This is a genomic window from Kitasatospora sp. NPDC127067, from assembly GCF_042724755.1.
In the GTDB taxonomy this organism is placed as follows: Bacteria; Actinomycetota; Actinomycetes; order Streptomycetales; family Streptomycetaceae; genus Kitasatospora; species Kitasatospora lactacystinica.
The window spans coordinates 1-88,210 of the sequence record NZ_JBHXEM010000026.1; the positions used below are offsets into that span (position 1 = coordinate 1).

The window sequence follows — 88,210 nt, forward strand, 5'->3', positions numbered from 1 at the left end:
CGCCCGTCCCCTTCACCCGGGGGCGGGCGCCCGGCGCTCGCCGTACCATGGGCCGCGTTCCGGCGGGCGAAAGGCGCCGGTGGTCGGCTCGGCGAGGGAGAAGAGGGCGGTGCTACGGGGCTTCGGCGATCTGGAGGCCGAGATCATGGACCGGTTCTGGTCCTGGGGCCGGCCCGCCACGGTGCGCGAGGTGGTGGACGACCTCCAGCGGGAGCGGGCGGTCGCGTACACCACCGTCACCACGGTCGCGGACATCCTGCACACCAAGGGCTGGCTGCGTCGCGACAAGGTCGGCCGCGCCTGGGTGTACGAACCGACCTGCACCCGCGAGGAGTACACCGCCCGGCTGATGCACCAGGCGCTGGAGACCACCCCCGACCGGGCGGGCGCACTGCTCCACTTCGTCGGCCGGATCAGCGGGGACGAGGCCTCGGCCCTGCTCGCCGCCCTCGAACAGGTGAAGTCCCGGGGCCCTGAGTGACCCTCGCGGTGCTCTGCCTCCACCTGCTGGTGACCGGCGTCCTGCTGCCCCGCCGGCTGGCCGGCTCCGTCCGGCTCCAGGCCCGTCCGGCGACGGGCGCGGCGCTCTGGCTCGCCCTGATGGCCTCGTTCACGGTGGCCCTGCTGCTCACCGCGCACCACGCGGTGGAGCCCTTCACCCACCGGCCGGCCGGACTGCTCGGCCTGCTCGGGTTGCTCGACCTGTTCGGCCTGTTCGGGCACCCCCCGCACGGCGAACCGACCGGGCCGGGTCTGCCGCACACCCACGACTGGTGGCTGCTCACCGTCGGCGGGGCCCTGTTCGCCGCCCTGGTGACGGCCGTCGGTCTGCGCACCGGACGGGACCGGCGACGGCATCGGGCAGTGCTGGACGTGGTCGGCGTACCGGACCGGCGCTGGGACGCGCTGGTGCTGGAGCACGGCCGGCCGGCCGTCTACTGCCTGCCCGGGCGCCGCTCCCGGGTGGTGCTGTCGCGCGGGGCGCTGCGGCTGCTGGACGAGCGGCAGCTCGCGGCGGCCGTCGCCCACGAACACGGGCACATCCGCGGCCGCCACCACCTGTTCCGGCTGCCGGCCGACACCTTCGCGCTGCTGCTCGGGCCGCTGCCGCTGGCCCGGCTGGGGCGCTCCGAGGTGGCGCTGCTGCTGGAGATGGCGGCGGACGACACGGCGCTGGAGCGGGCGTCGCGCGACGAACTGGCCTCCGCCCTCTGCGCGTTGGCGACCGGCGGACCGGCTCCGGCCGCCGGGGCAGAGGCCGGCGGGGCCGGGGCTGGGAACGGGGCCGAGGCCGGCGGGGCCCTGGGGGTGGCGTCCACCGGGGTACTCGCCCGAGTCCGGCGGCTGGCCCGGCCGGGGCCCGGACGGCGCCGGCCGGTCTGGCGGTTCGGGGTGTCGGTGCTGCCGCTGCTCCCGTACCTGCTGGTCTGCGCGCCGCGCCCCTGAGACACCCCGGGGCTCCCCCGCGGGCCCGTCGGCGTGGGGGTGCCGACGGGCCCCGGGTGGGGGCGGGGTGGGGGTCCGTGGGATTTGCCGGGACTTTGACCCGCGCGGGCGAACCCGCGGGTCGAAGTCGTGCGTTCGGGCCCGCATGTCCGGACCGGCACGTCCGGACCAGTACGTCCGGGCCGATGCGTCAGGACCGGTGCGTCCGGATCCGCGGGCCCGGACCGGCGGGGCGCCGCTACCGGTGCCGCAGGTACGCCCAGGCGGTCTCGCGCAGGCGGTCGTGCAGCCCGTCGTAGGCGCGGGCCCGGCCGAGCAGGTTCTTCGGCAGCTTGGCGACCATCGTGTAGTTGGTGTCGCAGACGTTCGCCGCCGGAGCCAGCCCGGCCTGACTGACCAGTTGGTAGGCGTCGAGCTGGTCGAGGCCGAGCAGTTCGCCGGTCCAGCCGACCAGGTCGTGCTGGCTGATCCGGAACGCGTCCTCCAGCGGACGGGCCGAGCCGGTGCCGATCAGGAAGTCGTCGTTCTCCAGCCGGGGCCAGGCCGGGCCGCCGCCCTTGATCAGGTCGACGATCACGGTGGTGCGCATCGCCGCCTCCACCGCCGTGCCGCAGACCTCGCCCTCGCCCTGACGGGCGTGGCCGTCGCCGATGGCGAGCAGGCCGCCCTCGGCGTTGACCCGGAAGTAGGCGGTGGTGCCGGCCCGCATCTCGGGGGTGTCCAGGTTGCCGCCGTGCGCGCCCGGGGTGATGGAGGCCAGCACCTCGCCGGCCGCCGGGGCGACGCCGACCGTGCCGTGCATCGGGTCGAGCGGCAGGTCCACCGTGAAGTCGCCGGTGCGGGCCCGGAACCGGCAGACGCCCGACTTGACGTCCAGGTCGTAGACCCAGACCCGCTCCTCCAGGGCCGGGTGGAGCATCGCGGTGGAGTGGGTCGCGGTCAGCGCGCCGAAGTGCGGGAAGGTGCTGGAGATGCCGTACTCCCGGGCCGGGGTGATCTCCACGAAGTGCACCGCGAGGACGTCCCCGGGCTCGGCGCCGGCCACCGCGATCGGGCCGGTGACCGGGTTGAGGTAGGGGAAGACGCACACCTGGCTGGGCAGGTCGCCGGTGCCGCGCACCTTGCCGCCGAAGCAGTCCTCGGTGGTCAGCTCGATGACGGTGCCGGGCCGGACGGTGACCAGCGGGTCGCGGCCGCCGAAGGTGTAGGCGTAGTCCTCCGGGGTCGGGTTCAGCCGGACGATCTCGGGCAGGCTCACTTCTTCTCCTTGGCGGTGGCGGCGTTCGGGGCGGCGTCGGTGGTGGCGGCCCCGTCGGTGGCGGCGTCGTTCGTGGCGGCCCCGGTGCGGGCGGCGGCACCGTCGGTGGCGGCCTCGGCCTCGGCGACGGCCGGCCGGGGCTTGCGCCCGGTCGCCGTCAGCCCGGCGAGCACGATCCCGCCGACGAGCAGCCAGACGAAGCCGAGCCGCTGGGCCGCGATGTTGGCGTTGACGACCACGTACGCGAGGATCGCGAAGCCGAGCGCCGGAGCGATCAGGTGCCGCCAGTAGTCCTTGCTGCGCCTGCGGACGAGGTAGTGGACGACCACGGCGACGTGCAGGACCAGGAAGGTGGTCAGCGCCCCGAAGTTGACCAGGGTGCTGAGCAGGGTGATGCCGTCCTCGCGCGAGGCCATGCAGAGGCCGAGCACCAGCGAGATCGCGGCGGTCAGCAGGGTCGCGTTGACGGGCACCCGGCGGGTGGGGTGGATCCGGGCCAGGAAGGCGGGCAGCTGGCGGTCGCGGGCCATCGCGTACAGCAGCCGGGAGGTGGCCGCCTGGGCGACCAGCGAGTTGGCGAAGCCCCAGGCCACGGCGGTGGAGGCGGCGGTCAGGGTGGCGAGCCAGCCGCCTGCGGCGGTGCGGGCCGCGTCGTAGAAGGCGGTGCCGTTCGGGTCGCCGTCCCGGATCAGCGCGTCGGGGTCGGCGACCAGCAGCGAGGCGACCCAGGTCTGCACGATGAACAGTGTGCCCGCGAGCAGCAGTGCGGCGACCATGGACCGGCCGATGGCCTTGGCGGAGTCGCGGTTCTCCTCCGAGAGGGTGGAGATGCCGTCGAAGCCCAGGAAGCTGAGCACCGCGATCGAGACCGCCCCGAAGGCCAGGCTCCACGAGAAGGTGTGCGGGTCGTACAGCGGGGTGAAGTCGAAGCCCCGGCCCTTGCCGTTGGCCAGGGCGATGACCCCGACCACCACGAACAGGGCCAGCACGACGAGTTCGCCGATCAGCATCGCCTTGTTGACCCGGTTGGTGGTCTCGATGCCGAGGTAGTTGACCACGGTGTTGAGCAGCACGAAGCCGATCAGCCAGAGCCAGACCGGGATGGACGGCACCAGCGAGTTCATGGCCACGCCGGCGATCAGATAGAGCAGTCCGGGCACCAGCACGTAGTCGAGCAGGATCATCCAGCCGGCCAGGAAGCCGACCGGGGCGGCGATGCCGCGGCCCGCGTAGGTGTAGACCGAGCCGGCCATCGGGAAGGCCCGGGACATCTGGGCGTACGACAGGGCGGTGAACATCATCGCCACCATGCCGAGGACGTAGGCCAGGGCGACCATGCCGCCGGAGCCCTGGAAGACGCCGCCGAAGATGCCGAACGGTGCGATCGGCACCATGAACACCAGCCCGTAGACGAGCAGGTCGGTGAAGCGGAGCGAACGGCGCAGTTCCTGCTGGTAGCCGTAGCTCTCGATGCCCTGGGGCGCGGGCGTGTCGGCCATGGTGCTCTCTCTCCGTGACGACCCTGCGGGTGTGTGGGGAGACTGTAGAGGCAACTATTTCCAGATGGAAGGGTTTTGCCGCGGCATTCCACCTGACGGGAAGGAGGCACCCGCGGTCAGCGCGGCAGCACCGCGAAGCCGAGGCCCTCGGCCCGGGCGAGGTGGATCCGCGCCCGGCCCGCACCCTCGCGGCGCAGCAGCCGGCCGGCCGCCGCCAGTAGGCCGTCCGGGGCCAGCGCCCCGCGGGCCGCCAGGTCGGCGAGCAGGTGCAGACCCTCGTACAGCCCCACCGCGTAGGCGTCCAGGACCGGCGCCCACGGACCGCACAGCGCCCGGTGCCGCTCGGCGAGGCTCTGCCGGCACTCCTCCGCCAGCGTCGCGAAGGAGGGCATCGCGGCGTAGAGCGTCCCGGTGTCGTCGCCGCCGAGCGCGAGCAGGCCGTTCTCCTCCAGGGCGCCGGAGAGCCGCACCAGCGTGCGGTCGAGCCCGCAGCGCCGCAGCGCCCGGTTGAAGTGCACCAGGTCACGCCCGATCAGACTGAGCAGCAGGGCGTCCGCGCGGGCGGCGCGCAGCGCGTCCAACAGCGGGTCGAGCATCTCCTCGACCGCCCCGAACGGGACCCGCCGCTCCAGCACCACCCGGGCACCGGCCCGCGCCGCGAGACCCTCGGCGGCCCGGTGGACGGCGCGCGGCCAGATGTAGTCGTTGCCGATCAGCGCCCAGCGGCGGATCCTGTGACGCACCGTCACCTCTCGCACTGCGGAGCCGAGTTGACGGTACGGGTCGATGCCGGTGCAGAGCACGCCGGGCAGCCGGGAACCGCCCTCGTGCGGCGGGGTGAAGACGTACGCGACGCGGCCCGCGGCGACGCTCTCCACCGCCCGGTGCACATCGCTGGTGTGGCACCCGGCGAGCGCGTCCAGCGCCCCGGCGTCCAGCAGCCGCCCCACCTCGCCGGCGACCCGGCCCGGCGCTCCGCCGCCGTCCACCAGCACCAGCTCCAGCGGGCGGCCCCGGACACCGCCGGCCGCGTTGACCTCGTGCGCGGCGAGCAGCGCCCCGTCCAGCGCGGACGGGCCGGTGAGACCGAGCGGGCCGGACTGCGGCACGACGAGGCCCACCCGAAGCGCCGCCCCCTCCCGTACCGAGTGCAGCGCGTCGAGCGGATCGATCAAGCTCACCTCGACGCTCACGGTGCGAGTATCGTCGTACCGCCGATATCGGGAAAGGCCGGAGAGGGAGCGTCCGATGACCGCAGCTGGTGCCGCGCCGGGGATCGACACCCGTCCCGGTGATCCCGTCGGCCCGGCCGCGAACCGGTCCCCGGGTGAGTCCGCGGGCGCGTCCACGAGTGAGTCCCCGGGCGACCGTCCCGCCGCCCCCGAGCCGCTGCTGGTCGAGCTGGTGACGCTGGCCCACCGCCGGCTCTCCGGCGGCCTCGCCGCCGCCCTGGCCGAGGAGGACTGCACCGTCGACCAGTGGCGGCTGCTGCGCGCCCTCGCGGACGGCCGGGGGCACGCGATGGGAGAGCTGGCCCAGGCCCTGCTGATCCCGCAGGCGAGCCTGAGCCGGCTGGTGGACTCGCTGTGCGACTCCGGCTGGGTCTACCGGCGCCAGGACGACCAGGACCGCCGCCGGATCACCGCCCACCTCTCCCGCCAGGGCCGCACCCGGCTGACCCGCCTCGACGCCCTCGCCGCCGCCCACGACGCCGCCGTCCGCCGGGCCTGCGGCCTCACCGACCCGGCGCACCTGCTGCAGCGGCTCGCCGCGCTCTGACCGGCCCGTCCCCCGACCGGCGCCGCCACGACCACGGCGGCCCGCCCCGACCGGCGGCGCCACGCGCCCCCTTGAACCCAAGGACCGATGTCCGCGCAACGACGACGGCCCGCCCCCGCCGAAGCGGGAACGGGCCGGTGGTGGCGCGCGGTCAGGCCGGGCGGACGGCGCCCTTGTACGGCATCGCGGAGATCGGCAGGACCTCGATGTTCTTGCCCGTGCGCGGGGCGTGGATCATCTTGCCGTCGCCGATGTACAAACCGACGTGGTGGATGTCGTCGTAGAAGAAGACCAGGTCGCCGGGCTGGAGGTTGGCCCGGTCGACGTGCGGGCCGTCGTTCCACTGGTCCTGGGAGATCCGGGAGAGCTTGACGCCCGCCGCGCGGTAGGCGGCACCGGTGAGGCCGGAGCAGTCGAAGCTGTTGGGGCCGGTCATGCTCCAGCCGTAGGGCTTGCCGAGCTGGGCCTGGGCGAAGGCGATGATGGTCGCGGCCCGGCCGCTGGCCGCCGGCACCGGGGCGTTCATGTCCGGGCGGTCGGCGGAGCGGGAGGCGCGGTCCTTGGCGGCCGCGGTGGCGGCCTGCTGGGCCTCGGCCTTGGCCTTCTCGGCGTTCTGCTGGGCGTTGATCTTGGCGCGGTCCTCGGCGCTGAGCTTGTTCAGCATCGCCTGGGCCTGGGCCAGCTTGCCCTGGATGTCCTTCTTCTGCTCCGCCAGCTGCGTGCCCACCGAGTCGAGCGCGGCCAGGGTGGCGGTGGCCTCGGCGCGGTCCTGGTCGAGCTTGCGCTGCTCGTCCTGGGCCTGCTTGAGCAGGTTCGCCTGGGATTCGGAGACCTGGCTCTGCACCGCGGCGCGCTCCAGGTAGGCGGACGGGTCGGAGTCGAGCATCAGCTGGACCGACGCGTCGATGCCGTTGCTGCGGTACTGGTCGGCGGCGACCGCGCCGAGCCGGGTCCGCAGCTCGTTCATCGCCTCCTGGCCGCGGGCGACCTTCTCCTGGATCAGGTTGGCCTCGCCCTGGAGCTTCTGCTGCTTCTCCTGGAAGCCGTTGAACTTCTCGATCGCCTGCTCGGCGTCCTCGTTGAGCTGGTCGACCTGTTCCTTGACGGAGGCGAGGCTCGGGGTCGGCTCGGCGTGGGCGGTGCCGGAGGCGAGGACCGCGCCGCCGGCCGCCATGGCCGTGGTGAGGACCGCCATGCGGGCCCGGCTCGGCGGGTTGGGCTTGCGACGCTTTCCCATGACGGTCGCCCTCCTTCGGGGGAATCTGGGGACGGTCCGGACGGGGCGGGGGACGGCTCGGCCGGGACCGGGGACAGCGAAGGCGGGCAGGGCGAGCAACGGGGGGGTGCTGCCCCGCCCACCTTCTTCGAAGTAACTTAATAGATGAGGGCCCGGGTTCCGCAATCCCCCTGATCATGACGATTTGACGGCATGACGGGACATCGATCGCGTTCCGTGCCATCGGCGTTGACCTCGGACGCCGCCGCTCGCCGACGACGGCCCGGGACCACCCCCCCCCGGGCGGGCCCCCCCCCGCCCCCCCCCCGGAACGTTTCTGCTGGCTCTGCGCCGCTCCTCCTCACACCACCCCCTTCTACTTTCCATGCCCCCACGTGATTGGTGGGAGGAGGAGAGCGCGGGGGTCAGGTGGGCGGGGCTCGGGGGGTGCCTGGGGTCTGCCCGGGATGGGCGTGGGGTGCGGGGCCGTGCCCATGAGCGCCACCTGGCCCGGCGGGGGTGCCGGGGCGGCGGGCCGCGTGGGCGGGCCGGGGACGGACGGCGACGCCGAGGGTGGCCGGGGAGTCGCCCGTCACCGCGATGTCCCCTTCCCGGTCGGTGCGCAGCACGGTGGCGCCGAGTGCGCGCAGGTGGTCGACCGTCCTCGGGGACGGGTGACCGTACGGGTTGCCCTCGCCGCAGGAGATGAGGGCCAGCCGGGGCCGCAGGGCACCCGCCAAGTCCCAGTCCTGGTGGGCCGATCCGTGATGCGCCACCTTCACGACATCGGCCTTCCCCATCCGGCCCAGCAGTGCCGACTGGGCCTGCGGTTCGAGATCGCCGAGCAGTGCCATCCGTAGTCCTCCTGTCAGTGCCACCATCAAGGCGACGCTTGCGTTGTTCGGGCCCGGCGCCTCGACCGCCGAGCCGGGGACGGGCCACACCACGTCCCAGGCCAACCCGGCGCCGGCCGACCGCCGTTCACCTCGACCGGCTCTCAGCAGCGGGAGGCCCGCGCCTGCCGCCCAGCCCGCCACCCGGGCGGCCTCGCCCGGTGGATCGTCCAAGGTGGTGCCCTCGACCGCGCCGACCCTGCGGCCCCGCAGCACCCCCGGCACGCCCTCGACGTGGTCGGCGTGGAAGTGCGTCAGCAGCAGTAAGGGAACCGTCGTGATGCCGAGGTCGCGCAGGCATCTGTCCGCGGCGTTCGGATCCGGCCCGGCGTCGATCACCACCGCGCTGTCCGGCGCCCCCGCCGCCAGGGCCAGCATGTCTCCCTGTCCGACGTCGCACATCACCAGCCGCCACCCCGGCGGCGGCCAGCCGGTGGCGATCCGGGTGAGCTGCGGCGGGCGCAGCAGCACGGCCAGCAGGACCGCCGTCAGCGCCCCCGTCACCAGGGCCCGCGCCCAGCGCCGCCGCCCGTACGCCGGCAGCGGGCTGCCGGGCCGCGCCCGTCGGGGCAGCAGGAGCGGCGCCGCCCAGCAGCCGGCCAGGACGGCCAGCGCGACCGTCGCCGTCCCGAACCACCCTCCCGGCCAGTCCAGTTGGCCGCCCGGAATCCCGGCACCACGGCGTGCCACGAGGGAGAGCCAGCCGGCCGGCACTCCGGCCGGTTCCGCGAGCAGACGGGCGAGGTCCGGAAGGAGCGGCTGCAGGGCGAGCACCCCGAAGCCGAGCAGCGTCGCCGGGGCCACCGCCGGCTCGGCCAGCAGGTTGCAGGGGATCCCGACCAGGCTGATGTGCCCGGACAGCACCACCGTCACCGGCGCGCACAGGGCCTGGGCGGCCGCCGTGGCCGCGAGCGCGCCTGCCAGGTGGTACGGCCAGCGGCGGGCCCGCAGGGCCTCGGCCCAGTGCGGTCCGAGGACGAGCAGCCCGGCGGTTGCGAGCACCGACAGCAGGAAGCCGAACGAGCGGGCCAGGAACGGATCCAGCAGGACCAGCACCAGGACCGCTCCGGCGAGCGCGGGCACCGCCTTGCGGGGACGGCCGGCGGCCAGGGCCAGCATGCCGATCAGCCCCGTCCCGGCGGCCCGCAGCACGCTGGGCTCGGGCCGGCAGACCGTGACGAAGGCCAGGGTCAGCGCGGTGCCGAGCAGCGCACCGGTGCGCAGTGACAGCCCCAGCAGCGCGGCCAGCCCGCGCCGTTCCGGGGTGCCGGCCTGCCCGGGCGCGCCCAGCAGCGCACCGAGGACGATCGCCAGGTTGGCCCCGCTGACCGCCACCAGGTGGACCAGGTCGGTGGCCCGGAAGGCGTCGTCGAGGTCGTCGGGCAGTCGAGAGGTGTCGCCGACCACCAGCCCCGGGAGCAGCCCGCGCGCGTCCGCCGGAAGTCCGTCGGTGGCGGTGCGCAGGCCTTCGCGCAGCCGGCCGGCGATCCGCTGGGGCAGGCTCGGCGGCGCCAGCTGCCGGGGCTGCCCGTGGACGACCAGCAGCGCGGCCGACTCGGTGTCATGCCCCTCCCCCGCCGGCCGCACCTCAACCTCCGCCGCCAGCCGCTGGGACGGGAGCACCCGTTGCCAGGGCTCGCTCCGCGCCCCTCGGACCATGACCGTCACCGGCGTCCGCGTGCGGGTGCTCCGCCCGTCCGGGAGCAGGGTGACGCGGTCGGCCACCGCCTCGACGGTGAGGAGCGTCTGCCCGGCGGCGGGGCCGCCCCGGGAGGTGTGGGCCTTCGGGTCCCCCGTGATCGTCAGCTCCACCTCCACCACCGGGGACGGCGTTCCCGGCTCGGCGGCCACGGATGCGCGGGCGAGCTCCGGCAGCGGCCCCCGGTGGAGGTCGGAGGTGTGCAGCGGGGTGGCGATCGCGGCCGCCGCGCCGGTGAGCAGGACGGCGGCCAGCGTCGCCGAGGACCCGCGCCGGCGCAGGACCCCCGGCCGGGTGAGCAGCAGGACGGCCGCGAGCACGGCAAGACCGGCCGCGGTGAGGGCGAGGGCCTCGTACCCCGGTTCCAGGCCGAGGAGCGCCGCCGTGACCGTCCAGGCCGAGACGGCGGGCAGCAGCAGCCGGAAGTCGGCGCCCGCGGAGCGGGGCGCAGCGGCCGGACCGGCCGGCGTGGTGGCGGCGGACATGGCGGTACCTCCCTTCGGTGGCCGGGGAAGCGGGCGGGGACGACGGCTGTGGCGGCGTCAGAGGGTGAGGAGCGGGCGGAGTTCCGCATACGTGCGGGCGCCGATGCCGCTGACCTGCCGGAGTTGGTCGAGGGAGCGGAAGGAGCCGTGCGAGGTGCGGTAGGCGAGGATGCGCTGGGCGAGGGTGGGGCCGACGCCGGGAAGGGTGTCGAGCTGTTCGAGCGTGGCGCGGTTGAGGCTGACGGGTGGTCGGGGTGCGGCGGGGTCCGGAGGTCCGCTCCCGCTGCCGACGACGGCCGGGGCGGGGGCGGGCGCCGGTTCGCCGACCAGGATCTGCTCACCGTCCGTCAGGATGCGGGCCAGGTTGAGGCTCCTGGTGTCCGTCTCCGGCAGCGGCCCGCCTGCCGCCCGCAGGGCGTCGGCCACCCGGGAGCCGCCGGGCAGGGTGTGCAGGCCGGGGAGGTGGACCCGCCCGCCGATGTCCACCACGACCTCCGCCCCGGTACCGGCGGCAGGCCCGGCCCTGGGGTCGACGGCGGAGGCGTCGGCGGGAGCGGGCGGCTCGGCCCCCGCCGGTGCCGCGACGGCCGCCGACGCGGGCACGGCGACCGTCTCCGGCCGGGCCAGCCAGAAGTGCTGTACGGCGTAGCCGACCGCGAACAGCAGCAGGATGGCCAGCCCGGCCACCGCACGCCGGTCGAGCGCCAACGCCGAGCCGAGCGGGGGGAACGAGGCGAACGAGGGGACTCGCGGACGTGCCCCGGCCTCCGGTGGATCCACAGCGTCACCCGGATCCACAGTGTCACCCGGATCCGGCGCGGCACCCGCGTCCGGCGTTGCCGGCACCGCCGCCTGCAACGCTGCCTGCAACGCTGCCTGCAACGGCAACGACGGGCCGCCGGCAGCCGCCGCCCGGCCCCTTGTCGGCGATGCGGCCGACCCCGGGGAGCCCCCGCCGACGCCGCCCTCCGGCTCGTCACCCGTCGGCTCGCCACCCGCCGGCAGCAGCGCGGCCATCCGCAGCCGTACCGTCTCGTTGATCGCATGGCGCTTCGCCGCGCCCAGGCCCATGGTCGTCATGCCGAGGACGGTAGGAGTCCTCCGGTAAGCGCGCGGAAATCAACCAAACCCTGTGGACAACCCGGGGGTTGTGGATAAAAAGTGTCACTCACAGGAGTGAGCAGGGCCATCCGAAATTGACCAGCCGACCAAGCAACCAGCCGACCAGGCAACCAGGCAGCCAGCCGGAGCGCCCGACACCGGCAACCACCCGCACCACTCAGCGCGGCGCGACCACCACCGCCAGCAGCCCCGGCCCGACGTGCGCGCCGATCACCGCCCCCACCTCGCCCACGTACAGCTCCCGCAGCCCCGGCACCCGGGCCCGCAGCCGCTCCGCGAGCGGTTCGGCCCGGTCCTCGGCCGCCAGGTGGTGCACGGTGATGTCGACCTCCTGCTCCCCCGACCGCTCGACCGCGATCTCCTCCAGCCGCGCGATCGCCCGCGACGCCGTCCGCACCTTCTCCAGCGGCTCGATCCGCCCGCCGTCCAGGTGCAGCAGCGGCTTGACCGCCAGGGCCGAGCCGAGCAGCGCCCGCGCCGCCCCGATCCGTCCGCCGCGCCGCAGGTGCTCCAGGGTGTCGACGTAGAAGAACCCGCTGGTCCGGGCCGCCCGCCGCTCGGCCGCCTCGGCCGCCTCCGCCAGGCCCTGCCCGGCCGCGATGGCGTCGGCCGCCGACAGCACCCCGTACCCGAGCGCCATCCCGACCAGCCGGCTGTCCACCACCCGCACCGGTACGGGCGCCTCGGCGGCGGCCAGCCGGGCGGCCTCGACGGTGCCGGACAGTTCGCCGGAGATGTGCACCGAGACGATCCCCTTCGCCCCGGCCTCGGCGGCCGCCCGGTAGGTGGCGGCGAAGGTCTCCGGGTTCGGCCGGGAGGTGGTCACCCGCTGCTTGCCGCGCAGCGCCTCGGCGACGTCCTTCGGGGAGATCTCGACGCCCTCGCTCAGGACCGAGCCACCGACCGCGACGCTCAGCGGGACCACCGTGATCCCGTGCCGGTCGAGGGTCTCCTGCGGCAGATAGGCCGTGGAATCGGTGACAAGCGCGAGGTCGGAGGGCATGAGCCGGAGGTTACTCCCCGCCGGTCCGGGAGGACAGCGCCCGGTCCGGGCACCGGCCGAAGGCCTCGCGCCGCCCCGCCGGCTCAGCCTGCCGAGGGCCCCGTCGAAGGCCCGGCCGAGGGCTTGCGCAGCCGCTGCGCCAGCTTGGCCAGCGGATCGGCGAGCCCGAGCAGCTCCTCGGCACTCGCACGCCCCTTCCCGTCGGTCAGCCGGGCCCGAGCCGCACTCCCGGCCGCGCCGCCGGAACCGCCGGAACCCGCGGAACCCGCGGAACCGGCAGAGCCCGAGGCACCCGGAGCCTGGCCGGAGGACGCACCCCCCGCGGTGTCCCAGTGCCGCAGCGCCCCCGCCTCGCTCTCGCACTCCTGGCTCAGCCGGCTCAGCTCGTCGTCCGCGAACCGCTGCATCCGGTCCTGCGCCGCCCAGCGCATGGTCTCCGCCGAGTGCGTGATCCGCTCGGCCCGCTCGCGCAGCTCGGGCAGCTTGGCGGCGATCCGCGCGGTCTCCGGCTCGCGCTCCAGCATCCGCAGCTCGCCGTCGAGCTCGGCGGCGTGCTCGTCGAGCCGCTTCAGCAGGGCGAGCGACTCGCCGAGCTGGCCGTCCTGCGCGAGGCCGCTCTCCAGCACCTGCCGGGTGCCGTCGAGCGAGGTCCGCAGGCGGAGCCGGACGGAGGCGATCTGTGCGGACGGGCCGACCTTGGTGTACGTCTTCGCCTTGAGGGTGGCGGTCTCCACGGCCCGGCGGGCGCTGGCCTCGTGCTTCTCGATCTTCGCGCCGACGGCCTTGGCGGCCTTGACCGTGCCGACCACGGCCAGCACCATCACCGCGACCCCGAAGAGCAGGACCAGGCCGATCATCACGCCGAACACGTCCATCGCGCGCCACCTTCCGCCGTCGTTCCGGCCCCCACCGGGCCCAACGCGGGCCGCAATTGCCGAGGGTTCCACGGTAGCCGCCGGAAGCCGTCCGGGGGCAGCCCGAGCGGCCCCCGCGGACGGAGATCAGGGTCAGATCCGGGATCTCCCCGAGGGTCCCCGACCGCCTCGGAAAGCCCCCGCGAGCACCCTCCGACGCCTCCGCGAAACGCCGGGCGGAAACCGCCGGCCCCTCCGCGAAACGCCGGGCGGGAAACCCCTCCGGCCCCCACCTCCCGCAAAACGCCGGGCGGGCGCCCCGAAGGACGCCCGCCCGACCGCTCCGCGCTCGCTGCCTCGGCAGCCGCGCACAGCCGCGCTCGATCAAGCTCAGCCGCACTCAGCCGGTGACGATGTTCACCAGCTTCGGCGCCCGCGCGATCACCTTCCGCACCTCGGCCCCGCCGATCGCCGCGACGACCGCCGGCTCCGCCAGCGCCAGCGCCTCCAGCTCGGCGTCCGAGATGCCCGGCGCGACCTCCAGCCGCGCCTTGACCTTGCCCTTGATCTGGACCACGCAGGTCACCGTCTCGTCCACCACGTACGCCGGGTCGGCGACCGGGTAGTCGGTGTGCGCCAGCGAGTCGCCGTGGCCCAGTCGGCGCCACAGCTCCTCGGCGATGTGCGGGGCCAGCGGGGCGACCATCAGCACCAGCTGCTCGGCCACCGCCCGCGGCGTGGAGCCGCGCTTGACCAGGTAGTTGTTCAGCTCGATGGCCTTGGCGACGGCCGTGTTGAAGCGCAGCCCGGCCATGTCGCCGCGGATGCCGTCGATCGCCTTGTGCAGGGCGCGCAGCGTCGCCTCGTCGGGCGCGTCGTCGGTGACGACCAGCTCGCCGGTGGTCTCCGAGACGACGTTGCGCCACAGGCGCTGCAGGAAGCGGTACGAACCGACGACGGCGCGGGTGTCCCACGGGCGGGAGACGTCCAGCGGGCCCATCGACATCTCGTACAGGCGCAGCGTGTCGGCCCCGTACTCGTCGGCGATGTCGTCCGGCGCGACGGCGTTCTTCAGGGACTTGCCCATCTTCCCGGCCTCGCGCTTGACCGGCTCGCCCTGCCAGAAGTACTGGCCGTCGCGCTCCTCGACCTCGGCGGCGGGCACCGGGAAGCCGCGCTCGTCGCGGTAGACGTCGGCGGTGATCATGCCCTGGTTGAACAGCTTGTGGAACGGCTCGACGGACGAGACGTGGCCCAGGTCGTGCAGCACCTTGTGCCAGAAGCGCGCGTACAGCAGGTGCAGCACGGCGTGCTCGGCGCCGCCGACGTACAGGTCGGCGCCACCGGCCGGCTTGGTCTCCGTCGGGCCCAGCCAGTACTTCTCGTTGGCCGGGTCGACGACCGCCGAGGAGTTCGACGGGTCGACGTAGCGCAGCTCGTACCAGCAGGAACCGGCCCAGTTGGGCATGGTGTTGGTCTCGCGGCGGTACTTCCGGACGCCGTCGCCCAGGTCCAGTTCGACGTTGACCCAGGCCTCGTTGCGCGACAGCGGGGTCTCCGGCGAGGAGGCGGCGTCGTACGCGTCGTAGGTGCGCGGCGAGTAGTCGTCGACCTCGGGGACCTCGACCGGCAGCATCGACTCGGGCAGCGCGTGCATGACGCCGTCCTCGTCGTAGACGATCGGGAAGGGCTCGCCCCAGTACCGCTGGCGGCTGAACAGCCAGTCGCGCAGGCGGTAGTTGACGGTGCCCTCGCCGATGCCGCGCTCGGCCAGCCAGGCGGTGACGGCGGCCTTGGCGTCGACGACGCTCAGCCCGTTCAGCGACAGGTCGCCTTCGGAGCGGGCGGAGTTGACGATGACGGAGTCGTAGGTGTCGAACGCGTCGTCCCACTCGGCCGGGTCGGAGCCGCGCCCGTCGGTCGGCTCGACGACGCAGCGCATCGGCAGCGCGAAGGCGCGGGCGAAGGCGAAGTCGCGGTGGTCGTGGGCGGGGACGGCCATGATGGCGCCGGTGCCGTAGCCCATCAGCACGTAGTCGGCGATGAACACCGGCACGGACTCGCCGCTGACCGGGTTGACGGCGTAGGCGCCGGTGAAGACGCCGGTCTTGACCTTGGCCTCGACCTGGCGCTCGACGTCCGACTTGGCGGCGGCCGTGGCGCGGTAGGCGGCGACGGCCTCGGCGGGGGTGGCGGCGCCGCCGGTCCACTCGGCGGGCACGTCCTCGGGCCAGGCGGCGGGGACGATCGAGTCGACCAGGCCGTGCTCGGGGGCCAGCACCATGTAGGTGGCGCCGAACAGGGTGTCGGGCCGGGTGGTGAAGACGGTGATCTTCCCGCCGTCGACGGCGAAGTCGACGCGGGCGCCCTCGGAGCGCCCGATCCAGTTGCGCTGCTGCAGCTTGATGGCCTCGGGCCAGTCCAGCAGGTCCAGGTCCTCGATCAGCCGGTCCGAGTACGCGGTGATGCGCATCATCCACTGGCGCAGGTTGGACTTGAACACCGGGAAGTTGCCGCGCTCGGAGCGGCCGTCCGCGGTGACCTCCTCGTTGGCCAGCACGGTGCCCAGGCCCGGGCACCAGTTGACCGGCACCTCCTTGGCGTAGGCCAGGCGGTACTCGCCCAGCACCTCGTCGCGCTCGGCGACGGACAGCTCGGCCCAGGCGCGCCCGCCCGGCAGCTCGCGCGCGCCGGACTCGAACCGGGCGACCAGCTCGGCGATCGGACGGGCCTTGCGGGCGTCCGCGTCGTACCAGGAGTTGAAGATCTGCAGGAAGATCCACTGGGTCCAGCGGTAGTACTCCGGGTCGATCGTGGAGATCGAGCGGCGCGGGTCGTGGCCCAGGCCCAGCCGGCGCAGCTGCTGGCGCATGTTGGCGATGTTGGCCTCGGTGGAGACCCGCGGGTGGGTGCCGGTCTGCACGGCGTACTGCTCGGCGGGCAGGCCGAAGGCGTCGTAGCCCAGCGTGTGCAGCACGTTGTGGCCGGTCATCCGCTGGTAGCGGGCGAAGACGTCGGTGGCGATGTAGCCCAGCGGGTGTCCGACGTGCAGGCCCGCGCCCGAGGGGTACGGGAACATGTCCATGATGAAGCTGTGCGGCTTCGCGGTGACGTCGCCGGCCGCCGGGTCGGCCAGCGCACCGGTGGGGTTGGGGGCGTGGAAGGTGCCCTCCTTCTCCCAGATGTCCTGCCAGCGGGACTCGATCTCGGCCGCCAGCGCGGCGCTGTACCGGAACGGCTCGGTCACGGTCTCGGCCGCGCCGGACGCAGGGGTCGTCTCGCTCATGGTCCTTCAAGCTCCATCGATGTCGGTTGGCGAACCGCACAGGCGGCCGGCCCGTGTACCCGGCCCGGGACGGGGTCGGGGGCGGAAAACAAAAAATCCCCTCGCAGGAGGGGACGCCACGCCGACTCCGGCACCGCCCGAGGGCTCAGCCGGTCCTGGTCAGCGCGGCCGGCTAAGGAGCAGGCGCACGGTTCGCATGGGCTCAGGGTACCGCAAGCGGGTCGGCGGGCTGCGGGGTGCACATGCCTGCGTGCGGCCCCGCACGCAGGCATGCGGGCCGCACGGGACGGGACGGCGCGCGGGGCCGTACGGGACGGGGCCGGAGAGCGGATCCAGGCCCGGACCGCGCCGGGCCGGACCGGACCGGACCGGACCGCGCCGGAGATCCGCAGAGCCCTACCGCGCCGCCGCCCGCCCCGCCGCGTCGAACTCCCGCAGCGCCTTCGCCAGCCGCTCGGACTGCATCCCCGCCGCGAGCGAGCGCGCCAGTGCGGCGGTGCGGGCCGCCTCCCGCTGGTCGCCGAGCCTGCGGTGGGCCTCGGCGAGGCGCACCATGAGCAGCGCCTTGGAGCGGGCCCGTCCCGGCCCGAGCCCGGCCACGGCCTCGGCGAGCAGCACCTTCGCCATCCGGTACCCGCCGAGCGCCAGCCGTCCCTCCCCCACCATCCCGGCGACGCCGGCCCGGGTCTCCTCGGCGCCGGGCAGGCCGTCCAGTTCGGCGAAGGCCCGGGCGGCGGCGGCCTCGGCCAGCTCGGCCTCGCCCCGCCGGCCGTACGCGCGGGCGAGCCGGCCGTACTGGCGGGCCCGGGCGGTGGGGCCGAGCGCGGCTCCGTGGGTGTCCAGGGCGGTCGCGAGCGCGGAGACGGCGTCCAGTCCGCGCCCGCCGGGGCCCTGGGTGGCGAGGACGACCAGCGCGCCGAGCACCGCGACCCCGAGCCGGGGGTCGCCGCCGACGTGGGCGGCGCGCAGCGCGGCGACGAAGGCGCGCTGGGCGGCCGCGTCGTGGCCGAGGTCGTACGCGGCCCAGCCGGCCAGCCGGGCGAGTCTGCTGGCCGTGCCGTACAACTCGCGGCCGAGCCGTTCGTCGTACGCGCCGAGTTCCAGCAGCTTGGCCAGCATGGCGAGTTCGGCCCGGACGGGGCCGAGGACGAGGCCGCCGCCGCAGGCCCGTTCGAGCTTCTGCTTGCTGCGGTAGGACAGGCCGAGCTCGCCGACCAGCCCGGGTTCGACGCGCAGCGCGCCCTCGCCGCCGCCGACGGGCGGTGGCGGGGAGTCGAGGCGGGCGGCGGCCTGGTCGAGGTCGGCGCTGCGGAACAGGTCGGTGAGGCGGACCGGTCCGGCGTCGGTGGCGGCTTCGCGCAGCGCGGTCTGGGCGGTGTCGGCGGTCCACGGGTCGGTGAGCAGCCGGGGCGAGAGGATCTTGGCGCCGCGGTGGCCGCCCATCCGGCCCCAGAGCTGCTCGTAGGTGACGGCGATGCCGAGGGTCCGACTGAGCACCTCGCAGACCGCCTGGTCGTGCGGGCTGCGCGGCACCATGCCGCGGTCGCGCCACTTGTACGGGGCGGTGGAGCTGATGGCGAGGCCCGGTGGCAGGGCGAGGCTCACCTCGCGGGCGAGCCGTTCCGGACTCCATCCGAGCTGGTGGAGTATCCGGGCCAGTTCCTCGTTCCGCCTTCGCTCCAGATCGGCCATGGCACGACGGTAGCGGGATTCCGGCCGTCGCGACCGGTGGCGCGGGCAGAACGGCGAAGAGCCGCCTCCCGTTTCCGGGAGGCGGCTCTCGACTGCTGTGGAGCTATGGGGAATTGAACCCCAGACCTCTTGCATGCCATGCAAGCGCTCTACCAACTGAGCTATAGCCCCTTGACCTGCGATGTCACCGTGATTCCCGGTTGTTTCCGGCCGTTTCCCTCGGCGACATCGACTACTTTACACGGTCCTGGGCGTGCTCCTGAAATCCGTTTCCCGAGGTCCGCACCACGCGCCCCGCGAGCCCCGTCCGCGGAGCCCGGGGAGTCCTTCTTCCGCGCCCCGGGCGTGCGCCTCCCGCCCGGGGCGCACGGCAACCGCGCACGCGCCCAGCTGACGTGCCGCCCGCCGCCCGCACCCGACCCCTGCCCTCCGCCCGCACCCGGCTGCCGCACCCCCGACCGCACCCCACCGACCTACCGCCGACCCCCGACCGCGCCCCCGCTACCCCGCCGCCCGCCGGCCGCGCACCGCGAAGCCCGCGGCCACCAGCACCGCCGCGGCGTCGACCAGCAGCGTGGTCCGCAACGCCGCCCCCGACTCGGCGGCCGGCGCCGGCAGGTCGACCTGGCCGAGGAACACCGAGCCCAGCACCGCGACGCCGATCACCTGGCCGAGCTGGATGACCGTCACCATCACCCCGCTGGCGTCGGCCGCGTCCTCGGGCGCCACCCCCGCGAGCGCCCGGGCGACCAGCGGCGCGTACGCGCAGCCGGCGGCCAGGCCGAGCACGGCCATCTCCACCAGCGGCCCGGCGCCGATCTCCGCCCCGTCGCCGAGCAGCAGCCCGAGCAGCAGGTAGCCGCCGCCGAGCAGCACCCCGGCGAGCGCCGGCAGGATCCGGTGCAGCCGGCCGGGCAGCCGGTGCCAGTGCATGCTGGACATGCCGAAGCCGACGGCGACGGGCGCCGAGCAGAGCCCGGCCTTCAGCGCGGTGTGGCCGAGCCCGGCCTGCTGGTGGAGGGCGAAGGCGAACATGAAGCCCGCGAAGGCCGCCATGATCGCGAACAGTCCGGCGGCCGCGGGGCGCAGCCCGGGCGCGCCCAGCACCCGCCCGGAGATCAGCGGCTGTCCGCCGCGCCGGGCGATCCGGCGCTCGACGGCCACGAACAGGCCGAACAGCAGCACACCGGCCGCGATCATCGCCCAGCCCCAGACCGGCCAGCCCAGCTCGTGGCCGAGGACGAGCGGGACCACCAGCAGGCCGAGGGCCGCGCCGAGCACCACCAGGCCGGGGAGGTCGAAGCCCCGGGTGGCGTCGCCGGGCAGCCGGGGCAGCAGCCGGGCGCCGGCCGCGAGCAGCACCACGCCGATCGGCACGTTGACCAGGAACACCGGCCGCCAGCCGCTGCCGAACAGGTCGGCGCTGACCAGGACGCCGCCGATCACCTGGCCGAGCGCCATGCCGCCGGCCAGCACCGCCGCGTAGAGGCCGAGCGCCCGGACCCGGGCGGCGCCGGTGAAGGTGCGCTGCACCAGGCTCATCACCTGGGGCACCATCAGGGCCGAGCCGGCCCCCTGGAGCAGCCGGAAGGCGATCAGCCAGCCGGTGGCCGGGGCGAGGCCGCAGGCCAGCGAGGCGGCGGTGAAGGCGGCCAGGCCGAGCTGGAAGAGCCGGCTGTAGCCGTACCGGGCGCCGAGCCGGGCGCCGGTGATGAGCAGGACGGCGTAGGCGATGGTGTAGCCGGCGATGACCAGTTGGAGGGCGGCGCCGGAGGCGCCCAGGTCGGTTCTGATGGTGGGGACCGCGACGTTGACGATGGAGACGTCGAGCACGGCCATGAACTGCCCGCACAGGACGAGCGCGAGGAGCAGCCCGGGCCGTACCGCCGGGGCGCCGGTGGCGCCTGCGGCCGCGCGGGGCCGGGTCTGAAGGTCCGTCATGGCAGTCAGCCTGGCCCCGTACCGGTACTGGTGGTTAGAGCCTGCCGATCCTGGTACCGGCAGCACCTGTATCGGCGGCCCGGGCTGCGGCACCATGGGGCCATGACCGTCCTGGAGGAACTGCCCGCCGCGGCCGGCGGGCGCGACCGCCGCCGCACCGAGCTGGCCCGCTTCCTGAAGGCCTGCCGGGCGCGGGTCACCCCCGAGGACGTGGGGCTGCCGCCGGGGCTGCGCCGTCGTACGCCGGGGCTGCGGCGCGAGGAGGTCGCGCAGCTCGCCGGGGTCGGGGTCACCTGGTACACGTGGCTCGAACAGGGCAGGCCGATCAACGCGAGCGAGCAGGTGCTGCTGGCGGTGGCCCGGGCGCTGCGGCTGGACGGCACCGAGCACGAGCACCTGTTCCGGCTGGCCGGGGTGTCCGCCTCGGCGCGGGCGCTGCCGTCGGTGCCCGAGCTGTCGCCGTCGATCCAGGTGATCCTGGACTCGCTGGCCCCGCTGCCGGCGGCGGTCTCCAACACCCGGTTCGACGTGCTGGGCTTCAACGGCCCGTACCGCGCGATGTTCGGCACAGACCGGATGCGCCCGTCGCGCGGGGTGGTGTTCAACAGCCTCTGGTGCATGCTGACCGCCCCGCCGTGCTGCAACCCGTGCGAGAACCGGGAGGAGACCCTGCCGCGGATGGTGGCGGTGCTGCGCTCGGCGTACGGCAAGCACGTGGGCGAGCCGGCCTGGGAGGCGCACGTGCAGCGGATGTCGGCGCGCAGCGAGCTGTTCCGGGAGCTGTGGGACCGCCAGGAGGTCGCGCCGCCGGAGGCCTGGCTGCGGGTGTTCCGCCACCCGGAGGTCGGGGTGCTGCGGCTGAACGCCACCTATCTGACGATGCCGGGCGTGCCCGAGTGCTACATCGTGGTGTACCTGCCGGCCGGCCCGGAGGACCGGGAGCGGGTGGAGCGGCTCGACTCGCTGCCGCCGGGCGGCTGGAGCCACACCTGCGAAGCCTGAGGCCGGCCGGGCCCGGAACGCCGGAAGGCCGCCACCCCTTGGGTGACGGCCTTCCGAACTGCTGTGGAGCTATGGGGAATTGAACCCCAGACCTCTTGCATGCCATGCAAGCGCTCTACCAACTGAGCTATAGCCCCGCGACACGGACGACCCTGGCTGACCACGACCGCCGATGCGGAGTGGAGCTATGGGGAATTGAACCCCAGACCTCTTGCATGCCATGCAAGCGCTCTACCAACTGAGCTATAGCCCCGCACTCACCGGATCTCCCGCTTCCCTTCCGGGCCGCGTTCCTTCCCTGCGAACGAGGAAGACTCTAGCTGGTCAGGGCCGGAACTGCGAAATCCGCTCCCTCCGGACCCCGGCCGAGGGCCCCGAGAGGCCCCCGGCCCCCGGTGCCGCCCGCACCGGTACCGCTCAGGTGTCGTCGCCGATGACCGGCTGCGGGAGCGTGCCCGCGTTGTGCTCCAGCAGGCGCCAGCCGCGCGTGCCCAGGCCGAGCACCGACCAGCAGCAGTTGGACAGTCCGCCGAAGCGCTCCCACTGGGAGGGCTCCAGTTCGAGCAGCCGCCCGAGCATGGTGCGGATCGTCCCGCCGTGGCTGACCACGACCAGCGTGCCGTTCTCCGGGAGCTTGCCGACGGCCTCCAGGACCACCGGCACCGAGCGGTCGGCGACCTCGGTGGCCAGCTCGCCGCCGCCCCCGCGGCGCACCGGCTCGCCGGCCGCCCAGGCCTCGTACTCCTCCGGGAAGCGCTCGCGGATCTCGGCGTTGGTCAGGCCCTGCCAGGAGCCCGCGAAGGTCTCCCGCAGGCCCTCGTGGTGCTGCACGTCCAGCCCGGTGACCTCGGCCAGCTCCGCGGCGGTGCGCCGGGCCCGCTTGAGGTCCGAGGAGATCAGCAGGTCGGGACGGAGCCCGGAGAGCAGCCGGGCCGCCCGCTGGGCCTGCAGGACGCCCTGGCCGGTCAGCTCGATGTCCGTGGTGCCCTGGAAACGCGATTCGAGGTTCCAGGAGGTCTGGCCGTGCCGCCAGAAGACGATGCGCGGGCCGCGCGCGCCGCGGCTCAGTGCAGATCCTCGGGCTTGCCGAAGTCGTCGGCGGGCGCGACGGCGTTGCCGGCCTCGTCGGTGTGGGCGTCCGGGCGGTTGCGCGAGGCCACGGCGTCCTCGGGCAGCGGCAGCTCGGGGCAGTCCTTCCAGAGGCGGTCCAGCGAGTAGAAGGAGCGCTCCTCGGAGTGCTGGACGTGCACGACGATGTCCAGGTAGTCGAGCAGGATCCAGCGGCCCTCGCGCTCGCCCTCGCGGCGCACCGGCTTGATGTCCAGCTGCTCGCGCAGCTGGTCCTCGATCTCCTCGGCGATCGAGCGGACCTGGCGGTCGTTGTTCGCGGAGGCGATCAGGAAGGCGTCGGTGATCGACAGCACCTCGCTGACGTCGAAGGCGATGATGTTGTGCGCGAGCTTGTCGGCCGCCGCCTGCGCGGCGACGGTGATGAGCTGCTGGCTGTGGTCGGTGACGGTCACGGTGTTCTTCCGGCTCGGCGGCTTGGGGTGCCCCGGCGCACGGCCGGGGTCGCCTTCCAGGATCTCACGCCGCCCGGGCGGGCCCGGAACCGTTTTCCGGGCCCGCCCGGGCCACCGCACCGCGACACCCGGACCGCAGGAGCCCGGGCCGCCGCCCTACTGGTTCTTCGGCGGCTGGTAGTCCTTGCCGAGCAGGACCAGCAGGTCCGCGTTCTGGGCGTCGCCGGTCACCTTCTTCACCGCCGTGTCCGGCAGGCCGAGGCTGGTCGCCAGCGACTTCGCCGCGCCCTGCCGGGCGTCGTCGGTGTAGCGGATCTCACTGGCCGGCTGCGGGGCCGCCTTGGCGCCGCCCGGGATGAAGGTCAGGCCGGAGTTGACGATCTGGACCTGCGCGGCGGCCGCCGCCGCGTCGTTGCCGGTGGCGTCCTGGAGCGCGACCCGGACCGGGGCGTCGCCGACGGCCGCGGACTTCACGGTGCCGCCCAGCACGTCCTTGACCTGCTTGCCCGCGGTCGCCTCGTCCAGGCTGCCGTCCGGCTTGACGGTCAGCGCGGTGGTGCCGAAGTGGCCGTCCTTCGCCTGCTGGGCGAGCTGGACGAGCACGCCTGCGAGGGCGTCCTCGGGCAGCGAGGGGTCGAGCACCGCGTTCATCCGGTGCACGTCGTCCTTGGCGTCCTTGAACTCGGTCGGCATGGTGCGCACCACCGCGTCCAGGACCTGCCCGAACCGGGCCAGCTGGGCGTCCCGGTTCTCGCCGGGCGCCTGCAAGGTCGCGTACGCGACCGCGGCCTTCCCGCTGAGCATGGTGTTCTTCCCGGCCGCGGACAGCAGCTTGCCGTCCGGCTTGCCGCCCTCGTGGGTCTCGGCGTTGGTGTCCACCCGGACGCCGCCGAGCTGGGAGACCAGCAGTTCCAGGTACGGGGTGTCCAGCCGCCAGGTGCCGGCCACCGGGGCGCCCAGCACGGTGGACAGGCCCTCGCGGGTCGCCGAGGCGCCGATGCCGTCCATGGACTGGCCGACCGTGCTGACCGGCGGGTCCCCCGGGCCGGGCAGCCGCAGGTTGTCGGGCAGCAGCAGCACCGTGCCCTTCTTCCCGGAGGCGTCGTTGACCAGCAGCGCGCTGGACACCTTGCCCTGGAGGTCGCGCAGGTGGACGACGTTGACCTGGCGGCCGCCGGCGGCGGTGGCCGCGGTCGGCTTGTCGCCGGTCAGGAAGAGGTAGCCGCCGACGCCGCCGGCCGCGAGCGCCGCCACCGCGCCGAGGCCGATCAGCCGGTTGCGCAGCTTGCGGCGGCGCTCGGCGCGCACCTCGCTGCGGGACTCGGCGAACTTCAGCCAGTCGATGACGTCCTCGGTCTCCTCCGCCTCCTCGTCGACGAAGGTGAACTCGCCCGTGGTGTAGCTGTCCTTGGGCGCCTTGCTCCCGGCCTTTCCGGCCTTGCCGGCCTTCCCGGACCGCGCCCCGGCGACCTGCTCGGACGGCGGCACGGCCTTGGCCGGCACCGCCTCCTCGGCGGGCCGGGGCACCCGCGGACGCGGCGGCGCGGCGGCGGGTGCCGCTGCGGCCGCTGCGGCCGCTGCGGCGGCGGAGGGTGCGACGGCCTCGGCCTGCGACGGCGGCACCGGCGACGGCGCCTGCGGCTCGGCGGCGACCGGGGCGGCGGCCTGGTACGGCTGCTGCTGGTAGCCCTGGTAGCCCTGCTGCTGGTAGCCGTACGGGTCCTGCCCGTACACCGGCTGCCCGTACTGGTCGTACTGCTGGTCGTACTGCTGTTGCTCGTACGACTGCTGCTGCGGCTGCGGCTGCGGCTGCGGCTGCTGCGGGAACTGCCCGCCCTGCTGGTACCCGTCGTACCCCTGGTAACCCTGCTGCTGGTAGCCGTACGGGTCCTGCCCGTACACCGGCTGCCCGTACTGGTCGTACTGCTGGTCGTACTGCTGCTGCTCGTACGACTGCGGCTGCTGCGGCTGCTGTGGCTGCGGCTGCTGCGGGTTCTGGTAGCCCTGGTACGGCTGCTGGTACTGCCCGGTGGACCAGTCCTCCGGCCGCCGGCCGTCGCTGCGATCAGTCATGCACCGCTCCTGGATCAGTCCCCGCGCGGCGCGTACAGCGCCCGCTTGTCGATGTAGCGGACCACGCCGTCCGGGACGAGGTACCAGACGGGCTCACCCTTGGCGACCCGGTTGCGGCAGTCCGTGGAGGAGATGGCCAGCGCCGGGACCTCCACCAGGGAGACCCCGCCCACCGGAAGCCCGGCGTCCGACAGAGTGTGCCCCGGGCGGGTGCATCCGATGAAGTGGGCCAGCGAGAAGAGCTCGTCGGAGTCGCGCCAGGAGAGGATCTGGGCGAGCGCGTCGGCGCCGGTGATGAAGAAGAGGTCGGCGTCCGGGTGCAGGGCGTGCAGGTCGCGCAGGGTGTCGACGGTGTACGTCGGGCCCTCGCGATCGATGTCGATCCGGCTGACCGAGAACTGCGGGTTCTCGGCGGTGGCGATGACCGTCATCAGGTAGCGGTCCTCGGCCGGGGTGACGTGGCGGTCGCTCTTCTGCCACGGCTGCCCGGTCGGCACGAAGATCACTTCGTCCAGGTGGAACGCGCTCGCGACCTCACTGGCGGCGACGAGGTGGCCGTGGTGGATCGGGTCGAAGGTGCCGCCCATCACGCCGAGGCGCTTCTTCACCGGTTCCGGTCCGCCGGGATTCCCGGCCTGCTCTCCCATGCCGCCACACCTTACGCGACACCCGTTACGGTGCGGGAACGGCCGGGTGGGGGTTCTCCGCAGATGCGTGAGGGAGCGGCCGGCCGGTGGCCGGACGCTCCCCGAGCGGTCCGCGCGGCCGGCTCAGCGGTCCCGGTTGAAGCGGGTGGTGATGAAGAGCAGGACCAGCAGGATGAACAGCGCGGCGCCACCGGTCAGGGCCGGGTTCAGGCTGTCGTGGTTGCCCCCCTCGCCCTCGGCGAGAAGGTTCAGAACGGGGAGTGCGGCAGCAGTGCTCATGGTCGGCGGGACCTTCTCGGCTCGGGGAACGGACCTGGGGGTGGTTCCGGGCCGGTGAGGGCCCACCCGTCATCGTACGGGGGGTTACACGGCAACCGCTCGGCGGCCCACCGCCGCTGACCGGGCGTGAGCACGAGCCGGGGGCAAGGGCCGGGAACGGGCCGCGAGCCGGCCGGGAACGGGCCGCGAGCCGGCCGGGAACGGGCCCGGTGACAGGCCCGGGAGAGCGGCCCTAGTTGTTCTTGAAGGCGCGGGCCATGATCCAGACCAGCAGGCCGATGCCCACGAAGGACGCGACCACGATGATCCGCAGGAACAGGCCCGGGCCGGTCTCGTCGGAGATGGGCGCGGCCAGGCTGACAAGCGTGTCGGTGGACATCTGCGGGGGCTCCTCGAACTGCTCGGTACCGCGGCCGGGTCCGGTCTCGGTCGTCCAGGACTCAGGTTAAACCGGCCTCACACCGACGCCGCCCACCGGCCCCGGTGACGCGCCCGCCTCCCCCGGAACGCTCCGCGCGTACGCTGCCCCCGGGGACGAGTACGCAACCGCGCGCGTTGCACAGACAGTCGTTGCAGGCGAAGACCAACGGGGGGCGGGCCAGCGGGCCGCGGCCGCCGTCGACCAGGAGGTACTCAGACCATGACCGACACGACCGTGAAGGCCCCGAGCCGCCGCCGCGAGCGCTTCCCCGGAATCTCCACCCGGGCCTGGGAGCACCCGGCGGACCGCTCGGCCCTGGTCGCGCTGCGCAAGCTCACCGGCTTCGACGACATCCTGAAGAAGCTCGCCGGCCTGGTCTCCGAGCGGGCGATCCGGCTGATGTTCCTGGCCACCGCCGTGAAGACCTCCGAGCGCCAGTTCCCGGAGCTGCACGACATGGTGCGGGACGCCGCCTACGTGCTCGACCTGGAGCAGGTCCCCGACCTGTACGTCTCCCAGGACCCGACGGTCAACGCGTACTGCATCGGCATCGACACCCCGGTCATCGTGGTCACCAGCGGCCTGGTCGAGCTGCTCGACGAGGAGGAGCTGCGCTCCGTCATCGGCCACGAGGTCGGCCACGCGATGTCCGGCCACGCCGTCTACCGGACGATGCTGATGATCCTCACCAACATCGCCACCCGGATCGCCTGGGTGCCGCTGGGCAACCTGGCGATCACCGCGATCATCACCGCGCTCAAGGAGTGGTTCCGCAAGGCGGAGCTGTCCAGCGACCGGGCCGGCCTGCTCGCCGGACAGGACCTCCAGGCGTCCATGCGGGCCCTGATGAAGCTGGCCGGCGGCCACAACCTGGCCGAGATGAACGTCGACGCCTTCCTGGAGCAGGCCGAGGAGTACGAGAAGGCCGGCGATCTGCGCGACGGCGTGCTCAAGGTGCTCCAGCTGCTGCCGCAGACCCACCCCTTCGCGGTGGTGCGGGTCGCCCAGCTGAAGAAGTGGGCGGAGAGCGACGACTACCGCTCGATCGTGGCCGGCGCCTACCCGCGCCGCGCGGACGACCCGGACGCCTCGGTCTCCGAGCAGTGGAAGGCCGCCGCCGACCACTACACCAGCTCGGTCAAGGAGAGCAAGGACCCGCTGATGGGCCTGCTCCGGGACGTCGCCGGCGGCGCGGCGACCGTCGGCGGCAAGCTCCGCGACACCTTCACCGGCGCCGCCGGCCGCAACGGCTCCTCGGGCAACGGTTCCTCGGGCTCGGGTTCCGCGGACCGCGACGGCAGCTGACCCCCGGGGCCGCGACGACCGCCGGCCCACCGCGACCGCGACGGCGGCCGGTGTCCCGTCCGGGGCACCGGCCGCCTCGCCGTTCCACGGCCGGGGCGCGCCTCAGCCGCCCGCCAGCACCGCGCACACCTGCCAGCCCGGCCGGGCGTGGTTGCCGGGGTCGACCGGCGTCGGCGGCGCGACCGCCGTGCCCTGCGCGGTGGCCAGCACCGGCTGCAGGAAGCCCGCCATCGAGGTGTCGCAGGGCTCCGGACCGGCCTGCACCACCGAGTCCACCAGCCGCAGCTGCGCCGAGGCCAGGTCGACCCGGTCGAACTCGAAGGTCAGCTGCCGCCGCACAGTCTCCAGGGTGACCGGCGCTCCGGCCGGGGCCCCGGCCGGCTTCAGCGCGTAGACGAAAGTGTGGTCGGTGGTGATCTGCAGGGTCCCGCCGTCCGCCTCGTCGATCCGCATCGCGCCGGCCACCTTCACGGTGTTCGAGGCCAGCGCGACCTGCGCCGGATCGAAGCGGACCATCCAGCCGGTCACCGCGTGGTGCCGGTCGTCCACCGGCTGCGCCACGCTCGCGTCGAACTCCGCCTGCTCACCGGGCGTGACGAAGGCCCGCACGTCGGCGGTGGCGCCCTGGACCAGCGCGGCCGGGGCCAGCGAGGAGGCGACCAGGTAGCGCTGGACGGTGTCGAGCGCCTTGGTCACCTCGACCCGGCTGAAGTGCTCGGTGGCGGCCCCGGTCGGGGTGTTCAGCCCGATCGTGCCGTCCCCGTACCCGGGCTGCAGCGCGGTGAACGGGTCCGCCGGGTCGGCGACCGGGCGGACGGCCGACGCCGGGCTCAACGCGACCAGGCTGACGGTCAGTTGACTGCCCTCGGGCCGCACCGCGGTCCCCCTCGGCGAGCTCACGCCGAAGTACACCGCGGTCCCGAAGGCGAGCAGGATGAGCAGCAGCAGGATGAGCGCCTGGCGCGGGACGGTGCCCAGCGGGCCGAGCCGCACCCGCGGCCGGGTGGCCTTGCCGAAGGAGCCGGCCAGCCGCTCCCGGGCGGACAGTTCCTGGATGCGGGCAGCCCGCACGAACGATTCGTCGAACACGACGGACCGGAATTCGTCCTCGTTGCCGGAACCGCCCTCGGGCGTACCCTCCGGAGGCTCTCGCGGGTCACCCACACCACCAGGGTAGGCCGACACCGGCGCCGCCACGAGGGTGCGGGCGCACATTCCCGGGAACGCTCAGTGACCACCGCCCCCGGGCGTGCGCCCGCGCCCGGGGCGACCGCCCCGGCCCGCCGAAGCCCGCCCTAGCCCGCCGGCGCCGTGACCACCAGCGGGGGATCGGCCGGGGCCTGCCCCGGATCGACCCCGGCGCTGCTGGTGCCGGACTCGGGGCGCCGGGGCGCTCCCGCGGAACCGCCCACGCCCTGGTAGATCGCCGCGACCGCGATCGCCACCAGGCCCACGCCCATGATCACGGCGAGCACCCAGGCCACCGGCCGGTGCCACCGCTGCTGGGCCACGTACCGCCCGCGGGAGCGCACCGGGTCGTAGCCGCGTCGCCACCTCCGCCGGACCCGGCGGTCGGCCGCCCGGTCCGGCCCCGACCAGGGATCGGGGTAGAGGTGGTCCGCGTCGAGCCCGCTCGGGTACGGGCGCAGTTCCAGCGGCAGTCCGTCCCCCGCAGGGACGTCACAGCCCCAGCCCGGGCCCACGGCGTCCGACTCGAACCGGGCCTCGGCGGCGGCGAGTTGCCGCTCCTTGGCGGTCGGCTCGTGCACGGCGGCGGACCGGACGAAGGCCTCATCGAAGACCACGGTGGCGAACTCGTCGTCCGCACCACCGTGGTCGGCGCCGTCGGGGTACGGGAAGCCCCCCACATCCTCAGCCACGGATTCAGCGTATTACCGGCCGGGCGATTTGTCTGTGGCTCCCGGCAGTTGGTCCGTCACACGTGTGACGGACGCCCCTCACCCGGCGTTCAGCGGCCGTGCGCGTCCCCGCCCACGGTCTGCGCCGCCTCGCCCCGCACGTGGCCGTCACCAGTGACGATGTACTTGGTGCTGGTCAGCTCGGGCAGGCCCATCGGGCCGCGGGCGTGCAGCTTCTGGGTGGAGATGCCGATCTCCGCGCCGAAGCCGAACTCACCGCCGTCGGTGAAGCGGGTCGAGGCGTTGACGGCCACCGTGGTGGAGTCGACCAACCGGGTGAACCGGCGGGCGGCGGCCTGCGAGGTGGTGACGATCGCCTCGGTGTGGCCGGAGGACCAGCGGCGGATGTGCTCGACGGCGGCGTCCAGCGAGGGCACCACCGCGGCGGCCAGGTCCAGCGAGAGGTACTCGGCGCCCCAGTCCTCGTCGGTGGCCGGGACCACGGTGGCCGGGCCGCCCTCGGCGGCCTTCAGCACCGCCTCGTCACCGTGCACCGTCACCCCGGCCTCGGCGAGCGCCGCCAGCGCGAGCGGCAGGAAGGCGTCCGCGACGTCCTGGTGGACCAGCAGCGTCTCGGCCGCGTTGCAGACGCTGACCCGCTGCGCCTTGGAGTTCAGCAGGATGCCGACGGCCATCGCCAGGTCCGTCTCGGCGTCCACGTAGACGTGGCAGTTGCCGGTGCCGGTCTCGATCACCGGGACGGTGGAGCCCTCGACCACGGTGCGGATCAGCGAGGCGCCGCCGCGCGGGATCAGCACGTCCACGTGGCCGCGGGCGCGCATCAGCTCCCGCACCGAGTCCCGGCTCTCCCCCGGCACCAGCTGGACCGCGTCGGCGGGCAGCCCGGCCGCGGCGACGGCGTCGCGCACCACGGCGACCAGCGCGGTGTTGGAGCGGTAGGCGGAGGCGGAGCCGCGCAGCAGCACCGCGTTGCCGGACTTGAGGCAGAGCGCGGCGGCGTCCGCGGTGACGTTCGGGCGGGCCTCGTAGATGATGCCGACCACGCCGAGCGGCACCCGGACCTGCCGCACGTCCAGGCCGTTGGGCAGGGTGTAGCCGCGCACCACCTCGCCGACCGGGTCGGGCAGGCCGGCCACGTCGCGCACGTCGGAGGCGATCGCGGCGATCCGCTCCTCGGTCAGGGTCAGCCGGTCGATCACCGACTCGGCCGTGCCGGCCGCCCGGGCCCGCTCCACGTCCTCGGCGTTGGCCGCGACGATCTCGGCGCCGCGGGCCACCAGGGCGTCCGCGACCGCCAGCAGCGCGGCGTCCTTCGCGCCGCGCGGCAGCGGGGCGAGCGCGGCGGCGGCCTCCCGGGCTCGGCGCGCTACGGCGAGGACGGGGCTGTCGGCGGTGGCGAGGTCGCTGGTCATGCCGCCAAGGGTAGCGACTGCACCCGCCCCGCCCGGGCGGTATTTCGCCCGGTGAGACGCCGCTCCGCCGGTCCCGGCCCGACGGTCCCCGGCCCGACGGGGCCGCCCGGCCGCCGGGGACGGCCCAGCACGAGGCGGCTCAGTACGGGGCGGCTCAGTACGGGTGCACGCCGCCCAGGTGCGGCGGCGGGTCGCCGAAGCCCTCCGCCACCCGTTTGTGGTACGTCGCCCGGTCGACCACCTCCAGCCCGACGATCTCCCAGGGCGGCAGGTTCGCGGTGACCTTGTGCTCGCCCCACAGCCGCAGCGCGATGGCCGCCGCGTCGTGGAGGTCCCGGGCCTGCTCCCAGTAGCGGATCTCCGCGTGGTCGGCCGCGTAGCGGGCGGTCAGGAAGAACGAGTGGTCGTGCGCCAGCTGCTCCAGTGAGGCGCGCAGCGAGGGCAGCGGGGTGACCTGCCCGGCCACGCTCAGCACCACGTGCCACAGCCGCGCCTGCTCGGGCACGGTGGGCGGCTGGGCCGCCCGGTCGCGTTCGGGCCGCATCCTGCGCACCCCGCCGGGCCTCTGCGGCGGCGGACCGGCCGGCTCGGCGGGGCCGTCCCCGCGCCCGCCGTCGATGCTGGTCAGCCGCCGGCCCGCCGTCCCTGCGGTCAGCGCTGCCTCGCGCCTGCGTTCCACCGGCGGCCTCCTGTTCGGCGATGTCCTGTCGTCCCCACCGGCCCCGTCGACCCTCGGCCGACCGGTACGGCTGCGCCCCTCCTCGCCCGTGGCCGGGCCGCTCCCGGTACGGAGCGGCCCGCCGTGCGCGCTGCGCCGATCGGCCGGGCGGCCGGTGCCGGCCCGCCGGGCCGGTCAGCCGCGCAGAACGACCAGGTCGTCGCGGTGGACGACCTCGCGCTCGTACGCGGCGCCGAACTCCTGGGCCAGGTCGCGGGTGGACCGGCCGAGCAGGCGGGGCAACTCCCTCGCATCAAAGTTGACCAGTCCGCGAGCCACGATGTGGCCGTTTTCGGCAAGAAGGTCCACCGGATCACCCGCGGCGAACTCCCCGTCGACCTTGGTGACCCCGGCCGGCAGCAGCGAGGCGCCGCCGGAGACGACCGCCCGGACGGCACCCTCGTCCAGGTGCAGCGCCCCGCGCGGGCTGCTCGCGTGGGCCAGCCAGAGCATCCGGTCGGAGGTCCGGCTTCCGGTGCGCAGGAAGAGCGTGCCGGTGGGCCGGCCGGCCAGCGCGTCGGCGGCCTGGCTGGCGGCGGTGAGCACCACCGGGATGCCGGCGCCGGTGGCGATCCGGGCCGCCTCGACCTTGGTGACCATGCCGCCGGTGCCGACCCCGGCCTTGCCGGCGCTGCCGATCTCGATGCCGTCGAGGTCCTGCGGGCCGCGCACCTCGGCGATCCGGCTGGTGCCGGGGCGGGACGGGTCGCCGTCGTACAGGCCGTCCACGTCGGAGAGCAGCACCAGCAGGTCGGCGCGGACCAGGTGGGCGACCAGGGCGGCGAGCCGGTCGTTGTCGCCGAACTTGATTTCGGCGGTGGCGACGGTGTCGTTCTCGTTGACGATCGGCATCGCGCCCATCGCCAGCAGCTGGTCCAGGGTGCGGTAGGCGTTGCGGTAGTGGGCGCGCCGGCTGGCGTCCTCGGCGGTGAGCAGCACCTGGCCGACCCTGATCCCGTACCGGGCGAAGGAGGCGGTGTAGCGGGCGACCAGCAGGCCCTGGCCGACGCTGGCGGCGGCCTGCTGGCGGGCCAGGTCCTTGGGCCGCCCGTCCAGGCCGAGCGGGGCCAGGCCGGCGGCGATCGCGCCGGAGGAGACGAGCACGACCTCCGGCGCCCCGGGGCGGCCGCGCAGCTTGGCGAGCGCGTCCACCAGGGCGTCGACGCGGTCGGCGTCCAGGCCGCCGGCCGCCGTGGTCAGGGAGGAGGAGCCGACCTTGACGACGATCCGCCGCGCGGTCAGCACCTCGTCCCGCAGAGAGTCCTCGCTCATCTCGCTGTACGCCCTTCCGGTGTGGTGCGGGTACGGCGGGGCCCGGGCCCGGCCGTCACCCCCGCAATCTACGCGATCGGCGCAGGTCACCCGCCGGGTGTTTCACCGGCTGGACCCGGCCTGGTCACGGGCCCGCCACAGCCCGTCCGGCAATCCGGATGACTGGTATGGTCCCTGACCGCAAGCCAGATCGGGGGACGGCTTCTTGCCCGCTGGACCCATGTCGTCATCGACCCTTCCTGTCACGACGGGCGGCGCCGCACTGGGCAAAGGCCGGCAACGGTCGCGGCCGTGCGCCCAGGAGAAATGCGCACCATGCGTTCGTACACCACCAAGCTGACCTTCGCCGCGCTCGCGGCGGCCACCGCCCTGTCGCTCGCGGCCTGCGGGCCGGACAACGCCGACCCGGCCGCGCCGGCGGGCGGCTCGACCGGTGCCGCTCCGGCGCCGACCAGCGGCGCTCCGGGCACCGCCACCGGGGGTGCCGGCACCGGGGGCACCGCCCCGGGCGGCGCGGCCGGCGGTTCGACCGCGGCGCCGTCGGGTGCGGCGACCGGCGGTGCGGCGGCCGGCGGCGCGGGCACCGCCGGTGCGGCGGGCGGCGGGGCCGCCGGCGGAGCCGTCCCGGCGGCCGCCAGCAGCGTGAAGGTCGGCCAGAGCGCCACCGTGGACTTCGCCGACAAGACCTCCAAGGTCGCCACCAAGCTGGAGATCACCGTCACCGGCGTCGAGGTCGGCTCGGTGCAGGACTTCACCGCCGCCAAGATCAGCATCGTCGGCCTGGAAGGCCGCACCCCGGTGTACGTGAGCTACACCATCAAGAACGTCGGGGACGCCAGCCTCTCCTTCACCGCCCCGGACTCGAAGTTCGTCGTCTTCGACACCGCCGGCAAGAAGGGGCTCAACGTCATGACCGCCGCCACCCCGCTGCCCAAGTGCACCGGGGCGAAGTTCCAGGGCGTGACCAAGGGCGCCGAGACCAAGGGCTGCACCATCATCTCCATCCCCGGGAACACCCCGGCCGCGGTCGGCTACACCGACCTGGCCGACCCGCTGAAGCTCCAGGCCTCCTGGGCCAAGTGACGCCCGGTCACCGCTGAACACGCGGACGGCCCCCGCCACCTTCGACAGGTGACGGGGGCCGTCCGGCAGGGGCCCTGGAGACGGGCCTCAGGACTCCGAGGCTCAGTGGTCCTCGTCGTCCTCGCCCTCGATGGCGGCCTGGCGGCCGCTGGAGAGCGCCTCGAAGGCGAGGAACTCGGACTCGGCCGCGTCCCGGCCCTTCTGCTTCTCGCGGCGGCGGTCGACCGCCGGGCGCGGGTTCTCGAAGCGGTGGTCCTCACCGCGACGGCCGAGCATCTCGGCACCGGCGGCCATGGTCGGCTCCCAGTCGAAGACGACGGCGTTCTCCTCGGGGCCGATGACGACGGTGTCGCCCTCGTGCGCCCCGATCTTCCACAGCTCCTGCTCGATCCCGAGGCGGGCCAGCCGGTCGGCGAGGTAGCCGACGGCCTCGTCGTTGCTGAAGTCGGTCTGGCGGACCCAGCGCTCCGGCTTGACGCCGCGGATGTGGTACGCGCCGTCCTCCTCGGTGATGGTGAAGCCGGCGTCGTCGACGGCCTTGGGCCGCAGCACGATCCGGGTGGACTCCTCGGCCGGCTTGGCGGCGCGCGCCTCGGCGACGATCCCGGCCACGGCGAAGCTCAGCTCGCGCAGGCCCTTGCGGGAGGCGGCGGAGACCTCGAACACCCGGTAGCCGCGCTCCTCCAGGGAGGCGCGGGTCAGGTCGGCGATGTCCTGGCCGTCCGGGACGTCCACCTTGTTGAGCGCGACCAGGCGCGGGCGGTCCTCCAGGCCGCCGTACTCGGCGAGCTCGGCCTCGATGGTCTCCAGGTCGGTCAGCGGGTCGCGGCCGGGCTCCAGGGTGGCGCAGTCCAGCACGTGCACCAGCACCGAACAGCGCTCCACGTGGCGCAGGAACTCCAGGCCCAGGCCGCGGCCCTGGCTGGCGCCCGGGATCAGGCCGGGCACGTCGGCGATGGTGTAGACGGTGTCGCCCGCGGTGACCACCCCGAGGTTGGGGATCAGGGTGGTGAACGGGTAGTCCGCGATCTTCGGCTTGGCGGCGGAGAGCACCGAGATCAGCGAGGACTTGCCGGCGCTCGGGTAGCCGACCAGGGCCACGTCGGCGACGGACTTGAGCTCCATGACGATGTCACGGGCCTCCCCGGGCTCGCCGAGCAGCGCGAAGCCGGGCGCCTTGCGGCGGGCCGAGGCCAGCGCGGCGTTGCCGAGGCCGCCGCGGCCGCCCTGGGCGGCGACGAAGCTCGTGCCGTGCCCGACCAGGTCGGCCAGCACGTTGCCCTTGCGGTCCAGCACCACGGTGCCGTCCGGCACCAGCAGGACGAGGTCCTCGCCGATCGCGCCGGTGCGGTTGCCGCCCGCGCCCGGCTTGCCGTTGGTGGCCTTGCGCTTGGGCGAGTGGTGGTACTCCAGCAGGGTGGTGACCTGCGAGTCCACGGTGAGGATGACGCTGCCGCCCTCACCGCCGTTGCCGCCGTCCGGGCCGCCGAGCGGCTTGAACTTCTCGCGGTGCACGGAGGCGCAGCCGTGGCCCCCGTTACCCGCGGCGACATGAAGTTCGACGCGGTCCACGAAGGTGGTCATGGGTGTGCCTCCAGTGCGCGAGAGTCTGCTTGCTACCTGCGTAAAGCGTGAAGGGTGGACCGGAGAATTCCGGCCCACCCTTCACTGTGAGTCTTGTCCGACCCGGTGGGTCTTCTCAGACTCGGGAGTCCGCGGGGACTCAGGCCTCGACGGCCACGATGTTGACGACCTTGCGGCCACGACGGGTGCCGAACTGCACCGCACCGGCGGTCAGCGCGAACAGGGTGTCGTCGCCACCGCGACCGACACCGGCACCCGGGTGGAAGTGGGTGCCGCGCTGGCGGACGAGGATCTCGCCGGCGGAGACGACCTGGCCACCGAAGCGCTTCACGCCGAGGCGCTGGGCGTTCGAGTCACGGCCGTTACGAGTAGAGCTTGCGCCCTTCTTGTGTGCCATTTTTCGCTATCCCCTTACTTGCTGACCGAGTCGATGCTCGTGATGCGCACCGCGGTGTGCTGCTGACGGTGACCCTGGCGACGGCGGTAGCCGGTCTTGTTCTTGTAACGCAGGATGACGATCTTGTCACCCTTGGTCTGGTCGACCACCTCGGCGTGAGCCTTCACGCCGGCCAGGACCCACGGGTCGGAGGTGACGGCGTCACCGTCGACGACGAGGATGGTCGAGAGCTCGACCGAGTCACCCGGCTTGGCCTCGATACGGTCGATCTCCAGCACGTCGCCCACGGCGACCTTGTGCTGGCGGCCGCCTGCGCGAACGATCGCGTACATGCGGTACCTGCTTTCCTTGCTCGGTCGGAACCCCCGACGCCAGCCACCTGGGTACGGACACAGGAGCCTCTCCCCGGTCCTCCGCGCGAACGCGGCGACCCGGGAAGGTGATGTGCTCGGGAGCATGGCGTAGACACGCCGATGGTCAAGAATACGGACCGGCCGCCCGGGGGGCAAACCGGCCCGTACGACCCGGGGCGGGATCACTCCCGCCCCGGGCGTGGGCACTACTCGGACGCCGTATCACCCTCGGCGGCCGCGGCCTTCTTGGCCGCCGCGCTCGTCCGCTTGGTGGCGGTCTTGCGGGCGGTGGTCTTCTTGGCCGCCGTGGTGGTCTTCTTGGCGGCGGTCTTCTTCGCGGCGGTCTTGCGGGCGGCCCGCTTCTTCGGCGCCGGCGCCTCCTCGGCCGGAGCCTCGGCGGCCTCGGCGGCCTCCGCGGCCTCGGGGGCCTCCGTGGTCTCGGGAGCCTCGGCGACGACCGCGGCCTCCGCGACCACGACCGGCTCACCCGGCGCCTCGGCGACGGCCTCGGCGGCGGCTTCCGCGACCGCCGGGGCGGCGGCCTCCAGGGCCGCCTCCAGCGCCGCCTCGGCCTTGGCCTGGAGCACCACGATCTCGGCGGTGTCCGGGGAACCCGCCGGAGCGGTCGCCTTGCGCACCGCGCGGCGACGCGGACGGCCCGCCGGAGCGGCGGCCGGGACCTCGGCCACGGGGGCCGCGGGGACCTCGACGGCCGGCGCGGCCGCCTCGGCCGGAGCCTCGACGCCCGGGACCTCCAGGGCCAGCTGGCCCTCGATCTCCTCGCGCACCGGCTCGGCGACGTCCTCCGCCGACTCGGACAGGATGGTCACCACGGGCTCGACGGCCTGCGGCTCCTCGTGGCCCGCACCGCCCTTGCCGCGGCGACGGCGCTTGCCGCCGCCCGCACCGGCCTCGCCCGCCGCCACGGGGGCGTGGACGTGGGCGCTCGGCTGCTCCATGTGGACGATCACGCCGCGGCCGTTGCAGTGCACGCACGGCTCGGAGAAGGACTCCAACAGGCCCTGGCCGACCCGCTTGCGGGTCATCTGGACCAGGCCCAGCGAGGTGACCTCGGCCACCTGGTGCTTGGTCCGGTCCCGGCCCAGGCACTCCAGCAGGCGGCGCAGCACCAGGTCGCGGTTGGACTCCAGCACCATGTCGATGAAGTCGATCACGATGATGCCGCCGAGGTCGCGCAGCCGCAGCTGGCGCACGATCTCCTCGGCCGCCTCGATGTTGTTCCGGGTGACCGTCTCCTCCAGGTTGCCGCCCTGGCCGACGAACTTCCCGGTGTTGACGTCGATGACGACCATCGCCTCGGTGCGGTCGATCACCAGCGAACCGCCGCTGGGCAGCCAGACCTTGCGGTCCAGCGCCTTCATCAGCTGCTCGTCGATCCGGTAGGTGGCGAACACGTCCACCTCGGAGGTCCACCGCTGGAGCCGCTCGGCGAGGTCCGGGGCCACGTTGGAGACGTACTCGTGGATGGTCTTCCACGCCTCGTCGCCGGAGACGATGACCTTGCTGAAGTCCTCGTTGAAGATGTCGCGGACGACCCGGACGGTCATGTCCGGCTCGCCGTACAGCAGCGCCGGGGCGTTGCCGGTCGCGGCCTTCTTCTGGATGTCCTCCCACTGCTGCTGGAGGCGCTGGACGTCGCGGGTCAGCTCCTCCTCGGAGGCGCCCTCGGCGGCGGTGCGCACGATGACGCCCGCGTCGTCCGGGACGATCTTCTTGAGGATCTGCTTCAGCCGGGCGCGCTCGTTCTCCGGGAGCTTGCGCGAGATGCCCGTCATCGAGCCCTCGGGCACGTACACCAGGTAGCGGCCGGGCAGCGAGATCTGGCTGGTCAGGCGGGCGCCCTTGTGGCCGATCGGGTCCTTGGAGACCTGCACCAGCACGGACTGGCCGGACTTCAGCACCGACTCGATCCGGCGCGGGCCGCCGTGGCCGCCCAGCGCGCCGAAGTTGACCTCACCGGCGTACAGCACCGCGTTGCGGCCCTTGCCGATGTCGACGAAGGCGGCCTCCATCGACGGCAGCACGTTCTGGACCTTGCCCAGGTAGACGTTGCCGACGTACGAGGTGGCCTGCTCCTTGTTGACGTAGTGCTCGACCAGCACGCCGTCCTCGAGGACGCCGATCTGGGTGCGCTGGCCGCTCTGGCGCACCACCATGACGCGCTCGACCGACTCGCGGCGGGCCAGGAACTCGGCCTCGGTGATGATCGGCACCCGGCGGCGGCCCAGCTCGCGGCCCTCGCGGCGGCGCTGCTTCTTGGCCTCCAGACGGGTCGAGCCCTTGATGGACTGCACCTCGTCCGGGTCGAAGGACGGCTCGGTGGAGCGGCGGCGCGGCTCGCGCACCTTCACCACCGTGCGGACGCCGTCCTCGGTGGTCTCGGCGGCCTCGACGGCGCCGGCCTCACCGCTGCGGCGACGGCGGCGACGGCGGCGACGCGACGAGGACAGGCCGGCGGCCAGGTCGTCGTCCTCCTCGCCCTCGTCCTCGGCGACGGCCTCGGCCGACTCCTCGGCGGCGGGCTGCTCGGTCTCGACGGCCTCGGCGGCCTCGAACTCCTCGGCCTCGCCACGGCGGCGGCGACGGCCACCCCGGCGGCGACGGCGCGACGGACGGCCGTCGTCCTCCCACTCGCCCTCGGTCTCCGGACCGGCGACGGGGGCCTCCACGGCGGGCGCCTCGGCGACCGGGGCCTCGACGACCGGCGCGGCCTCGACCGGGGCCTTCACGGGGGCCTTCGCCGGCGCCTTCGCCTGGGCCTGGGCCTTCGCCTGGGCGGCCGGCTTGCGACGGGTCGGCTCGACCCGGGTACGGACCCGGCGGCGACGGCCGACACCGCTGTACTCGAACTCGTCGTCCTCCTCCGTGCGCTCGGCCACGGCCGGGGCCTCGGCCTGCACCGGGGCGGCGACGGGCTGCTGCGGCGCGGCCGCGGTGGCCGGCGCGGACGGCGTGGACGGCGCGACGAAGGGGGCCGGCTCCTGGAACACCGGCGCCTGGAAGACCGCGGTGGCCGGGCGCACGGCGCGACGGCGCACCCGGTGGTGCGGCTCGGCGGGGGCCTCGGTGACGGGGGCCTCGGGGGCGGCGGCCTCGACGGCCTCCTCCTCGGGCTCCTCCGCGGCGGCGGGCTCCTCGGCCTGCGGCGCCTCGGCGACGGGCTCCTCCACCGGGGCCTCGACGACCGGCGCGGCCTCGACCACGCGACGGCGGCGGGGGCGGCGGGCCGGAGCGGCCGGGGCCTCCTCGACCACCGGCTCGGCGGCGGGGGCCTCGGGGGCGGCGGCCTCCACGACCGGCGTCTCGACGACCGGCGCCTCGGCCTCGGTCGTGGGAGCACCGGCGGGCGCCTCGGCGCGCTTGCGGGTGCGCCGGGCCCGGGCGGGCTTCTCGGCGACGGGCTCGGCGACCTCGGCGACCTCGGCGACCTCGGCCTTGTCGGCCTTCTCCGCCTTCTCGGTCTTGCCCGCCTTGGTGGCCCTGGTGGCCCTGGTGGCCTTCGCGGGCTTCTCGGCGGCGGGCTCGGCGGCCGGGGCCTGCGCCGTCTCCGGTGCGGTCACCACGATCGGGGTGGCCTCCGGCGCCCCGGCCGGGGCCTCGGCGCGCTTGCGGGTCCGGCGGGCCCGGACCGGCTTCTCGGCGGCGGGCTCGGCCGCCGGCTCCACGGCCGGAGCCGGGGTGGCCGCGGCGGTCGGCGTCTCGGCCGGCAGCACCGTCTCGGCCGCCTCGGCGGCCGCACCCTGCGGGGTGCCCGCCGGGCGGGACACCGCGCGGCGACGACGGCGCGGCGGCGCGGCGGACGCGCCCTCGCCACCGGTCGCGGCGGTTTCGTTCTGGTCCGTGGCCGCAGTCTGCTGCGGATCGGTGTTATCGAGCATGCGGGTGGATCTCCCGTCAGGCCCCCGGGCTCCACATCCGGGCACGGCACGGCACCGCTGGGCGGCCGGCATCGCGACGATGCCCGGACCGGACCCTTTTGACGGTGCCGCCGCGCGGACGCGACGCCGCACAGGGGCTCGTAGTCTCGCTCGGCGCCCCGCGCTCGGCGGGGTGTCGAAAGTCTTCTGGTTCTGACCAGTCTTCTGAGGTTTTCCCAAGCTGCGCCGTCCCCCAACCCCGGGTGGCTCCCGGACGGGGTCCCGGACCGGCCGACCTTCCTGGTCGGCAGGCCCCGGGTGGCAGGCCTGTGCTGCGACGACGCTCGCTCCCCTGGGGAGCCGCGGGAACCCTGGAGGACCGTCGGGTCCAGTGAGGCACTGGACCCGGCCTCCCCCCGCTAGGCGGACGCGGTAGCGTGCGGCCCCACGGTCGGCTCCGAGCCGACCGGGGCCGCCGCGCGGTCGAGCGCCAGCGGGTCGGTCACCGTGCCGGTCTCCTCGTCGAGCGGCCCCTGCGCCAGCCTGGTCACCTCTGCGGGGACCGGCGGCGCCAGGTCGGCCGTCGCACGGAGACCGGACAATACGTCGTCGGGTCGTACGGCGGGTGTGGCGTGTCGTACTACCAGGCGCAGTATCGCACAGGGACGGCCGGTCCGAACATCGCGGTCGGTTCCGGGCCCGGCGTCCGCACCGGCCTCGACCTGGGCCGGGACGGCTTCCAGCGCCGCCACCGCGCCCCGCGCGTCGAAGACCCGCAGGCCGTTCTTGGTGCGGCGCTCGACCTCGACCCGCTCGGCGGCGAGGAAGCTCGCGACCGCCTCGGCGGCCACGTCGGGCTCCACGCCGTCCAGTCGGAGCAGCCACTCGGAGGCCTCCAGGCGCTCCACGAAGTTCGGCGTCCGGACCTCGACCGCGTCGATCACGTCCAGGCCTGCCGGCAGCGACTCGTCCAGCTGCGCCCGCAGTTGCTCGGGGTCGCGGACCGCGGCCAGGCCGATCTCCAGGTACTCCGCCTCGCTCGCCACCCCGGTCGGGGCCGCGTTGGCGTAGGAGACCTTCGGGTGCGGGGTGAAGCCGGCCGAGTAGGCCATCGGAACGGCGGACCGGCGCAGGGCGCGCTCGAAGGCGCGCTGGAAGTCGCGGTGGCTGGTGAAGCGGAGCCGGCCGCGCTTGGTGTAGCGGAGACGAATCCGCTGCACCGTCGGCGCGGGCGGCGGACCGTCGGGCGTACGGCGTGCCAGGGTCGCTCAGTCCTTAGTCAGTTGTCCCAGTCCGGTGCGGCGTCTTCCCGCCACTGTCCGGACTCTGTCACCTCAAAGGGTACGCGCCCCGCGCTCCCCCTCGCTCCGCCCCTGGTCAGCCTCCGCTCCACCGCACGCCGCGACCCCCGGCCGGAACGTTCCGGCCGGGGGTCGCGGGATGGGGGACGCGCTACTTGTTGACCACCGTCAGGGGGAGCATCTTCTTGCCGGTGGGGCCGATCTGGATCTGGGTGTCCATCTGGGGGCACACGCCGCAGTCGAAGCACGGGGTCCAGCGGCAGTCGTCGACCTCGACCTCCTCCAGGGCGTCCTGCCAGTCCTCCCAGAGCCAGTCCTTGTCGAGGCCGCTGTCCAGGTGGTCCCAGGGCAGCACCTCCTCGTAGGTGCGCTCGCGGGTGGTGTACCAGTCGACGTCGACGCCGGTGCCGGACAGGCCCTTGTCGGCGCAGGCCATCCAGCGGTCGTACGAGAAGTACTCGCGCCAGCCGTCGAAGCGGCCGCCGTCCTCGTAGACCGCGCGGATGATCGCGCCGACCCGGCGGTCGCCGCGGGAGAGCAGGCCCTCGACGATGCCCGGCTTGCCGTCGTGGTAGCGGTAGCCGATGTTCTTGCCGTACTTGCGGTCGCCGCGGATCGAGTCGCGCAGCTTGGCCAGGCGGGCGTCGGTGTCCTCGGCGGACAGCTGCGGGGCCCACTGGAACGGGGTGTGCGGCTTGGGCACGAACCCGCCGATGGAGACGGTGCAGCGGATGTCGTTCTGGCCGGTGACCTCGCGGCCCTTCTGGATGACGTTCTTCGCCATCTCGCCGATCTGGAGCACGTCCTCGTCGGTCTCGGTCGGCAGGCCGCACATGAAGTACAGCTTCACCTGGCGCCAGCCGTTGCCGTACGCGGTGGCGACGGTGCGGATCAGGTCCTCCTCCGACACCATCTTGTTGATCACCTTGCGCATGCGCTCGCTGCCGCCCTCGGGGGCGAAGGTGAGGCCCGAGCGGCGCCCGTTGCGGGACAGCTCGTTGGCGAGGTCGATGTTGAAGGCGTCGACGCGGGTGGACGGCAGCGACAGGCCGATCTTGTCCTCGGTGTACCGGTCCGCCAGGCCCTTGGCGATGTCGCCGATCTCGGTGTGGTCGGCGCTGGACAGCGACAGCAGGCCGACCTCCTCGAAGCCGGTCGCCTTCAGCCCGCGCTCCACCATCTCGCCGATGCCGGTGATGCTTCGCTCCCGCACGGGGCGCGTGATCATGCCGGCCTGGCAGAAGCGGCAGCCGCGGGTGCAGCCGCGGAAGATCTCCACGGACATCCGCTCGTGCACCGTCTCCGCGAGCGGGACGAGCGGCTGCTTCGGGTACGGCCACTCGTCCAGGTCCATCACGGTGTGCTTGGACACCCGCCACGGCACGCCCGGGGCGTTCGGCACGACGCGGCCGATCCGGCCGTCGGCCAGGTACTCCACGTCGTAGAACTTCGGGACGTACACCCCGCCGGTGCGGGCCAGGCGCAGCAGCAGCTCGTCCCGGCCGCCCGGGCGGCCCTCGGCCTTCCAGGCCCGGATGATCTCCGTGATGTCGAGGACGGCCTGCTCGCCGTCGCCGACCACGGCGCAGTCGATGAAGTCGGCGATCGGCTCCGGGTTGAAGGCCGCGTGGCCGCCGGCCAGGACGATCGGGTCCTCGTCGGTGCGGGCCGCGGCGTCCAGCGGGATGCCGGCCAGGTCGAGCGCCGTGAGCATGTTGGTGTAGCCGAGCTCGGTGGAGAACGACAGCCCGAACACGTCGAAGGCCTTCACCGGGCGGTGGGCGTCCACGGTGAACTGGGGGACTTCGTGCTCGCGCATCAGCGCCTCGAGGTCCGGCCAGACGCTGTAGGTGCGCTCGGCGAGCACACCCTCGCGCTCGTTCAGCACCTCGTAGAGGATCATGACGCCCTGGTTGGGCAGGCCGACCTCGTAGGCGTCGGGGTACATCAACGCCCAACGGACGTCGCAGGCGTCCCAGTCCTTGACGGTCGAGTTGAGCTCGCCGCCGACGTACTGGATCGGCTTCTGGACGTGCGGGAGGAGGGCCTCCAGGCGTGGGAAGACCGATTCGACAGTCATGTACTAGGAACCCTTACGACGTGATTCGGTGCCGCTGGCCGGCACGGGAGGGGTGACCCTCAAGGGTAGCCCAATCCGGGGAACGGGCCGTCTGCCCCGGATCACGGGCCCCGCGCGCTCCGGCGCCTCCCGGACGACCGGTGCCCGCCCGTGCCCGCCGCCGTCCGCCGGCACCCGCCGGTGCCCGCCCCGGCACGCGCAGTGCGCGCCCGCCGGCCGGTGCCGTCCGCCGTTGACACGCCCGGAAGGGCCGTGCGGTACTGACAGGGCTCCGCCAAAGAGATCTGCCCCCCTTCCGGACAAGGAAGTTGAGTCGTACGCTCGGCCCTCTCGGTTTTCCGGCCGGCGCGACCCTCCCTCACCACGGGCCGCTCCGGCACGGCCCTGTCCGCCCCCGCCAGGCCCCGTCCCGGCTCCGCTCGGCCCCCGTCCCGGCCCGCGCGGTGCCCCGCCCCGTTCCCGCCCCCGTCCCCCGCCCGCACGCCGTGCCCGGCGGCGCACCCGCACGCCCGCGCCCCGGCGGCCGTACGACCGGCGCTAGGAGAACCATGACCGACACCGGTCGGCGGATCCGCCCCCTCCGGCCCCTCGACAACCGGCCGGCCCGCTACCCCACGCCCGCCCAGGCCGAGTCCGCCGCCCGCCGGCTCGCCCTGCGGCACCCGGACCGCTGCCGGCTGCGCGAGGTGGGCCGCTCCCGGGCCGGGCGCCCGCTGATGCTGCTCTCCGTGGACCGCGGGCCGCGCGCGGTGCTGGTGGTCGGCGGCCCGCACCCCAACGAGCCGATCGGCACCGCCGGGACCGTCCGGCTCGCCGAGGTGCTGCTGGACCGTCCCGCCTGCCCCGGCGTCTCCTGGCACCTGCTGCTCTGCCTCGACCCGGACGGTGCCGCGCTCAACGCCGGCTGGCTGGACGGCCCGCTCACCATGCGGCGCCACTACGAGCACTTCTTCCGCCCCTCCTTCGAGGAGCAGCCCGAACTGCTGCCCGCCCCCGGCTCCGGCCGCCCGCCGATGCCGGAGAGCCTGGCGCTGACCGGCCTGATCGACGAGCTGCGCCCCTTCCTCCAGTGCTCGCTGCACGGGGTGGACTTCGGCGGCGCGTTCGTCCAGCTCACCCGCCCGGTCCGGGGCCTGGCCGGGCGCTTCGCCCGCTCCGCGGAACGGGCCGGCGTCCCGCTCGACGTGGACTCCTACGACGCGATCGGCTGGGCCAGCCCGGACCCGGGCACCTATCTGATGCCGGCCCCGGGCACCGGGGGTTCCCGGGCCCTGCCGGACGAGCCGGAGCTGTCCACCTGGTCGTACGCGGCCCGGTACGGCGCGGTCAGCGCGGTGCTGGAGGTCCCGATGTGGGCCGTCGACGCGGTCGGCGACGCCCGTCCCCACCCGGCCGGGGCGCAGACCCTCGCCGCGGCCGCCCGTGACCTCACCGCGCGCGCCGAGGAGCTCGCCGCCCTGCTCCCGGGCGTCGCCGCGCACCGGTACGAGGCCTACGGCCACGAGGCGTTCGGCCCGCTGCTGCGCACCGTCGAGCTCAGCCTGGCGGCCGCCCCGCGGGTGGCCGAGGAGTGGCTGGAGCGCTGGGGCTCCGAGCCGCTCACCGCCTCCCGGGTGACCACCGCCGGCCTGGTCGCGGCCCGCGTGCCGCTGCGGGTCGCGTCGGTCCTGCTGCGGCTGCTCGCCGACGCCCGCGACCCCGCCGCCGAGGCCGCCCGCGACCGCGCCCGCGCCGTCGTCACCGACAGCCTCGACCGGCTGCGCCACCGCTTCGGCGCCCGCTGGGTCCCCGTCCAGGAGCAACTCGCCCACCAGACCCGGGCCGTCCTCACCACCGCCGACTGCCTGCTCTAGGCCGCCCGGCCCGGTTCCGCCGGTCCGGTTCCGCCGGGCGGCCTCGCGCAGGGCCGCGGTATGCGGAACCCGCACCGCGGAATCCGCGTGCCGGGCGCGGGTGTTGGGGCGGGGGACGGGATGTGGGCGGCGGTGGAGGGTGGGGCGGGTGGCGGGGAATTCGGGGGAGGCCGGGGGGCGCTCGGTGGCCGGGCGGGTGTTCTCGGTGCTGGAGGCGTTCGACGGGGAGCGGGAGTCGCTGCGGCTGGCCGAGATCGCGCGGCAGACCGGGCTGCCGGCACCGACGGCGCTGCGGATGGTGCGTGAGCTGGTCGCCTGGGGCGCGCTGGAGCGGCAGCGGGACGGCGGGTACCGGCTGGGGCGGCGGCTGTGGGCGCTGGGGGCGCTGGCGCCGTGCCTGCGCCGCATCCGGGAGCTGGCGCAGCCGGCGCTGCGGGAGCTGCACGAGCGGACCGGGCAGACCGCGCTGGTGGCGGCGCTGGACGGCCGTTCGGCGCTGCTGCTGGACCGGCTGCCGAGTGCGGCGGCACAGTCCTCGCCGTTCCAGGTGCGGGTGGGCGGGCGGATGGACCTGCACGCCACGGCGGTGGGCCGGGTGCTGCTGGCGCACGCACCGGAGGCGCTGGTGCGGGAGGTGGCGGCGGGTCTGTCGGCGGCGGGCGCGCGGCACACCCGGTACACGGTGGTGGCGCCGGGCCGGCTGGGCCGGGAGCTGGCGGCGGTGCGGCGCGGGGGTGTGGGGTACGCGCGCCGGGAGATGCAGCCGGCGTACGGGGCGGTGGCGGTGCCGGTGTTCCATCCGGACGGTTCGCTGCTGGCCGCGCTGGGGCTGGTGGTGGCCTCGCCGGTGGATCCGGCCCGGTACGAGGGGCGGTTGCGCGAGGCGGGGCGGCTGATGGCGGCCGAGGTCGCGCGTTCGGTGGCCGCGGAGGGGGCGCACCCCGCCGGATGACACGCCCCCGGAGGGGGTCTTCCCCCGGGTGACGCGCCCCGCCGGACGGCGTCTTCCACTGGGTGGAACGCCGCGGTGGCCAGGAACCGCCGGTAGCGGGCACCCTGGTGCGCGAAACGGGCGAACGCGCAGGCATCGGAGGCCGCAGTGCACAGCAGCGGTGGCAGGACACCGGCCGCGCGGGGCCTCGCCCCGTCGGCGGGTGGTCCGGGCAGCCGTGGCCGATGTCGCGCCCTCGACCGCGCCCGTGGCACCGGTGTGCCCGGCGCCCCCTGCCGCACCTCGGCCTGACGCGCCTCGGCCTGACGCCCGGGCGAGGCCCGGCAGCGGATCCGACGCGGGATCCGCCCCATCTCTCTCCTCTCCCCCTTCCCCCGCCGTGCGCGCCCGCGCCCGGCGGCGGTCCCGTACGCCCTCCACCGGCACCACCAAGGAGTCACCCATGCCCAGCAGACCCGTGCCCGCCGCCCGGCGCGTCCGCCGTCCGTTCGCCGTCCCCTCGTCCGTGCCCGCCGCCGGTCTGGCGGCCGTCCTGCTCGCCGGCTGCTCCTCGGCGGGCCCGGCCGGGCCGGGGGCGGGCGCCGAGGGTGCCCCGGTGCGCGGCGGCACCCTGAAGTACGCGGTGGCGGTCGGCACGTCCTGCCTGGACCCGCACGTCAGCCCCGGCGACGTGACGGCGGTGATCCAGCGCAACGTCTTCGACTCGCTGCTGTACCTGGACGACAAGGGCGCCTTCCACCCGTGGCTGGCGAAGTCCTGGCAGATCTCGCCGGACGCCCGGACGTACACCTTCCAGCTGCGCGAGGGCGTCACCTTCCACGACGGCACGGTCTTCGACGCGGCCGCGGTGAAGGCCAACCTGGACCACGTCAAGGACCCGAGGACCAAGTCGCTGTACGCGGCCAGCCTGCTCGGCCCGTACACCGGGACGGAGGTGGTGGACCCGCACACCGTCCGGGTGTCCTTCGCCGAGCCGTACGTGCCGTTCCTGCAGGCGGTCGCCACCCCGTACCTGGGCATCGCCTCGCCGAAGTCACTGGCGGAGAAGGCTGACCAGCTGTGCGCGGGCGGCGAGAACTCGGTGGGCACCGGGCCGTTCAAGGAGACCGAGTACGTCAAGAACGACCACGTCGAGTTCAAGCGCAACGACGCCTACGCCTGGGCCCCGGAGGGCGCCGCGAACCAGGGCGCGCCGTACCTGGACGGGCTGACGATCCGCTTCCTGCCCGAGGACTCGGTCCGCAGCGGCGCGCTGACCAGCCGCCAGGTGGACGCGGCCACGCTGCCGGTCACCGCGGTGCGCACGGTGCGGGCGGCCACCGGCATCGAGGTGAACCGCACGCAGAACCCCGGCGTGGTCTACTCGCTGTTCCTGAACACCACCCGGGGGCCGCTGCAGGACGAGCGGGTGCGCCGGGCCGTCCAGCGGTCGGTGGACGTGGACGCGCTGGTCAAGAGCATCTACTTCGGCGAGTACGAGCGCGCCTGGAGCCCGCTGAGCCCGACCACCCCGGCGGCGTACGAGGCCGGGCTGAAGGACGCGCTGCCGCACGACCCGGCGGCGGCCGGCAAGCTGCTGGACGAGGCCGGCTGGAGCGCCAAGGACGCGGACGGCTACCGGGTGAAGGACGGCAAGCGGCTGACCCTGCACTGGCCGTACATCGCCTCGCTGGTGCGCGACCAGCGCGACACCCTGGCGGCGGGCATCCAGGCGGACCTGAAGAAGGCCGGGGTCGAGCTGGTCCGCGACTCGATCGACAACGGCACCTACTTCAAGATCTACGCGAGCGGCGACTACGACCTGTGGGACAACTCCTGGGTGCGGGCCGACCCGGCGATCCTGGCGGGCTTCTACCTCTCCTCCAACACCCCGGCGGCCGGCGGCCAGAACGTGTCGCTCAGCAAGGCCCCGGAGCTCGACGGCTGGCTGACGGCGGGCGCGGCGACCACCGATCCGGCCGCCCGCAAGGCCGACTACACCAAGGCCGAGCGGTGGGCGGTGGAGCACGGCACGGTGCTGCCGCTGTACGTGACCACCAATCTGATCGGGCACACCCAGCTCGTCCGGGGCCTGGTGTTCGACGCGAACGCGTGGCCGCAGTTCGCCGGCGTCTGGAAGAACAAGTGACACGGGTCGCGCGCGCGGTGCTGCACCGGCTGGGCGGTGCGGTCCTGGTGCTCTGGGGCGCGGCCACCCTGGGGTTCCTGGCGCTGCACCTGGTGCCCGGCGACCCGGTGTCGACCCTGCTCGGCGGCTCGGTGACCACCGGTTCGGCGGCCGTCCGGGCCGAGATCACCCGGGAGTTCGGGCTGGACCGCCCGCTGTTCGAGCAGTACCTGACCTTCCTGGGCCGGCTGCTGGGCGGCGACCTCGGCCGCTCCTACCAGCAGCAGCAGCCGGTGAGCCGGATCATCGGCGAGCAGCTCGGCCCGACCGCGGGGCTCGCGCTGACGGCGTTCGGACTGATCCTGGTGTTCGCCCTGGTGTCCGCGGTGACCACGGCCGGGCGGCGACGGGCGGTGCGCGGCGCGGCCTCCGGGGCGGAGCTGCTGGCGATCTCCACCCCGCCGTTCTGGCTGGGGGTCCTGCTGCTCACGCTGTTCTCCTTCCACCTGCGGCTGTTCCCGGTCGCCGGGGCGGAGGGCTGGCAGTCGCTGGTGCTGCCGGCGGTGACCCTGGCGGTGCCGTTCGGCTCGCTGCTCTCGCAGGTGCTGCGGGAGGGGCTGGAGTCGGCGCTGCACGAGCCGTTCGCACTGACCGCCCGTTCGCGCGGGATCGGCCCGCTGGCGCTGCGCGGCCGGCACGCGCTGCGGCACGCGCTGGTGCCGGCGGTCACGCTGGGCGGCTGGCTGGTGGGCGGGCTGCTGGGCGGGACGGTCCTGGTGGAGACGGTGTTCGCCCGGCCGGGTCTGGGCCGGGTGGCGCTGGACGCGGTCACCGGGCACGACCTGCCGGTGGTGATCGGGCTGATCCTGCTGTCCGCCGCGGTCTACCTGGTGGTGAACACCGCGGTGGACGCGCTCTATCTGCTGATCGACCCCCGGCTGCGCGGCGCCGGCCGGGTGCGGGAGGTGGCGGCATGACCGGCCCCGTCACCCCCGGCATCGCTCCCGCCCCCGACGCCGACGCCGCGCCGGCCGCCGGGCCCGCCGCCCGGGCGGTCCGCTCGGGCGGCGGGCGGGCGGCCCGGGTGCGGCCCGGAGTACTGCTCGCCGCGCTGGTCCTGGCGGCGGCGGTGGTGGCCTGCGCCTGGCCCGCCCTGCTCGCCCACGCCGACCCGACGGCGGCCGACCCGGTCGCCGCGCTCACCCCGCCGGGGGCCGAACACTGGCTGGGCACCGACCAGTTGGGCCGGGACGTATACGCCCGGGTGGTGCACGGCGCCCGGTACTCGCTGCTGATCGGGCTCGGCGCGACGGCGCTGTCGGTCCTGGCGGGCCTGCTGGTCGGCCTGCCGGCCGCGCTGTCCGGACGGATCGGCGACCAGGTGGCGATGCGCGCGGTGGACGTCCTCCTGGCGCTGCCCGAACTGCTGCTCGCGCTGCTGGTGATCGCGGTGGTCGGTCCGGGCACCGGCAACGCGCTGCTGGCCATCGCGATCGCGGCCACTCCCGGGTTCGCCCGGCTGGTGCGCGGGCAGGCGATGGTGGTGCGCGGCTCGGAGTACGTGCGTGCCGCGACGGCCCTGGGGGTGCCCCGGACGGCCGTGGTGCTGCGGCACGTGCTGCCGAACACCCTGGGGCCGCTGACAGTGCCCGCCACGCTGGCCGTCGGCACCGCCGTGGTCTCGGGCTCGGCGCTCAGCTTCCTCGGGCTCGGGCCCAAGGCGCCCGCCCCGGAGTGGGGGGCGATGCTCTCCCAGGGGCGCGACTTCCTGTCCACCGCCTGGTGGATCGCGGTGTTCCCGGGGGCCGCCATCACCGCCGTGGTGGTCGCGATCACCGTGCTCGGCCGTCAGTTGCACCGCCGCCTGGAAGGACGGACGCCATGAGCCCGATCGTCGAACTGGAGGGCCTGAGCGTCGAGTTCGGCCACGGCAGGCAGCGGACCACGGCGGTGGCCGGGGTGTCGCTGTCGCTGTCGGCGGGCGAGTGCCTGGCGCTGGTCGGGGAGTCCGGCTCGGGCAAGAGCGTCACGGCCCGGACGCTGGTCGGGCTGACCGCGCCCGGTGCCGCCGTCCGGGCCGAGCGCTTCCTGGTCGAGGGCCGGGACGCCGCCGCCTTCGGCGAGCGGGAGTGGCGCCGGGTGCGCGGTCGCACCGTCGCACTGGTGCTCCAGGACGCGCTGTCCGCGCTGGATCCGCTGCGCCGGGTGGGCACCGAGGTGGGCGAGCCGCTGCTCGCCCACCGGGTGCTGCCGAAGGCCGAGGTGCCGGGCCGGGTCGAGGAGCTGCTGCGCGACGTCGGGGTTCCGGAGCCGGCCGAACGGGCCCGGCAGTACCCCCACCAGCTCTCCGGCGGGCTGCGCCAGCGGGCGCTGATCGCCTCCGCGCTGGCGGCGGGGCCGCGGGTGCTGGTCGCGGACGAGCCGACCACCGCGCTGGACGTCACGGTACAGGCCCAAGTGCTCGATCTGCTCGGCGAGTTGAAGGCCGAGGGGACGGCCCTGCTGCTGATCAGCCACGACCTGGCGGTGGTGGCCCGGCTGGCGGACCGGATCGCGGTGATGAAGGACGGCCGGATCGTGGAGAGCGGGCCGGCCGACCGGGTGCTGGGTGCGCCGGAGCACCCGTACACCCGGATGCTGCTGGCGGCCGCGCCCGATCCGGACCGACCGGGGCCGGCCCCGGCGGCCGGCGAGCAGGAGCGGAAGCAGGAACAGGACCAGGCGCAGGAGCAGGAGCAGGACCGGCTCCTCACCGCCAGGGGCCTGGTGAAGCGCTACCGCACCCCGGACGGCGGCCTGCGGGAGGCGGTCGCCGACGTGTCGTTCGCGCTCGCGCCCGGCGAGACCCTGGGCATCGTCGGCGAGTCCGGCTCCGGCAAGAGCACCACCGCCCAGCTGGTGATGGGCATGCTGGCCCCGGACGCCGGGGAGGTGCTGCTGGACGGCCGCCCGTGGAGCGCGCTGCCCGAGCGCGAGCGCCGTCCGGCCCGGGCCGCCGTGCAACTGGTCCACCAGGACCCGCTGGCCTCCTTCGATCCGCGCTTCACCGTCCGGCGGATCCTGGCCGAGGCGCTGGCGGTCGCCGGGGTGGCCCGCGGCGCGGCCCGGCGGGAACGGGCGGTCGGACTGCTGACCCAGGTGGGCCTCGGCGAGCAGCACCTGGAGCGGCGGCCGCGCTCGCTGTCCGGCGGGCAGCGCCAGCGGGTGGCGATCGCCCGGGCGCTGGCCACCGGGCCGCGACTGCTGGTCTGCGACGAGCCGGTGTCGGCACTGGACGTCTCGGTGCAGGCGCAGGTGCTGGAGCTGCTGGCCCGGCTGCGGGCCGAGCTGGGCCTGGCGATGCTGTTCATCTCGCACGACCTCGCGGTGGTGCGCCAGGTGAGCGACCGGGTGCTGGTGATGAAGGACGGCCGGGCGGTCGAGTACGGCCCGGCCGAGCGGGTGTTCCGCTCCCCCGAGCACCCGTACACCCGGCAGCTGCTGGCGGCCGTGCCCCGGCTGCCCGCACGGACCGCGGCGGTCTGACGGGCCCCGGCACACGGCGGTGCCCCGGCGGGAACGTCCCGTCGGGGCACCGTCGTTCGGAGCCGGCCGTCAGCCCGGCAGGGGGCGGCCGTCAGCCCGGCAGGAACCGCCGGAGGATCGGCGCGGCGCGGTCGGCGAGGTCGTGCTCGCCGTCCGGGGTCGGGTGCAGCCCGTCCGCGTAGACCCGGTCGGCCTCGGCGACGGGCAGCACCTCGCGGCCGTCGACCAGGTGCAGCCGCCGGTCGCCGAGCCGCTGGAGCACCCGGACCGCCTCGCCGGTCAGCTCCCGGATGCCCTCCAGGGTGAGCCCGGCGGCGTTGACCGCCTTCTCCCGCTCCACCGAGGGCAGCGCCGCGATCACCGCGATCGGGGTGTCGGGGTGGCCGTCGCGGACGGTCTCGACGAAGCCGCACACCGCCGAGCCCCAGCTGCGCGCGGTGAACACGCTGCGGATGTAGGCGTTGGTGCCGATCTCCAGGGTGATCAGCTCGGCCGGGGTGTCCCGCAGGACGCGGGCGACCAGCGGGTCCAGGTACGCCTCCCCGGCGAAGCCGAGGTTGCGCAGCCGCCAGCCGTGCCGGACGGCCACCAGGGAGACCCAGCTCTCGGACGGGCCGTGCGGGAACATCGCATGGGTGAGCGAGCTGCCGTACGCGATCCAGCGCGGGCCGGTGCGTTCGAGCGGCTCCAGCACCCGGTGGCCGTGCAGCGAGAGCCGGCCGATCCAGGTGCGGCTGAGGTGCGGCAGCCAGATCTCCACGTCGGCCGGGCCGTTCGCGCCGGCGGGCAGCGGCAGGGCGAGCCGGTGGCGGCCGGGCACCGGGTGCCACCGGTGGGCGACGACGCCGTCCACCACCACGTCCAGCGGCGCGCTGCCGGGTTCGGCGTCCAGTTCCAGGACCAGTTCGACGGCGTCGGTGCGCAGGCCGAAGCGGGCGCCGGCCGGGAGTCGGGCGAGGCGGGCGAAGTCGGCGGAGAGGGTGGTCGCCACCCGGTCCAGCGGCAGGCGCAGCGGGATCCAGCGGTCCTCGTGCCGGGCCAGGCCGCTGATGCCGTCCCAGGAGAGCCGGGGGTCGTCCGGGGTGAGGCGTTCGACGGCGGTGGCGGCGGTGGCGGCGGTGGCGGCGGGCCGGGTGGCGGTCACGCCCGGCCCTCCTGGAGGTCGGCGGCCAGGGCCTGCGCCTCGGCGGGCGCGGCCTCGGCGGGCGGCGACTGCGCGGCGTCCCCGCCCTTCGGCGCGCCCAGCCCGAGGGCGGCGGCGACCAGCCCGACGGCCGAGAAGAGCGCGGCGACCAGGAAGGCCCAGTGGTACGCGGAGAGCGAGGGCGAGGCGCCGCCGACGCCGGTGAGCACCGCCGCGCCGACGGCGACGCCGATGCCGCCGCCGAGTTGGAGGGCGGCGGTGACCAGCGCGGTGGCCAGCCCCTGGTCCTCGTTCTTCACGCCGCCGACCGCGGCGATGTTGAAGGCGAGGAAGCTGGTGCCGTTGCCGAGCCCGTGCACGATCAGCGCGGGCAGCAGGACGCTCAGGTAGTTGCTGTCGGTGCCGGTGCGCAGGAACAGCAGGATGCCGCCGCCCTGGAGGAGCAGGCCGAGGACGGCCGCCGGGCGCAGCCCGGAGCGGTTGATCAGCTTGGGCGCGAGGTTGACGGCGAGCAGGATCGCGGCGGCCATCGGGACGATCGCCAGGCCCGCCTGGAGGGCGCTGTAGCCGAGCACCTGCTGGAGGTAGAGCAGGGCGATGAACTGCCAGCCGATGGTGGCGCAGGCCCAGACCAGGCCGACGGTGTTGGCGGTGGACAGGGTGCGCGAGCGGAAGATCCGCAGCGGCAGCAGCGGGTCGGTGCGGCGCTGCTGGATGACCACGAAGACGACCAGCAGCACGACGGCGGCGATCAGCGAGCCGAGGGTGGCGGCGGAGCCCCAGCCGGCTTCGGGGGCGCGGACGAGTCCGAGGACGAGCAGCAGGACGCCGGCGGTGGCGGTGAGCGCGCCGGCCGCGTCGAAGCCGGGCCGTTCGCCGGTGCGCGCCCGGTCGGGGGCGACGGCGTAGTTGGTGACGGCGAGGACGAGCGAGGCGACGACGAAGGGGACGAAGAAGATGAGCCGCCAGTGCACTTCGGTCAGGACGCCGGAGAACACCAGGCCGGCCGCGTAGCCGCTGGCGCCGGTGAGGGAGAAGATGCCCATCGCGCGGGTGCGCTCGGGGCCCTCCTTGAACGTGGTGGTGATGATCGACATCGCCGCGGGGGCGATGAAGGCGGCGGCGACGCCCTTGATGACGCGGCTGACGACCAGCAGGGTGCCGTCGGAGACGAGCCCGCCGGCGAGGCTGACGAGGGCGAACACGGCGGTGGCCCAGAAGAACAGCCGGCGCCGGCCGAAGAGGTCGGCGGCTCGGCCGCCGAGCAGCAGGAAGCCGCCGTAGGCGACGGCGTAGCCGGAGATGATCCACTGCAGCGTCTCCGGCCCGAGGCCGAGGTCCTGCTTGATCTCCGGCAGGGCGACACCCATCAGGGAGACGTCCATCGAGTCGAGGAAGAGCTGGGCGCAGAGCACCAGGAGTGCCAACCCCTTGTGCGCGCCGAGGGTGCGGGGCGCCGTGTCCGGCATCGGCCCTCTCCCAATCCATCTGGCAGACAATCGTCTGCATCTCAATCAAGTGGGCTGAACGTAGCAGTCAAATCATCTAGCGTCAAACAATCTCCGCGCCACGCGACCTCCAACACCCCTTGCATCTCCGCGAGTTGACTTCCTATTGTTTGATAATTGCCGAACCTTAGAAATATCGGCCCTACCCACGGGGGAGTTGCCCACCCATGCCCGAATCCGTCAGACGTCCCCGCCTGCCCTCGCTCACCGGCGTCAGATTCCTGATCGTGGTCCCGGTCTTCGCCTTCCACGCGGACATGGAGAAACCGTTCGGCGACGCGGGGGTCGCCGACGCCTACGCCTGGCTCGTCGCCAACGGCGCCTGGACCGCGATCAGCTGCTTCTTCGTCCTCAGCGGCTTCGTGATCACCTGGGGCTCACGCCCCGACCACAGTGCCCGCGGCTTCTGGCGCCGCCGGGCCGCCAAGATCTACCCGCTGCACGTGCTCACCTGGGCCGCCGCGCTGGTGCTGCTCGCCGTGGCCGGCCACGCCGCGACCGCCCGCCAGGCCGTTCCCAACCTGTTCCTGGTGCACACCTGGAACCCGGACCGCGAGGTCTTCTCCAGCCTCAACGACGTCAGTTGGTCGATCTCCTGCGAGATCTTCTTCTACGCCGCCTTCCCGCTGCTGGTGCACTGGATCCGGAAGATCCGCCCCGAGCGGCTCTGGGCCTGGACCGCTGCGGTGATCGCCGCGGTCCTGCTCGTCCCGGCCGCCTCCGCCCTGCTGCCGGACCGTCCGCCGCTGCCCTTCGGTTCCGGCTCGGTGTGGCAGTTCTGGTTCGTCTACGTGTTCCCGCCGGTGCGGCTGCTGGAGTTCGTGCTGGGCATCCTGCTCGCCCGGATCGTCCTCACCGGCCGCCGGCTGCCGATCGGCGCCCTGCCCGCCGCCCTGCTCCTGATCCCGGCCCAACTCCTGGCCAAGCAGCTGCCGTTCCTGTGGGGGCTGACCACCCCCGCGATCGTCCCGATCGCCCTGCTGCTGCCCGCGCTCGCCGCCCGGGACGTGGCCGGCCGGCGCTCCTTCCTCACCTCCCGGCCGCTGGTCACCCTCGGCAGCTGGACCTTCGCCTTCTACCTGGTCCACCGGCTGATCCTGGACCACGGCCACCGCGCCCTCGGCGCCGGACGGACCTTCACCACCCCGGTCGCCGCCGCGCTGCTGCTCGGCGCGTTCACCGCCGCCTGGCTGCTCGCCGGGCTCCTGCACCGGTACGTCGAGCTCCCGGCCGTACGGCTGCTCGCCGCACCCCGCCGGCGCACCACCGACGCCACGCCCCCGAGCCCCCCGACCGGCCCGGCGCCCGCCCCCGACCCGGACACCGGCCGCCTGACCGAAGCCCCGACCACCTGATCACGCGCCCGCACCCGCACCCCCGACCGGAACCACGACCGCCCGACCACGACCCCAGTGATCCCACCGAGAGGCAGACCGATGACCGACCAGGACCTCACCGCCTACCCCCTTCCGCTCTCCCCCTACGGCGAGCCGCCCGCCGAGTTCGCCGAACTGCGCGCCAAGTGCCCGGTCAGCCGGGTCCGGCTGCCCAGCGGCGACCAGGCCTGGCTGGTCACCGGCTACGACGAGGTCGTCTCCGCGCTCTCCGACCAGCGACTGTCCCGGGCCGCGCTGCGCGAGCCGGGCGCCGTGCGCACCGTCTCCGGCGAGGACTTCTCCGACAACCCGTACAACCTGCTCAACCAGGAGGGCCCCGACCACGCCCGGCTGCGCCGACTGATCTCCCCCGCCTTCACCCCGCGCAAGGCCGAGCGCTGGCGCTCCCGGGTGGTCGAGATCGCCGACGAGCTCATCGACCGCCTGGTCGAAGGTCCCCGGCCGGCCGACCTGCACCACGACTTCGCCGCCGTGCTGCCGGTCTGGGTGATCTGCGAGATGGTCGGCGCCCCGGTCGAGGACCGCCCGCTGCTCCAGCAGTGGACCGACCGGCTGGTCTCCATCACCGCCCACACCCCCGAGGAGCGGCTCGCGGCCCGCCAGGAGTCCGCCGCGTACGTCGCCGGGCTGGTCGCCGAACGCCGCGCGAACCCCGGCGAGGACCTGCTCTCCACCCTCATCGCGGCCCGCGACGACGAGGACCGCCTCGACGAGCGCGAGCTGGTCTGGCTCGGCATCAACCTGCTGGTCGCCGGCCACGACACCACCGTCAGCGCGGTCTCCCGGGCGCTGTACCAGCTGCTGCGCCACCCCGACCAGTGGCGGCTGCTCACCGAGCGCCCCGACCTGCTGGACAACGCGACCGAGGAACTGCTGCGCTACGCCCCGCCGTCCGAGATCGGCTTCATGCGGGTCGCCACCGAGGACCTGGAGCTGGCCGGCACCCCGGTCGCCAAGGGCGAGGGCGTCATCCCGGTGATGCACGCGGCCGGCCGCGACATCCGCCGGGTGGACGACCCCGAGCGGCTCGACCTCACCCGCGCCGACCCGAAGCACGTCGCCTTCGGCCACGGCGCCCACTACTGCCCCGGCGCGGGCGTCGCCCGGATGGAGCTCCAGGTCGCCTTCGGCACCCTGGCCCGCCGGCTGCCCTCGCTGCGGCTCGCGGTACCCGCCGAGGAGGTCGAGTGGCTCGGCGGCCTGCTGACACTGCGTCCGAAGGCGCTGCCCGTCGAGTGGTGACGGGGCTCGGCGGACGCCCCGGCGACCCGGTCCGACGGCCCGTCCGTTGGGCCGGGTCGCCGCCCGCCGCCCGGCCGTTGGGACGGGGTCCGGTCCGTACCGACGCCCGAAGACGGAACACCTGTCCGATCCCGAGACTTGGGGCCAGCCGGTACACCGCCCCCTCCGACCGGACCGCCCGCTCCGCCCAGGAACGAGGACCCATGCCCACCACGCCTCCCCTGGCCCTGACCGGCCACGACCTGACCCTCGCCGACATCGTCTCCGTCGCCCGGGCCCGCCCCGGCACCGCCGGACCGGTCCTCGCCCCCGCCGCCACCGGGAGGATGTCCGCCTCCGTCGCCCTCAAGGAGGACTGGCTGGCGCGCGGCATCCCGCTGTACGGCATCACCACCGGATTCGGCGACTCCGTCGGGCGGCAGATCTCCGCCGACCGCGCCGCCGCGCTCCAGCGGAACCTGATCACCTACCACCTCAACGGCACCGGCCCGACCGCCGCACCCGAGGTCGCCCGCGCCGTCCAGCTGATCCGCGCCAACTGCCTGGGGCGCGGCCCCTCCGCGATCCGGCCCGTCGTGGTCGACACCCTGCTGCGCCACCTGGCCGCCGACATCCTGCCGCTCATCCCCGAACGGGGCTCGCTCGGCGCCAGCGGCGACCTGGTCCCGCTCTGCTACCTGGCGCACGCCCTGCTCGGCGAGGGCGAGGTGCTGCACCGCGGCCGGATCCGCCCGGCCGCCGAGGCGCTCGCCGAGGAGGGCATCGAACCGGTGGTGCTCACCGCCAAGGAGGGCCTGGCACTGATCAACGGCACCTCCTTCACCTCCGCCTTCGCCGTCCTCGCCGCCCACGACGCGGCCGAACTCGCCGCCGCCGCCGACATCGCCACCGCCCTCGCCGTGGAGGCGCTGCACGGCAACGCCTCGCACTTCCACCCGTTCCTGCACCGCCAGAAGCCGCACCCCGGCCAGCTCGCCTCCGCGGCCGCGATCCGCGCCCTGCTCGACGGCTCCGAACTCGCCACCGACTACCGGGGCATCCTCGACCGCCAGGAACGCCTGGGCGACCGCGGCTTCCTCACCCACGAGCACCGCATCCAGGACCCGTACTCGCTGCGCTGTGCCCCGCACGTCACCGGCGTGCTGCGGGACACCCTGGACTGGGTGCGGCCCTGGCTGGAGACCGAGGTCAACTCCTCCACCGACAACCCGCTGTTCGACACCGAGGAGGGCCTGCTGCACCACGGCGGCAACTTCTACGCCGGCCACGTCGGCCAGGCCATGGACGGCCTCAAGACCGCCGTCGCCAACACCGCCGACCTGCTCGACCGCCAGCTCGCCCTGCTGGTCGACCCCAAGTTCAGTCGCGGCCTGCCGCCCAACCTGATCGCCCCCGCCGCCGACACCGACGCCCACGCCGGGCTCCACCACGGCTTCAAGGGCATGCAGATCGCCGCCTCCGCGATCACCGCCGAGGCGCTCAAGACCGCCGTACCCGCCTCACTGTTCTCCCGCTCCACCGAGGCGCACAACCAGGACAAGGTGAGCATGGGCACGATCGCCGCCCGCGACGCCCGTACGGTCGTCGAGCTCGCCCGCGACGTCACCGCGATCCACCTGCTCGCCGTCGCCCAGGCGGTCGAGCTGCGCGGCCTGCGCAAGGCCTCGCCCACCCTCCAGAAGGTGCACGGACTGATCCGCGAGCAGGCCCCGTTCACCGACCGCGACCGGCGGATGGACGGCGACATCGCCGCCGTGGCCGGCCTGGTCCGGGACGGTTCGCTGCGCCGCGCCGCCGGGCTCCCGGAGCCCTTCGCCGCCTGAACCCCCGCCCTTCGCCGCCCGAACCCCCGCCGTTCGCCGTTCCCCCGCACCGGCACGTCCCCGACCGTGACTCCCACAGCCCGAGGAGCTATCGAAGATGCTGCTACTGCGCGACCCCGCCCAACGCCAGGACGCCGCCGAGCGCCTGGACTCCCACACCGCCCTGATCCACCGCACCTGGCAGGGCCAGGACCCGGCCGAACGCTACGGCGCCAAGCTGGCCACCACGCTGGCTGCCGCCGTGCGCTCCCCGATGTACGCCGGCACCCTCACCGGGGACCTCGCCGAGCGGCTGCGCTCGGACACCCCGCTGACCCCCGCCGAGGCCCTGGACGCCTTCGCCGCGCTGCCCTTCCTCGGCAAGAAGGAACTCGGCGGCCACGGCGCCGGCGCGTTCACCCGCCCGCTGTCGGAGTTCCTGCACTACTACGAGTCCTCCGGCACCACCGGCGACCCGGCCCCCGCCCCCAAGGCGGTGGACGACCTGCTGGTCAACACCCTCAACATCGGCGAGATGTGGGGCCGGCTGCTGCGGCCCGCCGATGTCGCCCTGATCCTCATCAACGCCCCCTTCGCACCCGCCGCCTACCAGTTCGAGAAGGTGCTGGAGTACCTCGGGGTGATGTCCTTCCGCCCCTGGGTGGACAACATCACCGGCGACTACACCCGGGTGCTGCGACTGATCTCCGAACTGAACGCCAACGTCTACGTCGGACCGCCGTCCCGGCTGCTGGAGCTGGCCCAGTTCTCCCAGCGGAACGGCCTGCCGCTGCCCCGCTTCGACCGGCTGCTGCTGATGGCCGAACAGACCGGCCCCAGCTTCGTGCGCCACCTCGAACGCCTCACCGGCGGCACCGCCTACGTCGGCTCGTACGGCTCCTCGGAGACCGGCACCCTCGCCGTCACCTGCGAACACCGCCGGCTGCACCTGCAGTTGCAGAGCTACCTGCTGGAGATCGACGACGGCGAGGGCACCACCGTGCTCGGCCCGGACACCGACCCGGTGCAGGGCGAGCTGATCGTCACCACCCTGGACATCCCCTCCCGCCCGCTGCTGCGCTACCGCACCGGCGACCTGGTCCGGATCGAGACCGACCCCTGCGACTGCGGCATCCGGCTGCCCGTCCTGCGCACCCTCGGCCGGGCCCAGGACGTCCTGCTGCTCGCCGAGAACAACATCCGCCAGGACGACCTGGAGGAGGCACTGTGGGCCGAGGCCCTGCCCGGCGCCTCGGTGTTCAACTACATGCTGGTGCTGCGCGGCAAGGCCCTCGTCTGCCTGGTCACCACCGACGGCACCCCGGACGGCTCCTGGTCGAAGGTGCTGGAGCAGCGCCTCGCCCCGCTGTTCGAGGAGTACACGGTGACCGTCCACCCGGTGGAGAAGCTGCCCCCGCTGGCCTCGCTCGGCCAGTACCTGGGCTGGAAGCTCTCCCGGGTCCTGGACCTCAACGAGGAGGCCAACTGGGGCCGGCTGCCCGCGCCGCTCACCTCACTGGTGCGCGAGTCGCTGGCCCAGGTCGCCCAGGCCACGGGGGTCGGGGCATGAGTGGAATCGCCGGGCTGGTGTCGCGCAGCGGGGATGTGCGCGAACAGGCCCAACTCGTCCAGGAGTTCACCGACACCCTGACCCACCGCGGCCCGCGCCGCGGCGGCACCTGGCTGGCCCGGCACGCGGGCCTCGGCCACCGCCAGTTCCACACCGGGCCACGCAACGACGTGCCCCAGCCCTGGTTCCCGCCCGAGCTGGACCCGGCCCCGGCCGTCATCGCCTTCTCCGGCGAACTGCTCAACCCCGGCCCGCTGCACACCACGCTGACCGCCCGCGGCCACCGCATCCGCAACGGCTCGGACGCCGAACTCGTCCTGCGCGCCTACCTGGAATGGGGCGCCGAGGCCGCCGACCGACTGGTCGGCGGTTACGCGGCGGCGATCTGGGACGCCCGCACCGAGGAGCTGGTGCTGATCCGCGACCGGCTCGGCGTCGAGCCGCTCTACTGGGCCGAACTCCCGGACGGTTCGCTGGCGTTCGGCTCCGAACCGAAGGCCCTGCTGGCCGCCGGGCTGCCCGCCGAGGTGGACGCGAACGGCCTGGTGGACGTCCTCACCGTCGCGCTCAAGCGCCCCGGCGACGCCGTCTACCGCGGCCTGCACGAGGTCCGTCCCGGTTGGCTGCTGGTCGCCGGTCCGAACGGCGTGCGCCACCGGCGCTACTGGGCGCCGGAGGCCGCCGAGCACACCGACGACGAGCCGACCACCGTCCGGCGGGTGCGAGCCCTGCTCGCCGACACGGTGCGCCGGCAGTCCGCCGACACCGGGGTCAAGCCCGGCGCCCTGCTCTCCGGCGGCCTGGACTCCAGCGCCATCGTCGGCCTGGCCGCGGCCGGCGGCGACAAGATCGCCACCTACTCGGTCGACTTCGCGGGCAGCGAGACCGACTTCAAGGCGGACGCCCTGCACGTCAGCCGGGACGCCCCGTACGTCCGGGCGGTGGTCGACCACGTGGGCACCAGGCACACCGAGATCCTGCTGGACGCCCCCTCGCTGCTCGACCACCTGGGCGCCACCCTGCGCGCCCGCGACCTGCCCGGCGTCGGCGACCTCGACGTCTCGCTGCACCTGCTCTTCCGCGAGGTGCGCGGCCACGCCGAGGTGGTGCTCTCGGGCGAGGGCGCGGACGACGTCTTCGGCGGCTTCCCCTGGTTCACCGCCGAGGCCGACCGCCCGACCGCCAACTTCCCGTGGTCGGCCGGGATCACCGACCGCAGCGGGATGCTCTCCGCCGAGCTGCGCCGACACCTGGACGTGGACGCCGAGGTGGCCGCCCGCTACGGCGAGGCGCTCGCCGAGGTCCCGCGGCTGGCGGGCGAGTCGGGCGCGGACCGCCGGCTGCGCGAGGCCTTCCACCTCCAGCTCACCCGCTTCCTGCCCTTCCTGCTGGACCGCAAGGACCGGATGAGCTTCGCGGCGGGCCTGCTGGTCCGGCTGCCGTTCACCGACCACCGGCTGGTCGAGTACGTGTGGAACACCCCGTGGGCGCTCAAGCGGGTCGGCGGCCAGGAGAAGGGCCTGCTGCGCGAGGCGGTCGCCGATCTGCTGCCCGCCGAGGTGGTGCGGCGGCAGAAGAGCGGTTTCCCGTTCGGGCAGAGTCCGGAGTACCTGGAGGCGGTCCGCGAGGCCGTCCGCGCCCTGCTCGCCGACCGCGACTCGCCCGCCCTTCCGCTGCTGAACGCCGACGCGCTGCGCGCCCAGGTGGACGGCGGCGGCTGGCACACCGGCACCTTCACCCCGCCGCCCTGGCTGCCGCGCGCGCTGCTGCTGGACGCCTGGCTGCGGACGTACGGCGTCCGCGTGGTGCTCTGACCCTCCGACCGCACCGCACGCGCCGCCCGTACCCCCCGCTCCACCGGGGTACGGGCGGCGCCGCGTTCGCCCCGGGCACGCCCCGACGGAACGCCCCCGACGGAACGCCGACGGGCCGGCCGCCCCCGCAGGGGTGACCGGCCCGTCGGCGTGCGCGGGTGCGTCAGGCCCGCTTCCCCCAGGCGGTGAAGACCGCGAGGGAGAGGTCCCGGAACTGCGGGTCGGCGAGCTCCCGGTACGCCGCCTCGAAGTCCTCCTCGGTGGCGAGTCCGGCGGCCACCACGGCCGGCCGGGTCTGCTCCAGGGTGAGCCGCCACCACTCGGCCTCGTCGTCCCCGCCGGCGATCAGCTGGAAGCGCGCGTCGTGGCCGAGGCCGCTCAGCCCCTTGCCCTCCAGCGGCACCGGCAGGCTGCGCGCCCATTCGGTGTCGGTGCCCACCGCGGTCTCCAGGTGGCGGCGGAAGGCCCGCAGCACGGTCCGGTAGCCGGGGTGCGGCGAGTCCTTGATCGGGAAGAAGGCCGGCTCCTCCAGCACCAGCGTCCCGCCCGGGGCCAGCCACTGGACCAGCCGCTCCACCGCCTTCTCCGGGTCGGGCAGGTGGATCACCACGTACCGGGCGTGGATGAAGTCGAAGGAGGCGGGCGGGAAGTCGTCGGTGTAGACGTCGTGGCGCAGCACCCGCACGCCGTCGGCGGCGAGTTCGTCCAGGAAGGTGGTGTCGAGGTCGGTCACGGTGACCTCGGCGCCCTGCTCGGCCAGCCAGCGGGCGACCGAGCCGCCGCCCCCGCCGACCTCCAGGACCCGGTGCCCGGCCCGCAGGCCGAGCGCCCGGAAGCGGCTGCGGGTGTGCTCGTCCAGGACGGACTCCAGCAGCCGCAGCCGGTGCAGTTCGGTGTCCACGGCGTGGCTGAACACCCCGTCGCGGTAGCGCTCCTCCTTCCACTCCCAGCGTTCGCCGGTGGCCCCGGCGAAGACGGACTCCGAGTCGGTCTGTACGGTCATGGGCTTCTCCTGTGATCGCGGGTCGTTGTGATCGCGGGTCGTGTCGTTCGCATGTCGTGCCGTTCGCGGGCCGCTGTCAGCGCCGGTCGTCGTGGTCGCCGGTCGTGCCGTTCGCGGGTCCGCCGGTTCAGACGAAGGCGAGGACGCGGACCGGGCCGCCGGTCCCGCCGAGGTGCTTGGGCGCGCCGACCACGGCGACCGCGCCGAGGTCGGGCACGGTGTCGAGCCCGGCGAGGCACTCGATGGCGTACTTGCCGGCCGGCAGCAGCACCCGGTGGGTGTCCGGGTCGGCCGGGCGGGTGCCGGGGTCGAGGCTGATCGAGTCGGTGCCGACGCCCACCACCGAGCGCTCGGTGACCAGGAAGTGCGCGGCCTCCACCGAGATCCCGGGGAAGCGGTAGAGCCCTTCCGCGGGGTCGAGGTTGAGGAAGGCGCCGGGGGTGTCGATCCGGTGCGCCCAGTCGTTGTCGACGGCGAGCAGCGCGCCGTCGGGGATGCGGCCGTTGCGGCTCTCCCACGCCAGCAGGTCGTCGACGGTCAGTTCGGTGACGTGGTCGCGGGCGGCGCGCTCGCCGATCCGGACCACGGCCAGCGGTGCGACCAGGGTGTCGGCCGGGATCTGGTGGGTGGCCAGGCCGTCGTCGTCGAAGTGCGAGGGCGCGTCGAGGTGGGTGCCGATGTGCTCGTTGTAGGTGAGCTCGAAGGCGTTGTACTCGTGCTCGGCGAGGTTGGCGAGCCGCTTGATCTCCATCGGCTTGACGTACAGCTCGAACACCGGCCAGTCCGGGCCGACCACGTGGGTGAGGTCCCGGACGGCCCCGCGCGGCAGGCTGATCGGGGCTCTGGCCCGGAGCGGCGCCGAGACCTCGGCGGGCGCGGCGGCGACGGGCCCGGTGGCGGTGTGGCCGGTGGCGCCGGCCACCGTTTCCGGTGAGCACATGGGATTCCCCTTCCTTGAGAACGTCTACGGAAAAACAATCTCCTGAACGCGTTATGCTGATGGCCCCGCCCGCAGAAGGAGTTCCGATGGCCACCGCCCCGCGGACGCCCCGCCTCGCCTCGCCCAGCCGGACGGACGACGGGGGCGAGCGCCGGCAGTACTTCGCGACGCTCACCCGGGAGCGCCCGGACATCGCGCTCTGCCGGGCCACCACCGTGGTCGCCCGGGCGATCGACGAGGAGCTGACCGGCGCCCGGCTGACGGTGGCCCAGCACCTGGTGCTGAAGATGCTGGACGCGGTCGGGGCCTGCTCCCAGCAGGAGTTGAGCGAGCAGCTGCGGATCGACCGCAGCGTGATGGTCGGCTGCATCGACGGCCTGGAGAGCTCCGGACTGGTGGTCCGCGAGCGTCACCCGCGCGACCGCCGCGCCTACGCCGTCACCATGACCGAGGTCGGTTCGCGGGCCCTGGCCGAGGCGGAGGCGGGCATCGCCCCGATGATGGACCGGGTGTTCGCCGCGCTCACCGCGGAGGAGCGGGACACGCTGATCCGGCTGACCCGCAAGCTCCTCGCCGTCCAGCCGGGCGGGTGAGCCCCGGAGCGGGGCGGGCGGACCCGTTATCCGACCAGCGCCTGGTTGACCAACTGCCGCAGGCGCCCGTGCAGTTGGTGCGCGCTGGAGGGCATCAGCTGGGTCAGGAACAGCACCGTCAGCCGCTCCGCCGGGTCCACCCAGAAGATGGTGGACGCGGCGCTGTGCCAGCCGTACTCCCCGGCACTGGCCGGCACCCCGGCGGCGGCCGGGTCCTGCACCACCGCGAAGCCGAGCCCGAAGCCGACCCCGGCGGTGGGCATCTCGGAGAACACCGGCCGCCCGACGCTCTTCAGGTCCCCGCCGCCGGGCAGGTGGTTGCGCAGCGCGTGTCGCAGGGTGTGCCGGCCGAGCACCCGTACGCCCTGGTACTCGCCCTCACCGAGCAGCATCTGGCTGAACCGGTGGTAGTCGGCGAGCGTGGTGACCAGTCCGGAGCTGCCGGAGAGGCAGTGCGGCTCGCGCAGCACGTCACCGCCGAAGGCGTCGTTGCGGACGGCCTTCCCGCTCGCCGGGTCGACGACGTAGAAGCCGGCCAGCCGGTCGGCCTTGTCGGCCGGGACGTGGAAGCCGGTGTCGGCCATGCCGAGCGGGCCGAGCACCCGCTCGGCCAGGAACTCGTCCAGCCGCCTGCCGGAGGCGACCTCGATCACCCGCCCGAGCACGTCGCTGGAGGCGCCGTAGTTCCAGGCGGTGCCGGGCTCGAAGAGCAGCGGGAAGGAGGCCCACTTGGTGACGCACTGGGCGAGGTCGAGGCCGGGCGCGGTGGTCCACTCGAAGCCGTTGGCGGTGTAGATCTCGTCCACCGGGTGCGCCCGGTGGAAGCCGTAGGTCAGGCCGGAGGTGTGGGTGAGCAGGTGCACGATCCGGATCGGCTCGGCGGCGGGGACGGTGACCGGCCGGGAGGCCGGCCCGCGCTGGTAGACCCGGACGTCGGCGAACTCCGGCAGGTAGCGGGAGACCGGGTCCTGGAGGCCGATCGCGCCCTCCTCCAGCAGCACCAGCGCGGCCACCGAGGTGACCGGCTTGGTCATCGACCAGGACCGGTAGATGGTGTCCGGGGTCTGCGGCAGGCCCTTCTCGACGTCGCGGTGCCCGTATCCGGCGAGGTGGGCGACCTTCCCGCCGCGGGTCACGGCGAGCTGCCAGCCGGGCAGCCGGCCGTCGTCCACGTAGGCCCGGAGGTAGGAGTCGATCCGGCGCAGCCGCTCGGGGTCCAGCCCGACCTCGGCCGGTTCGACTTCGACTTTGATCTGCGACATGGCGTCCTCTCGCGGTCGAGCACTCTCGTCATGTTTCGAATGTTCGAAGATAGTGGAAGCATAGAAAGAATCAACTCGGCACACAAGAGCGGAACTTGAGATCCCGTCCGGTCCACCCACTGGACTTCGAATGTTGCGCAAGTTTCGAACCATCAATAGGATCCGGAAGGATCCGCACCCCCTTCCGACCCGACCGGAGCTGGAGCCCCGCCCATGTCGCCCCTCGCGCTTTCCATCGACGAACTGCTCACCACCACCCGGGCGGTGCGCAAGCGGCTCGACCTCACCCGCCCGGTGGAGCGCGAACTGATCGAGGAGTGCCTGGCCCTGGCCACCCAGGCCCCCACCGGCCGCAACCGCCAGCGCTGGGACTTCATGATCATCACCGACCCCGCCAAGCGCTCCGCGATCGCCGACCTCTACCGGCTCGGCCTGGTCCGCCCCCGCCAGCAGGTGGTCGGCACCGGCGTGGACCGCACCGTCGGCGACCAGCTGCGCCGGCTCCGGCTCGCCGAGAGCGCCCAGCACCTCTTCGACCACCTGCACGAGGTCCCGGTCCTGGTGATCCCCTGCGTCCGGATCGAGGGCCGGCACGAGGTCGACTCCTTCGTCGGCCAGGCCAACACCTGGGGCTCGATCATCCCGGCCACCTGGCAGTTCATGCTCGCCGCCCGCTCCCGCGGCCTCGGTACCGCCTGGACCACCCCGCACCTGCACTACGAGCGCGAGGCCGCCCAGATCCTCGGCATCCCCTACGAGACCGTCCTGCAGGCCGCGCTGATCCCGCTGGCCCACACCATCGGCACCGACTTCCGCCCCGGCCCCCGGGTCGGCACCGAGCAGATCGCCCACTGGGACGCCTGGTAGTCCCCCCGGTGGCGCCGCGCCCACCAGGAAGTTCTTGACCACCGATCAGGCAGATCTTTAGGATGGCTTCCATGTTCCGGGAATGTCGAGTCAACGGCCTTGCTGCCGCAGCGACTTCCGACTGCGCGACGCACCGCTGCCGCTGTCGCCCCTGAACTCTCCTCCCGCGTCCGCGCACCGACCGCGCACCGACCCGACGCCGGAAAAGAAATCTCCTCTCATCATCCCGATTCCGCCCCCGCGGTGGTGCCCCCACGCACCCCGCCGATTCCGGCTGCCCGGAGTCCCGGAATCTCGACGGCAAGGAGAACGAACATGAGCCTGTCCCTCTACCGCCCCGCCGACCCCGCCGATCCCACCGGTCCCACCGTCCGCGTGCTCATCTGCGCCGCCTCACCGCTGCTGCGCACCGGGCTGCGCACCATCCTGCAGCGCTCACCCGGGCTGCAGCCCCTGACCGAGCTCTCCACCACCGCCCGGATCGCCCAGGCCTGCGCCGCCAAACGCCCGGACGTCGTCGTCATCGACGCCGACATGCCCGGCATGGAGGCCTGCGAGGTCAAGAAGCTCACCTCCGACCGGGAGACCGGGCAGCCCGGCGTCATCCTGCTGGTCCGCCCCGGCGACCCGGACCGGATGCTCGACTACCTCAGAGCCGGCGCCCGCGGCCTGGTCCTGCGCGACGGGCCCGAGTCCGACATGGTGCACGCGGTCCGCGCGGTCGCCGCCGGGAACGCGCTGATCTCCCCGCCGATCACCGCCGAGGTGGTCACCGAGATGGCCCGCCGGCTGCCCGGACCTCCGCTGCACACCCCACCGCTGCTCCATCTGCTCACCCCGCGCGAACAGGAGGTGCTCACCCTGATCGCGGGCGGGCTGTCCAACGCCGAGATGGCCGCCGAGCTCCACCTCAGCGAGAAGACCGTCAAGTTCCACGTCTCCAACGTGCTCGGCAAGCTGCGCGTGCGCAGCCGGGCCCAGGCCATGGTCTACGCCCGGTCGGGACACCGGGCGGCCGGATAGGGGCTGCGCGGCGTCACGTCTGCGGGGCCAGGGCCCGCAGCGTGTCGCGCATCCCCTCCGGTCCGGGGCCGAACTCCGGCACCGGCAGCACCGCCAGCAGCGGCGTGTCCACCCCCGCCGCCGCGAACTGTGCGACCCGCTCCCGGCACTCCCCCGGGGAGCCGTGGATCAGCAGCGCGTCGATCAGGTGCTCGGGCACCGCCTCGCACGCGCCGTGGAAGTCGCCCGCCGCCCACGCGGCGTGCGAGGCGGCCAGCTCCTCGCCGCGCCCCAGCCAGTCGTGGAAGCCGCCGTACGTCCGGGCGTTGAGGATAGGACCGAGCAACTGCCGCCCCTGCCAACGGGCGTGGTCGCGGTCCTTGGTCGGGCAGACGAACAGCCGGGCCACCACCTCCTTGGTGCGGCCCTCCTCGCCCATCGCCTCCCGCACCCGCGGTACGTCCGCGGCCGCCAGGAAGTTGGTCACCAGCCCGTCCGCCTCCCGGCCGGCCAGCCGCAGCATCTGCGGGCCGAGCGCGCCCATCATCACCGGCGGCACCGGGTCGGGCCGCAGCGCCGGCGTGTACCCCTCGATGGTGAAGGAGTCGAACGCGCCCCGCACCGTCCGGCCGGCCAGCGCGTGCTTCAGGAACCGCACGGTGTCGCGGACCTGACGGTACGGGTGCTCGAACGGGATGCCGTTGATCCGGGTGACGAACGGCGGGCCGGAGGAGCCGACGCCCACCACCACCCGGCCGGGAGCGGCCTCGGCCAGCGAGGCGACCGTCATGGCGAGCAGCGCCGGCCCTCGGGTCTGCACCGGCACCACCCCCGTGCCCAGCCGCAGCGCGGGCGCCCAGGCCGCGGCGAGCGCCAGCGGGGTGAAGCCGTCGTAGCCCGCCGCCTCCCCGGTCCACACGTCGGTGTAGCCCAGATCGGGCAGTTCCTCGACCAGTGCGCGGTGGCGGTGCAGCGGGACGCCGCGCAACGGGAGTGTCAGACCGTAGCGGCCCACGGGCACCTCCCGGCGGTTCGCTCGCGGCGTTCACTCATCGGGTGTCCTTCCGCGGGAACGGCGGTGCGGGCCGGCCCCATTGCCTAAGATTGGATAGTACGCCAAAGTTCGAACAATCCATCGCACGACCAGGACGACCAAGGAGCCGCCATGCGGACCCCGAGCCACCCGGCCACCGACTCCATCCAGCTCGCCGGCATCTTCCACGCCCTCAGCGACCCGGCCCGCCTCTCCATCGTGACGGGCCTGTCCGAGGTCGACGAGCAATGTTGCAGCGACCTGGACATCCCCCTGTCCAAGTCGACCCTCTCGCACCACCTCAAGGTGCTGCGCGAGGCCGGCGTCACCACCACCCGGGTCGAGGGCACCCGCCGGCTGATGTCGCTGCGCCGGGACGACCTCGACCTGCGCTTCCCCGGCCTGCTGGACGCCGTCCTGGACGCCGCGACCCGTGAGCCCGCCGACGTCCACTGATTCTCCCCGACACTCCCGGGGCGGCTCTTCGGCCGTACGACCGGTCTGTGCCCCGGCCTTTGGACCTGAATCGGCCCCGCTCGGCCCCACCGGGCGCGCCGGTGGAGCAGGCTTGCCGCGTCCCTGCCGTCCGCAGCCCGCCCTGGAGGCCGCCGTGCCCGCCGACACCCGCGCCCACGAGACCGCCGCCCACGACACCCCCGCTCACGAGGCCGCCGCCCGCGCCGCCCTCGACGCCTTCCTCGACGCCCTCAACAGCCGCGACCTGACGGCCTGGGCGCGGACCCTGCACTACCCGCACGTCCGGGTGCACGAGGGCGAGGTGACCGTCTGGGAGGACGAGGCCGGCTACGTCGAGCGGTCCGCCCCCGAGCTGGCCCTGCTGGTCGCCTCCGGCTGGGCCCGCAGCGGCTGGGAGAGCGTCGAGCTGAGCCAGTCCTCCCCCGACCAGGTGCACGCCCTGGTCCGCTTCGCCCGCTACGACGCGGCCGGGGAGCGCACCGGCTCCTTCGACTCGGTCTACGTGCTCACCCGGCGCTCCGAGCGCTGGGGCGTGCTCGCCCGGATCGGCTTCCCGGCCGCCTGACCGCGGCGCCCCCGGCCGCGGGAACGCCCCGGACACGACCGCGGGGCCGGCCCGGGAAGTCCCCGGCCGGCCCCGCCGCGATGCGCGCTCAGGCCGCTATCGGCCGCTGGCTGCGCACCGCCTGGAGCAGCCCGATGGCCATCCAGTTCGCGAACATCGAGGAGCCGCCGTACGAGACGAACGGCAGCGGGATGCCCGCGACCGGCATGATGCCCAGGCACATCCCTATGTTCTCGAAGGCCTGGAAGGACAGCCAGGCGATGACCCCGGCCGCCACGATCGTCCCGTACAGGTCGGTCGCCTGCCGGGCGATCCGGCAGGCCCGCCAGAGGATCACGCCGACCAGCGCGATGATCGCCAGCGCCCCGACGAAGCCCAGCTCCTCGCCGGCCACGGTGAACACGAAGTCGGTCTGCTGCTCCGGCACGAACTGCCCGACGGTCTGGGTGCCGTGGAACAGCCCCTTGCCGGTCAGCCCGCCCGAGCCGATCGCGATCCGGGCCTGCGCGGTGTTGTAGCCCACGCCGTTCGGGTCCAGCTGCGGGTTCGCGAAGGCGGCGAAGCGGTCGATCTGGTACTGGCTCAGCAGTCCGAACTTCCAGATCGCCACGCACCCGGCGGTGCCCGCCACCAGCAGGCCGAGCACCCAGCGGTTCGCCGCGCCCGAGCCGAGCAGGATGCCCAGCACGATCGCGGCCATCACCATCACCGAGCCGGCGTCCGGCATCAGCATCACTATGCCCATCGGCAGCCCGGCCCAGAGCAGTCCCCGGAACACCGCCCGGTGCGAGGGGAACTCCCGCTCCCCCGCGTCCACCTGGTCCGACAGCACGACCGCCATCGCCAGCACGATCGCGAGCTTCGCGAACTCGGCCGGCTGGATCGAGAAGCCGCCGCCGAGCTGGATCCACGAGTGCGCGCCGTTGATGGTCGAGCCCAGCGGACTGAGCGTCGCCAGCAGCATCAGGAGCACGCCGACGTACAGGAACGGCACGATCGTGCGGAAGCGCCGGCTCCCTATCGCTATCACCACGGAGCACAGCACCAGCCCGACCACGAAGTTGGTCAGGTGCCGGTACAGGAAGTACTGCGGGTCCCCGTGGGTCAGCGAGTCGCGCCCGCGGGTGGCCGACCAGACCAGCAGCGAACTGCCGGCCGAGAGGGCCAGCGCGGCCAGCAGCAGTATCCAGTCCAGCCGCCAGAGCGGGGAGTCCTTGGCCAGGGCCTTGGAGACCCCGCTGCGCTGCGGCGCCAGCCGCAGCTGCCGGTACGAGCCGTAGGAGGTCATGCCCGTCCCCTTCCCGGTCCGCGCGTGGGTTCGAGCGCGGCGTCGGCCGCGGTGTACGACGCCGGACGGTCGGCCGGCGGCGTCCGGTCGAGGAAGGCCGTCGCCGGGGCCGGCTGCGCGGCGGCCGCGTCGAGCAGCGCCGGGGCCGGTGCGGCGGCCGGCGCCTGGGCGCCCGGCGCCGCGTCGACGCCGTACGAGACCGGCTTGATGATCGCGGTGCCGTCCGGGTTGAACTTCGGCAGCTCGGCCTGCGGCGCGGGCAGCAGCGCCTTGCCGGTGTCGATGCCGCCCTTGTCGTCCACGCCGTACAGCGCCTGGTAGATCCGGCGGATGGCGTCGCCGGAACCGCCGGAGCCGGTGCCGCCCTGGCTTATCGTCATGACGACGGCGTAGTCCTTGCTGTACGTGGTCAGCCAGGAGGTGGTCTGCTTGCCCTCGACCTCGGCGGTGCCGGTCTTGGCGTGCAGCGTGATCTTGTCCTGCGGCCAGCCGTTGAACTTCCACGCGGCGGTGCCGCTCTTGATGACGCTCTCGGTGGCCTGGTTGATGTAGCTGAGCAGCTTCTCGTCGCCGGGGAACCTGGCGTCCTCGTGCGGGGCGATCTCGCGGACGAGGTCCCCGCCCGGGCTTATCACCGCCTTGGCGATGGTCGGCCGGTAGAAGGTGCCGCCGTTGGCCAGCGCCGAGTAGATCCGGGCCATCTGGACCGGGGTGACGAGGGTGTCGCCCTGGCCGATCGCGAAGTTGACGGCGTCACCGGCGCGCATCTGGTAGCCGTCGACGCAGTTCTCCCGGGCGATCTGGTCGGAGTAGCTGTTGCCGCCCTTCTGCCCCTGGGCGCACCAGGCGTCCTTGTTGTTGTCGTAGAAGGACTGCTTCCACTGCCGGTCCGGCACCCGGCCGGTGACCTCGGACGGCAGGTCGATGCCGGTCTTGGCGCCGAGGCCGAACTCGTGGGCGGTCTTGAAGAACCAGTCGCCCGGCTCCTTCTTGGGCTTGATGCCGCCGTCCTTCAGCCACTGGTCGTACGCCAGGCCGTAGAAGACGGTGTCGCAGGAGACCTCCAGCGCCTTCTCCAGGGAGATCTGGCCGAAGTTCTCGCTCTCGAAGTTCTTGAACTCGCGGCCGCCGATGGTCATGCTCTTCGGGCAGTCGTAGTGGCCGTCCAGCGAGTAGCCGGCCTGCACGGCGGCGGTGGTGGAGATGACCTTGAAGGTCGAACCGGGGGCGGACTGACCCTGTATGGCCCGGTTCAGCAGCGGGAAGTTGGAGTCCTTGCTGGTCAGCGACTGGTAGTCCTTGCCGCTGATGCCGCCCACCCAGAGGTTCGGGTCGTAGGTCGGGGCGCTCGCCATCGCGACGATCCGCCCGGTGTGCACGTCCATCACCACGGCGGCGCCGGAGTCGGCCTCGTAGTTGCGGTTGGTGACCTTGTCGAAGGTGTTCCGGGCGTCGTTCATGGCCTGCGCCAGGTTGTCCTCGACGACCTTCTGCACCCGGGCGTCGATGCTGGTGACCAGGTTGTCGCCGGTCTGCGGGGCGACGGTGCCGGCGTTGCCGATCACCCGGCCGAGGTTGTCCACCTCCAGCTTGGTGATGCCCGCGGTGCCGCGCAGGTCGCGGTCGTACACCGACTCCAGGCCGGCCCGCCCGATCTGGTCGGCCGGCAGGTAGCGGTCCAGACCGCTCCTACCGGCGGTCTTGCTGACCTCCTCGTCGGTGACCGGCGAGAGGTAGCCGAGCACCTGGGCCATGTTGGCGCCCTCGGCGCCGGTGTAGCGGCGCACGGCGGTGGGCTGCGCGGTGACCCCGGGGAAGTCCTCGCGGCGCTCCATTATCTGCATCGCCTGCTGGGTGGTCGCCTCCTTGGTGACCGGGATCGGCTGGTACGGCGAACCGTTCCAGCACGGCTGCGGGGTCTTGGCGTCGCAGAGCCGGACCTTCTCCTGCACGTCCTTGGCGGGCATCCCCAGCACCTCGGCCAGTCGGGACAGCACCGCCTTGCCGCCGTCCTTCTGCTGGAGCAGCGAGGTGCGGCTGACCGAGACCACCAGCCGGGTCTCGTTGCCGGCCAGCACCCGCCCGGAGGCGTCCAGGATCTCGCCGCGGACGGCCGGCTCGACCACCTCGCGGATGTGGTTGCCGGTCGCCTTCGCGGTGTATTCCTTGGCGTTGCGGATCTGCAGGTACCACAGCCGCCCGCCGAGGGTGGCGAGCAGCGACAGCACCAGGATCTGCAGCACCACCAGACGGATCGTCACCCGTCGGGTGCGTCCGGTCTCGGGGATGTTGCTCACGTCTCGTGCGCTCCAGGATGCGGGGAGGTCGGGTGGTCGGGGCCGGGCCGGTTACGGGCGGCGGACGAAGCCGGGCACGCGCCGCTTCTTGTACGACGGGCCCGTCGAGGCCTCGCGGGTGGTGCGGTAGCGGGCCAGGGTGCCGAGGCCGGAGCTGCCCTCGTCGTCGTCCGCCGCGGCCACCGGGTCACGCCCGAAGCGGCGGCCGAGGTACATCACCAGCGGCACCACGAAGGGCGCCAGCAGCAGGTCGTAGAGCAGGGCGCTGATCACCAGTCCGCCGAGGCCGACGTGCCGGGCCGCGGTGTCGCCGACCAGGGCGCCGACCATCGCGTAGAGCAGGGTGGAGGCGACCGCCGCGGCACCGACCACCAGCAGCGAGCCGGCCACGGAGCGCTGGCGGCCGTGGTCCGGGCGCAGCAGTCCGGCGGCGTAGCCCATCAGGCAGAGCACCAGCGCGTAGCGGCCGATCGCGTGGTCGGAGGGCGGTGCGAGGTCGGCCAGCAGGCCGCCCGCGAAGCCGACCAGGCAGCCGCCGGTGGGTCCGTAGACCATGGCCAGGCCGACCACGACGAGCAGCAGTATGTCCGGGGTGGCTCCCGGGAGCTGGAGCCGGCCGAAGACGCTGACCTGGAGGATCAGGCCGAACAGGACGAGGCCGGCGGAGACGGGGATGCGGGCGAGGCGCATGGCTCAGTTCCCCCCAGTGGGCTTGGCGGGCGGGGCGGCGGGCGCGGAGGCCGGGACCTGTCCGGGCACGGAGGCCGGGACCTGGCCCGGCGCGGCGGCCGGCTGGCCCGCGGCGGGCGCCGGCGGCAGGACGGCGTCGCGCGGGTCGGCGCGCGGCGGCACGACCACCACGCCGACCAGGTCCAGCCGGGTGAACTGGACGAAGGGTTCGACCATGACGGTCTTGGTCAGCTGGCCGGCGTTGGCCTGGACCTCGACGACCTTGCCGACCGGGACGCCGGGCACGAACGGGCGGCCGCTCTGCGAGCCGAAGGTGACCAGCCGGTCGCCGGCCTTGACCTGGGCCTTGCCGTTGAGCAGCGAGACCTTCATCGGGCTGTCGCCGCCGCCGGAGGCGAAGCCGATCTCGCCGGTGCCCTCCAGCCGGGTGCCGGCCGAGAAGCCGGGGTCGGAGGCGAGCAGCACGGTGGCGGTGGTCGGGGCGACGGTGGTGATCCGGCCGACCAGGCCCTGACCGTTGATCACCGTCATGTCGCGGGTGAGGCCGTCGTCGCTGCCGGCGTCGATGGTGATGGTCCAGGAGAAGCCCTGGGCCGGGCCGATCGCGATGACCTGGGCCGCCTTGACGGTGTAGCCGCCGGCGCCGGCCGTGCGCAGCAGGTCGTCCAGCTGCTTGGTGCGCCCGGTGGCCATGTCGGAGGAGGCGAGCTTCTGCCGCAGTTCGGTGTTCTCGCGGGCGAGCTGGTCGGTGCGGCCGCTGTCGGTGGCCGCGTCCCGGAAGGCGCGGACGGTGTCGGCGACCGGGTCCACGACGGTGGCGGCTCCGCGCTCGACCGGTCCGAGGACACTGGCGGCGGCGTGCCGGGCCGGGCCGAGCGGGGAGTCCTCACCGCCCTTGATGTCCACGGTGATCAGCGCGAAGGCGACGGCCACCAGCAGGATGAGCAGCAGCCGGCTCTCTCGTGTGTCCCTCACGGTGCTGGTACTGCCCCTTCGTACCTGGCCGCCGCCCGGGGCTGTGGGGCCCGGGCGGCGGCCCGTTCAGTCGAGTGTCGGATGTGACGCGTGGTACCGGTGGTGCGGCGACGTGTCAACGACGCGGCGAGGCGTCGAGTACCTGCTGGAGGGCCTCGAACTCCTCGACGCACTTGCCGGAGCCGAGCGCGACGGAGTCGAGCGGGTTCTCCGCGATGTGGATCGGCATGCCGGTCTCGCGGCGCAGCCGCTCGTCCAGGCCGCGCAGCAGGGCGCCGCCGCCGGTGAGCACGATGCCCCGGTCCATGACGTCGCCGGCCAGCTCGGGCGGGCACTGGTCGAGGGTGGTCTTGACCGCGTCGATGATCGCGTTGACCGGCTCGTCGATGGCCTCGCGGACCTCGGCGGCGGAGATCACCACGGTCTTGGGCAGACCGCTGACCAGGTCGCGGCCGCGGATCTCGGCGTGCTCGTCCTTCTCGCCCTCCAGGCCGAAGGCGCTGCCGATGCTCATCTTGATCTGCTCGGCGCTGCGCTCGCCCAGGAGCAGCGAGTACTCCTTCTTGATGTGCTGGACGATCGCGTTGTCCAGCTCGTCGCCGGCCACCCGGATGGACTGGGCGGTGACGATGCCGCCGAGCGAGATCACGGCGACCTCGGTGGTGCCGCCGCCGATGTCGACGACCATGTTGCCGGTGGCCTCGTGGACGGGCAGGCCGGCGCCGATCGCGGCGGCCATCGGCTCCTCGATGATGTGCACCTGGCGGGCGCCGGCCTGCGAGGAGGCCTCGATGACGGCGCGGCGCTCGACGCCGGTGATGCCGGAGGGCACGCAGACCACGACGCGGGGGCGGGCGAGGTAGCGACGGCGGTGGATCTTGAGGATGAAGTACCGCAGCATCCGCTCGGTGATCTCGAAGTCGGCGATCACGCCGTCCTTGAGCGGGCGGATGGCGACGATGTTGCCCGGGGTGCGGCCGATCATCTTCTTGGCCTCGGCGCCGACCGCGAGGATTCCACCGGTGTTGGTGTTCACCGCGACGACGGACGGCTCGTTCAGGACGATGCCCTTGCCCCTGACGTACACCAGCGTATTGGCTGTTCCGAGGTCGATCGCCAAGTCGCGGCCGATGAACGACAGGTTGCTCGCCATGGGGTGTGGGTGCCTTCCCGGGCTCGGAGTTCATGGGGGGGTGGACGAATGCGCGCCCACGCTTGGGCGGAGACCAGCTGAGCTGCCTTACCGGGCCCTTGAGTCGCGTCCATCGTAGTCACGCCGCGCGGCACGGACGTAGACGTGGGGCATACCGTCCATTGTCCGGGGCGTGATCGCATCTCCGAGGATTGGGACGCCGTGTCGGCGCCTCCAGTTCCCTATTTCACGATAAGAATGCCCCGGCCGGGCCAATGGTCCCGACCGGGGCGGACGAAGGTCCTGCGGGTGCGTCACCCGCTTCCCCGGGGTGTGTCACCCCTGGTCCCGCCGGGCGTGTCGCCCGGTCCGGGTCAGGCGTGCGCGGGGAAGAAGATCTTGATCTCGCGCTCGGCGGACTCCGGGGAGTCGGAGGCGTGGATCAGGTTCTCGCGGGTGATCGTCGCGTAGTCGCCGCGGATGGTGCCGGCGCCGGCCTCCAGCGGGTTGGTGGCGCCGGCCAGCATGCGGATGCCCTTGACGACCTCCTCGCCCTCGACGATCAGCGCGATCGACGGGCCGGAGGTCATGAACTCCAGCAGCGGCTCGTAGAACGGGCGGCCCACGTGCTCCGCGTAGTGCTGCTCCAGCGTCGCCCGCTCGAAGGTGCGCAGCTCGACGGCGGCGAACCGCCAGCCGGCCTTGCGCTCGATGCGGCTGATGATCTCGCCGGCCAGGCCGCGGCGGACGGCGTCGGGCTTGAGCAGGACGAGAGTGCGCTGGGACACGGTGCGTCTCCTGGGGATTCGGTTCGGCGGACAGTCGGGTCGACAAGAGGCGCCGACAGGGCAGAGATTACCTTGCGTACACGGCGTGTCGGTCCGCCGGTCCGGGCCTCAGACCTGTACTGCGGCGGCCTCCGCGGCGGCCCGGGCGGCCTTGAACTCGTCGACCTTGCGGCCGTAGTGCACCGAGCACCACCACAGGCCGGCGAAGACCACGCCGAGACCGAACATGGTCGGCAGGATGAAGCCGCTGGCGATCAGCCCGATCTGCAGCGCCCAGCCGATCTGCACCGCGCCGGGGCGGTCGATCATGCCGCAGAGCAGGACGCACAGTGCCATCGCGATGCCGCTGACCGTCCACACCTCCGCGCCGGAGACGTCGGTGAGCCGCACCGCGACCAGCGCCGCGAAGAGGATCAGCAACGCTTCGCCGATCAAGGTCGAGGAGCAGAGCGTCCTCATGTCACTTCCTCCCGAGCAGCAGGCGGGCCTCGCCCACCGTGATGACCGAACCGGTGACCAGCACCCCGGAGCCGCCGAGGTCGCCCTCCTCCTCGGCGAGGGTGACGGCGGCGGCGATGGCGTCGTCGAGCCGGGGCTCGACCTGGACGCGGTCCGGGCCGAAGACCTCCACGGCCAGCGCCGCGAGCGCGTCGACGTCCATCGCGCGGTGGGTGGAGTTCTGGGTGATGACGACCTCGGCCAGGATCGGCTCGAAGGCCTCCAGCACGCCGGCCACGTCCTTGTCCCCGGAGGTGCCGATCACGCCGACGAGCCGGGTGAAGCCGAAGGACTCGGTGAGCGCGGCCACGGTGGCGCGGGCGCCGTGCGGGTTGTGGGCGGCGTCCAGGACGATCGTGGGGCTGCGGCGGACGACCTCCAGGCGGCCCGGCGAGGAGACGCCGGAGAAGGCCTGGCGGATCTTGTCCACGTCCAGCTGCCCGCCGCGCGCGCCGCCGACGCCGAAGAAGGCCTCGACCGCGGCCAGGGCGAGGGCCGCGTTGTGCGCCTGGTACTCGCCGTGCAGCGGGATGAAGACGTCCTCGTACTCCTCGCCGCCGAGTCCGCGCAGCGTCACCAGCTGTCCGCCGACGGCGAGTTCGCGGCGGATCACGCCGAACTCCATGCCCTCGCGGGCGACCGTGGCGTCCACCTCGACGGCGCGGCGCAGGATGGTCTGGGCGGCGTCCAGCTGCTGCTGGGCGACGACGGCGACGGCACCGGACTTGATGATCCCGGACTTCTCGACCGCGATCTCGCCGGTGGTCCCGCCGAGCTTGTCGGTGTGGTCCAGCCCGATCGGGGTGATCACCGCGACGGCGGCGTCGATGACGTTCGTGGCGTCCCAGGAGCCGCCCATGCCGACCTCGACCACGGCGACGTCCACCGGGGCGTCGGCGAAGGCCGCGTAGGCCATGCCGGTCAGCACCTCGAAGAAGGACATCGGCACCGGCTGCGCCGCGTCGACCATCCGCACGTAGGGCTCGATGTCGCGGTAGACCTCGACGAAGCGCTCGGGGCTGATCGGGGCGCCGTCCAGGCTGATCCGCTCGGTGACGGACTCCACGTGCGGGCTGGTGTAGCGGCCGGTGCGCAGCTCGAAGGCGTTGAGCAGCTGCTCGACCATCCGGGCGGTGGAGGTCTTGCCGTTGGTGCCGGTGATGTGGATGGAGGGGAAGGACCGCTGGGGCTGGCCCAGGATGTCCATCAGCGCCTCGATCCGGTCGAGCGAGGGCTCCAGCTTGTTCTCCGGCCAGCGTTCGGAGAGCTCCGCCTCGACGTCGCGCAGGGCGTCGCCGGTGCCGCCGTCGGCGGGGCGGATGGTGTACGGGTTCGGGTCGGCCTTGTCGCTCACGACCACAGTCTACGGAGCGCCGACGGGTCCTCCTCACGGGGTGAGAACCACCACTTTGCCCGCCCTTTGCCCTGATCGCCCATTTTTCTCCCTTTACTATCGATTTGGCGATTTGAACCGCAATGAAGCATCGATTCGCAACCGATGGGAGCCCACGGCCTTTGATCACTAGGAGTAGTTCGCCATGCCCGACGCCCTGCACGCATGGATCGTGCTTCGCCAGGACTCCGTCGTCCGGATCGCCGGACTGATCTCCCTGGCCCTCGTCGGCTACATGCTCCTGGTCTTCGGCCGCTTCCTCGTGTACTGGGCGGGCTCCCGGCACGCCTTCCGGCACGGCCGCCCCGCCGAGCCCGGCGACCCCGCCGCCTTCCAGTGGCACCTGGTGATCCCCTGCCGCGACGAGGAGGCCGTGGTCACCCAGACCCTGGACGGCCTGCGGGCCGGTGCGCCCGAGGCCCACCTGTGGGTGATCGACGACGACAGCGAGGACGCCACCCGCGAGCTGGTGCTCGCCGCCGCGGCCCGCGACCCGCGGGTCCACCTCGTCCAGCGCCGCCGCCCGCACGCCCGGATCGGCAAGGGCGCCGCCCTCAACGCCGCCTACCGGGAGATCTCCGCCTCGCTGCCCGAGGGCACCGACCGCTCCCGGGTGGTGATCGGCGTGGTCGACGCCGACGGGCAGCTCGGCCCGGGCACCCTCGCCCGGGTCTGCAGCGCCAAGGCGCTCGGCCGCCCCGACACCGGCGCCGTCCAGATCGGCGTCCGGATGCGCAACGCCGACGACGAACTCCCGCTGCCCGGCCGCGGCCGGGCGGCCAACGCCCTGGCCCGCGCACTGGTGCGGATGCAGGACGTCGAGTTCCAGGCCACCAACACCGGCATGCAGCTGCTGCGCCGCCGCACCGGCAGCGTCGGCCTCGGCGGCAACGGCCAGTTCGTCCGGCTCACCGCCCTCGACTCGCTGACCGCCGAGGAGGGCCGGGCCGGCCGCCCCTGGCCGGAGCGCGCCCTGCTGGAGGACTACGAGTCCGGCCTCGACCTGCGGCTGGCCGGCTGGCGGCTCACCCACGTCACCGAGGCCCAGGTCTCCCAGGAGGGCCTGATCTCGCTGCGCCGCTTCCTCACCCAGCGCACCCGCTGGGCCCAGGGCAACATGCAGTGCCTGCGCTACACCGGCCGGGTGCTGCGCTCCCCGCACTACACCCCGTCCGGCAAGGCCGAGGTGCTGTACACCTTCCTCCAGCCGGTGGTCTGCGTCCTGCTGGTGCTGCTCCTCCCGCTCTCGCTCGGGATCACCGGCGCCGGGGTGGTGCTCTTCCCGGAGGAGACCGCCGAGTTCCAGCTCAGGTTCGGCCCGTGGATGCTGCTCGCCTTCGTGCTCGCCGCCCTGCCGATGGTGTTCTGGGGCTTCGCCTACCGCAAGGCCGTCCACCCCGACCGGAGCCGGCTCACCGCCCTGCTCTGGGGCGTCCTGGTCTGGCTCTACGCCTACCACCTGTTCGTGGTCGCCACCCGGGCCGCGGTCCGGATGCTGCTCGGCCGCAACGGCTGGGCCAAGACCCGCCGCAACGCCGAGAAGGTCGCCGTCGGCGCCCCCACCGCGCTCGAGTCCTGACCCGCGTCCCGAGCAGCCCGCCCCCACGCCTCCTCCCCGCACCACGTCCCGACCGGAGTCCCGCATGAGCACGTGCCTGCCCCCGTCCAGCGTCGCCGTCGTCCTCGGCACCCGCCCCGAGCTGGTCAAGCTCGCCCCACTGATCCACGAGCTCGGCGACGCCACCCGGCTGGTGCACACCGGCCAGCACTGGGACGAGGCGATGTCCGGCCGCTTCCTGCGCGACCTCGACCTGCCCGAGCCCGAGCTGCTCACCGGCGTCGGCGGCCGCCCCCGGGCCGGCCAGATCGCCCGGTCGCTGGGTCAGCTGGACACCGCCTTCGCCGAGGACCGCCCGGTGGCCGTGGTCGTCCAGGGCGACACCAACGCGACCCTGGCCGGGGCGCTGGCCGCCAACGCCCGGGAGATCCCGCTGGTCCACGTCGAGGCCGGACTGCGCAGCTTCGACCGGGCGATGCCCGAGGAGCACAACCGGGTGATGGTCGACCACGTCTCCGACCTGCTCTGCGCCGCCACCGGGGAGAACGTCGCCAACCTGCGTGCCGAGTCGCTGGCCGAGGAGCGGATCGAGCTCACCGGCAACACCGTCGTCGAGGTGGTCCGCCGTCAGCTGCCGGACGGGGCCGCCCGCGCCGCCCTGCTCGCCGCGCACGGGCTGCGCCCGGACGGGTACGTGCTGGCCACCGTGCACCGCCCGGAGAACACCGACACCGCCGAGGCGCTCGGCGCGGTGCTCGCCGAGCTGGACCGGATCGCCCGGGCCGGCACCCCGGTGCTGTTCCCGATGCACCCGCGCACCCGGGCCGCCGTCGAGCGCTTCGGCCTGGACGGCCTGCTGGAGCGGCTGGCCGTCACCGGCCCGGTCGGCTACGGCGACTTCCTGGGCCTGGCGGGCCACGCGGCCCTGCTGGTCTCCGACTCCGGCGGCGTGCAGGAGGAGTGCACGGTGCTCGGCCGCCCGCTGCTGGTGGTGCGCCGCTCCACCGAGCGTCCGGAGGCGGTGGCGGCCGGCTTCGCCGCGCTGGTGCCGCCCGGCGAGGAGCTGGGCGCCCTGGCCCGCGCCTGGCTCTCCGACACCCCCGAGCGGCTCACCCGGCTGGCGGCCACCCCGAGCCCGTACGGCGACGGCCTGGCCTCGGCCCGGATCGCCGCGCTGACCACCGCGATCGCCGGGCCGGCCGGGGTCGGGTCCGCACCACTGGCCGCGTAACGCCCCCTTGACAGCAGAATTGGTCTACTCCACCTTGTGAGGCAAGTCTCCGTTCCCGACCGGGACTTGAGTTGTCGGTAGCTCCCGCACGCGCACCATCGACACCCCGGACGGCGTTCCTCCCCCACGAGGCGCCGCCGGGCCTCCCCCACTGGAGACGGAGTCATGCCACCTGCCCGACACCGGCGCCCGCGCGCCGTCCGTTCGCTGCTCGCCGGAGCGAGCGCCCTGGTCATCGGCCTGGGCGGACTCGCCCTGGCCGACGGCACCGGCGCCCATGCCGCCGACAGCGATCTGATCACCAACGGCGGCTTCGAGACCGGGAACCCGTCCGGCTGGACCTGTTCGAGCGCCACGGTCCGGAGCACCGCCGCGCACTCCGGCACGTACGCCCTGCAGTCCACCCCGAGCGGGAGCGACACCGGCGAGTGCACCCAGACCGTCGCGGTGAAGCCCTCCTCCTCGTACACCCTGAGCTCCTGGGTCCAGGGCTCGTACGTCTACCTGGGCGCCCGCGGCACCGGCGGCACCGATCCGAGCACCTGGACCCCCGGCGGCACCGGCTGGACCCAGCTGAGCACGGGCTTCAGCACCGGCCCGAACACCACCAGCGTCACCGTCTACCTGCACGGCTGGTACGGGCAGCCGGCCTTCGCCGCCGACGACGTCTCGCTGCTCGGGCCCGGCGGACCGCAGCCGTCCCCGAGCCCGACCGCCACCACCACCGCCTCACCGAGCCCGACGGCCACCGCCACGGGCACCGGCAGCCCCACCCCCACCGGGACGTCGACCCCGACCAGGCCCCCGGGCCTGCCCAAGCACATCCTCACCGGCTACTGGCAGAACTTCGACAACGGCGCCACCGTCCAGCGGATCAGCGACGTCCCGGCCGCCTACGACATCATCGCGGTCTCCTTCGCGGACGCCACCGCCACCCGCGGCGGCCTGAGCTTCACCCTCGACCCCGCCCTCTCCTCCCGCCTCGGCGGCTACACCGACGCCCAGTTCAAGGCCGACATCGCGGCCAAGCGGGCGGCCGGAAAGCGGGTGGTGCTCTCCATCGGCGGACAGAACGGCACAGTCTGGGTGGGCGATTCCGCCTCGGCCGCGAACTTCACCGACTCCGCCTGGGCACTGATGCAGGGTTACGGCTTCGACGGGATCGACATCGACCTGGAGAACGGCATCAGCTCCACCTACATGGGCCAGGCGCTGCACGCCCTGGCGGCGAAGGCCGGGAGCGGATTCGTCCTCACCATGGCGCCGCAGACGATCGACATGCAGTCGACCGGCATGGAGTACTTCAAACTGGCGCTGAACGTGAAGGACATCCTCACCATCGTCAACATGCAGTACTACAACTCCGGCGCGATGAACGGCTGCGACGGGAACGTCTACTCGCAGGGCACCGAGAACTTCCTCACCGCGCTGGCCTGCATCCAGCTCAAGGGCGGGCTGCGCCCCGAGCAGGTGGGGCTCGGGGTGCCGGCCTCCACCAGCGCCGCCGGCGGCGGGTACCTCGCCGCCGGCACGGTCAACAACGCACTGGACTGCCTGGCCTCCGGAACCAACTGCGGCAGCTACAAGCCGGACACCAAGTGGCCGGGCATCGGCGGCGCGATGACCTGGTCGACCAACTGGGACGCCAAGGCGGGCAACCCGGTCGCGAGCACCATCGGTTCGCATCTGCACGCCATGCCGTAGCCGGACCGGCCGGCCTGCCTGCCTGGCTGCCGGCGGCCCGGGTTCAGACCCCGGCCCGGGCCTCCGGCACATGCGCGGCGCCGCCGTGTCGACGGCGCAACTCGGCCGTGATCTCGGCCAGTTCGCCGTCGGGCAGCAGCGGCAGCATCATCGCGACGCCCTGCAGCAGGCCGCCGAGCAGGAAGGTGGTGTCCGGCGTCGCCGCCACCAGGCCGCGGACCTCGGCCACCTCGCCGGCCGCCACCGCCTCGATCAGCCGGGCGGCGCTCGCGGTCTCCTCGTCCACGTCGACCGCGCCGGTGTCCTCCGGGGCGCGCCGGGCCATCGCCCGCAGCACCCTGTCGCCGACCTCGGGGGCGTACGCCTTGCGGACGGCCTCGGCGGCGATCCAGGTGAGCAGGGTGGTCACCTCGCGCTCGGCGTGCTCGGCGAACAGCAGGTCCAGCTCGTGGTCGAACGCGATCTGGTTGCCGTGCCGGAACGCGAGCAGCAGGGTCGCCGCCCTGGCCTTGGCCTCCTCGACCGCCTCCACAGGCAGTTCGTCGGCCAACTCCTCGGTCACCACCACGCCATGCCCTCCCGTCCGTCGCTCAGCAGGAACGCTCAGCGGAAACGCCCATTCGGAAACTCCGTGCACACGGTACACAGCGGACCTGCAAACTTCCGCGAACCCGCGCGGGCAAGACCGGAATCAATTCGCTCGGAATAGGACCTCACCCGGTCGCAGGATGATAATTCGCCGGAAGGGAGCAATGTTTCTGGGCTATTTGGTGTAGTGAAAGCACCCGGGTAGCCGTTCCGGAAGCGAACACCGGAAAAACGCCCGAGGGGCCGCACCCCGCGTGTCGCGGTGTGCGGCCCCTCGGGGACCGGTCCGGGCTCAGCCCTGCGGCAGCGCCGCGAGCTGGGCGGTGATCCGGGCGATGTCGGCCTCGGCGGCCTCCTGGCGGCCCCGGATCTTGGCGACCACCTCGTCCGGCGCCTTGGCGAGGAACGCCTCGTTGCCGAGCTTGGCGGTGGTCTGGGCCTTCTCCTTCTCGGCGGCCGCGAGGTCCTTGGCCAGGCGCTTGCGCTCGGCCGCGACGTCGATGGTGCCGGAGAGGTCCAGCGCGACGGTGGCACCGGCGACCGGCAGCGAGGCGGTGGCCGCGAAGCCCTCCTCGGGAACGGTCAGCCGCAGCAGCGAGCGGATCGCGGCCTCGTGGACGGACAGCACGGTGCCGGCCAGCTCCAGCTGGGCCGGGACGCGCTGCGCGGGCTGGAGGCCCTGGTCCGAACGGAACCGGCGGACCTCGGTGACCACCTGCTGGAGGGTGGCGATCTCCGACTCGGCGGCCGCGTCACGGTAGCCGCTGTCCTTCGGCCACGCGGCCACGACCAGCGACTCGGCGCCGGTGAGCGTCGTCCACAGCGCCTCGGTGACGAACGGGACGACCGGGTGCAGCAGCCGCAGCGTGACGTCCAGGACCTCGCCCAGCACCCGGCGCGAGGCGTCCGCCTGCGGGCCGCCCTTGGCCAGGGTGGTCTTGGAGAGCTCGACGTACCAGTCGAAGACCTCGTCCCAGGCGAAGTGGTACAGCGCGTCCGTCGCCTTGGCGAACTGGAAGTCGTCGTACAGCGCGTCCACCTTGGCGACGGTGGCGTTCAGCCGCGACAGGATCCAGCGGTCGACCGCGGTCATGTCCTCGGGCGCGGGCAGCGCGCCCTCGGTGGTGGCGCCGTTCATCAGCGCGAAGCGGGTCGCGTTCCAGATCTTGTTGCAGAAGTTGCGCGAGCCCTTGACCCAGTCCTCGCCGATCGGCACGTCGGCGCCCGGGTTGGCGCCGCCGGCCAGGGTGAAGCGGACGGCGTCGGCGCCGTAGGCGTCCATCCAGTCCAGCGGGTCCACGGCCGTGCCGGAGGACTTCGACATCTTCTTGCCGAACTCGTCGCGCACCAGACCGGTCAGGGCGACGGTCTTGAACGGCGCCTCGCCGTCCATCGCGTACAGGCCGAACATCATCATCCGGGCGACCCAGAAGAAGATGATGTCGTGGCCCGTCACCAGGACGTCGGTCGGGTAGAACTTCTCCAGGTCCGCGGTCCGCTCCGGCCAGCCGAGCGTGGAGAACGGCCACAGACCGGAGGAGAACCAGGTGTCCAGGACGTCCGGGTCCTGGACCCAGCCCTCGCCGGTCGGCGGCTGCTCGTCCGGACCGACGCAGACGACCTCGCCCTCGGGGCCGTACCAGACCGGGATCCGGTGGCCCCACCAGAGCTGGCGCGAGATGCACCAGTCGTACATGTTGTCGACCCAGTCGAAGTAGCGGCGCTCCAGCTCCTTCGGGTGGATCTCCACCTTGCCGTCGCGGACGGCGTCGCCGGCGGCCTTGGCCAGCGGCTCGACCTTGACCCACCACTGCAGCGACAGCCGCGGCTCGACCACGGTGTGGCAGCGCGAGCAGTGGCCCACGGCGTGCATGTACGGGCGCTTCTCGGCGACGATCCGGCCCTGCTCGCGCAGCGCGCCGACGACGGCCGAGCGGGCCTCCAGCCGGTCCATGCCGAGGAAGGGGCCGTGCACGGTGATCGCACCGCGCTCGTCCATGACCGTCAGGTTGGGCAGGTCGTGGCGCTGGCCGATGGCGAAGTCGTTCGGGTCGTGCGCGGGCGTCACCTTGACGGCGCCGGTGCCGAACTCCGGGTCGACGTGCTCGTCCGCGACGACCGGGATCTCACGGTCGGTCAGCGGCAGCTTGATGGTCCGGCCGATCAGGTGCCGGTAGCGCTCGTCCTCGGGGTGGACGGCCACCGCGGTGTCGCCCAGCATCGTCTCGGCCCGGGTGGTGGCGACGACGATCGAGTCCTCGCCCTCGCCGTAGCGGATCGAGACCAGCTCGCCCGGCGTGTCCTCGTGCTCCACCTCGATGTCGGACAGCGCGGTGAGGCAGCGCGGGCACCAGTTGATGATGCGCTCGGCGCGGTAGATCAGGCCGTCGTCGAAGAGCCGCTTGAAGATGGTCTGGACGGCCTGGGACAGGCCCTCGTCCATGGTGAAGCGCTCGCGCGACCAGTCCACGCCGTCGCCGAGGCGGCGCATCTGGCCGAGGATGCGGCCGCCGTAGCTCTTCTTCCACTCCCAGACCTTCTCGACGAAGGCCTCCCGGCCCAGGTCGTGGCGGGAGAGGCCGGACTCGGCGAGCTGCTGCTCGACCTTGTTCTGGGTGGCGATGCCGGCGTGGTCCATGCCCGGCAGCCAGAGCGTCTCGTAGCCCTGCATGCGCTTGCGGCGGGTCAGCGCGTCCATCAGCGTGTGCTGGAAGGCGTGGCCCAGGTGCAGGGCGCCGGTGACGTTCGGCGGCGGGATGACGATGGTGTAGGCGGGCTTGTCACTCTTCGCGTCCGCGGTGAAGTAGCCACGCTCCACCCAGCGCTCGTACAGCTCGCCCTCTACGTCCGCGGGGGTGTAGGTCGTCGGGAGGGTCGCTGCTTCGTCCCCGGCAAAGGTGCTCACGGGGCGCTGGTTCGTCGTGTCGGTCACGACGCACAGTTTACGTAACCGGGGGGAGGGTCACGAACCGCTTTCGGTGCCCGGACCCGCCGCGCCCGGGCGGGCCCCGGTCCGCCACCGTGCGGTAGCGTGCCCGGGCACTCGTCCGGCGGACCGGACGGGCACGGAACGACTGGACACCACGACAGGCCGCGGGTGCGGCGGGGGAGCACGAACGCAGATGTACGGCCAGGGACAGCAGTACCCGCAGGGACAGCCGCAGCCCTACGGCGGCCAGCCGCCGCAGTACGGGGGGCAGCCGCCGCAGTACGGCCAGCCGCAGCAGCAGCCCTACGGCGCTCCCCAGCCCCCGTACGGCCAGCCCCAGTACGGGCAGCCGCCGCAGCAGCCCTACGGCGCTCCCCCGCAGCCGTACGGCGCGCCGCCGCAGGCGCCGTACGGCCAGCCGGGCTACCCGCCGCCCCAGCAGCCCAAGGGCAAGGGCGGCCTGGTGATCGGGCTGGTGGTCGGCGCGCTGGTGCTGGGCGGCGGCGGCTACGCCGCCTGGTCGTTCCTCGGCGGCAAGGACGCGGGCGGCCAGTACAAGCTCACCGCCCCGCAGACGCTGCTGGACGGCTACGTCCAGAAGTCGGCGAAGGAGGAGGCCGCCGACATGAGCAAGCCCGAGGTCTCCAAGGTCGGCAAGGACCTGCACGCGGTGGTGGCCAGCTACGGCAAGGGCACCGACGTCAAGAACGTGGACTCGCTCTCGGTGATCGGGATCTACGGCGACCTCAACGACCCGGACCAGATCATCGCGGACTCGAAGAAGGACGGCGGCGGGGTCAGCTGGACCACGCCGATGACCGACTACCCCGCGAAGGACAGCCACGCCTCCGCCGGCAAGCTCAGCTGCGGCGTGATCAGCGTGATCGCCGGCAAGGCCGGGCCGACGGTCTGCGTGTGGGCGGACAAGTCCACCTACGGCCGGGTCACCTTCACGAAGATGAGCCTGGGCAGCACCGGCGGCGACAGCGGCCAGGGCGTCACCCCGGACCAGGCCGCGGAGAAGACCCGGGCGATCCGCGACGCCATGAAGGTCGCCAAGTAGCGCGCACGTGACACGGGAGGGGCCCCGCACCGGATCCGG

The 88,210-nt window shown here is 73.8% G+C and carries 70 protein-coding genes and 3 tRNA genes; 26 read left to right on the plus strand and 47 right to left on the minus strand.

Translation table 11 applies throughout. The annotated features are described in order from the left end of the window. Positions 1-109: 109 nt before the first annotated feature. Both ACFWJ4_RS14050 and ACFWJ4_RS14055 read left to right on the plus strand, forming a co-directional pair. On the plus strand, positions 110-481 hold the full coding sequence (locus tag ACFWJ4_RS14050) for a BlaI/MecI/CopY family transcriptional regulator (protein ID WP_380543203.1): 372 nt from the start codon (positions 110-112) through the stop codon (positions 479-481). After that, the gene (locus ACFWJ4_RS14055; protein WP_380543206.1) at positions 478-1,446 is read left to right on the plus strand and encodes a M56 family metallopeptidase; all 969 of its coding nucleotides are present in this window, start codon (positions 478-480) and stop codon (positions 1,444-1,446) included. The genes ACFWJ4_RS14050 and ACFWJ4_RS14055 overlap by 4 nt, the downstream gene beginning before the upstream one ends. A 238-nt stretch (positions 1,447-1,684) precedes the next feature. Here ACFWJ4_RS14055 and ACFWJ4_RS14060 read toward each other — a convergent pair whose 3' ends face one another. From ACFWJ4_RS14060 to ACFWJ4_RS14070, 3 genes are all read right to left on the minus strand, one after another. Continuing rightward, on the minus strand, positions 1,685-2,704 hold the full coding sequence (locus ACFWJ4_RS14060) for an acetamidase/formamidase family protein (RefSeq protein ID WP_380543209.1): 1,020 nt from the start codon (positions 2,702-2,704) through the stop codon (positions 1,685-1,687). Continuing rightward, positions 2,701-4,203 (minus strand): APC family permease, encoded by a 1,503-nt coding sequence (locus ACFWJ4_RS14065; RefSeq protein ID WP_380543212.1) that lies wholly within the window; start codon positions 4,201-4,203, stop codon positions 2,701-2,703. The genes ACFWJ4_RS14060 and ACFWJ4_RS14065 overlap by 4 nt, the downstream gene beginning before the upstream one ends. A gap of 116 nt (positions 4,204-4,319) precedes the next feature. Beyond that, positions 4,320-5,396: an ABC transporter substrate-binding protein gene (locus ACFWJ4_RS14070; RefSeq protein ID WP_380543215.1), complete on the minus strand. Its 1,077-nt coding sequence runs from the start codon at positions 5,394-5,396 to the stop codon at positions 4,320-4,322. A gap of 55 nt (positions 5,397-5,451) precedes the next feature. On the opposite strand from ACFWJ4_RS14070, the gene ACFWJ4_RS14075 reads away from it, so the two are divergent. Continuing rightward, complete coding sequence (locus ACFWJ4_RS14075; RefSeq protein ID WP_380543217.1) at positions 5,452-5,982, plus strand: MarR family winged helix-turn-helix transcriptional regulator; 531 nt, start codon at positions 5,452-5,454, stop codon at positions 5,980-5,982. A 151-nt stretch (positions 5,983-6,133) separates the two neighbouring features. On the opposite strand, the gene ACFWJ4_RS14080 is transcribed toward ACFWJ4_RS14075, so the two are convergent. The 9 genes from ACFWJ4_RS14080 to ACFWJ4_RS14120 form a co-directional block, all read right to left on the minus strand. Then, positions 6,134-7,219, minus strand: coding sequence for an NlpC/P60 family protein (locus ACFWJ4_RS14080; RefSeq protein WP_359898744.1), 1,086 nt, complete (start codon positions 7,217-7,219; stop codon positions 6,134-6,136). A 404-nt stretch (positions 7,220-7,623) separates the two neighbouring features. After that, entirely contained in the window at positions 7,624-10,275 is a 2,652-nt protein-coding gene (locus tag ACFWJ4_RS14085; protein ID WP_380543220.1) for a ComEC/Rec2 family competence protein, read from the minus strand. 57 nt (positions 10,276-10,332) lie between these two features. After that, positions 10,333-11,355 (minus strand): helix-hairpin-helix domain-containing protein, encoded by a 1,023-nt coding sequence (locus tag ACFWJ4_RS14090; RefSeq protein ID WP_380543223.1) that lies wholly within the window; start codon positions 11,353-11,355, stop codon positions 10,333-10,335. A gap of 199 nt (positions 11,356-11,554) precedes the next feature. Then, positions 11,555-12,400, minus strand: a complete 846-nt coding sequence (locus ACFWJ4_RS14095; RefSeq protein WP_380543226.1) for a DegV family protein — start codon at positions 12,398-12,400, stop codon at positions 11,555-11,557. 83 nt (positions 12,401-12,483) lie between these two features. Then, entirely contained in the window at positions 12,484-13,275 is a 792-nt protein-coding gene (locus ACFWJ4_RS14100; protein WP_380543229.1) for a hypothetical protein, read from the minus strand. 379 nt (positions 13,276-13,654) lie between these two features. Next, the gene (gene leuS, locus ACFWJ4_RS14105; RefSeq protein WP_380543232.1) at positions 13,655-16,540 is read right to left on the minus strand and encodes a leucine--tRNA ligase; all 2,886 of its coding nucleotides are present in this window, start codon (positions 16,538-16,540) and stop codon (positions 13,655-13,657) included. Positions 16,541-16,936: 396 nt separating this feature from the next. After that, entirely contained in the window at positions 16,937-18,232 is a 1,296-nt protein-coding gene (locus ACFWJ4_RS14110; RefSeq protein WP_359910979.1) for a hypothetical protein, read from the minus strand. Between the two features lie 98 nt (positions 18,233-18,330). After that, a tRNA-Ala gene (locus ACFWJ4_RS14115) sits at positions 18,331-18,403 on the minus strand. A gap of 330 nt (positions 18,404-18,733) precedes the next feature. Next, positions 18,734-20,173 (minus strand): MFS transporter, encoded by a 1,440-nt coding sequence (locus ACFWJ4_RS14120; protein WP_380543235.1) that lies wholly within the window; start codon positions 20,171-20,173, stop codon positions 18,734-18,736. A gap of 102 nt (positions 20,174-20,275) precedes the next feature. Here ACFWJ4_RS14120 and ACFWJ4_RS14125 point away from each other — a divergent pair, with 102 nt between their 5' ends. Continuing rightward, positions 20,276-21,175 carry a helix-turn-helix transcriptional regulator gene (locus tag ACFWJ4_RS14125; RefSeq protein WP_380543238.1) on the plus strand — a complete coding sequence of 300 codons (900 nt, stop codon included), beginning with the start codon at positions 20,276-20,278 and terminating at the stop codon, positions 21,173-21,175. A 64-nt stretch (positions 21,176-21,239) separates the two neighbouring features. Here ACFWJ4_RS14125 and ACFWJ4_RS14130 read toward each other — a convergent pair. The 8 genes from ACFWJ4_RS14130 to ACFWJ4_RS14165 form a co-directional block, all read right to left on the minus strand. Beyond that, positions 21,240-21,312, minus strand: a tRNA-Ala gene (locus ACFWJ4_RS14130). 43 nt (positions 21,313-21,355) lie between these two features. Next, positions 21,356-21,428: transfer RNA gene (locus tag ACFWJ4_RS14135), tRNA-Ala, on the minus strand. Between the two features lie 164 nt (positions 21,429-21,592). After that, on the minus strand, positions 21,593-22,243 hold the full coding sequence (locus ACFWJ4_RS14140; protein WP_380543349.1) for a histidine phosphatase family protein: 651 nt from the start codon (positions 22,241-22,243) through the stop codon (positions 21,593-21,595). Beyond that, entirely contained in the window at positions 22,240-22,698 is a 459-nt protein-coding gene (rsfS, locus tag ACFWJ4_RS14145) for a ribosome silencing factor (protein ID WP_359910971.1), read from the minus strand. Before rsfS ends, ACFWJ4_RS14140 begins: the two co-directional genes overlap by 4 nt. Before the next feature lie 156 nt (positions 22,699-22,854). Beyond that, complete coding sequence (locus ACFWJ4_RS14150; protein WP_380543241.1) at positions 22,855-24,771, minus strand: LytR C-terminal domain-containing protein; 1,917 nt, start codon at positions 24,769-24,771, stop codon at positions 22,855-22,857. Positions 24,772-24,785: 14 nt separating this feature from the next. Further along, positions 24,786-25,418, minus strand: coding sequence for a nicotinate-nucleotide adenylyltransferase (gene nadD, locus ACFWJ4_RS14155; RefSeq protein ID WP_049658574.1), 633 nt, complete (start codon positions 25,416-25,418; stop codon positions 24,786-24,788). A gap of 123 nt (positions 25,419-25,541) precedes the next feature. Continuing rightward, positions 25,542-25,697: a hypothetical protein gene (locus ACFWJ4_RS14160; RefSeq protein WP_359910967.1), complete on the minus strand. Its 156-nt coding sequence runs from the start codon at positions 25,695-25,697 to the stop codon at positions 25,542-25,544. 232 nt (positions 25,698-25,929) lie between these two features. Next, the gene (locus ACFWJ4_RS14165; RefSeq protein WP_359910966.1) at positions 25,930-26,076 is read right to left on the minus strand and encodes a hypothetical protein; all 147 of its coding nucleotides are present in this window, start codon (positions 26,074-26,076) and stop codon (positions 25,930-25,932) included. A 261-nt stretch (positions 26,077-26,337) separates the two neighbouring features. Between ACFWJ4_RS14165 and ACFWJ4_RS14170 the strand changes: the two genes are divergently transcribed. Further along, entirely contained in the window at positions 26,338-27,423 is a 1,086-nt protein-coding gene (locus tag ACFWJ4_RS14170; protein ID WP_380543244.1) for a M48 family metallopeptidase, read from the plus strand. A 102-nt stretch (positions 27,424-27,525) separates the two neighbouring features. Here the strand turns inward: ACFWJ4_RS14170 and ACFWJ4_RS14175 are convergent, their stop codons facing one another. From ACFWJ4_RS14175 to proB, 5 genes are all read right to left on the minus strand, one after another. Then, positions 27,526-28,587, minus strand: coding sequence for a hypothetical protein (locus ACFWJ4_RS14175; protein WP_380543247.1), 1,062 nt, complete (start codon positions 28,585-28,587; stop codon positions 27,526-27,528). A gap of 131 nt (positions 28,588-28,718) precedes the next feature. Further along, complete coding sequence (locus ACFWJ4_RS14180; protein ID WP_380543250.1) at positions 28,719-29,303, minus strand: hypothetical protein; 585 nt, start codon at positions 29,301-29,303, stop codon at positions 28,719-28,721. Positions 29,304-29,392: 89 nt separating this feature from the next. Then, on the minus strand, positions 29,393-30,715 hold the full coding sequence (locus tag ACFWJ4_RS14185; RefSeq protein ID WP_380543253.1) for a glutamate-5-semialdehyde dehydrogenase: 1,323 nt from the start codon (positions 30,713-30,715) through the stop codon (positions 29,393-29,395). 154 nt (positions 30,716-30,869) lie between these two features. Continuing rightward, complete coding sequence (locus ACFWJ4_RS14190) at positions 30,870-31,394, minus strand: hypothetical protein (RefSeq protein ID WP_359910956.1); 525 nt, start codon at positions 31,392-31,394, stop codon at positions 30,870-30,872. Between the two features lie 174 nt (positions 31,395-31,568). Continuing rightward, on the minus strand, positions 31,569-32,705 hold the full coding sequence (proB, locus tag ACFWJ4_RS14195; RefSeq protein ID WP_380543256.1) for a glutamate 5-kinase: 1,137 nt from the start codon (positions 32,703-32,705) through the stop codon (positions 31,569-31,571). 306 nt (positions 32,706-33,011) lie between these two features. Between proB and ACFWJ4_RS14200 the strand changes: the two genes are divergently transcribed. Continuing rightward, positions 33,012-33,788 carry a hypothetical protein gene (locus ACFWJ4_RS14200; RefSeq protein ID WP_380543259.1) on the plus strand — a complete coding sequence of 259 codons (777 nt, stop codon included), beginning with the start codon at positions 33,012-33,014 and terminating at the stop codon, positions 33,786-33,788. A gap of 102 nt (positions 33,789-33,890) precedes the next feature. On the opposite strand, the gene obgE is transcribed toward ACFWJ4_RS14200, so the two are convergent. The 6 genes from obgE to ACFWJ4_RS14230 all read right to left on the minus strand — a co-directional run bounded on the left by obgE (position 33,891) and on the right by ACFWJ4_RS14230 (position 43,381). After that, positions 33,891-35,372, minus strand: coding sequence for a GTPase ObgE (gene obgE / locus ACFWJ4_RS14205; protein WP_380543262.1), 1,482 nt, complete (start codon positions 35,370-35,372; stop codon positions 33,891-33,893). 139 nt (positions 35,373-35,511) lie between these two features. Then, positions 35,512-35,769 (minus strand): 50S ribosomal protein L27, encoded by a 258-nt coding sequence (gene rpmA, locus ACFWJ4_RS14210; RefSeq protein WP_030309712.1) that lies wholly within the window; start codon positions 35,767-35,769, stop codon positions 35,512-35,514. A 14-nt stretch (positions 35,770-35,783) separates the two neighbouring features. Then, positions 35,784-36,101 (minus strand): 50S ribosomal protein L21, encoded by a 318-nt coding sequence (gene rplU, locus ACFWJ4_RS14215; protein WP_045696828.1) that lies wholly within the window; start codon positions 36,099-36,101, stop codon positions 35,784-35,786. 227 nt (positions 36,102-36,328) lie between these two features. Beyond that, on the minus strand, positions 36,329-40,021 hold the full coding sequence (locus ACFWJ4_RS14220; protein WP_380543264.1) for a ribonuclease E/G: 3,693 nt from the start codon (positions 40,019-40,021) through the stop codon (positions 36,329-36,331). A gap of 398 nt (positions 40,022-40,419) precedes the next feature. Then, complete coding sequence (locus ACFWJ4_RS14225) at positions 40,420-41,220, minus strand: TIGR03936 family radical SAM-associated protein (protein WP_380543267.1); 801 nt, start codon at positions 41,218-41,220, stop codon at positions 40,420-40,422. A gap of 232 nt (positions 41,221-41,452) precedes the next feature. Next, positions 41,453-43,381, minus strand: a complete 1,929-nt coding sequence (locus ACFWJ4_RS14230) for a TIGR03960 family B12-binding radical SAM protein (protein WP_380543270.1) — start codon at positions 43,379-43,381, stop codon at positions 41,453-41,455. A gap of 548 nt (positions 43,382-43,929) precedes the next feature. Here ACFWJ4_RS14230 and ACFWJ4_RS14235 point away from each other — a divergent pair. The 6 genes from ACFWJ4_RS14235 to ACFWJ4_RS14260 all read left to right on the plus strand — a co-directional run bounded on the left by ACFWJ4_RS14235 (position 43,930) and on the right by ACFWJ4_RS14260 (position 51,818). Beyond that, a complete protein-coding gene (locus ACFWJ4_RS14235) occupies positions 43,930-45,234 on the plus strand; it encodes a M14 family zinc carboxypeptidase (protein WP_380543273.1) in 1,305 nt (434 codons plus the stop codon). A 148-nt stretch (positions 45,235-45,382) separates the two neighbouring features. Continuing rightward, positions 45,383-46,186, plus strand: a complete 804-nt coding sequence (locus tag ACFWJ4_RS14240; protein ID WP_380543276.1) for an IclR family transcriptional regulator — start codon at positions 45,383-45,385, stop codon at positions 46,184-46,186. Between the two features lie 442 nt (positions 46,187-46,628). Further along, the gene (locus tag ACFWJ4_RS14245) at positions 46,629-48,314 is read left to right on the plus strand and encodes an ABC transporter substrate-binding protein (RefSeq protein WP_380543279.1); all 1,686 of its coding nucleotides are present in this window, start codon (positions 46,629-46,631) and stop codon (positions 48,312-48,314) included. Continuing rightward, entirely contained in the window at positions 48,311-49,270 is a 960-nt protein-coding gene (locus ACFWJ4_RS14250; protein WP_359908091.1) for an ABC transporter permease, read from the plus strand. Before ACFWJ4_RS14245 ends, ACFWJ4_RS14250 begins: the two co-directional genes overlap by 4 nt. Continuing rightward, positions 49,267-50,178, plus strand: coding sequence for an ABC transporter permease (locus ACFWJ4_RS14255; protein WP_380543282.1), 912 nt, complete (start codon positions 49,267-49,269; stop codon positions 50,176-50,178). Before ACFWJ4_RS14250 ends, ACFWJ4_RS14255 begins: the two co-directional genes overlap by 4 nt. Next, the gene (locus ACFWJ4_RS14260) at positions 50,175-51,818 is read left to right on the plus strand and encodes a dipeptide ABC transporter ATP-binding protein (protein WP_380543285.1); all 1,644 of its coding nucleotides are present in this window, start codon (positions 50,175-50,177) and stop codon (positions 51,816-51,818) included. Before ACFWJ4_RS14255 ends, ACFWJ4_RS14260 begins: the two co-directional genes overlap by 4 nt. 91 nt (positions 51,819-51,909) lie before the next feature. Here ACFWJ4_RS14260 and ACFWJ4_RS14265 read toward each other — a convergent pair whose 3' ends face one another. After that, entirely contained in the window at positions 51,910-52,962 is a 1,053-nt protein-coding gene (locus ACFWJ4_RS14265; protein ID WP_380543287.1) for an SGNH/GDSL hydrolase family protein, read from the minus strand. After that, positions 52,959-54,431 (minus strand): MFS transporter, encoded by a 1,473-nt coding sequence (locus ACFWJ4_RS14270; RefSeq protein WP_380543290.1) that lies wholly within the window; start codon positions 54,429-54,431, stop codon positions 52,959-52,961. The genes ACFWJ4_RS14265 and ACFWJ4_RS14270 overlap by 4 nt, the downstream gene beginning before the upstream one ends. A gap of 206 nt (positions 54,432-54,637) precedes the next feature. Here ACFWJ4_RS14270 and ACFWJ4_RS14275 point away from each other — a divergent pair, with 206 nt between their 5' ends. The 5 genes from ACFWJ4_RS14275 to asnB all read left to right on the plus strand — a co-directional run bounded on the left by ACFWJ4_RS14275 (position 54,638) and on the right by asnB (position 62,295). Continuing rightward, positions 54,638-55,825, plus strand: coding sequence for an acyltransferase family protein (locus ACFWJ4_RS14275; RefSeq protein WP_380543293.1), 1,188 nt, complete (start codon positions 54,638-54,640; stop codon positions 55,823-55,825). 81 nt (positions 55,826-55,906) lie between these two features. Further along, positions 55,907-57,109: a cytochrome P450 gene (locus ACFWJ4_RS14280; RefSeq protein ID WP_380543296.1), complete on the plus strand. Its 1,203-nt coding sequence runs from the start codon at positions 55,907-55,909 to the stop codon at positions 57,107-57,109. A gap of 203 nt (positions 57,110-57,312) precedes the next feature. Continuing rightward, on the plus strand, positions 57,313-58,932 hold the full coding sequence (locus ACFWJ4_RS14285) for an aromatic amino acid lyase (protein WP_380543299.1): 1,620 nt from the start codon (positions 57,313-57,315) through the stop codon (positions 58,930-58,932). 97 nt (positions 58,933-59,029) lie between these two features. Further along, entirely contained in the window at positions 59,030-60,481 is a 1,452-nt protein-coding gene (locus ACFWJ4_RS14290) for a phenylacetate--CoA ligase family protein (protein WP_380543302.1), read from the plus strand. Next, a complete protein-coding gene (asnB, locus tag ACFWJ4_RS14295) occupies positions 60,478-62,295 on the plus strand; it encodes an asparagine synthase (glutamine-hydrolyzing) (RefSeq protein ID WP_380543305.1) in 1,818 nt (605 codons plus the stop codon). Before ACFWJ4_RS14290 ends, asnB begins: the two co-directional genes overlap by 4 nt. A gap of 163 nt (positions 62,296-62,458) precedes the next feature. Here the strand turns inward: asnB and ACFWJ4_RS14300 are convergent, their stop codons facing one another. Then, positions 62,459-63,298 carry a class I SAM-dependent methyltransferase gene (locus ACFWJ4_RS14300; protein ID WP_380543308.1) on the minus strand — a complete coding sequence of 280 codons (840 nt, stop codon included), beginning with the start codon at positions 63,296-63,298 and terminating at the stop codon, positions 62,459-62,461. Positions 63,299-63,425: 127 nt separating this feature from the next. Beyond that, on the minus strand, positions 63,426-64,238 hold the full coding sequence (locus tag ACFWJ4_RS14305) for a cyclase family protein (protein WP_359908120.1): 813 nt from the start codon (positions 64,236-64,238) through the stop codon (positions 63,426-63,428). 86 nt (positions 64,239-64,324) lie between these two features. Here ACFWJ4_RS14305 and ACFWJ4_RS14310 point away from each other — a divergent pair, with 86 nt between their 5' ends. After that, positions 64,325-64,831 (plus strand): MarR family transcriptional regulator, encoded by a 507-nt coding sequence (locus ACFWJ4_RS14310; RefSeq protein WP_359908123.1) that lies wholly within the window; start codon positions 64,325-64,327, stop codon positions 64,829-64,831. A gap of 26 nt (positions 64,832-64,857) precedes the next feature. On the opposite strand, the gene ACFWJ4_RS14315 is transcribed toward ACFWJ4_RS14310, so the two are convergent. Next, complete coding sequence (locus ACFWJ4_RS14315) at positions 64,858-66,093, minus strand: serine hydrolase domain-containing protein (protein WP_359908126.1); 1,236 nt, start codon at positions 66,091-66,093, stop codon at positions 64,858-64,860. A gap of 213 nt (positions 66,094-66,306) precedes the next feature. On the opposite strand from ACFWJ4_RS14315, the gene ACFWJ4_RS14320 reads away from it, so the two are divergent. After that, complete coding sequence (locus ACFWJ4_RS14320) at positions 66,307-66,960, plus strand: nitroreductase family protein (protein ID WP_380543312.1); 654 nt, start codon at positions 66,307-66,309, stop codon at positions 66,958-66,960. A 315-nt stretch (positions 66,961-67,275) separates the two neighbouring features. Then, positions 67,276-67,983: a LuxR C-terminal-related transcriptional regulator gene (locus ACFWJ4_RS14325; protein WP_380543315.1), complete on the plus strand. Its 708-nt coding sequence runs from the start codon at positions 67,276-67,278 to the stop codon at positions 67,981-67,983. Positions 67,984-67,996: 13 nt separating this feature from the next. Here ACFWJ4_RS14325 and ACFWJ4_RS14330 read toward each other — a convergent pair whose 3' ends face one another. After that, a complete protein-coding gene (locus ACFWJ4_RS14330) occupies positions 67,997-68,977 on the minus strand; it encodes an LLM class F420-dependent oxidoreductase (RefSeq protein ID WP_380543318.1) in 981 nt (326 codons plus the stop codon). Between the two features lie 150 nt (positions 68,978-69,127). Here ACFWJ4_RS14330 and ACFWJ4_RS14335 point away from each other — a divergent pair, with 150 nt between their 5' ends. Beyond that, positions 69,128-69,451, plus strand: coding sequence for an ArsR/SmtB family transcription factor (locus tag ACFWJ4_RS14335; RefSeq protein WP_380543321.1), 324 nt, complete (start codon positions 69,128-69,130; stop codon positions 69,449-69,451). Between the two features lie 112 nt (positions 69,452-69,563). After that, positions 69,564-70,037 (plus strand): hypothetical protein, encoded by a 474-nt coding sequence (locus ACFWJ4_RS14340; RefSeq protein WP_380543324.1) that lies wholly within the window; start codon positions 69,564-69,566, stop codon positions 70,035-70,037. Between the two features lie 88 nt (positions 70,038-70,125). Here ACFWJ4_RS14340 and rodA read toward each other — a convergent pair whose 3' ends face one another. The 8 genes from rodA to ACFWJ4_RS14380 all read right to left on the minus strand — a co-directional run bounded on the left by rodA (position 70,126) and on the right by ACFWJ4_RS14380 (position 79,059). Further along, entirely contained in the window at positions 70,126-71,325 is a 1,200-nt protein-coding gene (rodA, locus tag ACFWJ4_RS14345; protein WP_380543326.1) for a rod shape-determining protein RodA, read from the minus strand. Further along, positions 71,322-73,622 (minus strand): penicillin-binding protein 2, encoded by a 2,301-nt coding sequence (mrdA, locus tag ACFWJ4_RS14350; RefSeq protein ID WP_359908144.1) that lies wholly within the window; start codon positions 73,620-73,622, stop codon positions 71,322-71,324. Before mrdA ends, rodA begins: the two co-directional genes overlap by 4 nt. A 51-nt stretch (positions 73,623-73,673) precedes the next feature. After that, positions 73,674-74,312 carry a rod shape-determining protein MreD gene (mreD, locus tag ACFWJ4_RS14355; protein ID WP_359908147.1) on the minus strand — a complete coding sequence of 213 codons (639 nt, stop codon included), beginning with the start codon at positions 74,310-74,312 and terminating at the stop codon, positions 73,674-73,676. A gap of 3 nt (positions 74,313-74,315) precedes the next feature. After that, on the minus strand, positions 74,316-75,287 hold the full coding sequence (gene mreC / locus ACFWJ4_RS14360) for a rod shape-determining protein MreC (protein ID WP_359908150.1): 972 nt from the start codon (positions 75,285-75,287) through the stop codon (positions 74,316-74,318). A gap of 115 nt (positions 75,288-75,402) precedes the next feature. Continuing rightward, the gene (locus ACFWJ4_RS14365) at positions 75,403-76,428 is read right to left on the minus strand and encodes a rod shape-determining protein (protein ID WP_049648984.1); all 1,026 of its coding nucleotides are present in this window, start codon (positions 76,426-76,428) and stop codon (positions 75,403-75,405) included. A 365-nt stretch (positions 76,429-76,793) separates the two neighbouring features. Continuing rightward, complete coding sequence (ndk, locus tag ACFWJ4_RS14370) at positions 76,794-77,207, minus strand: nucleoside-diphosphate kinase (protein WP_359908153.1); 414 nt, start codon at positions 77,205-77,207, stop codon at positions 76,794-76,796. Positions 77,208-77,315: 108 nt separating this feature from the next. Further along, positions 77,316-77,666 (minus strand): DUF4233 domain-containing protein, encoded by a 351-nt coding sequence (locus ACFWJ4_RS14375; RefSeq protein ID WP_380543329.1) that lies wholly within the window; start codon positions 77,664-77,666, stop codon positions 77,316-77,318. A gap of 1 nt (position 77,667) precedes the next feature. Continuing rightward, the gene (locus ACFWJ4_RS14380) at positions 77,668-79,059 is read right to left on the minus strand and encodes a bifunctional folylpolyglutamate synthase/dihydrofolate synthase (protein ID WP_380543332.1); all 1,392 of its coding nucleotides are present in this window, start codon (positions 79,057-79,059) and stop codon (positions 77,668-77,670) included. 184 nt (positions 79,060-79,243) lie between these two features. Between ACFWJ4_RS14380 and ACFWJ4_RS14385 the strand changes: the two genes are divergently transcribed. From ACFWJ4_RS14385 to ACFWJ4_RS14395, 3 genes are all read left to right on the plus strand, one after another. Next, positions 79,244-80,677, plus strand: coding sequence for a glycosyltransferase family 2 protein (locus tag ACFWJ4_RS14385; protein WP_380543335.1), 1,434 nt, complete (start codon positions 79,244-79,246; stop codon positions 80,675-80,677). Between the two features lie 64 nt (positions 80,678-80,741). Continuing rightward, positions 80,742-81,887: a non-hydrolyzing UDP-N-acetylglucosamine 2-epimerase gene (gene wecB / locus ACFWJ4_RS14390; protein WP_380543338.1), complete on the plus strand. Its 1,146-nt coding sequence runs from the start codon at positions 80,742-80,744 to the stop codon at positions 81,885-81,887. A 165-nt stretch (positions 81,888-82,052) separates the two neighbouring features. After that, the gene (locus ACFWJ4_RS14395) at positions 82,053-83,591 is read left to right on the plus strand and encodes a chitinase (protein WP_380543341.1); all 1,539 of its coding nucleotides are present in this window, start codon (positions 82,053-82,055) and stop codon (positions 83,589-83,591) included. A gap of 43 nt (positions 83,592-83,634) precedes the next feature. Here the strand turns inward: ACFWJ4_RS14395 and ACFWJ4_RS14400 are convergent, their stop codons facing one another. Together ACFWJ4_RS14400 and ACFWJ4_RS14405 are read right to left on the minus strand one after the other, a co-directional pair. Beyond that, the gene (locus ACFWJ4_RS14400; RefSeq protein WP_380543344.1) at positions 83,635-84,159 is read right to left on the minus strand and encodes a hypothetical protein; all 525 of its coding nucleotides are present in this window, start codon (positions 84,157-84,159) and stop codon (positions 83,635-83,637) included. 312 nt (positions 84,160-84,471) lie between these two features. Then, complete coding sequence (locus tag ACFWJ4_RS14405) at positions 84,472-87,111, minus strand: valine--tRNA ligase (protein ID WP_380543346.1); 2,640 nt, start codon at positions 87,109-87,111, stop codon at positions 84,472-84,474. A 190-nt stretch (positions 87,112-87,301) separates the two neighbouring features. On the opposite strand from ACFWJ4_RS14405, the gene ACFWJ4_RS14410 reads away from it, so the two are divergent. Continuing rightward, positions 87,302-88,171, plus strand: coding sequence for a hypothetical protein (locus ACFWJ4_RS14410; protein WP_380348082.1), 870 nt, complete (start codon positions 87,302-87,304; stop codon positions 88,169-88,171). Positions 88,172-88,210: the final 39 nt, after the last annotated feature.

Coding starts and splice junctions, on each gene's coding strand:
- ACFWJ4_RS14065 (WP_380543212.1), bottom strand. CDS start 4,203: ATGGCCGACACGCCCGCGCCCCAGGGCATCGAGAGCTACGGCTACCAG.
- ACFWJ4_RS14075 (WP_380543217.1), top strand. CDS start 5,452: ATGACCGCAGCTGGTGCCGCGCCGGGGATCGACACCCGTCCCGGTGAT.
- ACFWJ4_RS14080 (WP_359898744.1), bottom strand. CDS start 7,219: ATGGGAAAGCGTCGCAAGCCCAACCCGCCGAGCCGGGCCCGCATGGCG.
- ACFWJ4_RS14085 (WP_380543220.1), bottom strand. CDS start 10,275: ATGTCCGCCGCCACCACGCCGGCCGGTCCGGCCGCTGCGCCCCGCTCC.
- ACFWJ4_RS14090 (WP_380543223.1), bottom strand. CDS start 11,355: ATGACGACCATGGGCCTGGGCGCGGCGAAGCGCCATGCGATCAACGAG.
- ACFWJ4_RS14095 (WP_380543226.1), bottom strand. CDS start 12,400: ATGCCCTCCGACCTCGCGCTTGTCACCGATTCCACGGCCTATCTGCCG.
- ACFWJ4_RS14100 (WP_380543229.1), bottom strand. CDS start 13,275: ATGGACGTGTTCGGCGTGATGATCGGCCTGGTCCTGCTCTTCGGGGTC.
- leuS (WP_380543232.1), bottom strand. CDS start 16,540: ATGAGCGAGACGACCCCTGCGTCCGGCGCGGCCGAGACCGTGACCGAG.
- ACFWJ4_RS14110 (WP_359910979.1), bottom strand. CDS start 18,232: ATGGCCGATCTGGAGCGAAGGCGGAACGAGGAACTGGCCCGGATACTC.
- ACFWJ4_RS14120 (WP_380543235.1), bottom strand. CDS start 20,173: ATGACGGACCTTCAGACCCGGCCCCGCGCGGCCGCAGGCGCCACCGGC.
- ACFWJ4_RS14125 (WP_380543238.1), top strand. CDS start 20,276: ATGACCGTCCTGGAGGAACTGCCCGCCGCGGCCGGCGGGCGCGACCGC.
- ACFWJ4_RS14150 (WP_380543241.1), bottom strand. CDS start 24,771: ATGACTGATCGCAGCGACGGCCGGCGGCCGGAGGACTGGTCCACCGGG.
- nadD (WP_049658574.1), bottom strand. CDS start 25,418: ATGGGAGAGCAGGCCGGGAATCCCGGCGGACCGGAACCGGTGAAGAAG.
- ACFWJ4_RS14160 (WP_359910967.1), bottom strand. CDS start 25,697: ATGAGCACTGCTGCCGCACTCCCCGTTCTGAACCTTCTCGCCGAGGGC.
- ACFWJ4_RS14165 (WP_359910966.1), bottom strand. CDS start 26,076: ATGTCCACCGACACGCTTGTCAGCCTGGCCGCGCCCATCTCCGACGAG.
- ACFWJ4_RS14170 (WP_380543244.1), top strand. CDS start 26,338: ATGACCGACACGACCGTGAAGGCCCCGAGCCGCCGCCGCGAGCGCTTC.
- ACFWJ4_RS14185 (WP_380543253.1), bottom strand. CDS start 30,715: ATGACCAGCGACCTCGCCACCGCCGACAGCCCCGTCCTCGCCGTAGCG.
- proB (WP_380543256.1), bottom strand. CDS start 32,705: ATGAGCGAGGACTCTCTGCGGGACGAGGTGCTGACCGCGCGGCGGATC.
- ACFWJ4_RS14200 (WP_380543259.1), top strand. CDS start 33,012: ATGCGCACCATGCGTTCGTACACCACCAAGCTGACCTTCGCCGCGCTC.
- obgE (WP_380543262.1), bottom strand. CDS start 35,372: ATGACCACCTTCGTGGACCGCGTCGAACTTCATGTCGCCGCGGGTAAC.
- rpmA (WP_030309712.1), bottom strand. CDS start 35,769: ATGGCACACAAGAAGGGCGCAAGCTCTACTCGTAACGGCCGTGACTCG.
- rplU (WP_045696828.1), bottom strand. CDS start 36,101: ATGTACGCGATCGTTCGCGCAGGCGGCCGCCAGCACAAGGTCGCCGTG.
- ACFWJ4_RS14220 (WP_380543264.1), bottom strand. CDS start 40,021: ATGCTCGATAACACCGATCCGCAGCAGACTGCGGCCACGGACCAGAAC.
- ACFWJ4_RS14230 (WP_380543270.1), bottom strand. CDS start 43,381: ATGACTGTCGAATCGGTCTTCCCACGCCTGGAGGCCCTCCTCCCGCAC.
- ACFWJ4_RS14235 (WP_380543273.1), top strand. CDS start 43,930: ATGACCGACACCGGTCGGCGGATCCGCCCCCTCCGGCCCCTCGACAAC.
- ACFWJ4_RS14245 (WP_380543279.1), top strand. CDS start 46,629: ATGCCCAGCAGACCCGTGCCCGCCGCCCGGCGCGTCCGCCGTCCGTTC.
- ACFWJ4_RS14255 (WP_380543282.1), top strand. CDS start 49,267: ATGACCGGCCCCGTCACCCCCGGCATCGCTCCCGCCCCCGACGCCGAC.
- ACFWJ4_RS14260 (WP_380543285.1), top strand. CDS start 50,175: ATGAGCCCGATCGTCGAACTGGAGGGCCTGAGCGTCGAGTTCGGCCAC.
- ACFWJ4_RS14270 (WP_380543290.1), bottom strand. CDS start 54,431: ATGCCGGACACGGCGCCCCGCACCCTCGGCGCGCACAAGGGGTTGGCA.
- ACFWJ4_RS14275 (WP_380543293.1), top strand. CDS start 54,638: ATGCCCGAATCCGTCAGACGTCCCCGCCTGCCCTCGCTCACCGGCGTC.
- ACFWJ4_RS14280 (WP_380543296.1), top strand. CDS start 55,907: ATGACCGACCAGGACCTCACCGCCTACCCCCTTCCGCTCTCCCCCTAC.
- ACFWJ4_RS14285 (WP_380543299.1), top strand. CDS start 57,313: ATGCCCACCACGCCTCCCCTGGCCCTGACCGGCCACGACCTGACCCTC.
- ACFWJ4_RS14290 (WP_380543302.1), top strand. CDS start 59,030: ATGCTGCTACTGCGCGACCCCGCCCAACGCCAGGACGCCGCCGAGCGC.
- asnB (WP_380543305.1), top strand. CDS start 60,478: ATGAGTGGAATCGCCGGGCTGGTGTCGCGCAGCGGGGATGTGCGCGAA.
- ACFWJ4_RS14300 (WP_380543308.1), bottom strand. CDS start 63,298: ATGACCGTACAGACCGACTCGGAGTCCGTCTTCGCCGGGGCCACCGGC.
- ACFWJ4_RS14305 (WP_359908120.1), bottom strand. CDS start 64,238: ATGTGCTCACCGGAAACGGTGGCCGGCGCCACCGGCCACACCGCCACC.
- ACFWJ4_RS14310 (WP_359908123.1), top strand. CDS start 64,325: ATGGCCACCGCCCCGCGGACGCCCCGCCTCGCCTCGCCCAGCCGGACG.
- ACFWJ4_RS14315 (WP_359908126.1), bottom strand. CDS start 66,093: ATGTCGCAGATCAAAGTCGAAGTCGAACCGGCCGAGGTCGGGCTGGAC.
- ACFWJ4_RS14320 (WP_380543312.1), top strand. CDS start 66,307: ATGTCGCCCCTCGCGCTTTCCATCGACGAACTGCTCACCACCACCCGG.
- ACFWJ4_RS14325 (WP_380543315.1), top strand. CDS start 67,276: ATGAGCCTGTCCCTCTACCGCCCCGCCGACCCCGCCGATCCCACCGGT.
- ACFWJ4_RS14335 (WP_380543321.1), top strand. CDS start 69,128: ATGCGGACCCCGAGCCACCCGGCCACCGACTCCATCCAGCTCGCCGGC.
- rodA (WP_380543326.1), bottom strand. CDS start 71,325: ATGACCTCCTACGGCTCGTACCGGCAGCTGCGGCTGGCGCCGCAGCGC.
- mreD (WP_359908147.1), bottom strand. CDS start 74,312: ATGCGCCTCGCCCGCATCCCCGTCTCCGCCGGCCTCGTCCTGTTCGGC.
- ACFWJ4_RS14375 (WP_380543329.1), bottom strand. CDS start 77,666: ATGAGGACGCTCTGCTCCTCGACCTTGATCGGCGAAGCGTTGCTGATC.
- ACFWJ4_RS14385 (WP_380543335.1), top strand. CDS start 79,244: ATGCCCGACGCCCTGCACGCATGGATCGTGCTTCGCCAGGACTCCGTC.
- wecB (WP_380543338.1), top strand. CDS start 80,742: ATGAGCACGTGCCTGCCCCCGTCCAGCGTCGCCGTCGTCCTCGGCACC.
- ACFWJ4_RS14395 (WP_380543341.1), top strand. CDS start 82,053: ATGCCACCTGCCCGACACCGGCGCCCGCGCGCCGTCCGTTCGCTGCTC.
- ACFWJ4_RS14410 (WP_380348082.1), top strand. CDS start 87,302: ATGTACGGCCAGGGACAGCAGTACCCGCAGGGACAGCCGCAGCCCTAC.